Origin of the sequence: Hymenobacter qilianensis (assembly GCF_014638675.1) — a bacterium.
Taxonomy (GTDB): domain Bacteria; phylum Bacteroidota; class Bacteroidia; order Cytophagales; family Hymenobacteraceae; genus Hymenobacter; species Hymenobacter qilianensis.
Genome location: NZ_BMFN01000001.1, coordinates 346028 through 461370 on the forward strand (window position 1 = coordinate 346028; position 115343 = coordinate 461370).

The following is a 115343-nucleotide window of genomic DNA, read 5'->3' on the forward strand; positions in this document are numbered from 1 at the left end:
TTCCGCCACCAAACCAAAGATTTGCAGGTAATGGTGGGTGCATCGGGTCAGAAGGCCGACTTGCGCAGCGACCAGGAGTTCCCGCTGACGACCAGCCTCAACCGCTCGTTTTATAATTTCCTGCCCAACGCCATGTTGCGCTACAACTTCTCGCGAGAGAAAAATCTGCGCTTCTTTTATCGCTCTAGTACGCCGCCGCCCTCCATCGGGCAGCTGCAGGAAGTAGTTAACAACGCCAATCCCTTACAGCTTACCACCGGCAACCCGGCCCTAGAGCAGCAAACCCAGCACTCAGCCAATATCCGCTACTCGGCTGCTCAGCCCGGCAAATCGACTACTTTCTTCGCGCTGCTGCTCGGCAATTTTACGGATAACTATATCACCAACAGCACTTTCATTGCTACCGAAGACACGGAGCTGGAGCTGAACGGCGGCGTGGTGCGCCTGCCCGCTGGGGGGCAATTAACGCGGCCCATCAACCTGGGACAGCAGTACAATTTCCGCGGCGTGCTTAGCTACGGGATGCCGGTGGGCTTTATTAAGTCGAACCTCAACCTGAACGCTACGGCCGGCTACAGCCGCACGCCCGGCTTGATCAACGATGTGATCAACTACTCCCAAACGCCCACGCTGGGCTTGGGCGCGGTAGTGAGCAGCAACATCAGCGAGCGGCTGGACTTCACGGTTTCGTCGAACTCCAACTTCAGCCGGGCCCGCAACACGGCCCGTACGCAGCTGAATACCAATTATTTCACCCAGAACAGCCAACTGCGCTTCAATTGGATTGTGGGCAATGGCTTCACCCTCCAAACCGACCTCACGCACCGCTACAACGGCGGCTTGGCCGCAGGCTTCAATCAGCAGTATGCCCTCTGGAATGCCAGCATCGGCAAGAAGATATTCGAGAAGCAGCGCGGCGAAATCCGCCTCTACGCCTTCGATATGCTGGGCCAGAACCGTAGCATTCAGCGCAACGTGACGGAAGCCTACATCGAGGATACGCGCACCGATATTTTGCAGCGCTATTTTATGGTGATGTTCACGTACAATCTGCGCAGCGGCACTGGCAGCCCAAGTGGCGCTGGTGAGCGTCCGGATCGTGGCGGCCCAGGTGGCGCCGGTTCGCCGCGTTAGCCTTACTCTTATAAAAAAGCCCCCCAGCAGCCAGCAGCTGTTGGGGGGCTTTTTGCGCCTTGTGGCCGGCTTGTTTCGCCTAAGTATGCGACGCTTAAAACATATTTTCGCAACAGATTTGCCTTCTTTGTAAGATAATCCCGGTAGCCAAGCGTTACTGATCGTGTACTCAACTTATCTGATGAACAAAAGAATAATTCTGCTGCTCTTGTGGGTGCTGCCCCTGCTGGCGGGTGCTCAAAGCGTAACGGTACCGTCCGAGCTAGCTTTTGGAGGCATGCGCCTTCGCCTGACAAATGGTGGCCAGCAGGCAGTGCAGCAAAAAGTGGACGCCCTGCGCCGCCATCAGCCCTCCTTTCAGGCCCGCGTCGATTTGGCCGACGCCTACTTTCCGCTGATTGACCGTACGTTTCAGGCCGAGGGAATCCCACTGGATTTTCGCTACCTGGCGTTGCAGGAAAGCGGTTTGCAGGGCGAAGCCCAATCTATTCACGATGCGGTGGGCTACTGGCAGTTCAAGCGCGAGTCGGCGACGGAGCTGGGCGTGCAGGTAGATGGCACTGTGGATGAGCGCAAGCACATTGTAGCTTCCTCGCGCGGCGCGGCGGCTTATTTTAAGCGCAACAATGCCACGTTTCGCAACTGGCTAAATACGCTGCTCAGCTACAACCTCGGCCTGACCGGCACCAAGCCCTACACGCTGCCCACCGATGTAGGCGCGACGGAGATGGAGATTTCCGAAAAAACGCACCCCTACATTCTCACCTTTCTGGCGCACAAAGTAGCCTACGAGCCCGCCGTAGGCCAAAATCCGCAGCCGCCCATGCTGCTACAGGAGTTTCCGGTGCAGCCGGGCCAGCGTCTTGAGGCGTTAGCGCAAACCCTGCAAGCCGACCCTGCCGACCTGGCCCGCCACAATTATTGGCTTTCCCGCGGCAGCGCCGTGCCGGCCGGCAAAGCCTACACCATGCTGGTGCCCATCACGGATGAGTTGCAGCGCACTGCTTTGCTCGCCAATCAGCGCACGGCCACCGCTGGCCAGCTTCTCTCCCAGCCCGAAATAGACCCCGAAAATGCTGATTTTGTGCGTATCAATGGGTTGCGCGCCATTGTGGCCCTGCCCGGTGATACCAAGGAAAGCCTGGCGCGCCGGGCCAATCTGAAGATGAAGCGCTTCATGCAGTACAACGATTTGTATGCGTTTGACAACATTGTAGTGGGCCAGCCTTATTTCGTGCAGAAGAAGCGGGATAAGTCGTCGGTGCAATACCACGTGGCTCAGCCAGGCGAAACCGTGACTACTGTTGGCCAGAAATACGGCATGCGTACCCGGGCTATTCTGGCCAAAAACCGGATGCGCCGCACGGAGGAGCTACGGCCCGGCCGCATGCTCTGGCTCCAGTTTACGCGTCCGCGCGAAGTAGCGGTGGAGTACGTGGACAGTCAGGATTCGAGGGCTTTGGCGGCTTTTGAGCGCCCGGTAAGTGGGTCAGCCACAGCCTCCGCAACTACGCCGCAACCGGCGCCGGCTACTCCCCGCCGCATTCTTACGCCCAAAGCGAAAACCCCTGCTGAGACTGCCCCGACAGAACCCGTTGAGCAGGCCACCATTCTAGAAGAGCCACAGGCAGATAGCGTAGTAATTGCGGATGCCACGCCAACCCCGGCAGCCGCGCCGGTAACCAAGGAAGCCGCAGATTTGCCCCCCACAGCAGCCACGCCCGATACAAGCCGAGTAAAGTCTCAGCCAGTCGTTCCTGCACAAGCTACTACCGCCGACACGGTTCAGGCTGCCAGCCAAAATTTGCCCCCCAGCCAGGTTCAGGACACGACGCGCACGCCCGCAGCCGATACCACCGAGCCAGTAGTAAAAAACCCTGGTCAGGTAGTATTGCGCGATTTGCCCACGTCCGCTAAACCAGCGCCTGCGAAACCAGCGCCTACCAAATCAACCCCAGCCGCAACTGCGCCTGCACCCCGGCCAGCCCCGGCCAGCCCCGTGATTACCGAAACCACTGAGGTTTTGGATGTGCCTGCCAGTGGTCAGCATATTGTGCAAAAAAGCGAGTCGCTGTACAGCATAGCCCGGCGCTACGGTTTGCGCCCCGCCGACCTGGCTACCTGGAATAATTTGCCCCCCAACGCTGCTTTGAGCCTGGGGCAAACACTGCGCGTAGTGCCCACGGCGGCAGCACCCGCACTAAAACCCGCTGCACCAGCCACGCCCAGCCCAGCAGCCCCCCGACCAACAACGACCCCAGCAAAGCCAGCCCAGGCAGCAACGACCGCACCAGCTGCTACCACCGGCCCCATACGCCACACCGTAGCCGCCGGCGAGTCGATGTACGCCATTTCGCGCAAGTACGGCGTCACGATCAAGCAGATTATGGAGTGGAATAATAAGCCCGATTTCAACGTACGGCCCGGCGAAGTCCTGACTATTCGCGCCACAAAGTAGGTCTTTGCAGAAACCAGTTTAACAAAAAAGGACGGCGCAGCGCCGTCCTTTTTTGTTGTTTTAAATAAGTGCTTAGTCATCTCCGCTATGTAGCGCGAAACGAAGCGGCGGTTACTTGGCGTAAGCCAGCTCGGGCTCAACGAAGCGCACCGTCCGGGATTTTAGCATTTCAACAACTTGTTCGTCGCTCTTGTATCGGTCGCCGACGTTTACGAAGTGTTTGGCCATCAGGTCGTAGCGCTTGGTCATGAGCCAGGCAAAGAGGTGCAGCCAATGAATTCCTTCAAACACGATAGCATCATTCTGCACGTATTTGGGCAGCGTTTTCAGGAAATGGTTGGGGTGCTCCGTCCAGTGCAGGGCGGGGCGCACGTGGTGGCTGGTGTGGTAGCCGTCGTTCCAGCACTTATGGTTGTACTTGGTATTCAGGCACGTTACGCTGTTGTGGTAGGCGTTGGCCGGATCAATGGGGTTCACGAAGGCATGCTGCGTCCAGTTGCCGAGCATCATTACCACCCGTGAAATGATGAAGGGCAGGATAAACACCGCGAACGTAGCCGGGAAGTTCACGAAGCTCAGCCCAATGCACCAAGCGAAAAACGCCACCTCGCCCCGAACCGACTTGAAGTAGAACTTCTTTTTCTTTTTGCGGTCGAAGTAAGACAGCAAACGGAAGATTCCAACGGTGACAAAGTCGCCCAGATACTGCAAAAAGCCCCCCAGCGAGTCGCGCTGGTAGCTCATAGTGGAGCTGGTGTCCTCGGGCATGTTGTTCTCGGCGTGGTGCATACCCATGTGGTGGGTATAATACGTTTCCGGCGTTTGCCCAAATAACGGCCCGATAACCCACGGAATGCACATATTTAGCCAGTCGTGCTCTTTTTTGAACAGCGGCCGATGGCAAACGCAGTGCAGCATCAACCCGAAAGGGCCTTTGAAGGTGACGTTGTTCAGAAAATGGTACAGCACTGCCGCCGACCACCAGATCCAGTTAGGCAGACCTGGGATGTAGAGCAGAATTGCCAGCGGAATAAGGGTGAGCGTAATATTGAAAAGCAGCCGCGCAAACGGCAAGTCACGCTCATCCTGGCAAACCTTCAACAGCTGCATTTCCAGCCACGAGTAGGCAGCAGGCTTTTGATAAACCGGGTCGGTGAGGACGGCGGGGAGTGATTTCATAGTTGTTAATAGGTGTCAGGCATCCGGTTCAAATACGAAATTTCATTCCGCGGGAGCAAGTTAGCTATGCCAACACGCATAACGGCGGGTTAGTTAGAATCTATACGCGCAGCGGCAGCCACTGGGCGAGTTGGGGGGCATTTTTATGTCACTGATTATCAACCAGACGGCTCTTTTAACTTCCAACTCCGGCCGGGCTTGGGTATCTTTACTAATTACTCCTCTGCTTAAAATACTTGCCATGCCTACGTTTTCCCACCTTCATTGCCACACCCAATACTCCCTGCTCGACGGGCAGGCCAGCATTGCGAAGCTCATGAAAAAGGCCCAGGAAGATGGCATGCCCGCCGTAGCCCTCACCGACCACGGCAACATGTTCGGCGCCTTCAACTTCGTAGCCGAGGCCAATAAGTACAACGTGAAGCCCATCGTGGGCTGCGAGTTTTACCTGGTCGAAGACCGCCACAAGAAAACCTTCAGCAAGGAGAAGGGTGAAAAGGACAAGCGTTATCATCAGTTGCTGCTGGCCAAGGACCAGGCCGGCTACCATAACCTGAGCAAGCTGTGCTCGATGAGCTTCATTGAGGGTGTGTACTCCAAGTTTCCGCGCATCGACCGCGAGCTGCTGGAGCAGTACCACGAAGGCCTGATTGCGACCAGCTGCTGCATCGGGGCCGAGATTCCTCAAACTATCCTGTTTAAATCGGAAGAGGAAGCCGAGGAGAAGCTGAAGTGGTGGCTGGATCTGTTCGGCGATGATTATTACATCGAAATTCAGCGGCACGGGCTCATGAACTTCGACGGCACGGGCAAAAGTCAGGAAGACGTGAATCAGGTGCTGCTCGGCTTCGCCCAGAAGCACGGCGTTAAGGTTATCTGCACCAACGACTCGCACTACGTGGACCAAACCGACTATGCGGCCCACGACCTGCTGCTGTGCGTGAACACCGGCGAGGAGCATAGCAACCCAGTAGGTGATGTTCAAACGCAGTATTACACGCTAATGACCGGCAAGGGCGAGGTGAAGTACGACCTGCTCGACAACCTGCGCCGCGACTACAGCCGCGACGAGCGTGCCCAGAAGCAGCTGCGCCGCATTGATGAGGAGTTGCAGAAACCCAAGCCCCACACCCGCTTCGGCTTCGCCAACGACCAGTTCTTCTTCAAGACCCAGGCGCAGATGAACGAGCTATTCAAGGACGTGCCGGAGAGCGTGGACAACACCAACGAGATTGTTGACAAAATAACGCCCCCCAAGCTCCAGCGCGACATTCTGCTGCCCAATTTTCCTATTCCCGCGCCCTTCGCCAACGCCGACGAATTTCTGCGCGAGCTAACGTACGTGGGGGCCTTTGGGCCGGGTGCCGGCAATGGCACCGTGACCATGACCAAGCCGCCGCGCTACGCCGAGCGCACGCCCGAAATCGAGGAGCGGCTTGATTATGAGTTGCGCATCATCCAGACCATGGGCTTTGCGGGCTACTTTCTGATTACGCAGGACTTTATCAACCATGGCCGCAGCATGGGCGTGGCGGTGGGGCCGGGCCGGGGCTCGGCGGCGGGCTCGGCGGTGGCCTATTGCGTGGGTATCACCAACATTGACCCCATCAAGTACTCCCTGCTGTTCGAGCGTTTCCTGAACCCGGAGCGCGTGTCCATGCCCGATATCGACATTGACTTCGATGACGTGAATCGGCAGAAAGTTATTGACTATGTGGTAAATAAGTACGGCAAGACGCAGGTGGCCCAGATTATCACCTTCGGTACCATGGCTGCCAAGTCTAGTATCAAAGACGTGGCGCGGGCCATGGAGCTGGCCTTGCCCCAGACCAACGACCTCACCAAAATGGTCCCCGACCAGGTAGGCACCACCCTGACCAAGGCCTTCGCCGAAAACCAGGAGCTGGACATGATTCGGCGCGACGAGAGCCCCGATAACCTGCGCGGTCAGATTCTGCGCCTGGCTACCCAGCTCGAAGGCTCGGTGCGCAACACGGGCATTCACGCCGCCGGCATCATCATCGCGCCCGACGACATTACGAAGTACATTCCGGTCGCGACTTCCAAGGAATCGGAGCTGCTCATCACCCAGTTCGACGGCAAGGTGATTGAGTCGGCGGGTATGCTGAAGATGGACTTTTTGGGCCTTAAAACCCTGACCATCATTGTGGATGCCCTGCGGCTGATTGAGAAAAACCACGGCATCAAAATCGACATCGACGACATTCCGCTCGACGACGAGAAAACCTACGCCCTCTACCAGCGCGGCGACACCATCGGCACCTTCCAGTTTGAATCGGAAGGTATGCGTCAGTACCTCAAGGACTTGAAACCGACGAACATTGAGGACCTGATTGCCATGAACGCCTTGTACCGGCCCGGCCCGATGCAGTTCATCCCGAACTTCATCAACCGCAAGCACGGTCGCGAGGAAGTAGTATATCCACACGAGCTGCTGCGCCCCATCCTGGAGTACAGCCAGGGCATCATGGTGTACCAAGAGCAGATCATGCAGACGGCCCAGATTCTGGCCGGCTACTCCCTCGGCGGCGCCGACCTTTTGCGCCGCGCCATGGGTAAGAAGGACATGAAAAAGATGGCCCTGGAGCGCGACAAGTTCATCGAAGGTGCTAAAAACCTTCACGGCATTGTGGCGAAGAAGGCCAATGAGGTGTTCGACGTGATGGAGAAGTTTGCCGAGTACGGTTTCAACCGCTCCCACTCCGCCGCCTACTCCGTGGTGGCATATCAGACTGGTTATCTGAAGGCTAACTACCCGGCTGAGTACATGGCCGCCGTGCTCACCAACAACATGGGCGATATCAAGAAGGTGACTTTCTTTATTGAGGAAGCCCGCAAGCAGGGCGTGGCCGTGCTCGGCCCCGACGTGAACGAAAGTCTGCTGAAATTCAACGTAAACCAGGAAGGAGCCATTCGCTTCGGCATGGGCGCAGTGAAAGGTGCCGGTGAACTGGCCGTGGAAAGCATCGTGCAGGAGCGGGAAAAAGGCGGGATCTACTCCGATGTGTTCGACTTCGCCAAGCGCGTAAACCTGCGCACCGTGAACAAGAAAACTTTCGAAAGTCTGGCCCAGGCCGGCGCATTCGACGACTTTGGCAAGCACCGCCGTTTGTACCTCGACGCCCCGTCCGGCGACCAGCCCCTTATCGAGAAGGCTATGAAGCTGGGGCAGCAGCACGCCGCCGCCAAGGAAAGCAGCCAGCACAGCCTGTTCGGCGCGTCAGCGTTTGGGGCGGTAGCCGCGCCGCTGCCCAAGATTCACGAAATGGAGCCTTGGAGCAAAACTGAGCAGCTACGCCGCGAAAAGGATGTGGTGGGTTTCTACCTTTCCGGCCACCCGCTGGACAGCTATAAGCTGGAGCTGGAAGCCTACTGCACCTGCGGCCTCGACGTGATTGACAACCACAAAAACAAAGAAATTGCCGTGGCTGGTCTCATCAACAACGTCTTGTTTAAGACCACGAAAATGGGCCAGCCTTTCTGCACGTTCACTCTGGAAGATTACGAGACGAGCATCAGCCCCGCGCTTTTCCGCGACGATTACACCAAATTTGCCCCCCTCATCAATCCCCGCAACTACCCCAACGAGCAGGTGCCGCCCATGTACGTTCGCCTCAAGCAGGAACTGCGCCGCCACACCCAGGATCAGTGGGATCTACGCATTATCTCGATGCACCCCCTGGCCGACATTGCCGAGAAGATGAGCAAAGGCGTGCGCGTCCGCCTGGATCTGCGCACCGTAACGGGTCCCATGATTGACCGGATAGAAGAAGCCATTGCCGCCGCGCCCGGCAAAAAGCGACTCGAAATTCAGTTTGCCGAGCCGCACGAGCATCTGGCAGTCGATATGTTCTCGCGCCGCTTCCAGATTGAGCCCAAAGCGTTTATCGACAAGATGCGCGAAATGGAAATGGACGCCTGCCAGTTGATATAACAGGCTAGGCTGAAGAGCAGCTTGGTACTAAAGGTGAGGAGGAACCGTGAAAAGTGCATCTTATTTTCACAGTTCCTCCTCTTTCATTTTAGATAGCTTATGAAACATATGATTTACCAGAAATTTATTTCTATTTCCTTATCAACTGCACTATCTCTGAGTCTGGCTTGCTGCCAGCCCAGCCGTCGGATAACGGTTCCTACTGAATATCATTCCGTGTCGACAGTATCAAGTCCAAGTGTGATTATGCCATCCCATGCCAATAGTCTGCGCCCTGTTGCGGCCCGGCCAAGCGTATCAGATCAGCCTGCTACATTTTCCTCTCGACCTATTTCCATACCACCCAAGCTACAGCCAGCGGTAAAGCGTTTTATTGCCAAGCCTTTTAAACCTGCTATCACTCGTGCCAGTCTGGCGACAAAACCAGTTCCTGTTAGGGTCATTAGTCAAGCACCCCATACGCTGGGGAGAGGATTAAGCATCACTGCTACGATTCTCGTTACCATAGTTCTGCTACTGGGAGCTGCTGCTTTTATCTATCTAGGCATACTTGTTCTTCATCTGGGTGCCATATTTAGTATTGTCGCTTTTCTATTTGCTTTAGCCGCCTTGCTCGGCGCGGGACGAGCGATTCGTAGACTAATAGTGCTTAATTGAAATGAATGCCTTTCGCATGAAAGGTTCTTGCTTCACTTTTCAACCGTTGGATTTTAGCAACAAATGACGACGGCGCGGTAGTAAGCAGGAGTCATTTGCTTGACTGATGCGCTATTGCTTACTGCATTCTCTACTATATCTACCAATCTGAACTTTCCGGCGTGCGGCTTGTTGAACTGCAATCTGCTACCTTGCGGCCCGTTTGCTCGTAAGCACTCAGATAACTACACCATTCAACCCCTACTATCATGGGACACAAAGCAATTGAGATCACCGATTCCAATTTTGAAGAAATAATCAACTCCGATAAGCCCGTGCTCGTGGATTTCTGGGCCGAGTGGTGCGGTCCGTGCCGCATGGTGGGTCCCGTAGTGGAGGAGTTGGCCGGCGAATACGAAGGCCGCGTCATTATCGGCAAAGTAGACGTTGACTCTAATCCGCAAACTTCCGCCAAGTTTGGCATCCGCAGCATCCCGACGCTGCTCGTGTTCAAAAACGGCCAGATTGTAGACAAGCAAGTAGGTGCCGTGCCGAAGCACGTATTGGCCCAGAAGCTGGATGCGCAGGTAACTGTGGCTTAAAGCTCTACCTTTAATAAAATAGAAAAAGCCCCCCAGACTGAGTCTGGGGGGCTTTTTTGCGTTTGGTATCAGCAGAGGGCTCAAAAGCCAGCGTCAGGATTGGTGGCGCGTGCTTCGATGGGTGGGCCTTGGGGCGGCAGCGTGTTGCCAAAAAGCGAGAAGCCGGGCGTGAAGTTGATGGCCAACGTGAACGTCATGGCCGTGGGCAGGTTGTACTCGCGGCCAGGCCGAAAAGCAGGCAGACCAGTTACGACGCGTCGGGCTTCGTTGTCGAGTTCGGGTGAGAGGCCGCGCACCACGCGCACATCACCCACCCGGCCATCTTCGCCTACGGTGTAACTCACGAATACCTGCCCTGTCAGATTGCGGCGTCGGGCTTCTTTGGGGTACTCCGTGGCCTGAGCGATGTGGCGGAGCAGCGCCGCTTCGCCGCCCGGAAACTCCGGCGGCTGCCGCTTTTGCGAAGCACCAGCCAAGGCATTTCCATCCGGCAAATAATACGTCAGGCTGAGCGTGCGGCCCGTGTACAGACGCTCAATGGCACTGAGTTGGCCGTTGTCGTGATAATAGCGCCATTCACCGTGGGGCTCGCCTTTCTGGTAGCTGCCTTCCGAGCGCTTTTGCCCGTTGCGATGTACGCTCAGCCACGGCCCTACCCGCTGCCCCAGCTCGTACTCGCCCCGGCTGCGCACACGCCCGTCTTCGTACCAGGCTACAAATAACCCCTGCGCCTTATTATCGCGAAAATGAACCTCGCTGGATTTGGCGCCCGTGGGGTAAAGCCACGTAAATACGCCATTGCGAACGGGCGGCTCGATGGCTGTGAGCGTGCCGCGCAGCAATAGCGTACCAACCAGTGAATATTCCCGTACGCCAAATTCTGTGTCGCTAAGCAAGTCTACCACTCGGTAATGCGTGGCGCTGTCGGGCACCGTTTCCTCATCGCGGGCATTCAGGTAGACCGCGGGTAGTGTTTGGGCCCGCGCATGTACGGGCAGACTTACCCAAGCGGCCAGAAACATAGCAACTGAAAGAGTTTTCATACCCACGAATCGCGGCGAAGTGATAAACGAATCTTTTGCCCAAACCATCGTTGCCTTCTTGCGCAAGGATCAATCCAATTCAAACTCAAGCGTAGAGCCTGCAAGCGGCCCGCACAGCGGGATGATTACAGCAGCTGAATGGAACGGTTCAAATTCTCTTCCAGGGAGATAAGGGTTTCGGTGCGCTCAATGCCCTCGATGAGCTGAACCTGGTCGTGAAGCACATCGCGCAGGTGCTGCGTATCGCGGCACACGATGCGAGCGAAGAAACCGTAGTTGCCGGTAGTGTAGTGAATACTGATGACCTCGGGGATCTTGCTGAGCAGCTTGGCTACGCTATCCGACACGGAGCTTTTGGTCAGATAAATCCCTAAGAAGGCGCTCACGCCATAGCCTAGTTTCTGATAATCAACGCGAAGCGTAGAGCCCAGCACAATACCTAGCTCCTCCATGCGGGCCATGCGCACGTGCACTGTGCCGCCAGACACATGCACTTTGCGGGCTATTTCGGTGTAGGGCATTTTCGCGTCAGCGATGAGTAGAGCGAGAATCTTGCGGTCTACATCGTCAAGTTCGTAATCACGAGCCATTTTTGCGGTCTTTCATTTATTAGATTGCAACAAAACTACTCATTTATTAAAAATACTGTAAATTTTATTGATAAAGCTTACCATATTTTTACTTTTCGGAAGCTTCTACTACATTTGTCATAATCAAACACGAAAGGTGGTTGAGCATCTTGTAGGATGATGGAATTGGTAGACATGCCCTCCTCTCTCGGGGGTAGAGATTCGGGAAAAACTGGTCCGGCGGCCGGCTAACTACTCTGTGAAGGTTCGAGCCCTTCTTCTACAGCTGATTGGGGATTTTATAGTGGGAAGGGAAGTACCGGGACGTATCTGGGTGGGTACGTTCTTAATTGAGAGGCTGCATCTGGGTGGGTGCAGCCTTTTTTATTTCCCTTTCAGCCAACTTCCTTCGGCTTAAGCTTCAGCAAAAAAGCCCCCCAGAATGCGTCTGGAGGGCTTTTTTGCTGAAGCTATTTGCTTTTTTAGCGGGCGGCCATGGGTTGGGTTTGACGCCGGTATTGGGCGAGGCCCGCGTCCAGAAACTTCAGGAAATCGGCTACATCAGGCTCATAGGCGACCGGTGCTACTAAGGGCTGGTTGCCGGCCTCCGCATTGAGCAACACATAATACGGCTGGGCATTGACGCCATACTCTACTATCTGAAAGTCGGCGTTCTGCTTACCCAGCGTATTTTTCTTTTTGCTGTCGCGTCGGGAGATATACCACTCATTTTTAGGGAGTTCCTTTTTATCATCCACGTACAGCGCCACTACCACAAAGTCTTCGCGGAGGCGCTTGAGCACCTGCGGATCGCTCCAGACAGTGGCTTCCATTTTGCGGCAATTGACGCAGGCGTGACCCGTGAAGTCAATGAAGATGGGCTTCTTCTGGGCAATAGCGCAGCGCTTGGCCTGCTCCAGATCGAAGAATCCGGTCAGACCGTGAGGCAATTCCAGAAAGTCGGCGTAGAGGGGCGTTTCACAAAGCTTGTTGGCGGCGGTAGTAGCCAGTGGAGCGCCAGAATTGCCCCCCGAGGCGGCCAGCGTGAAGTCGCGGTTGGACTGCGGCGGCAAGTAGCCGGCCAGCAGCGGCAAGGGAGCGCCAAATAAGCCGGGCACCAGATAGGTCATAAAGCTGAACGCCAGAATAGCCAGCAGCAGGCGCGGTACGCTCAGGTGCGTGATTTCGCTGTCGTGGGAGAGTTTGAACTTGCCCAGCAGATACAAGCCCAGCAAAGCGGAAAGCACAATCCAGAGCACGAGGTACACGTCGCGGTTGAGCAGGCCCCAGTGATACGCCAAGTCGGCCATGCTCAAGAACTTGAGCGCCAGCATAAGCTCCACAAAGCCTAGCACGACTTTCACCGTATTAAGCCAGCCTCCGGAACGCGGCAGACTCTTCAGCCAGGAAGGAAATATGGCAAACAAGGTAAACGGCAGCGCAAAGGCCAGCGAGAATCCAAACATGCCGACTACCGGCATAATGGTTTCGCCGCGTGCCGCCAAACCAAGCACCGTGGCCACAATGGGCCCCGTGCACGAAAACGACACCAGCACCAGTGTGAATGCCATAAAAAATACGCCCAGCCAGCCGCCTTTATCAGCCTGAGCATCGGCTTTATTCACGAGTGCGTTGGGCAGCGTAATCTCGAACAGCCCTAAAAAGGACAAGCCAAAAATCACGAAGACTGCAAAGAATATAAGGTTCGGCAGCCAATGGGTCGCCATGAAGTTGGGGCCATCTTCACCCAGCAAACGCGCCACGATAACACCGATAATGGTGTAAATCAGGATGATAGACAAGCCGTAGACTAACGCTTTCAGGATGCCCCGCGCCCGGCTGTCGGTGCCGCCGGTGAAGAACGAAACCGTCATGGGCACCATCGGAAATACGCAGGGCGTGATAAGCGCGGCCAAGCCCGAGAAGAAGGCCAAAACGCCAAATCCCCACATACTGCCGGTGCCCGAAGCATCGGTGGCCGGGGCAGCGGCACCTACCGACGCAGTAGTGACGGAAGCCGCTGGTGCTACTACGGCGGCCTGGGCGGCCGTAGCTGGCGGCGTAGGCGACAAGTCGGCGGCCGGCTCTTCTGCCTCAGCAGGTGCGGCGGCTGGAATTGAGGGGTTTTTGCCCCCCGCATTCAGTCCGGCGGAGGCAGATGAGGTGCTGGCCGGAGGAGCCACGGCGCCCGTACCGGCGGGAGCACCAGCTACTTCAATGGGGCCAAAAGTGAGCGTTTCATCGCCCGGAATGCAGCGGCCATCTACGTCGGTGCAGGTTTGGTATTCTACGTCGGCTTTGATGGTCAATGGGCCGGGCTGCAACAGCTTGATGCGCTGGCGGATCTGGCCGGTCTTTTCAAAGTAGGTGATGTCGCCGCCGAATACGTCGTCATATTTCTTCTTGGAGTTTACCGACTTTGGTTTGCCAACTACCGTGTAAGCCGCGCTTTTGGGGAAGGTGAACGCAAAAACCGTGGGGCCGAGGTCGGGGTCGAAATCGGTGGCGTAGAGGTGCCAGGTGTCGCTCATCTTGGCATTCACGATCAGCTCTATCTCGTCGCCTACTTTCGCGGTCGGCTGGCTGACGGCCGTAGAAAGCTTGGTAGGTGTGAGCACCTGGGCTATCGAACTCGCGCCAGCGAGCAGAAGGAGGAGCAGGGAAAGCAGAATTCGGTGAGGCAGCATAAGATGATAATCAGTTCGAAGGCAAACAAAGTTCGGTAGGAAGTGTCACACTTTCGCCGACGGGGGTTGCGCCCCCATTTACGCCATCTGATTTTGCCCCCCAGCCACTAATATGATCGGAGCCCAAACTGCTTGGACAGAATCTCGTACTTTTGTAGTTATATAGGAGACTTGGCCGCGTGAGCCGAAGTTTCCGACACTATGGCCTTAAATATTCTTCTTACCATTTTGCTGGTGTTAGCGAATGGTTTTTTCGTAGCAGCCGAATTCGCTATTGTCAAAGTACGCGCCTCGCAAATAGATATCCGGGCGCAAGAGGGCAACCGCTTTGCGAAGGTAACGCAGGGCATTCTGGCTCATCTGGATGCTTACTTATCCGCTACTCAGCTCGGCATTACCCTAGCTTCGCTGGGCTTAGGCTGGATTGGTGAAGGCGTTGTTTCGCAGATCATTATCGCCTTTATGGAGCTCGTTGGCTTCCAGGCTGACCCTGAATTAGCGCACCGCATTGCGCTGCCAACATCGTTTGCGGTTATTACCGTGCTGCACATCGTTTTTGGTGAGCTGGCTCCCAAGTCGCTCGCTATTCAGCGGCCCGAGACGGTGAGCTTGTTTGTGGCGCTGCCCATGCAGTTTTTCTATTTCGTATTCCGGCCTTTTATCTGGGTACTGAATGGACTGTCGAATTTCTTCCTGAAGCTCATTGGCGTTACGCCCATTCACGGCTCAGAGGTGCATACGGCCGAAGAGCTTCGCATGCTGCTCGACCAGAGCAAGCAGAGCGGTGAAATTCAGGATTCGGAGCACGAGCTGATCGAAAATGTCTTTCAGTTCAATGATCGGATGGTGAAGCAGATTATGGTGCCTCGCACCAAGATTGCCGCCATCGACATAAATGCCCCCCAGGACGAGGTACTTGAAACGGTGTACAGCGAGGGCTATTCGCGCATTCCGGTGTACGAAGGCTCCATCGACAACATCGTGGGGATTCTCTACGTGAAGGATCTGCTTCAGCTGATTCGGCGAAACGAATCGGTGGAGCTGGCCAAGATTATGCGGCCGGCTTACTTCGTACCGGAAACCAAGAAAATCAACCGCCTGCTGCGTCAATTCCAGCGCAAGCACATGCATATTGCCATCGTTTCTGATGAGTTTGGCGGCGTGTCGGGTATCGTTACCATCGAGGATATTATCGAGGAACTGGTCGGCGAAATTCAGGACGAGTACGATAACGAAGTGCCTGTGGTAGAGAAAGTATCGGCCGATGAGTACCGGGTGAATACGTCTACGGCCATTTCGGATGCCAACGAATACCTCCCCTACCCGCTGCCCGAAGGCGACGACTACGAAACCGTTGGCGGCTTGCTGAACATGATTTATGGCAACATCCCGGAAGTAAACGACGTGGCCGTGGTCGATAACTACGAGTTCCGGGTACTCAAGCGCTCCCGCCGCGCCGTGGAGCTGGTGCAGCTCCGCGTTATCACCACCGCCGAGCGTGAGGCCGAAGCCGATGAAGCACTTAACCTCTAAAGCTAATAACCAAATAAAAAAGGCCTTTCCATGGCGGAAAGGCCTTTTTTATTTAATTGAAATAAGCTTAGCTATCAAATTTCTGAGCATATTCACCATCTTTTGGCTTCAAGCTTCCAGTCAGTATACGAACAAAATCAATTATTGCCCAGATGCCAAATCCGCCGAACGTTAAAAGCTTTAGAATTCCTAGACCGGTATATCCCAAATAGAATCGGTCAACACCTAATCCACCCAAGAAAAATGAAAGAAGTGCAGCTGTTGTCTGACTTTTTCCCTCTGCAGCAACGGCTTTCTTAATCTCGGTTGATGTGCCTTTGACAGCTTGTTGCTCAACTTTGTTTTGCGCCTCAACTTTTACTGTATTATGTGCAACCTCCGTCTTAGTAGTGGCTGAAGTAGTTGCCGCAACTAGAGCTTTGGCAGCAGTTTTAGTAGAGTTAGATACTTGCCCTGGTGTAACTGCATCTGAAGAAGCCGTAATATCTGCCTCAACTACGCTATTCACCTCAGAAGTAGCTGCTTTCTCAGCAAGTTGAGTGCTGCTATGATAAGGCGAAGCACTTGGTTTAAAAGCGTAATTTGATTGACTGCATGATGACAAAGAGGCACTCGTCACTAAAGCTAATGTGATGTAGTAATAAACTTTCTTCATGTGTGAAATAAAATGAGAATGAGAAAAATGAGAGGCTAAAAGTAATTATTTAGCCATATAAACCGAAAAATTATTATATATATTTAGTTAAATATTATAATAATTTGAGTAATAGGTAGTTAAAACCAACTGGCATATAGCACGTAGTTATCCGCCGTACGGGCAAGCATGGCGCGCTGCTCCTCAGTTACGAGCTTGATTTTTCGAGCCGGAATTCCAGCGTACAGATAGCCGGGCTCGCACTGCGTATTCTCCAGCACCACCGCGCCAGCCGCCACAATGCAGCCCGCGCCCACCACCGCATTATCCATCACAATGGCCCCCATGCCAATCAGCACATCGTCTGCCACGGTGCAGCCGTGCACAATGGCTCGATGCCCGATGCTCACCCGCGCCCCAATAGTAGTTGCCGCCTTCTGGTAGGTGCAATGAACGACGGCCCCATCCTGAATATTCGTTTTGTCACCAATACGGATGCTGTTCACGTCGCCGCGCAGCACGGCATTAAACCACACCGTGCAATCCTTTCCCAGCACCACGTCGCCCACGATGGTGGCATTATCGGCTACAAAACAGTTGGGGCCCAGCTGGGGGGCAATTTCGTTAACGGGCAGAATGAGAGCAGGCATATGCAGGATGAGATGCTGAAAGGATTGACAAAGAAAGCCTAATATTAAGACCCGATTCGGCTGCTGTTCCGCTATTCATGATGCCATCTGCCAACGCTCCGGCTCTGCCATCACTTTTCACCGAACGCCAGGACTTTTGGCGGCCCTGGTGGTGGCTTACGCTGGCCATTCCGCTCGCCATAAGCCTGCTATTCTTTTTTATGGTTGATCGGATGCCGGCCCCAACGGGCTTGAAATGGCTGGTACTGATAGTGCCTTCTATCCTCACCATGGGTGTATTCGCGCTTTTGCGGCTCGAAACTCACATTGACAAAGAAGGTATTTCCTATCGTTTCTATCCGCTGAACTGGCGTCGCTTGGCCTGGGCGGAAGTAAAAAGTGCTCAGGTACGCAAATATTCGCCCTTGCGCGAATACGGCGGCTGGGGCATCCGAGGACTCTCTACTTCCAACTACGCCTACAACGTGGCAGGCTCCTACGGCTTGCAGCTGAAGCTGCACAATGGCGACCGGGTATTGTTGGGCACCCAACAGCCCGAAGCCTTGCGCCAGCTTATCGCGCAGCTACGACCTGAGCAGGTGCATTAGCGCGCCAGCATGCGCTTCCAGGTGCCTTTTGCCAGGTTGTATCGGAGCGTGCTGGGCAGGGCTTGCCAGAAATACTTACTGGTCTCAACCGCGAAGCTGGGCTGCATATAGCAGTTAATAGTGCAGCCTTCACACGCGGGCAAGCGGCCTTCCAGCGCGGCCAGCTGCTGCACCTCTCCCGATTGATACAGTTCGTACAGCTGACCGTTAATCGGAAATTTCTTCTCCCCCAGGTGGTAGCAAGGCAGCACCAGCTCATTGCTGGGCGAAATAACCAGCGTAGTGCTGGCCGCCCGACACACGGGCTTAGCTACGTGGTTGCCGCCGTCTTTGCGCAGCTGAATGAACGCTTCGTTGAGGTAAACGCCTTTGCGCCGCCCAAAAGCCGACAAATAATCCAGCTCATCGGTGGTCAGTTGTTCGCCCGTGGCCACACTGTTGTACTCAAAGGCCGGATTGATAATAAGCACCAAGCCGTTGGGCTGAGTAATGTCGCGGTACACGGCCTCCAGCTGAGCCAGGTTTTCGCGAAATACGGTAAAGAGAATATCCGGGCGTTCCCCTAGTTCTTTGGCAACTCGGATGCTTTCCAGCACAAAATCATAGCAGGCGACGCCACGTCCCTTATCATGCACTTCCTTCTCCGACGAATCAAGGGAGAAATGCAGCATATCCACTTTGCCCCGCAACCGCTCCGCGTATTTCGGATAAAGCAGGCAATTGGTAGTGAGGGTGGTGATAAAGCCCATGTCGTGAGCGAGGCCCACAAACTCATGAATCTGACGGTGCAGCAGCGGCTCCCCACCCGTGAAGTCCACCACATTTACGCCTAAGCGCTGCAAATCGCGCAGGTTTTGGGCCACATCATCTAGCTGAATATAGGGCGATGGTTTTTCCCAAATGTCGCAGAACGAGCAGCGCGCATTGCACCGGTAAGTGACATAGTAATTACACAGTACCGGATGACGAACAAGGCGCATAACGGCAAAGGTAGCTCATTTAGCCCGCTACAATTTACTCCTGTTGATGTCTATTCATCAATGCGGCAGTTTGCCCCAAGCTTCTTCCCAGTGCTTGGGCGTGGCGGCCATCGCCTCTGGTGTGGCGGGGCCGTAATGCTCCTGGTAGTAGTTACAAAAGCCCTTCAGGGGGCATTTTGGACAATCTGGTTTCAGGAACAGACAGATCTTTTGGCCATGCCAGTAATTGTGCTTGTGAAAGTTGAGCAACACTAGCGCATCGGCTGGCAATTGGGCCAATAATAGTTGGTGCGCTTTGTCGGCGGAGGCTTTGGGCGGAATCATGCCTACGCGCTGGGCAATGCGGTGCACGTGCGTATCGACGGGCAGCACGGGCTTATGAAAGTTGAAAAGCAGCACCAAAGAAGCGGTTTTCAGGCCAATACCGGGCATATCCATCAGCCAGGCCAAGCCCTTCTCCGTGGGCCAATCTGCCAGAAAGTCCAGCGTAATCTCGCCGTGCTCGGCTTTAATGCGGCGCAATATTTCCTGAATACGCGGGGCCTGGGTATCGGGCCAGCGCGTAGTCCGAACGGCGTGGGCCAACTCAGCCGTTGGCGCGGCCATCACGCCTTCCCAATCTTTGAACGCCTCCAGCATCCGGTCGTAGGCCAGCTCTTCGTCGTGGTGGGTAGTCCGATGCGATAACAGCGTGGATATGAGCTCGCGCATGGGCGAGCGGCGCGGGGCTTCCAACGTCAGCGGCGGAAAAAAATCATTCAGAATCGCATGATTCTCACGCGTTTTCTCAGCGGCTGGCGAGTCGTAGGTAGTTGGCATAGCCGGTTGTACCGGCTGGGCTTACCCGAGGTTGCGCACCCGATTCACTAACGATTCAAAAGCGCACAAAAAAGCCCCCCAGAAATATTCTGGGGGGCTTTTTTTAAGATATAAACCAAGCTTAGATAGTGCCGCGCTCAGCAGCCTTTTTCAGCTTTTCGTTGGCATAAATGGCTACCTCTACGCGGCGGTTAGCCGTGCGGCCAGCCTCAGTCGAGTTGTCAGCGATGGGCTGACGCGAACCGTAACCCTGGGTCTGGAAGCGCGAAGCGTCTACACCTTGGCTCTGGGCATAGTTAGCAACTGCCTGGGCCCGGCGCTGCGACAAAGGATCGTTGATGGCGTCGTTGCCGCTGGTGTCGGTGTGGCCTTCGATCAGTACGTTGGTGTCGCCGTACTTTTTCAGCGTAGCAGCCAACTCAGCGATGTTGCTCTGAGCAGTAGAAGTCAGGTTAGACGAGTTCTTAGCGAACAGGATACCGGAATCAAAGGTAATTTTGATGCCTTCGCCTACGCGCTCAACTTTGGCACCAGCCATTTCGCGCTTCAGCTCAGCAGCTTGCTTGTCCATGCGGCGGCCAATGAGGGCACCACCAGCACCACCTACAGCAGCACCGATAATAGCACCACCAGCGGTGCTGTTTTTGCCACCAAGCACGCGGCCTAATACGCCACCAGCTACGGCACCAGCACCAGCACCAATAAGACCGCCCTTAGCGGTCTTGCTCATTGGCTTCTTGGTGGTCGTGTCCTGGGCTTGGGCGAAATTACCACCTAGCAGCAACAGGGCTAGTATAAAGGCGATGTACGAACGGGAAGTTTTCATGATGTAATGTGAGGGGGTTTGTTTTGGTATTCGTTGGTGAAAGGCTGGTTTAAGGGTTTGGAATAAATTGCCTTCCATGACTGCACGAAAGGCAACCACCTTGCCAAACTCCTGCTCCTATCCTATTCACCCACAAAAAAATACCCTTACGCACTCGTAAAGGGCTTTTTATGAAGCAAATATAGTTGAGTTAATTTTCCGGAAGTTAAAAAGGCTGCCCTTGCGAAGGGCAGCCTTTTGCTGCGAGAACTTTCTAAGTGTTTGGGCTATTTTTTTTCTTGGTGTACTCGCGGTGCCGGGCCGGGTCTTTTTTCTTGTCCCGCCTTTTGCCAATCAGGGCGCCACTTACGGCGCCAGCGCCGGCACCAATAACGGCGCCTTTACCACGGTCGCCTTTACCAGCAATAATGGCACCTGCCGCCGCGCCAGTACCAGCCCCAATTGCAGCGCCCTTGCCTTTACGGCTCCAGCCTTTCTTTTCAGTCTTGGTATCGCTCTGAGCCAGGGCAGTGTTACTTCCCAAAAACAACATGGCCGCAGCCACAGCGAAATACAAACGAATGTTTTTCATGATTTTTCTCGTTAGGTGGCACGATTAAACCGGTGGTAACCAGATCTGTAAACGATAAGTATAGTCCTTAAGTTTACTCTGGGTAATCTTAGATGGAGCTACACGTAATTTATTATTTACGACACAAAAAAGGCCGTCCATGTGGACGGCCTTTTTTGTGTCGTTTAGTCGAAGCGCACTGATTACAGGCGGCCTTCCTCAGCGGCCTTCTTCATTTTCTCGTTGGCGTAGATAGCAATTTCTACCCGACGGTTAGCTTGCTTGCCGGCCTCAGTGGTATTGTCAGCAATAGGCTGCGAAGAACCGTATCCCTTGGTCTGAACGCGTGAAGCATCTACACCTTTAGAAGTAGTATAGTTGGCAACAGCCTGAGCGCGACGCTCCGAAAGGGGCTGATTGATAGCATCTGAACCACTGGCATCGGTGTGGCCTTCCACCAGAATATTGGTGTCGGGGTACTTCTGCAGCGTTTCAGCCATTTTGTCGATTTCAGTCATCGAAGCCGGACGCAGCGTAGCAGCATTGGTATCGAAGAGAATACCAGAGTCGAAAGTAATCTTAATGCCTTCGCCTACGCGCTCCACTTTGGCGTTCTGCATATCACGCTGCAATTCCTCAGCTTGCTTGTCCATACGACGGCCGATAAGTGCACCGCCCGTACCGCCTACTGCCGCGCCAATGATGGCGCCTGCTGCCGTACCCGACTTACCACCAATCACACGACCAAGTACAGCACCCGTTACGGCACCAGCGCCAGCACCAATAGCACCACCCTTCACCGTACGGCTAGTGCCGGTTTTGCGTGGGCCTGTGCCATTACCCGACGTATCAGGGCCAGTAGCCGTGCCCTGCTGCGACGTAGCGCAGGAGCCTAGAAACAGGGTAAAGGCCAGGAAGAGAGAAAGAATTGAGTTGGAGGATTTCATGAGAGAATGTACTTAGTGAAACAGAAATTAAACGTGGAATGAACGATTTCAGTGCTGCTTACTGCATTTCGACCGAAAAAGTTCGTTGAAGATATTGTTAGACCTATCAAAAACCTTGCTGAAACCAAGAGCGCACTTCTAGCAGCTAAAAAAGCCCCCCAGACTGCGCTAGTACGTATCTGGGGGGCTTTTTCATGGCTAGTCCGTTGAGCTTCAGGCAGTGCCAGCCGTGCGTAGGCTACGCTGCAAGGGCAGTGCCTCCACTAATACTTCGGGCGCGGGGCGCAGCATCGTCAGCAGGTCGGTAAGCTGGGCCTTGAGATTCTTACGGTCCACGATGAAGTCGAGGAAGCCGTGCTCCAGCACAAACTCAGCACTTTGGAAGTCCTTAGGCAAGTCTTTACCGATAGTTTCCTTGATAACCCGGGGGCCGGCAAAGCCAATCAGTGCGCCGGGCTCCGAAATGTTGAAGTCGCCGAGCATGGCGTAGGAGGCCGTAACGCCACCCGTGGTAGGATCGGTGAGCAGGGAAATGTACGGTATGCCTGCCTCGGAAAGCATGGCAAGCTTGGCGGAGGTTTTGGCCATCTGCATCAGGGAATAGCCCGCTTCCATCATGCGCGCACCGCCCGATTTTGAAATCATCAGGAAAGGCACACGGTGCTGGCGGGCGTAATCGATGGAGCGGGCAATCTTCTCGCCTACCACCGAGCCCATCGAGCCGCCGATAAACTTAAAATCCATGCAGGCTACCACCAGATCAAGACCATTAATCTGGCCGTGCGCCGTGCGTACGGCATCGCGCAGCCCGGTTTGCTGCTGAGTGGCTACAATGCGCTGCGGATAGCCTTTGGTATCTACGAAGTGCAGCGGGTCGGCGGAGGACAGTTCGGCATCCAGCTCCGTAAACTGATTGCCGTCGAACAATACCTCAAAATACTCGGCCGAATCGATGCGGGCGTGGTGGTTACACTTGGGGCAGGTGTATTGCAGGCGCTTGTGCTCCACCATCGGCGACACGGTTTTGCACTCCTGGCACTTGTACCACAAGCCGTCCGGTGTCTCCTTCTTATGCTCCGTCGGGGTGACGATGCCTTTCTCTACGCGCTTAAACCAAGACATATTTTTTGAATCAATTAGTAATTAATAATTAGTAATGAGCAATTTACGCCCTTTAAAAAGCGGTAAGAAATTACGAGCAGCTAAGAATAATTGCTCCTTATTAATTACTCATCACTAATTAAAATCAAGCAATTGTCACCTTGCTGTCCAGATACACATTCTGGATGGCGTTGAGCAATTGTACGCCTTCGGCGAACGGCCTTTGGAATGCCTTACGGCCCGAGATAAGTCCTTGGCCACCAGCGCGCTTATTTACAATAGCCGTTTTAACAGCCTGCTCCAGGTCGCCGGCGCCGAGGCTTTCCCCGCCGGAGTTGATCAGACCAATACGTCCCATGTAGCAGTTGGCCACCTGGTAGCGAGTCAGATCAATCGGGTTATCCGACGACAGGCTCTCGTACATGGCCTTGTGGGTTTTGCCAAACTTCAGGTCGCGGAAGCCGCCGTTGTTTTCGGGCAGCTTCTGCTTGATGATATCAGCTTGAATGGTGACGCCCAAATGGTTGGCCTGCGCAGTCAGGTCAGTAGCCACGTGGTAATCTTGGTCAGCGGTTTTGAAGGCATTGTTGCGAGTATAGCACCAGAGCACCGTAGCCATACCCAACTCATGCGCCCGCTCAAACGCTTGGCTCACTTCAATAATCTGCCGGTTCGACTCTTCTGAGCCGAAATAAATCGTAGCTCCCACGGCCGTAGCTCCCAGGTTCCAGGCTTCCTCCACCGACCCGAACATAATCTGATCGAACTTATTGGGGTACGTTAGGAGCTCGTTGTGGTTGATTTTAACCAGAAAAGGAATTTTGTGAGCATACTTGCGAGCTACCGTTCCAAAGGTACCAAAAGTAGTAGCCACCGCATTGCACCCTCCTTCCACAGCCAGTTTGATGATGTTTTCGGGGTCGAAATACATGGGGTTCGGGCCAAAAGAGGCGCCGGCCGTGTGCTCAATTCCCTGATCGACGGGCAAAATAGACATGTAGCCCGTTCCGCTCAACCGCCCATGATTATAGAGTTGACCCAGCGAGCGAAGCACCTGCGGCGTCCGATTGGATGGCACAAAGCAACGGTCCAGAAAATCGGGGCCGGGCTGGTGCAGCAAGGCTTTATCAATCGTCTTGCACTCGTGCTGAAGCAGCGCCTGCGTGTCGGCGCTGTGGTCAGAATAAGAGTCCATGCGTGGTTTCTTAGGGGAGACGGGAGCGGAAAACTACGGGGGGCAAATATAGGTCGAAAATCTCATCGCAAAGACGAATGGTTGGAAGTTGGGGTCAGGCATGGTTACCTTGCCGCGAGGGGTGCACACCGTTGAATTTGCCCCCCAGCCCTTTGCTAATCACCGTTCTATTGTGAAAAAAACTTCTACGCTCTTTCTCGGGACGCTCTGCCTGACGGCCGCCACGCTGCTGCCCGGCTGCGTTGCCTCCAAAAAATACGATGACCTGCGTGCCCGCCAAACGGCCACCGAGCAAGCCAAGGCCGACCTGGAGCGCCAGCAGCGCCAGGCCGTGGCCGAATTGAAAAAAGCCAGCGACGAGCTTGCCCAGCTTCGCCTCGACAATAAGCGCCTGGTAGCCGACTCGACCCAGACCGGCAACGTGCTGCGCAAAACCCAAAGCCTGTACGGCGAGCTGAACAGCAGCTTCGAGAAGCTGCTCAAAAACACCGACCGCGCTCTGGCCGACAAATCGGCGGACTACAGCAAAGTAGCCCAGGACCTGGCCCGCCGCGAGGCTGAGCTGGGGAAAAGTCAGACGGAAATCGATAAGCTGACCGCCGACCTGAAAACCCGCGAAGCCCGCCTGGCCGAGTTGCAGCAAGCTCTGGCTGAGAAAGACAAGGCCGTAAACGACCTGCGCGCCAAGGTGAGCAAAGCCTTGCTGAGCTTCAACGACAGCGACCTGCAAGTGCAGCTCAAGGACGGCAAAGTGTACGTGTCGCTTTCTGAGCAGCTCCTGTTCAAGTCGGGCTCTACAAAAGTGGACCCCAAAGGCCAAGATGCTCTGAAGAAATTGGCAACCGTGCTCCAGGAGCAGCGCGACGTGAACGTGGTGGTGGAAGGCCACACCGACGATGTGCCCATCAGCCGGGGCACCGCCGGTATGCAGGACAACTGGGACCTGAGCGTGCTGCGCGCCACCGAAATTGCCCGCCTGCTAACCACCAATGGCGTAACGCCGGAGCGCGTGACAGCCTCGGGCCGCTCAAAGTACGTGCCCATTGATGTAGCCAAAACTCCCGTGGCCCGCCAAAAGAACCGCCGCACCGAGATTATTCTCACGCCTAAGCTGGACGAGCTTTTCCAGATTCTGGATTCCAATACCAGCGCGCCACAGCCAGCGAAGTAGCACAAATGCATAAAAAAGCCCCCCAGAACGTATCTGGGGGGCTTTTTTTATTCTCTCAACCTAAAGATCGTGTTTAGTTAGTGGGTAGCGTTACGTTGAGACGCACGAAGTAATAGCCACCGTTGAAGCCAAACTGGTTAGCATTATACACGAAGCGGTTGCGGTTGGTATTGTCGAGACTGGAGTTAAAGCTTGTGGCAGGATCCACTGAGAAGTTATTGGGATTGTTGCGCGGGTGAAGGCGAAATTTGTCGGGATACACGTCGAACAGGTTGTTGGCGCCCACCATAATGCTTAGCTGGGGCAGCACCTGGGCACTTAGCGTCAGGTCGGTGATCCACTTAGCATCAAACGTTTGATCGACGAGCTCCGCGCGGGCTGGGTCGGCATCCCGGAAGTCCACCTCCCCAAAGCGTACCAGGCGCGCCTCAATACCAAAAATGCCGTAGCCGTAGTTGGCGGCCAGATTTATCTTGCTCCGAGGCTGGGCCGACTCAATGCGGGTGCGCTGCTGCCGGTCGAAAAGCGTGTTTTGCAGGTTCGTGGTACCGGTAGTTGGGTCATTGTTGATAGTGCTGGACGAGCTGTTGAAGGCCCGGACCTCCGTTTCGGTGAAGTTAGCCGCAATCGTAAAGCCAAGGCGGCTGTTTTCGCCCAGTGTCAGGCGCTCGTTGGCTACAATGTCGATACCGCGAGTCCGCGTGTCAATGGCATTCGCGAAAAACTGCACTCGGCTTACGGGTTGCGTCCCCAAAATGGCATTTACTGTAGGATTGGCGCGCACAAACTGCGAGGACAGCACAATCCGGTCGTCGATATCAATTTGGTAACCATCTACGGTCAGCGTCAGCGTTCTGCCCACGCGAGCCGTTACCCCTAAGCTATAGTTCACCGATTTCTCCTGCTTCAGGGCCTCTACCCCAAATCCTTTTTGAATGGGATCGTCGAAGCTATTGCGCACAATGGGGTTATCGTTGTTTACGGTGAGCACCTGGTTGGGCACGCCGCTCACAAACTGCGTACTGGTATTGGTGAAATAGCGCTGCTGCAAGGAAGGCGCCCGGAAGCCATTACCGAACGAGCCGCGCAACGCCAATCCTTCCAGAAAGCTGTAGCGGGCAGCAATTTGGCCACTGACATTGGAGCCAAAGTCGCTGTAGTTTTCGGCGCGGCCAGCCAGCCGCACCAACAAGTCTTCCGTGATGTCGCTTTCCAGGTCAATGTAGCCCGCTACGTTATTGCGGTCCTTATCTACTTCATCTGAGGGCTGGTAGCCGGGAAATACCTGCGCTCCTGAGGCTGTAGGCGTAGTACCGATTAAGCGGCCTCCGTTGGTGTAAGAATTCAGCTCACCGGCCGAAATCTCAAAATTATCAACGCGAAACTCACCACCGAAGGCCACGTTCAGCGTAGCCAGGGAACCGAGGTTTGTGAACTTGCGCGAGAAGCCCAGGTTGGTGGTATTCTGACTGAAGTTCAGCGTACCCGCGTAGAATTCGGTCTGATTGCGAATACCCGGACCCTGGGGCAGCGAGGCATTGACGGTGTTCATGATATCAAAGCGCAGTTCGTTGCGGCCATAGGTATTGCTCAGATCGGCGGTGAAGCCAGCAATGTTCGCGCGCAGCCCCGTGATGGCCGACTGGTCGTTGATAGTCGTGTTAATGAAAGGCAGGAAACCGTCGGGGAAGATAGTCAGGTCGCTCTGGGTGGGCTGGTTGGGCAAGCGGTAGAAGCCAGCCGCCTTACCCGTACGGTGCGTGACGCCACCCGATACATACGCCTCCAAATTGCCCCCCAGCCTATACGCCGCATTCACGAAGCCTCCATAATTGCGCGCCTCTGAGTTGCCCACACGCATATTTTTACGGTTGAAGCCCCGTTCGGCCACGATGGCGTCATCCTGCTCCTTGAGGGCGCGGCGCTCTGCCTCCGTATCAGCGGCCGCACCGCCGGGATAATTGCCACTATTACCCCCCAGATACATCAGCGGAGCCGTATCCTCAAACGTACGGTTGGTGTAGCCTCTGTTCAGAAACTGCCCGCTGACATCCAGAAAGCCACGTCCTCCCAGCCCGATGCCCACGTTAGCGTCGGCCTGAAACACCGCACCATCGCCCTCATAGTGCTGGCCGCCGGTTGCGCTGGCTGTCACGCCGGTCGAATCGTCTTTCAGCTGAATATTGATAACACCGGCAATGGCGTCGGAGCCGTACTGGGCCGCCGCTCCCTCGCGTAGCACCTCAATGCGCTTGATGGAAGCCAGCGGAATCACGTTCAGGTCGGTACCCACCGAGCCGCGACCTACCGTGCCGTTAATATTTACCAGGGCCGACGTATGGCGGCGCTTACCGTTCACGAGCACCAATACCTGGTCGGGGCCGAGGCCGCGCAAGCTGGCCGGATCTACGTGGTCGGTTCCATCCGAAATAGCTTGCCGGGAAGATTGAAACGACGGTGCCGCATAGGTAAGCACCTGAGAAATCTCCGTCTGAGCAAACGCCTTGATTTCACGGGCCGAAATGACATCAACAGGGGCCGTAGTCAGGATATTGGAGCGCCCCTCTGAAGCCCGAGAACCCGTAATTACGACTTCATTGAGGTCAGTGGTGGCGTCCTGCATCCGCACATCAATGCTGGTGCGACCGTTTACGTTGATTTGCTGGGTAGCCGAGCCAATAGCTGAGAAAACGAGCACCGCGTCGGAAGGCACCTGAATGCGGTAGCTGCCGTCGTTGTCGGTGCTGGTACCATTGGTGGTGCCTTTTTGCAGCACGGTCACGCCCGGCTGGGCTGAACCGTTGCCACCCAGCACGCGGCCGGTCACAGCGATATTCTGGGCCCAAGCCGGCACTAATATTAGCACTAACACCAGAAAAAGTAGTAGTTGTTTCATACAAAAAAGAAGGGTTTGGAAAGAATGGAGCTGAATCGGCTAACAATCACGACAGTGGCGTATCCCACAGTCGGACAAGCGGCAAAAGTGCGCCTGCACTGCGTACTTGGTATCCAGAAAGAATTAAGTGTCAGCTTAGAGTAAAATCAGCAACAACAACACGTGTCGGCCACCACGGCGAGCAAAGCGTAAGTTATTGGTGAGAAAGAAGGCATTATTTCGAAAGCGAAACTGCGTAAGCGACTGAGAGAATAGAATTCTTTCCCTAGTATACAGGATTTGTTTTATATATATCGAATGTTCAATAGCATCACACAGAAAAAAGCCCCCCAGAATATTCTGGGGGGCTTTTTTCTGTGTGATGCCGCTTTTTTTATTGGTTCTTCAAGACTCTCAGTACGATAGGTTAAGACATTCCAGAAACAACTACCTACCAGACTACTTTCAGCGCATCTTCCATTTTGGTAAACGCGCCGAATTTTACCTTCGCCTTTTCATAGCGCAAGTCGCAACAGGGAACGACCCGCGCGGCTTCCTCCACGATACGAAAGGCGCTTTTAGCCGGCATCATCTCCGCGCCGATAAATTCGGCCGGATACGCAACACCACTTCCGTAAGCCGGAATAACATAAGTCCCTATCAGCTTCCAATCAGTGCCTGTCTTCGCTGCCCTAATTTTCATTTCTCCGGCCCGGGAGGTAGCAGGCAATACTACCTTGGTCGTCAGGAGGCCTTTGTTCCGGTCTAGCGTATCCAGTATGAAACCTCTTTGCAACAGATGCTGGCTTAACTGGCTCAAAACAGAGTCTGTCGGCATCGAAGAGGAAGCCCAAATAATGTTGCTGCCCTTAAAAGGCGCCGTGGGCAACTGCTGGGCCTGAGCCGAATGCAGCAGTCCAACAACCATACTTGCTCCTGATAATAAACCAGTTAGCTTCCGCTTGATCATCTGCTACCCAATGGCCTGACGCAAATCTTCGATCAGATCCTCGATATCCTCAATACCTACGCTGAGGCGAATGAGGGAATCAGAAAGCCCGGCTTTGCGGCGCTCCTCAGCCGGAATGCTGGCGTGGGTCATGGTGGCGGGGTGGCCGCAGAGGCTCTCTACGCCGCCCAGGCTCTCGGCCAGAGCAAACAGCTCCAGCTTCTCGAGCACGGCTATAGCGTCTTCCTTGCGGTCGCCCTGAAGCACGAAGCTGATCATGCCACCAAAGTCGTTCATTTGCTTGGCCGCAATATCGTGGTTCGGATGATCGGTGAAGCCAGGCCAGTACACCTTCTCCACTTTCGGGTGCGCCTTCAGGAACTCCGCGACGGCGCGGCCGTTTTCGCAGTGGCGCTGCATGCGGATATGCAATGTTTTGATGCCGCGCAACAACAGGAAGCAATCCTGAGGGCCGGGCGTGCCGCCGCAGGCATTTTGCAGGAAGCGCAGACGCTCATGCAGCTCGTCGTCTTTCACGATGATGGCACCCATTACCACGTCGGAGTGGCCGCCCATATACTTGGTGAGCGAGTGCATTACCATATCGGCGCCCAAATCGAGCGGCGTTTGCAGATAAGGCGTAGCGAACGTGTTATCCACTACCAGCAGGGCGCCGGCTTCTTTGGCTACGGCGGCGGCGGCGGCAATATCAATCACGTTCAGCAGCGGATTGGTAGGCGTTTCCACCCAAATCAGCTTTGTGCGCTCGGTTACTTTCTCACGCACGGCAGCCATATCATGCATGGGCACGAAATGGAATTTGATGCCCAGGGGGGCAAATACTTTGGTGAAAATACGGTAGCTGCCGCCATACAGGTCATTGGTCGAAATTACCTCGTCGCCGGGCTGAAGCAGCTTCACAATGGCGTCGGTTGCAGCCATGCCGGAGGCGAATGCCAAGCCGTGCTGCCCGTTTTCGAGGGCTGCCAGCGAATCCTGGAGCTGAGTGCGGGTAGGATTATGGGTGCGTGAATACTCATAGCCGCGGTGGTCGCCGGGCGAGCGCTGCACGTATGTAGAAGTCTGATAGATAGGCGTCATGATGGCCCCGGTCTCTGGATCGGGATGTACGCCGGCGTGGATAGTCTTGGTGCCGAATTTCATAGAAGAAGCGAATCGAAAAGGTAGAGGTTAGGAGGTGGGGCAAGAGAGGCCAAAGGTAGAATGTCGCGCGCGATTATTTTTTGGTAGACACCAGCTCCCGGAATGGCTTCTACTGCCAACGGCTTCCTCGGCGCGTAGCCTTTGCTGAGCAGTTTACGTTCTACCTTCGGGCCGGCTACGCACAGTCGGCCCGATTTTTTGCTGCTTATGTCTGTACTCAAAGAGCTTTTCCAAAAAAACGCGTCTACGCTAGTCTCCATGTTTTTGCTGGTGGCCTTGCCGGTGCTGGGTAGCTCTTCGCTCACTTTCCTGCTTTATCGCAATCAGGAACTGCTGCTGCAGCTCACACCCGCCCAGACTGCTCTTTATTTCGTGGTCATAGCCTTCACAATGGCCTTTGCCTTCACGCCCACCACGTTTGTGGCGCTGGTAACGGGGTTTTATTTTAGCTGGGCTGGGCTGCCGGGTATGGTGGTCGCGTATGCGCTGGCCGCATTGGTAGGCTACCAGATAGCGACCTCTCTCGATCATGGCCGCATGCTCAGCTTCCTGCGCCACTTCCCGAAGGCCGACGCCGTGATGCGGGAGCTGAAAACTGAAAGCTGGCAACTCATCATTCTCACCCGCATCTCGCCGGTACTGCCCTTTGCCCTCATGACCTTCGTGCTGGCCGTGATGCGCATCGACCGGCGCAAGTTTCTGCTGGCCTCAGTGGTTGGAATGCTGCCGCGCAGCCTGTTTTTCTATTGGCTGGGCACCAAAGCGCAGGATGTTATTAGCCTCGTCAGCGACCCCGACACGGGTACGGCGGGCAAGCTGCTGGTAATTGGGCTGATCATCGTATCGGTTTTTGGGCTTTATTACCTCTTCAACCGTGCTTTGAAGCGAGCCCTGAACCGTGGCACCGAAAAAACCGTTGAAAAATAAAATCTGACTCTCAGCTATTTGCGCGTTTTCTGGCAAAATTTTAAGCTAAAAATGCCCCCCGGCTTGGACGTCTGAAATTTTAGCGACTATCTTTGCGCTCCCCAAGCGGGATAATGGTTGTGTAGCTCAACTGGATAGAGCACCTGACTACGAATCAGGAGGTTTAAGGTTCGACTCCTTACACGACCACGAAAAAGCCCCCCAGCACATGCTGGGGGGCTTTTTTTATGTTAATTTGACTCGGTAGTTAGACACAGTAAAGCCATGTGGCCCGATAGGTAACTACCAGAGTCCCGTACATTTTGCCGCCGAATACCAAAAACGCGGCGGGCTGAACTTATCTTTGCACCCGCAATGCCTACGCTTGGCAACCGCTCATCATTCGTGGGGCGGGCCCAACGATTTGGGGGCTTTGTTTGTTATTCAGGCGGCTTAGGGCCGTTTGTTTGTTTTTCGCTGATTCTTGATTGCATGCTGAATACTATTTCGACCGATATCTGTATTATCGGAGCTGGCCCGGTGGGGCTGTTTGCGGTGTTTGAGGCTGGGTTGTTGAAGTTGCGCTGCCACGTGGTGGATGCGCTGCCCGCCGTAGGAGGTCAATTGACCGAGATTTATCCCAAAAAGCCTATCTACGACATTCCCGGCTTTCCTGAGGTGCTGGCCGGCGACTTGGTGCGCAACCTGATGCGCCAGATTGAGCCTTTCCACCCCACTTTTACGCTGGGCGAGCGGGTAGAGCGCTTCGCGAAGCTCGACGACGGCTCGTTTCAGCTGTTCACTACTGATGGAACGGAGGTGCTGTGCAAGGCCGTAGCTATTGCCGGCGGCTTGGGCTCGTTTGAGCCCCGTAAACCGGCTATCGATGAGCTGGAGCGCTTTGAGCAGGGCCGCGGCGTGTACTACATGGTGCGCGACCCCGAAACCTTCCGCGATAAGCGCATCGTGATTGCCGGCGGCGGCGACTCAGCGCTCGACTGGACTATTTTCCTGGCTGATATTGCCAAAGAAGTAACGCTCGTGCACCGCGGCACCACCTTCCGCGGGGCGGCCGACTCAGCGGAGAAGGTGAAAAACCTGCACGAAGCCGGCCGCGCGCGCCTTGTGCTGTCGTCTAACGTGACGCATGTGCATGGCATCGATAATCTGGAGGCCGTTACCATCACCGCCAACGACGGTACTACCGAGAGCCTGCCCGTGGATGCATTTATTCCGCTGTTTGGCCTTACGCCAAAGCTTGGCCCTATTGGTGAATGGAACCTGGGCCTAGACAACGATGCGGTGCAGGTAGATACGCTGGACTACTCGACCTCCGTGCCGGGCGTGTACGCCATCGGTGATATCAACACGTATCCAGGCAAGCTGAAGCTGATTCTGTGCGGTTTTCATGAGGCCGCGCTAATGGCACAGGGCGCTTACAAGTACATGTTCCCGGACAAGAAATACGTGCTTAAGTATACGACCGTAAACGGGGTGCCTACTATGTAAACGGGGCTTGATTGCTATCCTTATCTGACGTACCGAAGGAAAGACCTACTCGCGTGAAAGCTAGCCGTTTGTGCGCTTGTTGTTCTGGTGTGAGCAGGTCTTTTCTTTGTAAGGATGACAACGATTTTTTGATAGGGCACCGATTTTAATTGATAAGTTTGGTACTCCGACTACTGATTACCACCAACCAAGGACTCCCAACTAAATGACTGACGCTACCGAAGTTCGAGTGTACGTGGAGGAGGCGCCCGGCCAGCGGCGCGAGATAGAGGCGCCTACCGATATGAGCCTCAGCCTGATGGAAGTACTCAAGGCCAGCGGCTACGATATTCAAGCAACCTGCGGCGGCATGGCCCTGTGTGCTACCTGCCACGTAGAAGTACTCGCCGGCCCCGCTCTTGATGAGCCTGGCGACGAAGAAATGTACATGCTCGAAACACTGCCCGTACTTAGCCCCGGTAGTCGCCTTTCCTGCCAGATCCGCATTACGCCCCGCCTCGATGGCTTGGTAGTGCGTTTGATGCCCATTATCTAAGCACTGCTTTGCTACATTCACAGAGCAATCATAAAAAAGCCCCCCAGAACTATTCTGGGGGGCTTTTTTATGGTCAGCTTACAGCAATGGCTAGCGACGGCGACGGGTTGACTTCCTAGTAGCTGGCTCCGGCTTGCGGTCGGCAGTGGAGAAGATAACGTGCGGCTCGGCGGCGGTGGGCTGGGGGGCTTTTTTGGTTTCCTCAGCGGCGTTGGCTTCGGCCGCTGCTACACCTTGAGCGGTAATGTCGGCGGACGCTTGTTTGGCTTCCTGCAAGGTCAGGGCAGCTTGTTTGCGACGCACGGGCATCAGCAGATCCCGCTCGACGCGCTCCCGGGCGGAAAGCTTTTCCTCACCGGGCAAAGCCGGCGTAACGGGTACTGTAAAGTGACCAGAAGACTTCGGAAGTTGGGTTGTTTTCTTGCCTTGGGCAAGCACCGGCGCACCGCACAAAAGCAGGCCGGCAAGCACATATATTTTACGCATCAGCATAGCTTTAAAAAGGGCTAAGAGGACGCAAAAGTACAGCCTAAATGGTGCCCAGACAAGACTGCATATGCTTTAACTCACTGGAAACAGCCTTTCAGTACTGTCGAGCCCGTTTTTGAGGCTAAAAAAACTTGGCTAACTAAGGAGCTTAGTTGCTCCCAATCTGAAGCCTTTGACCCGCCGAATGGCTCGTAAATTCGGAGGCGTAGAGGCACTGAATCTGGCTTAGGCCACCCGAAAAATCACCGCTTTGGGCCGCTCGCAAGCGGTACTCAAACACGTGGGTTCCCTTGGGTAATTCACCCATAAAAAAGTTGGTAGCCGCATCGCGCGGACTCTCGTAGTAGCCCAGCCCGCCCTGGTAGCGGTAGCCCGACACCTGGCTGATCAGCTCCAAGCCAGCGGCCCGTTGGTCCTTCAAATGCACGTACTCCAGGGTGCGGTCGGTGCGCAGCGTCAGGCGGACTACCAGTACCTCCCCTACCCGCAGCGGCTTGGCCGGCGTGAGCGGTTCCAACACGGGGCCGGCCGCCGTGCGCCGCTCCCGAAACAGCTGACGCTGAAGCTGCAAAGGCGTGGCGGCGGGCGTTATTTTATCCAGCTGCTCAAAGTATTGCCAATAAATTGCCCCCCAGGCTACGCCAGCGTCGGTCTTTTTGACGGTCACCTTCCCTTGAGCGGGCTTGATGCTGGCGGCGGGGAAAGTGATTTTGAAATAGCCGGTGCCGGCTTGCTGGGTGGTGGGCTGCACTGGCGCGCCGCCTACCGTCACTTGAATGGGCTGGGCGGGCTGTAGCCAGTCGGAGCCGCGCAGGAGCAGGGCGTAGCAGGCGTCGGCGGTGGCGCGGGTGCTTTCCCAGCTCTGGGTTTGCTTTTGCTTGAGCAGCCAGAGCTTCATCTCATCCACTGCTTTCTGGTCGTTCTGTACTTCGTCGTAGGCCTCGATGAGCGTGGCCTGGGTTTCGGTGGGCGCCTCTCGCCAGTAATAGCCGCCGCGCACGTCTTTCCAGTACATGCCTAGCTCCGGGGAGTGCAGGGCATTTTCGGTAAGGGCTTGCAGAATGCTGCGCACGGCGGTGGGGGCCGTTTTGCCGCGGTGCAGGGCCAGCGCCGTTTGGGCTTGCAGGTAGCGGGTTTGGGCAGGCCAATACGTGGCCGCTTGCTGCTGATAATACACATAGGCAGATTGCGCCGACTTCGCTACGGCCTGAGTGGGCCAGAAGCTGCGGGCGTACAGGGCCTGAATGTGCAGGTCGGCGAGGTGGTTTTGCTTCAGGTCAACTTTGGGCTGCTTGCGCAGGGCATCGTAGTCGCGCTGTAGTTGCTCATCGAGGTAGCGCAGGGCATTGCGCAGAATTTGCCCCCCATCCTCGTTTTTGCTGGCATCGAAAGCGCCCAGCTTGGCTAATTTGCCAAATCCGGCCACGATGAGCTGGGTGATGTAGCGGTCGTCGGGCATCTTCTCAAACCACGGGAAGGCGCCGTTGGGCTTTTGCATCTGGGCTAGCTTGGCGAGGGCGCGGGTGGTTTCCGCTTGCAGACGGGGCTCGTCGAACAGCTCCGTGAGGCGGCGCATACGCTCCGTTTCCGACTTGGCATCGCGCACCCAGGGCGTTTCCTGGAGCAGCAGGTTCTTCAGCTCTTGGTTTTGCTCCAGCTTGCTGGTCAGTGCCGTTTTGTCGCCGGCCTGGGCGGCGCGCTTCCATTCGTTCAGGGTCGTTTTGAGGCGCGGATTGCTTTGCAGGATTTTGGCCGCCAGCAGGTTAGCATACAGCCGACTAAAGATTTGCTCCGAGCACTCGTACGGGTACTCCATCAGATACGGCAAGGCCTGCACGGCGTACCAGGCCGGATTCTGGGTCATTTCCAGCGTCAGCGAGTAGTTGCGGCGCGTGGGTGAGGTGGTGCTGGTCAGCTTTTTCAGCTCAAACTCCCGCGTAGCCGGCCCCACAATTGGCAGCGGCAGGCTTTCCGTCACGAGCAGTCGGTTGGGTAGCACGGGCAGCGTATTTTCCTCCCCATCGGAGTACACAGCGGCCTGGGGCGCTTTTTTGGCTTTGCGCTTAGCCTGTTTCGGGGCAGTGGTTTGGGCCACCACGCGGTAGGTGATGGCCTCCAAGGGCACTTGACCTTCAGCGGTTTCCGGGATGGCGAGGTTCCAGGCGAGGGCGCTGCTTTGGTTGGCTTTCAAGTCAAACGGGAGGTTTGCGGCGCTTTTGAGAATGGTGCCTTCCAAAGGCTGCTGGGTGCGGGCATCAAGCAAAAACAGCTGGGCCGTGCCCTGCATGGGCTGATCGGTGAGGTTGCTGAGCTTGGCGGTGAGGCGCAGCTGGTCGCCTTCGCGGAAGAAGCGCGGGGCGTTGGGCGTTACTTGAAGCTGCTTTTGCGTCACCAGTTCCCGGCGCAGCAGGTCGCTGTGCAGCTGCTGGTCGTGGGCCAGAGCCAGGAGTTGCCAGCGCGTTACGGCCTCGGGCATCTGGAATTCCAGCACGGTTTCGCCTTGGGCATTGGTGCGGAGTTCGGGCATCCAGAAGGCCGTTTCGCGGAAGTCTTTGCGGGCTTGAACTCCAGATAGATTGGCTGGTTTATCCCTTAGCTCATCCATATCTGGAAGGTCGTCTGACATTCCAGGCGCAGGTGGAGCACTTGGTGGAGGTGGCGGTGGCGGTACGCGCATCTTTGCCATGTTAGAACTGCTGCGCTGGGCGACCACAACTTCATCAGCAGCCATACCGGCTAAATCGGTGTTTCCCTTTACACTTTCAACCATCATATAAACTTTGTCCCCATCTTCTCCATCGAAGCCCCACATATTGATATGTGGATAAGCAATGTCACGCACATTTGGACCAGCCACGGTCTGATTCATCAACTCATTTGACTCCTGCGTGTCAAACCGGCCCTGCCAAGCCAATGCGGCCGGATGATAGGGCTTCGGAAACTCCAGCTCCCGAAACGAATGTGGGCGAAACGCGTCCAGCGACTGGTCGTACAGCGTGGCGAGCAGCTCCGCGTCGGCTGGCTTTCCGTCGGTTTGCCGAATGGTGACGCGCCAGGTTTCGCGCTGGCCGGGTTGGAGCTTGTCGCGGAAGGTGGCGATGCTGAGCACCAGTGGCGCGGGTGGCGTGGCTACCTGCACCGGCGCCGTGTGGGTATAGAGGCGGTTGTCGCGCACTTGGGTGGTGTGCACGTACAGCTGGGTTTCGCCGAGGCTGGCGGGCACCGGAATCTCAATGAGGCGCTGTTCGCCGGCCGCCAGCGTGAGCCATTCGCGGCGCAGGCTCTCACCCTTGGCTTCCGCTTCCAGCAGCACGCGCGCACCCGCCTCTGAGCTACCTACCAAAAAACGAGCTGGTTGGCCGGGCGCCACACTATCCTGAAGCGCGACAAACCAATCGGGCGCCGGCACGGGCAGCGTTTTGGCTGAGGGCGCATACAGGGTAAACCGCCGCTCCGTTTTGGCTGGCTGAGCGGTAGCATCCGTCGAAGCGGTAGCTTCCAGCAGGTAGCGGCCGGGCGCCTGCTGGGCTAAAGGAGTAGCTAGCAGCGGCAAGAGCGTCGATTTTTCGGTGTCAAAATCCTGGGTGAGCACCAGCGTGCGGGCCCACGTGCTGTCGTTGTCTTCCCGGGCGTAAGCATCGAGCGGGAACAGGCGCTTGAATTCTTCCGGGCTTAAAGCTTCGCGCTCGGGTCGCTCCCACGTGCGGGGGCGCAAGGCGCGAGCGGGCGGCGTGAGGCGGTAGAGGCGCAGCGTGCCGCGGGCAGGCTGGGCTTCGCCCGTGGCGTTGGTGCTGAATAGCCGCACGGGCGGCATTTTTTCGCGGTTCAGCAGCTCGGGCAGTTCCAGGCGCAAGGTGAGGGCTTCCTTCCCGATGCTCACTTGCTGCTGGCCGGTGCGGGTTTCGCCGGCCGCATCGGTCACGTCGGCGGTTACCTCGAACACGTAGCCGGGCTCCCAGGGGCCGCGCTTCTGCTGGCTGGCGTCCTCCCCTTTCGCGATGAACTTCACCAAAAAGCCCCCCACGGAGTCGGTTTGGGCGGTGCCGCTCAGGATTTCCATTTCGGGCCGACTGCCGCCAATGCCCCGCCCAAACATAGGCCATAGAGTGCGGCGCGTAACGCGGTAGCTCACGGCGGCGCCGTCTATGGGCTGGCCGGCATAGGCTGTGGCTTTGCCGCGCATGGTTACTTCCTGCCCCAGCACCGACGTGCCCTTCACCGGCTCAAACGTGACCTGAAACGTGGGCCGCTTGTAATCTTCCACGGCAAAGCTGACGCTGCCATAGTCGGTTCGCAGACTCATCTCGCCATTTAGCAAGCCCGTAGGCAGCACGATGGAGCCGTGAAACGAGCCGAACGCGGACGTGGTGAAGGGGAGCGTTTGTACGGTTTGCCCATTCACATCCTGGAGCCGCACCGACACCGCCTGCTTGGTTAGCAAACGGGCTTTGCCAGCCAGGCTTTCGGTCAGAATACCTTTGAAATACAGCGTTTGGCCGGGCCGATAGATGGCGCGGTCGGTGTACAGAAACGTCTGCCGCTGAGGCTGCTCCGGCTCGGCGTTGCGACTGCGTCGGGGGAAGTAGTAGCCACTTTCCGCTACCAGCAGTGAGTCGCGGCCTTTGGTAAGTAAAATGCCCCCCAGCTGGCTGTTTTCGCCCGTTTTGCTTCCAAGCTCTATTCGCGTCAGACCTTCGGCCGAGGTAGTAAGCGCAGCTCCCCGGCGACGCTTGTACTCGCGGCTCGGTTGGTCGTAGTATTGAAAGAACGGCACTACCTGCACGCCAGCCAATGCTTGCCCATTTTGGCGGTGCATTACCAGCACATCTGGTCCTTCCTGCGTGCTAGCGTTCCGCCGAAGTTGGCTTAACTCACTCACACTCAGCTCCGCGAATACTGTCGTGACTCCGGCGCGCTTTTGGGTAGGATTGTCGGCCGCCGTGCTTAGTACGATAAGATAGCGCCCCAGCGGCAGCGCTGGCCCGGCATATTGTATAGAGTGACTTTCGTAGTCAGTGGGACCAGACGGGGTGAGCGTCCAGGCCGCTACCGGCGCGGCGCTTAAGGCATGAGCATAGATTTTCTGCCATTCCTGATTCTGATCCATTTCCGGCCGCTCCTGCCGACGGCTAGCGAAAGCAATGCTCACCCGATACGCTTTTGCATAAAGCGTAAGCGCGTTGCGCGCGTTCAGCTTCAGCAGCCACGGCTGATTCGGCAGAATCACCTCTTCCGCGGTGAAGGCTACTTCTACAGCCTCAATCTTTCGCCGGAGCGCTAAGGCTTTTTGCCCCCCAAGAGACTTTGGAAACCGCTTCTCAGCTTCCAGAGCTATTTCCCGGGCTTTCGCTGGCTGATCTTCTTCCAAGCTCTCGGCCTGCACGGCCAAAAACCTGGTGGATATAGGCAGGGCCTTGAACAGCTCCGCGCCGCGGGCCAAGGCGGCTTGGTATAGCTCGTCTTTATCGGCTAGTTCCGCGTGCTCATGCACGAAGCGCAGCCGTTCCAGCTCCACATCGGCCAGGGCGGCTGGGTTATTGGCTTGCAGACGAAAAGCGGTGAGCTGCTGCAGGAGCTGGAGGGCATGAAACTGCCCGTTCAGTGTATCGGCGGCCGGGGCAGTTAGCTTTAGGCGAGCAAACTCGGCGGCGGGGCCAAACAGCGCTTTATCCTGCAGCTCGAACTGCTGGGCCGGCGTTGTAACATAGAACTCATCGTTTTCCAGATCCGAAACGGCTCGGTGAGTCAGCAAATCGTAGAGCGTGGGGCGCAGCGCCTGGCCTTCGGCATCGCCCACGCGCACGGCGTAGCCCAGTTCTTTCAGCGTGAGCTGTTGCAGGCGCTGCGGCTCTTCGGCTACGGAAGCGCGGTAGTGGCGCACCACGGCGCTGCCCAGGCGAGCGGCATCCCAGGTACGAATATCGGCTGAGTCGGGGGTGGCCTGGGTGGTGCGGTCGTAGAGTTGGTAGCGGTGCTCGTCGTAGTACCGGGCGTACAGCTGAGCCAGCAGACTATGCAGAATGGGCCGGGCCGGAAATTTGGCCGTTTTCAGGTCGGCTTCCACCAGCGCAATGGCCTTTTCCTGAGCGTCTTCCTCCTTTTCTTCCAGCAGGCGCAGCTTATACAGCACGGCCCGCAGATACTCCGGCGTATCCTGGCGCTGGCGGGCCTGGCGGTAAATCTCATCCACGAGCTTAGCCGCCGAGGCCGTCTGGTCTTTGGCTAACAACGCGTCAATCTGCCGCCACTTTTTCGGGTCGGGCGCCGAGGGAGAAGTAGGGCTAATCATGACCAATAACAGCAGGCAAAACAGACCAAGGAAACGCATATAGAGCGAAGTAAAAGAAAGCGGCGAGGCAAGTTGACAAAAACCAGATGCACAAGCCGCCTCAATTCCATAAAGCAAGCCCAGAATTTTATTAAAAATGCGTCTGTGAGCTGCTTCATCACGAAAATAGCTCGGCCCGGTTGTGCGATGTAGAGACGCAACATTTTGCGTCTCGTCGTTGCTGATGTTGTTTAGGCAGCACGACTTTGCCTGTTCAACGACAAGACGCAAAATATTGCGTCTCTACATCGTTCGACCCGCTAAAAAAGCCCCCCTTAATAATCAGCAACAAGTAGGTCTACGCGGAAGCTATAGCTATAATTTTCTTTCCTCGACGGGCAGTACTTATCTGTTATTTTCCTTGCCTTCTCGCTGCTCTTCGCCTACCTTTCTTGGGCCGTTCGCTACCCGGCTTGCGCTCTTGAAAAATCCGCCTATTTACGTTGAATCCCTGATTCGCTGCCCCATGGAGGCGCTCTGGGATCACACTCAGCAACCCGATTTGCACCAGCAATGGGATTTGCGCTTTACCGAGATTCGCTACCTGCCCCGGCCGGTTGCTTCCGAGCCCCAACAATTCCTGTATGCGACGCGCATTGGCTTCGGACTAGGCGTTGCAGGTCGGGGCGAAAGCGTGGGCACCAAGGAGAAAAATGGGGAGCGTACGTCGGTGCTTAAGTTTTGGTCTGATGAGTGGCTTTCGCTGATTCACACCGGGGCGGGCTACTGGAAATACATTCCGACGACTGACGGATTGCGCTTTCTCACTGGCTACGATTACCAAACCCGCTTTGGTGCTCCCGGCCGCCTGCTCGACCGCTTCGTGTTTCGGCCGCTCATGGGCTGGGCTACGGCCTGGAGCTTTGATTGCCTGCGGCTTTGGCTGGAAAAAGGAATCAAGCCGAGCGCTTCTATCCGGCTGGCGCTCACGCAGCTACTGGTGCGGCTGGTGCTGGGCTTCTGCTGGATTTACCAGGGAGTGGTGCCCAAGCTGCTTTACCCCGACACCGGCGAGTTGAGCATTCTGCAAGGCGCGGGCTTCACGCCCGAGGCCGCCCGCTACACGGCAAGTGCGGTAGGTGTAGGCGAAATTCTGTTTGGCTTATTGTTTTGGCTGCTGCCTACTCACTTGCTGCGGCCTGTGTATTGGCTGAATATGGTAGGACTGCTGGTGCTAGGCATGGGGGCCATTTTTAGCCAGCCGGCCATTTTCGTGGCGCCTTTTAACCCCGTTACGCTCAACGCTTCAATGCTGGTGCTGGCTGCTATCGGGCTGCTTAGCCTCGATGACTTGCCGAGCGCCCGCAATTGCCTGCGCCAGCCACCACTGCCTTCTTAAGCTATAGATCTGAACGCTAATCGCTCCTCCTGTTACTCCTTATTCCTCGCCGTATGGCTTCTATTTATCAGCAACAATTAGGTAGCGAGTTTACCAAGCTACATCCGCGTATGCAGGAACGGCTGGCGTTTGCCAGCACCGACCACCGCGCGTTTATTGGGGAGGGCACGATGGAGCGCGTTTGGCACGGCCCGGTGTACACCCAGCCTTTTCTGCGCATTGGGCTGTTGCGGCATATCATGTTTCCGGATGCGGGCGTGAATGTGCCTTTTCGTATTGAAAACTACGCCTACCGCGACTCATTCGGCCGCGAAACCGTGTCCTGGATTAGGCGCTTTGCTTTTCCAAAGCACACCCGCTGCTTCGACGCAACTATGGTTCGCAGCACGGGGCGCAACTGCATTGTCGACTATCTGGGCACCCACCAGCACTTGGCCGTGGACATTGACTTATCGGTATCGGAGCGGGGCGGGCTGCGGCTGCGCTCCGGCGAGCAGCGCTTTTATGAAGGCCCGTTCAGGTTTCGCTTTCCCATGTTATTCTCCGGGCTGGCCGATGTAGAGGAATGGTATGATGATGCCGCCGCGTGCTACCGCATTAAGGTGGAGGTGCGCAACCCCACATTTGGAAAGCTATTTGGCTACCACGGCTCTTTTCAGCCCCGCTGGCAAGAATTGCCCCCCGAACAGATTCCGGCATACGCCTTGCCCCGGCGGGAGGAAAAACGGGAATGAAGTGACCGTTTCAGCAACATATCCAGTGGAGTCTGCTGCTTACTATCACTTCTAATTTAACTATCAATTAACATGAGCAAAATAGCCGCTCACCTCCAACTCACCGACTCGCAGCGCCGCATTGAGCTGGCCCGGCCCTGGGTACTCGTCGGGTTGTATGTAGTTGCCGCTTTGGCTGGCTGGTGGTGGGTGGCGGTGCCGCTGGCCGTAGCAGTGTGCCTGGCGGCTTTCGTGCAGATGCATGATGCCATGCACAATGCCTTGGGGTTGTCCAAAGCGGCGAATGAGCGGATCTTGGTGCTTAGTGCCTTGCTTATTCTGAAAAGCGGCCACGCGATGCAGGTGACGCACTTACGACACCACGGACGCTGCCTGAGCGAGGATGACCCTGAAGGCGCGCCCGCCAACTGGCGATTTTCGCGGGTGCTGTGGCAGGGCCCCTACCATATTCTGACATTGCGCCGCGAGTCGTGGAAAATTGCCCCCCACACCCGCCGCAAGCAGCTACTCGAGACGGGCTATACGGTGGCTTTATTGGTAGCATTTGTAGGGCTCTATGGTTTTACAGGCTCATTCGTTGGGCTGGTGTACTGGGGCGTGGCCTTCTTTATGAGCGCCACTATGCCGATCTGGGCCTCGTATATTCCGCATCATTTGGCTGCTCAGAACCCGGCGGCGCGGGCCGCAGCCGCTTTAGCGCAGATATGGACGCCGGTGGTCGCTTCGTTCGCGTTTCACCATGTGCACCACCATTATCCGCGCGTACCGACGGCGCTGTTGCCCCGGGCGGCTGCGGAGTTACCCGCGCCACCGGAGCACGACCATCATCACTAATTGCTACTCGGCGGGCTTGGCTTATGCTTCGTCCTGTGGACGCTTGGTGGCTTGCAATACGCGCTCTACTTGCGCCATGTGTCGCTCTATGTGCGCCACCAGAAAAGCAAACTCATCGGTGAGGCGCAATTGGAGCAGCGGAATCAGCGGGTTGGGAATGCGCACACGGTTGGCGTTTATAGTGCGCGCCTGATCAATAAGATTTAATAGCTCGTCGAGCTGGCGGCCAAATACTTCCACTACCGTACGGGGCAGGCGGCTGCCGCTGGGTGCGTAGCGCTGGGGCGTTTTGAGGGCTTTTTGGCTAACTGGCGTACGCATGGCTTGCACAAGCCGCCGGCCCACAAAACCTGACTTTACGGTGTCGGCTGGCTTAGTTCCACGCTCGCTCGCAGCCTTAACCTTGCGAACTACTGCCGGCAGATGATGGCCGCCCACGATGGTAAGATGCTCCAGACACTGCCCTACGCTCCAGGTATCCGGCGAAGGGCGCCGATTGAGCTGATCTTCGCTCAGATGCCGTAGCCGCTGCGTCACCACCTCCCGGGCCGAGCGTACGGCGGCGGCGAGCTGATCAAAAAACTCAGGAGTACGAACGACGGCGGAAGGCATAGGTGGAGGTGTGAGCAGCAGAACGAAAAACGAATATGTAATGATACGGGCTACAGCGGTTTTCGCCAATTTTTAGACCGTGCTGCACAGTCTCATTTACTATACAATTCAACTGTTTTAGCTTAGCTGATCGGAAATTAATTGGGCTACAGCTGCTTTGAGGCTTGATTTATGCAAATGCAAAAAGTAATTACGTGCGTAGCTAGCATCAATTTTTAGTTATATTCTACCTTCTTCGTGCTTAAGCATCAGCGTCCCCGCAAAGCCCCGCATCTAGCCCTGCGCGACGCGGTACGGCGGTATTTTGGATTCTCGCGCCGCGAGACGTCCGGGTTTGTAGTGCTATTGCTACTGCTCGTGTTTTGGCTGGTATTACCGCCGCTGCTTCAGCCGGCCCTTCCCCATTACGACCCCACCACCGATCAGCAGCAGCTTGATGCGCTAGCCGCAGACCTGGCCGCTGCCCGTCAGCCGCGCACCTACGCCAGCCGCTACCCGCGCCGAAAAGCCCCCCAGCCGCCCGTAGCGCAGGTAGCCCTCTCCCCATTCGACCCCAACGCCTTATCGGCAACGGATTGGGAGGCGCGCGGAGTGCCGCGCTACGTAGCCCAGCGCATGGTGAAGTATCGCGATGTTATTCAGGGCTTCAAAGCTAAAGCGCAGATCCGGCGTACGTATGGCCTCCCCGATTCGGTGTACGCTCGCTTTGCGCCTTTCATGCAGCTGCCAGATGAGCTGCCCGCCCGCGCCACTTATGCCGGTACTAAAAGCCGCTACCCAGAGCGCACTTCCGCGTTTCCAGCCAGCAAATTTCCGCGCAAGCCCACCCACCTCGCGCCCTTCGATCTGAACGCGGCCGATACCACCCAGCTCATGCAGATTCGGGGTATCGGGCGGGGACTGTCGAGCCGGGTGGTGGCTTATCGGGCGCGGCTGGGGGGCTTTTCGCGGGAAGAACAGTTGGGTGAAATCTATAATTTGCCCCCCGACCTCGTGGACAGCCTGCGCAAGTACACGTTCGTCGCGGCCAGCTTTGCTCCTATGCCCATTGATGTAAACAATGCCACGCTGGCCGAGCTAAAAGACCATCCGTACGTGGGTTTGCGCCTGGGCCGGGTGCTGGTAGCCTACCGGCAGCAGCACGGCCCCTATCAGCAAGCCACCGATCTGCGCAAAATCCGCATCCTCGACGACGCGACGTTTGAAAAGCTTCAGCCTTACCTGCGGTTCTAGCTTTTACAGGTCGTGCTTCGCCGCGCCGGGCCATCAGAAAGTGGCTGGGGGGCTTTGTACATTAACTATTTCTGTAAGAGTTGAAGGTCCCTGCCGCTCGGAGCGTATAGGCTAGGTCAAGTTTGCGACCTTTTGCGCCCTGGTTCGCCCATTCGGGTTTGCCTTTCGTATGGATGGCCAACGCCGGATAGTAATAGTTCGGCCGCACCACGCTCAGCACTTTGCTAACTCCCTATCTCATGGCCTTATTGCTACGCGACAAGCTTTTCCCCCTTCTTATTTTTTTTCACACGGTGCTTTGCGGCTGCGCCAACGACAAAGGGCGCGGCGACTTCGACCGGGTGAGCCAGACGTACCAGGTGAAGCAGGTGGGCCGCTTGCAAAAAGACAAAGTAGTGGAAAGCTCCGGCCTGGAAATCGCCAACGACGAAGGCGACCTCTGGACCCACGGCGACGGCGGCAACACCGCCAAACTCTACAAAGTGACCATGCAGGGCGACCGGTTGCAGGAGGTGGATCTGACGCCGCTCACCAACATCGATTGGGAGGATTTGACGCGGGATGAAGAAGGCAACCTCTACATCGGCGACTTTGGCAACAACCAGAATAAGCGCCGCAACCTGGCCATTTATCGTCTGGGCGGCCCTGAGCTGCGGGAGGTTGATACGATTCGGTTTGAGTATCCCGACCAGCGCCAGTTTCCACCCAAAAAAGTTGCCCGCAACTTCGACTGTGAAGCTGTTTTCTTTTATCAGGACAGCCTGCACTTATTCACCAAAAACCGCGGTGAGGGCAACTGGGTCAAGTATTATGTCCTGCCGGCGCGCCCCGGCACCTACACCGCCCGCCTGGCAGACAGCATGCAAACCAATACCTGGATTACCGCCGCCGACATCAGCCCCGACGGTCGCACCGTGGCCTTGCTGGGTTACGGCTACGCTTACCTGATTGAGCGGAAAGCAGGCGCCAGGCTTTTTGACGGGGACAAAAGCTGCTTGCCGCTTCCGCAAACCGGGCAGGCCGAAGCCATTGTTTTTATCAATGACCACGACTTTCTAATCAGCAATGAGAAGGGAAAACTCTTCCGGGCTGCCTTTCAGAAGAAATAATAACCGCTGAGCGCCGGAATCAGTACGCTTAAGTTATTCATGTATTCCTATCTGCTCTTTCATCTTCACTCCTCAACACCTACCAAATGTCGCATACAATTCTGGTTACTGGCGCAACGGGCACCGTGGGCTCGGAGCTGGTTTTGGCCCTGGCCAATCGTGGCGTGACGGTGCGCGCCGGTGTGCACTCTATTATTAAGGGCGACCGATTTAGCCATATTACCTCCGGCGTGCAGCTGGTCGAGATGGATTTTCATAAGCCTGAATCGCTGCACGTTGCGCTAACTGGCGTGGGTCGGGTATTTATGATTACGCCCGTCACCGAGGATCAGGTGGCTATCAGCAAGCAATTCATTGATATTGCCAAGCAGGCAGGCGTACGCCAGATTGTGCGGTTGTCGGTAATTGGGGCCGAGGCCGAGCCGGGCACCCAATTTGGGCGCTGGCATCGCGAAGTAGAAAAGTACCTGGAGCAAAGTGGTCTGGCCTACTGCATCTTACGCCCGGGTGGCTTTATGCAGAACTTCGTGGAGCAATACGGCCCTTCCATTCGGCGCGAGGGCAAGTTCTATTTGCCGCTGGGAGAAGCAAAAGTCGCTTATATCGATGTGCGCGACATTGCCGCCGTAGCTGCCACCATCCTGACGGCTGACATCAAGCAGCATCAGGGCAAAGCTTATACCCTGACCGGACCGGCGGCTGTCAGCGGGCAGGAAATAGCGCAGGCTATCAGTAAGGCTTGTGGCCGGGCAGTGGAGTATGTGGATGTGCCCGAAGCCGCCGCCCGACAGGCAATGGCTCAGCAGCTACCCGCCTGGTTGACAGATGCGTTGCTGGAGCTGCACGCCATCAGCCGGGCCGGCTATGCCGCCGATACCACGTCCACCATGCAAGAGCTCACGGGCCACGCACCCCACACAATAGAGCAGTTTGCCCACGACAACCAACACTGTTTTCATCCGGCGTCTTAAACGCCATTTACTGTCAACCCTTAAACAGTCGCAAAAAAGCCCCCCAGAATTGTCTGGGGGGCTTTTTTGTTGACAGAACTATTAAGCAATGCCAGAGGGCTTTACTGTCGGTCTGTGTCGTTGTCGCGGCCGGCATTGCGACGGGGCGTAGTTCCGTAGTCGCTGGTTTCATTGGCGCGCGGCGGCACTGGAGCTTCGTTATCCTCGGCACGAATAGTTTCTTCTGCCGATGCGCCGCCGGTGTTCTTGTTAGCGTTGACGTCATTATAAGATCCCCCACGCGACCCAATACCTTCCGCCGCATCTCCGCTCTCACTACGCTCCCCATCCGACTCTACGTACCCTGTGCGGGAAGCAGAGCCCCCGCTGGTCGTGGACGAATCAGGCTCACCTGTCGGGCCGGGCTCATCGCGGCCACCTAGTTCGGTAGTGCGCGGCTCGGTAGCTACTGGCTGGTAAGCTAAGCCATCACTATCGTGGCCTTCCTGCGAAGGCAGGTAATCTTCGGTTTGATTTCGTTGGTTGGGGGGCAAATTGGCACCGGCTGTTGACTTACCTCCTAATGAGGTGCGCCCATAATCCTCGCTATACCCAGTTCCACTTCGGGGCGAGTCATTATCGTTCTCGTAATGACTATCCACCGTCGTGCCACTCAGGGGCGTGCCAGGTTCAGTGCCAAAAGTGCTGCCCTCCGGACGATCCGGCTGGGGGGCGCTTGAATACTGCCCGGCCGTTGGGGCCGTATTATTTTCTGGCTTTCCACCTTCGTAGCCTCCTCTGGTGGCTTGCTGAACACCTAATTTTCCTCCGTACACTTCGTCGGCGCGGTACTGGTCGCCGTAGCCGCCTTGCGTTGAGCCAGCATCCTGGGGGCCAAATTCGCCACGGCCCGGACCGCTCAATTGATTCTCCAGTCTATCCTCATCGTGAAAAATGGGCTGGGTGCTATTGCCAAAATTACCGCCATACGGTACCTCAATGGTCGGGTCGTTGGCGAGGTCAATGTATGGGTTGGGTAATGCTATGGCAGGCTGATCATTTATATCCTCCGGGTTAGCTGCCGCAGCAGGGGCCGTTTTGGGGAGCGGTGCCCCGGCCGACGAATGCCCCGTCATACCCGGCGTTTCGGGCTGCGTGCGGCTATTCGCCAGCGGATTACCTGCTTCAGGATCAAGTTTAGCGTTTTGTTCGGGCTGTTCGTTTTCCATAATTCTCTGGTAGCAAGAGGCGTTGAGTTGTTGAGGTCAGCGCCCCGCTTTCTTGGCAGTTTAGTTGGACCGGTTTCCCGAAAGCCGTTCTCTATCGGGGTTTTGCCCCATTACTAAGGGGTTGGCTTCTTTGTTTTCTTCCTTCCCTTCTTCGCCCGTTACGGCGCCTTTCCCTACACTCATTTCCGAGGCAGCCAACGATTCGCTCGATGCAGCGGCGTGCGAATCAGTATAAAGGCCTTCAGGAGTCGTATTCTCGTTCTGATTTCTAGGTTCGTTTTTCATGGGGCAGACTATTTAAGATGAAAAAACAAGGGCGATGCTACTAATAACTATACGCGCCCGCTAGCACAGAGTTGATTCGAGCGAACAGGCAGTAAAACCCGCTACCGCTACCATATGGCGTGATAAAAGCAGTCATCGCTCCCCTGTATTAGTAGCCCTATACTCCCCAAACAGGCTTTTAAAGCTCCGCTTTCCCGGCTATTTCTCAACTCAACTAGTGACAGTGATCAGAAAATAGCTTTAATTTTGGTAACTATTTAACCTACAACCCTAGTTAGTATCAGTCAATGAAAACGGGCAAAGTAAAATTTTTTAATGAGTCGAAAGGCTTCGGCTTTATTGTTCAGGACGAGGACAATCAGGAAATATTCGTGCACCAGACGGGCCTGATTCACGAAATTCGCGAAAATGATCGGGTATCATTTGATATAATTGAAGGTAAGAAAGGCTTGAACGCGGTGAAGGTTGAGCGCATCTAGTGTCACCTCAGTTGCTTTCAACCACATAGTTCTTTCTTATTGAGGCCGAAGCAATTATTTTTTTCTCGCTTTTCATCGTTTAAAAACGCCCTGCAAATAGGTTAGCTCCTGTTTTGAAACGCTTTTTAAGCTCCCTAATGATGATATGAGGGAGCTTAACTTCTACAAACCGGAATTAACGCTATCTTTACCCCATTCTTCACCACATTTTTTTATTATGAGCACCGGTATCGTAAAATTTTTCAATGAAACCAAAGGATTTGGCTTCATCACCCCCGACGGCGGCGGCGAAGATATCTTCGTTCACGCTACCGGCCTTATGCAGCCCGTCCGCGATACTGACCGCGTAGAGTTTGAGGTTCAGCAAGGCAAAAAAGGCCTGAATGCCGTAAACGTGCGCATCGTACAATAGTCCTTTCGGACAGCTAACGCTGCACTCTGAATCCCGTCTTAGCTCTTGCTGAGACGGGATTTTTTTGTGGCTTGCTTCTACTAGTTGAATCCTTGCTAATCATAACTATTGTGTCATAGCTTTCTGAATTGCTAATAAAAAAGCCCCCCAGAATATTCTGGGGGGCTTTTTTATTAGCAATTGTAGGCTTACTTATTTTCCGCCTTGGCTACACGCACTCCTACAGCCATGATGCCGGGCAGCTGGTCTTGGCGCATGTACTGCTCGAGCACGATTTTATACGTGCCGGGTTGCCGAAACTGCTGGTTGCGCAGCGCCACAAACTGATGATCATAAATATCACCGGTTCCTTTGCCGCGAGGTTCGCCCGTTTGGGGGTCCATAAGAATCATCTGGTGTAGCAGCGCTGATATCGGTTTGCCATCGGGCCCGAATAGCTGGTGCTTCACATACAGATTATAATAGCCGTACATGGAAGCGTTGCGGACATTAAAGCTAATGTTGTAACGCTGGGTAGTGTCTTGAATTTCAAACTCGAACGCAGGCTTTTCCTGTACAGTCCAGGTATAGCTGTCGAAGTCGGCATTCTTCTCAAATACTTGATTCTGGTCGCAGGCAGCCAGCAGTAATAAAGAGAGCACCGGCCACAGTCGGAGTAACAAACACATACTTAAGAAGCTGAGGGCGTAGCAGATGTACCGGTATTGCCTTCGCCACCGCCTGGGCGTGGCGGACGCGGGCCGCGTCGTGGGGGGCGATTTTCGCGGCCGGTACGGTTGGTACTAGCCTCCCGATTAGCCTGAGCGTCGCGATTGGGAGCATCACCGGCAGGGCGTCCGTTTCCTTCGCGTGGGGGGCGATTTTCGCCACGCGGGGGGCGCGGCGCGGCAACGCTGCCTTCGGGCCGGGGAGTAGCCTCTGGGCGCTTGTTGTCGGCGCGTGGTTCGCTTGAGCGGCCGCCTTCGGAACGAGAGCGATTATTGCGCCGATTGAGAGGCCGGGCGGCGGCTCCTCTAGGCCGACGAGCCTCGTCGGAGGGAGCAGCTGCGGGCACTTCAATGCCGCTGGAAGCGTCAGGATCCGATTTGGAAACGGCGGTGCGGGCGGGCGCAGCAACAGGGGCACTTGCTTCCGCACCTTCTTTCTTTTTCCGACGCTTGGGGCGCTTACCGCCTTTTATCTTGTCGTCGAGGCGGTCGAGGTTACCTTCCACGTGGGCCGAAACCTCAGGCGCGCGCTCCTCCTCCCGAACGGGTGGCAGTAAGTTTTCGGGCTTTTCGCCGCGCTTATTCATATCCTGAATTTCGCGCACGCGCTCTGCGTCTAGCATCACCCAGTTATTGTCCCCGCGCAGAGCAAACCACATTCTTTTTTTGAATATGTCCGTCTTTTGCAAAAACGCCTCCCCTTTTTCCGTCAGCAAGGGGCGCTGCACCTGCGGAATATCTTTGAGAGCGTCGAGGTAGGTATCGAGTTCGTAGTTCAGGCAGCACTTGAGGCGTCCGCATTGGCCCGAAAGCTTGGCGGGGTTTAAGCTCAGGTTCTGGTAGCGGGCCGCCGTCGTACTCACACTCTTAAAATCGGTGAGCCAGGTAGAGCAGCACAGCTCGCGGCCGCAGGAGCCAATGCCCCCCAGACGGCCAGCCTCGTGGCGCAGCGAAATCTGGCGCATATCAACGCGCACACGAAACTCGTCAGCTAGGCGACGAATCAGGTCGCGGAAATCGACGCGGTCTTCGGCGGAGTAGAAGAAAGTCGCGCGGGTGCGGTCGGCCTGGTACTCCACATCCGACAGCTTCATTTTGAGGCGCAGCTCTTCCACTACCGAGCGCGCTCGGAACATGGTGCCCGTTTCGAGGTCGCGCACGGCTTGCCAGCGCTCCTCGTCCTGCTCGGTAGCTACCCGCAGAATGTTGCGCATGTCTTTGGCTTCTGCCTCAGCCTTTTTCTTGCGCATTTGCAGGCGCACCAACTCGCCTTTCAGCGACACATGGCCCAGATGCCAGCCGTTGCCGGCAGCTTCTACTACAACGGCGTCGCCGGTTACCAAAGGCAAGCGGGTTTTATTGCGGTAGAATTCTTTGCGGCCGCCTTTAAAGCGGATTTCCACAATGTCGAACTCTTTAAAGTCGCTGGGCAGGGCTACGTCCTGAAGCCAGTCGAATACGTTGAGGCGGGTACAGCCAGAGCTACAGCTGCCTTTTGAGCCGCAGCCCTTAGCAGTTGTAGAACAGCCCCCACCGGAGGAACATGAAGTGCAAGCCACGGCTTGAAGTATATATAGTGAGGCGGCAATAAAATCCGCACGAAAACCATTATGAACAAAGATAGTCATTTAGAAGGCGTGCTTCCGGACCTATGAGCAGGCTCAATCCAGAAGAAAATAACCTATCTGCTATCAATGCCCCTAACAACTAGAGTTCCATATCATTCCTATCAATCAGAAGAAATGTCCACTTTGCTCCAGACGGCAGCCAATAAATGATAGGCTAAGACAGGTAAAAGTCGTCGGACTACTGCTCAGCTTATACCTCTAAAAATCAAAGTTTACTATTTACTCTGCTAAACCCTGATTGAAGACAAGGGCTTTTATACTTTTAACACTTTTTTTATAAAATAATCTTACAGATTATCAGACACATATGATATTACAGTGATTATTTTCAAATTTTCTTTATTAAAAGCATCACCTTATTTATATATATTCGTACAAACACCCAGAATTAGATTATTCTGATTCTCCCCGCCCCCTCTACCCCACACCTTTCCGGCAACAGTACCATCGCACGAAACTCCTCGTCCGATACACGGTGTACTATGGGCCCACTTTTACTTATCACTCCTGCTCAACGCTTTGCCTCAGTTCGGCCGAGCCGCCCGCACATTGTATGTTCATCTTGCTTGCCACTTAGGCTACAAGTGAACCTCGCCCTTTGGCGCGAAGGCCAACTTCGCCCCCCAGTGCCTCCCATTCCCGCTTTTCCTGCTTGTATGACGCTAATAGCAGTTGCTTAAGCACTGTTTGGTCATACTGCTTTCCTGGCTATAGCCTTCACTAGGCTACCTGGCTATCTATTTTCTGGCTTTAAAACGTGTTTTTTCGCTTGCGGAAAGCAGCCGGGAGTTTCTGTGCAAAGTCACAATCTGTCTTTTTTGAATTTTTAGAACATTTCCCGCATACCGCCTCCGTTCATTTTCCCACCCATTTTCACCCAAAATCAAATCAGTTCTGTATGAAAATCCAAAATTACCTCTCTTCGCTTACCCTGCTTGCCTGCTCGGTACTCGCCCTTTCTTCTTGCCAAAAAGAAGATGGTAACCAAGTAGTTGCTAAAGATGAAATTTCAGCAGAAGTTAAATCCAAAATCCAGGATCTGGGCCTCAGCACCCAGAATGCCAAGCGCGTAGAAGACGGCTACCTGGTAGAGGGCGATATTCTGCTCTCAGAAGCTGATCTGAACAGCAAGCCCGATTACAAAATGCTGCGTGTGGGCGAAGAAGAGCAGTATCGCACCAGCAACCTGGTGAGCGTTGGCTCGGGCCGCACGATTGGCATCGCCGTTTCTACCAGCTTGCCTTCCACGTATGTAGCAGCCGTCGATGAAGCCATTCGTCGTTATAATGCAGAGGGCTTGCTGATTCGCTTCCAGCGCGTATCGTCTAACTATGGCATCCTGATGACTGCTGCGCCTAGCGGCTCTACTTACCTGGCTTCCGCTGGCTTCCCATCGGGTGGCAACGCTTACAACCGCGTACAGGTAAACGTGGGCGCTATTGGCTCTAGCCCTAATACAAACTACCTGGCTACTATTCTGGCCCACGAAGTTGGTCACTGCATCGGTTTCCGCCACACCGACTACATGGATCGGAGCTATAGCTGCGGTGGTCAGTACACCAACGAAGGAGCCAGCACGGTAGGCGCTATTCTTATTCCCGGCACTCCAAGCGGCGCTGACCCAAACTCGTGGATGCTGGCTTGCATTGGCACCGGTGCTAACCGCTACTTCAACACCAACGACCGTACGGCGCTTCGCTACCTGTACTAGCCGGTCCCACCCCCTGGCTTAGCATCGATGCCCGTACGCATCAATCAGTAAACGTATCTTGAACGGATGCCAACAAAAAGCCCCGACTCCAGTGGAGTCGGGGCTTTTTGCCTTCATGGTCATTGCCGTTACCGGGCTTTTAGAGCACCAGGATGCGCTGCGTAATCTGAGGACCGCTTTCGGGTGTTACCCGCACGAGGTAGGTACCGCTGCGCAGACCGCTGGTATCAAGTGGGTTGATGGTGCCGGTAGCGGTGGCTTCGCGCACCAAGCGCCCCAGCAGGTCATAGAGCTGAATTTGAATTGAGCCAGTAGTACCCGTAATGAGTTGGAGCGGTTCGCCCGCCTGCACCGGATTGGGGTAAGCCAGCAGTTGCCCGGTACGTGCATACTGTACAGCTTCGATTGAGCTATAGAAAATTTGCCCCCCAGCCGTGTTCAGCCGGATGCGGTAGTGGTTTAGGCCGGAATATGGCGTCGGATCGGTAAGGGCAAACTGTAAGTCCTGCACAGGCGCGAGGGTCTGTATAGTTTCGTAGCTGCCATCGGGGGCTTGGCGCTCCAGCTCCAGGCTCGTTAAGCCATAAGCGGTACCAATTTCAAGGTCCAGCAACACGGTATCCGTAACGGCCTGGCGCGGAATGAAAGAGCGCACATAGCAGCCCGTACCCTGCTGGCTGTATTCTATACTAGGGCTCCGCTCCCCCATTTTGCCCCCCAGCACTGGCGCCACGGCGAAATACCGCAACGGCAGCTCGGCTGCCGACAGAACCGCTACCGTATCCCGGATCCGGCGCAGGGGCTCCAGTCTGGTGGCACTTAGTCCGTAAAGCTGGTATTCGGTAGCGCCGGGCACAGCCGGCCAATGCAGCAGCGCTTCATCCGGACACGCATACCCTACCTGCAAGCTCAAAGGCGAATGAATGGCAAACGTTTCGGAAAGGTAAGTTCTGGTTGGTGTTACCATTCGCAGCTGAGCGGCCGTGGCGATGTTGGGTACAGTCCAGGTACTAAATCCGCTTTTCAGTTCGAAGCCCGGATGAATCACCTGCCAACTGGAACTGCCTTCTGGCTGGTATTCGAGGCGGGCTGTGGTGGCGGCGCCCGCCCAATGCCAGCGCAATTCCTGAGCGGCGCTTGGAGTAAATATTGAGCCTACAAGCGGATTAAGCCAAGCGAAACCGGTTTCACCAAACTCATACGCAATGCTGAAGGCCTGCGGTCCCTGGGGGACCGAATAGCCCCGTACGTGCAGTTCATACACGCCCACAGCTGGTGCCGCTACCGTAATTTGTTCTACGTTGTTGAGGCGGTCAGCGCGGCGGCGGGCGGGCAGAGCCAATGAATCCTGACGAGGATAATGGCTCAATACCCACGGTTTCCACCGCTGCTTGGTAGCGGGCCGAAGCAGCTCTAAATCGAGGTCATTGATGAGAGCCTGCGTTGCGTTGGGGGCAGCGGCGGGATCGTGCCAGGCCAGCGTAATTTTCAGTTCAGGGCTGCCAGCCGGCACCATGACCGTGAATACGCGCTCCGTGTTCTGCGTGGCTGAGCTTGTGTAAAAGCGCCGTTCGCGGATTGTTTGTACTGCTCCCAGCGCGTCGGCCTGCCCATACCCGCTTTCAAAATCTATGGCCGGACGACCCGTGTCGTTGGCGCTATTAAGCAGCACCGCCTTTACGAGCGACGCGGGGGGCAAAATGCCCCCCAGCTGCTCTTTGCCGGCTTGCTGCACCAGCAAACTTATGCCCGAAACTAAAGCGGCCGCATCGGAAGAGCCATCGGCGCCGTAGGCTACCAACTCTGGCTTCACGCGCCCATCGTATGCCGGGCCACGCGAGCTAAGCGGCACCACGTTTCCGCGACCATCAGTGGCCCCCACGCTCAGGGTGTTCTTCGACATCTTGAACTGCCCGGTTAGGTTGGCTACTCCCGCTAAGCCGGCATAGCGCCCGCTGGGGCTGGTTTTGTCGCCATCATTGCCGGAGGAAAAGATGTGTACCAACTGCGAAAACTGCGTGGCATGCGCATCGTAAGCACGCGTTTCCAGACCATAGTAGTTCTCGATAGCGACGCCGTACGAATGGTTTTGAACCGATACCCCCGTTTGGGTTAATCGTGCCCCATCATCCGGCATCAGCTCACTAAAGTCGGCGGTGATTAGCCGGGCCTGCCAAGCGGCCCCTTTCCCGGATGGAGCTGAGTTGCCACCGCCCGCAATAAGCGTAGCCATAGCTGTAGCGTGCGCCGATGTTGCCTGCGCGCTTGCTTCTGCTGCCACAACTCTACCCCGAAAATCAATGTCAGCCGGATCAAAGGGCCTTTCCTTCACCGATACCAACATGCCCAGCCCGGTCAGGCCAGGAAAGCGAGCATGCAGCGGGGCGATGGTATTGGTGGTTAAGTCGGAGTTGTCCAGGGGGCGTTCTTCGCGGGCTTGGCGGCTGGGCACATCCACGAAAGTCACCCAGGGGCAAGCAAGTAACCTGGTTAAGTAGGTGGCATTTACGCCACTCAGCGTATAAGCGCCGCCAGACGCAGCATGCAGACTCACACGTACAGACGGCATTTCCTGGTGCATCCAGGCGCGAAACTCAGCGGCCGACTGCACGCTTACGCGGTAAGATTTAGTAGCCGACCGCGCCGCAGCATCCCTGAGCGGCGGTGCTAACTTTGACTGCTGAGCAGACCTAGTCTCTAAGCGGTCCTGCGCCCAGCTTATGCCAGGCAGATACAATAGCCACAACAGCCACAGCCCACTTTTTCTTGCCAATCTGTTCGTGCTAGATTCGTAGTTTTTACCCATGCACTGAACGTATAGATTGGCTGCGGGCCCAGCCCGATTTAAGGTTAATGTCCTTGACCAAATATAAGTAGAATCCTGCCGACACTGTAGCGTTCTACTTGCCTGCTAAACCCGATTTTTGCAGGATCCTACCTTCATAAAAGAAGCGCCCATCACAAGTGATGGGCGCTTCTTTTATGAGAGAAAACAGTGTACTCAGTTATGGTTTGAGCACCACCTTCACACAATTGTCTTTCTTGTTGCGGAAGATGTCGTAGCCGTGTGCTGCTTGGCTTAGCGGCAGCGTATGGGTGATGATATCATCGAGTTGCACTTTGCCGTCGACCACGTATTTGAGTAGCTTATCGATGTGCTTGTGGGCCGGGGCTTGGCCTCCACGAAGGGTAATGCCCTTATCGAAGAACTGATGCAGGGGAAAGTTATCGTAGGGCGAGCCATAGACGCCCAGCACGGTCACGATGCCACCCCGGCGTACGCCGCTCATGCACGCTTCCAGCACTTTCATTGATCCTTTTTCAAAGTTGATAACAGCCTTCGCGCGGTCGGCAAGGTTACGTACGGGCTCAAAGCCTACGGCCTCCACACACACGTCGGCCCCACGGCCCTGCGTCAGCTCGCGAATAACTTCTACCACCTGCTTGTGATCGTGCCATACGAGGGCTTCGCAGTGGGCAGTTTGCTGAGCTTTATCCAAGCGGTATTCCAGCGGATCGACAATCAGCACGCGGGCCGCGCCACGCAGCCACGCCGACTTGGCGGCCATAATACCTACCGGACCAGCTCCAAAAATCACCACGAACTCGCCGCCTTTCACTTCGCCCCAGTCAATACCGGAATAGCCAGTGGGGAAAATGTCCGTCAGAAATAGCGCCTGCTCATCAGTCAGGCTATCGGGAATGACCCGGGGGCCAAAATCGGCGTAGGGCACGCGCACGTACTCGGCTTGTCCACCATTGTAGCCACCGTACAGATCGGTGTAGCCAAATAAAGCGCCGCCTTTTTCGGTAGCTACGCCGCCTTCGGGGCCATAATGATCGGGGTTAGAATTCTCGCAGTGGCCGGGCAGCTCGTGATTACAGAAGAAGCAGGTACCGCACGCTATCGGGAAGGGCACTACTACCCGGTCGCCGCGCTTGAGGTTGCCGACGCCTTTGCCCACTTCCTCTACAATACCCATAAACTCGTGGCCGAGAACCATGGGTCGGGGCTGGGGAATGCCGCCATTATAAATATGAAGGTCAGAGCCACAAATGGCGGTACTGGTCACGCGGATAATAGCGTCGCGGGCGTCTTCGATTTCGGGATCCTCCACGTTGTCAACGCGAACATCTTTCATTCCGTGATACACGAGTGCTTTCATAGTGATAGGGTTTGGTTGGAAAAATAAGTAGAGCAGAAAGCGCCAGCAAGCGCCTGAGTATTAGAAGGCTTAACGGGCAGGCTGCCGTTGAGGTTGCTCCAACAGGAATATGTGAACGTCGGGAAACGACACAAAAAAACCTTTCAGCACAAGGGCTGAAAGGTCATTGAGACGCGTATTGGCTTTGCCCTCGGTTCGCGTCTTAATCGTCGCGGTCATTGTTTGGGCAGAAGCGCGCGGTGCCGGTCGTTCAACCATCAGACGCAAAATATTGCGTCTCTACGACCTGTGAATTTGCCCCCTAAAACTTTGATTTAAAGCTTATACACCAACACAGCGGTTGGTGTCAGAAGGTACGCAAACCCTTCTCCTACTAACACTTGGCTCGTACCACCTTCTACTTTTGGTAGCGTCTGCCTACGTTCGGCCAGCGTATAGAGTTGAAAGAAGTGCAGTACCCCATCCGCCAGATAATACAGCTCATCACCACGAAAGCCTAACGCGCTTAAGCCGCTGAAGGGCAGCTTCTTGCGGTAGTTACCCAGGTTATCGAACACGAAGATGCCGCTGGTGCGGTCTACCAAATAGAGGTTGTTCTGATACTGCCGCAGGAAGCGGAAGTCGGGCTTGCTGCGGCCGATAATCAGATCTAGGGGCGTGGTCTGGCCGAAACGCTGGATCGTGGGGTCGAACTGACGTAGCGTCAGGTCGCTTTCGTCGAGCAACCAGAGCTTATCATCGGGAGCTAGCGTTGCCACCCGAACGAGGCCATCGAAATAGTCGCCGAGGCGAATTTGGGTGATAGGGGCCAAAAATCGATCGAGCAGGCGTATTTCCTGACGGTCGTCGTAAAAAGCCATGATTTTGGACACGTTCCAGGCTTCTAGCTGAGCGGTGTGACCCGGCAGAGGCGGCGAGTACACGTTCAGCGGCTGACCGTCGGGACCGTACTGATGAATATTATTCTGACCATCAGCTACATACAGGTTGCCGCGCCGATCCAAAGAAGCCGCGCCGGGCTGGCGCAGATTAATCGTGCGAACCAGCGTCCAGCCGTTGGCAGCAGAAGCGGCTGTGCTCTGGGGGGCAATGTTGCCTTTGTTCACCGAGTCGGGGGCGGTGCGGGAAGGCGGCACAATGGAGCCCGCGCGAGGCGCTGTGGTCTGGGCCTGCAAAGAGGTGGTCAGCAGTAATACGGCGAGCAAAGCCAGAAATTTGCCCCCCAGCAAGCGCTTACTGCTCAAAATGTTGCAAGGCCAGATTGTGTCCGTCATACACGGCATAAGAGCAATAATTGACCCACTCGCCTAGGTTAAGATAGCGGCTGCCGGGCGCTACGGGCACATCGAGCGGCAGGTGGCGGTGGCCAAAAACATAGTAGTCGTGGTGGTGGCGCTGCTCTATTTCGCGGCAGTACACCAGCAGCCACTCGTCTTCGCCAAAATACTTTTCATCGGCGGCTGCGTTCTGGATTCGGCTGCGGCGGCTCCATTTATTGGCCAACCCGATTCCGAAATTCGGATGCAGACGCGCAAACAACCACTGTGATACGGGACTAGCGAATACGCGCTTGAGCACTTTATACGTGTGATCCTTGGGCCCAAGCCCGTCGCCGTGTCCGATATGAAACAGCTGATTGCCAATGCGCTGGCTTACCGGGTGGCGCAGAATGGGGATGTTCAGCTCCTTGGTAAAATAATCGAACATCCACATATCGTGGTTGCCGGTGAAGAAGGTGACGGGCAGACCCGCGTCGGTGAGCTCGGCCAGCTTGCCCTGCAAACGGATAAAACCACGCGGCACGGCATGGCGATACTCAAACCAGAAGTCAAAGATGTCGCCCAGCAGATAAATGGCCCCCGCGTCCTGAGCCACCGTGTCGAGCCAGCGCACGATACGGCGCTCGCGCGCGGCGGAGCTGGCGGCGTCGGGGGCGCCGAGATGAAAGTCGGAGGCGAAGTACACCTTGCGGCCGGCCGGCAGCGCGAGGTCAGGTAGTTGCAAGGGGGGCGTCATCCAACAAAAACAACACGAGGCTGCGCGGACCATGCGCCCCGAGCACCAACGTTTTTTCAATATCAGCCGTGCGGCTGGGGCCTGTAGTCAGCGAAATCATGGAAGGCAGCCGGTCGCCGTAGCGCTTGGTCACCACCCCCAGCGCGTCGCCGATGTCGGGCACAATCTGAGACGTGCGAGCCAGCACCAGGTGCTGATCAGGGTAAATGCTCAGGCGGCGGCCGGCGGCCGAAGCGGCACTTACCAGGATGCTGCCCGTGCGGGCCACCAGTGCTTCGCAGGTGGTAAGGCCCGCGTCTGCTTTTTTGATAAAGTCGGCTTCGTCGCCGCTAAACGCCACGCCACCTTCGTGCAGCATCTTTTTCAACTCCGGCTCCCAAACGAAGAGGTTGTTCAGCTGCTTGTCTTTTTTGTAGACGAAAAGCTGATCGAAAAAGTGTTCTTCGGACTCACAGTAATAAAAAGCCCCCCCGACCCTGGCAAAGCTCTGAGCAAAGTGAATAGCCAGATCATCGGTCAGGGGAGGGTGCAGCGGAGCGGAAAAATCGGGGGCAGCCGGCTGGGGCGCCGGTTGCAGCAGCGCCTCACGGATGCGGCGCAGCATACGGTCGCGGGAGGTTTCAGACATGACAGGCAAAGGTAGCAGAGTCAAACCAAGCAACGCCGCATTCTATATTGGACAAATGACGATTATTTTATATATTGATTACCAGTTATATAGCCTCTACACTCAATTTCCTACCCCGAATTATCGAAAGCAAAAACGCTCCTTATTCAGGCAAACGCCATGGCTCTCCTTATCAAGCGTGCACCACGAAGCCCTTTTGTAGCCGGCAGCACCTGGCGGCGGTATATTATTTTCTTTTGGGCGCTGCTCCTCTTCTCATTTGCCCCCCCGCCCGCCAAGAAAGGCCTGCGCACCAAAAACGTCATCATCGTCGTCATCGACGGCCCCCGGTATTCCGAAACCTGGGGCGCCACGCCCGGCATAATTCCTCAGATGGCGACGCGACTGAAGCCGCGCGGCGTATTCTTTTCCAACTTCTACAACAACGGCTTCACTTACACCAACTCCGGCCACACGGCTCTCACTACGGGCATCAATCAGCCCATCGACAACTTTGAGGCGGAGTTGCCGCAGCAGCCCTCCATATTTCAGGTTTGGCGCAAAGCTACCGGCAAACCGGCCACCGCGGCCTGGCTCATTACCAGCAAAGACAAGCTGCACATATTAGCTAATACCCTGAACCCAGAATGGAAAGACCAGTTTCAGCCCTCCGTCGACTGCGGCATAAGTGGCCCCGGTAGCGGCTACCGCGCCGATTCGCTGACATTGGTAGCCGCAAAGCGAATTCTGACCCAGCACAAGCCTAACTTGGTGCTTATCAACTTTATGGAGCCCGATGGCTTCGCGCACGCTGCTAACTGGGAGAATTACCTCCGAGGTATTACACGCGATGATAAATACGTAGGCGAGTTGTACGATTTTTTGCAAAAAAACAGAGCATACCGAAACACCACGACTCTACTCATCACCAACGACCACGGCCGCCATCTCGATGGTATCGACGGAGGATTCGTGGACCACGGAGATGACTGCGAAGGGTGCCGACATATTAGTTTGCTTGCCCTAGGGCCAGACTTTAAGCGAGGCCGCACGCTAACCGAGACATACACTCTAACGGATGTGCCGTCTACGGTGGCTTATCTACTAGGATTTCCTCTGGAACAAAGCCAGGGAAAAGTAATTCAAGGCTTGTTTAAACGCTGATAATCAGCTATATTCAGAGTATTCCGACACAAAAAAGCAATTGCTGCACAGCTAGTTGCGACTTCATTCGGCACACCATTCAGCTTCTTCTTCTTCGCTATAAGATGGCATTTCGCTGTGATAGCCTGGATTTTATCGGTTATAGCAAGCCTTAGCCTGCTGCATTACCAGCCACAAACTGCACCGGCCGGTAATCAGGAAAAGGTATCTGCTGCTGCCAGCGAAAACCCCTTCTTTGCCCGAGACGATATAGTAGAACTCACGCTCGCGCTGCCCTTACAGAATATTTTGAAGGACCGCGGACCTACTCCTGGCTTTCATCCGGCTTTGCTTACGTATCGGGACACGGCGGCTGCCCTGAAAACGACGGCAGTACAGGTGAAGGTGCGTGGAAACCGGCGCAAAGACCCTACGGTGTGTGGCTTTCCGCCATTGCTGGTGAGCTTTCCGCCAGACATATTGGGTTCGCCTTTCGGTCAGGTAAAAGAGCTGAAACTCATCACGCATTGCCTGAGCGACACCTATACGCTGCGGGAGTATTTGGTGTACAAGGTCTACAATCTACTGACCGACAAGAGCTTTCGGGTAAGACTTTGCCGTATCACCTATAAGGATAACGCACGTAAAGGCAGAGCCGACGTGCATTACGCTTTCTTCCTGGAAGAGGCGAAAGCCATGGCCGCGCGCAACGATGCGACTCTGGTTCCAAAGCAGTTTTTCATCGGCATGGAACACATGAATCAGAAAGACATGGCCACGCTCGCGCTCTTTCAATATATGATAGGCAATACGGACTGGTCGGTGCCTTACCGGCACAACATCCGCATGCTGAGCATAAATCAGCAGGTAAAGCCCGTCGCGGTGGCTTATGATTTTGATTACAGTGGTATCGTGATGGCGCCATACGCCGTGCCTCCTGAGCAGCTTGGCATCACGTCGGTGCGGCAGCGCCTTTTTCGGGGCTACGACTTTCCGCCGGAGACGTATGCAGAGGCTATTAAGCTGTTTAACAGCCGAAGACCGGCTATTTATAATGTTTATCTGTCGTGTCCTTATCTAGACCAGGAGGAGAAGCTGTTCGCTACCAGGTATCTGGATGATTTTTATAAGACGCTGAATAACGCCAAAGACTTTGAGCGTAGCATTGTGCGTGCTGGAATCAGGAATGGCCAACGGTACACGAATGTCAAAGGATTAGAGTAATCCCTTTCGAAATTAGACGCAAAAAGCCCCCCAGATACACATCTGGGGGGCTTTTTTGTATTTGCTCATTCTTATAATGTGGTTCCTACAGGCGTATCCTGACGGCCTTCGTTGCTCCCATCCGGGCCATAATCCAGGCCGGGCAGGTTGCTTTCGGGCAGGTCGTCGCTGAGCGGAATAGGGTGCTCATTTTTACGCTCGCTCAGGGTTTCGCTACGGTCGGTGCCAGCCATATGTGCCTGGTAGCTGGTCTGGGTGTCGTAAGGACGTTTGCCTACCAGACGCTCTAAGTCGTCTTGCAGCAGTACTTCCTTTTCCAGCAACTCTTTAGCTACAATTTCCAACTCATGGCGACGGTCGGTGAGCAGCGCTTTCGTGCGCTCATAAGCATCGGAGATGATGGTGCGTACTTCCTCGTCAATCATCTGGGAAGTAGCCTCAGAATACGGCTTGCTGAAACCATACTCATTCTGCCCCTTCGAATCATAGAAGGAAATGTTGCCCAGCTTCTCGTTCATACCATACATGGTCACGATGCTGTAGGCCATCTTGGTAATACGCTCCAAGTCACTGAGGGCACCAGTCGATATTTTGCCGAACACTAAATCCTCAGCGGCACGACCACCAAGGGCCATGCACATCTCGTCGGTGAGCTGCTCCGTGTTATATAAGAACTGCTCGCGCGGAAGGTATTGAGCGTAACCCAATGCAGCCACGCCACGCGGTACAATACTCACTTTCACTAACGGATCGGCGTGCTCCAGGAACCAGCCAGCAATGGCGTGGCCAGCTTCGTGGTAAGCAACAATGCGCTTTTCGTTGGGCGAAATGATCTTGTTCTTCTTCTCCAAACCGCCAATCACGCGGTCAACGGCATCAGTGAAGTCCTGCATCGTTACCATCTTCTTGTCGCGGCGAGCGGCAATAAGGGCGGCTTCGTTGCAGACGTTAGCTATTTCAGCGCCGGCAAAACCAGGCGTTTGCGCAGCAAGCTTACGAGCATCCACATCCGGACCCAAGGTCAAGGGCTTCAAATGCACCTGGAAAATCTGGGTGCGGCCATTAATATCGGGCTTGTCAATGCTGATCTGACGGTCGAAACGACCGGGACGCAGCAAAGCGGAGTCAAGCGTGTCGGGGCGGTTAGTGGCTGCGAGGATGATAACGCCGGAATCAGTTCCGAAGCCATCCATTTCTACCAGCAGCGAGTTCAGTGTGTTCTCACGCTCATCGTTGCCACCGGGCATCTTTCCGCTGCTGCGGCTACGACCAATGGCGTCAATCTCGTCGATGAAGATGATACAAGGAGCTTTAGCTTTGGCTTGCTTAAACAAGTCACGTACGCGAGCAGCACCTACACCCACGAACATCTCTACGAAGTCGGAACCCGACAGCGAGAAGAAAGGCACGTCGGCTTCACCGGCTACGGCTTTTGCCATGAGAGTTTTACCCGTACCGGGAGGGCCTACAAGCAATGCGCCTTTCGGAATTTTGCCCCCCAGAACAGTGAATTTCGACGGGTTCCTCAAGAACTCTACGATTTCCTCTACTTCCTCTTTGGCTTCTTCCAAACCGGCCACGTCCTTAAAGGTGATCTTCACCTTGTCGCCACCCTCAAAGAGAGCTGCACGTGACTTGCCGATGTTGAAAATTTGCCCCCCAGGTCCGCCTGCCCCGCTCATGCGACGCATCAGGAACCAGAAACCAACCATCAGAAGGATAATTAAACCCCAGCTCGACAGTAAGCCGTAGCCATCCTGGCGCTGGTCGATATTCAGACCTACTTGCTGCTCGCGCGGCAGATTAGCCTGAATCTTATCAAGGTCTTCTTTAAAGGTTTTACCATCCACAACCCGGAAGGCAAACTGTGGGCCTTGCTCGAGGGTGAGCGGTCCGCGGCGGGACAACTCATCGTTGTATTTAGCGCTTTTGGCGGCTTCCGGCTTCAGCGTCACCTCTACGGCCCGGTCGTTCACGAGTGTTACGTCGCGCACGTCACCGGCAAGCAGCATTTGTTCAAACTTCTGCTGGTTGATGTCAACGGTAGAGTTGCTGCGGTTGAAATAGAACATCGCGAAGATGAACAATACCAACCCGCCCAGCACCAAAAGCTGCATGCTCGGCCGCGGCGTGGGCGTCGGTAGCATGGGCTTTTTCTTTTTGGGTGTTGTATTAGGCATGAATGAGATATGTCAGGGAAAGACAAAGGCGGAACACGCCGCCTGCGCTATTTGTTCGGTCCCACTGTGTTAGGAACAGAGACGTTTTCCTCCTCTAAATACTTTATATCCGCATCGCCCCACAGCTCTTCCAGAGCGTAGAACTGACGACGGTCGCGCAGAAAAACGTGCACTACTACATCTACGTAGTCCAGCAGAACCCACTCACGGTTGGTCCGTCCTTCGGTTTGCCAAGGATTCTGACCAGTTATCTTTTCTACTTCTTCTTCTACTGAGCGGGCAATGGCATCAAGCTGGGTGTCGGAGGAAGCGGAGCAGATAACGAAGTAATCGGCAACGGCGTTCTTAAGTTCCTTAAGGTTTAGCACTACAATGTCAACTGCCTTTTTCTCCTGCATGCCGCGCACGACTACATCTGCCAAACTGTCCGAATCTTGCCGAACCAGGGTACTTTTCATAGGGTATTGTTAGGTTTGAAATCACAAAGTAAGAAAATCAGGCGGTGGTTATTTCCCCCCAAACCCTCTTCACGGGCCAACAGCTAATCTGGTTGCCCGAATGTGCCTCTACAAACACGGAGGCACAGCGCTTAATTGGCCAAAACCGCGCCACCGACGGCTGCGTGGTCATTACCGACAAACAGACCGCCGGCCGCGGCCAACGTGGCAACCGCTGGGAAGCCCAGCCCGGCGAAAACCTGACGATGTCGGTCGTCTGGCGCCCCACGTTCTTAGCCGTCCCCGATCAGTTTCAGCTTAGTCAGGCCGTAGCCCTAGCCGTGTACGACTGGGCTAGTGGTCTGCTCGGCCCCGACCCCGCGCTTCGGGTGAAGTGGCCAAACGATATTTTCTTCGGCGAGCAAAAGCTGGGGGGCATTTTAATTGAAAACACCCTAAGCGGCCCTAAAATTCAATCTAGTATAGCAGGTATTGGCTTAAATATAAACCAGCGCGAATTTGCAGTGCCTACAGCTACGTCTTTGGCTGGTCTTACGGGCAGGCAATATGCACTGCCCGCGCTGGCTAATCGGCTGCTGGAGTGCCTGGAGAAACGCTATTTGCAGCTACGGGCCGGGCAGGTTGCAGCTTTGCACAGAGCTTATCTGCAGGTGCTGTACCGCTACCAGGAGCCTCGCCTTTATGAAGTTGACGGACAACCACTAACAGGCCGAATTCAAGGTGTAGATGAAGCCGGACAGCTGCTTGTGGAAATAGCTGGACAACAGCGGGCCTTCGGTTTACAACAGATAAAATACTTGCCTAATCTTCAATCGAAATAAATTCAAAGTCGATAAAAGCACGGTTTTCGTCTAGATAAACTGGCTGTTAATCTATAATACATAGTGACATCTTATTTTTTAAGTACATTCAAATAAATTAATGGGACAATAAACCTTCTTGCAACCTTTGCATCTAAGGAAGTATCTATTTGCTGAGCTAATAGGCGCCTTTTAAGCAGGCACGGTGCTTGTTTTACTAGGCGGCATAAAGCCCAGAAGCTTCTTAAATACACTACGACATCTACTTGGTTGCCTCCCGGCACCAAGTTTACTTGAGCCAACCACCATGATCATCTCTACTCGTTTATTATTAGTGCTGACGCTGTTTCTGGCGCAGCTTTCGGCGGTTGCCACTACGGTGCATCCGCCCCAATACCCGCCACCGATAAGTGATGACGCCCCGCAACAATATCAGATGGGGCTGGGCAGCCGCTCAAGCCGCCTGACCACTCCGCTGCGCACAGAATTTTCTACTAATACTTTTCGGAATACGCCTTTCAGCAACGTACCTGCGCCAACCATTTTTGCGTTCCGCAGCCCATTCTCGAGTCTTAAAGGTCAGGCGGCCGCAAATTCCGGCAATGCGCCAGCGCCTGTGCAGGAAGCACGAGTTAACGTTCCAACGCTAAGCGTATATCCTAATCCAGCACGTGGGATGGTAGTGGTCAGCCTTTCGCAGGCCCCAGGCCCCGACTACAAGTTCCGCCTCAGCAATATCATCGGCCGCGAAGTGCGTACGCTGACGCTCCGCCCCGACTTGGCAAGCACCGGTATTGCCATGAACCTCTCTGACCTGCCAGCCGGCATGTACTTCTACAGTCTGCTCGTAAACGACAAAGTGGTAAGCACGAAGCGTTTGGTATTGCAGAATTAAGCTAGGCAATCTTACAATTGGTCGTCATGCCGTACGCTGTATGACGTTCTTTTATATCACTTCACACATCCTAAAAAGCAGCCGAACCCATCGGCTGCTTTTTTTATGCGTCAAAAACGGATCAGAAACGAACTGGGGGGCAAATCTGCGGTACCGCCGGATTTATTATCTACTTTTGGCCCTTCTCTGACCAAGCAAGTATGCACCGTTATAAAAGTCTGAATAACCTCGTTGGCTGGCTCGTATTTGCCATTGCCACACTTACTTACCTGATTACCCTGGAGCCCACCGCCAGCTACTGGGACTGCGGCGAGTTCATTGCCTGCTCCTACAAGCTGCTCGTACCGCACCCGCCGGGCGCCCCTACCTTCCTTTTGCTGGGCCGCATTTTCTCCCTGTTTTCTTTTGGCGATGTCACCAAGGTGGCGGTTCTGGTCAATGCGCTATCGGCGCTGAGCAGCTCGTTTACGGTGCTCTTCCTGTTCTGGACCATTACCATGCTGGCCAAAAAGCTGGTAATGCACCGCGCCGTACCAAACCTGGAGCCTAATCTGGAGCCAACGTTCGGCCAAACCCTGCTGATTCTGGGGGCCGGTGCTGTGGGCGCGCTGGCTTTTGCCTTCTCCGATTCGTTCTGGTTTAACGCCGTGGAAGGTGAGGTTTACGCTATGTCGTCGCTGTGTACGGCGGTGGTTGTCTGGATTATGCTGAAGTGGGAAAACCGCGCCCACGAGGCTGATTCCGATAAGTGGCTGATTCTGATTGCCTATATCATTGGCTTATCCATTGGCGTCCACTTGCTCAACCTGTTGGCGCTGCCGGCACTGGGTTTCATTTATTACTACCGTCGCACGGCCAATCCTACCCTGCTGGGGGGCATTTTGACGCTGGTCGTGAGTATGGTTATCGTGGGGTCCATTCTGGCGGGTATCATTCCTGGCTTGCCAACTATTGCTGGTGCGTTCGAGGTGTTCTTCGTGAACAGCGTGGGTCTTCCTTTCAACTGGGGCGTTATCATTTTCGTCCTGCTGCTGCTGGCTATCATTTATTTTGGCTTCCGGTACTCCTTCCGCAAGGGCAGCCAGCTCGTGAACACCGGTATGCTGGTGTTCGTGTTTATTCTGATCGGCTACTCCTCATATCTGATTGTACCGATTCGCTCGGGCTTCAACCCCACCATCGACGAGAACAAGCCCGACGATGTGCTCTCCTTTGTGAGCTACCTCAAGCGCGAGCAGTACGGCGACCGGCCTTTGCTTTATGGTCCGCAGTTCAGTGCTCAGCCCGTTGATCAGATTGAAGGTGCGCCGCGCTACGTGCGCGAGGGCGACAAATATGTAATTGCGGAACGTCGCCTTGAAACGATCTATCGGCCTGAAGACAAGATGCTGCTGCCGCGCCTCTACAGCCCGCAGCCCGACCATATCCGCTACTATCAGAAGTGGGTTGATGTGCAGCCGGAAGTGAAGCCCACGATGGGCCAGAACCTGAGCTTCCTGTTCCGCTACCAGATGGGCCATATGTACTGGCGCTATTTCCTCTGGAATTTCGTGGGCCGCGAAAGCGACGTGCAGCAGGCGGGCGTAGTGTGGCCTACCAGCGCTAGCGCAAGTGAGTTGCCCGTGCGTATTGGTGGCAGCAAAGCGCACAACAACTTCCTGGCTATTCCCCTGATTCTGGGTCTAGTAGGCTTGTTCTTCCACGCTCAGCGTGACGGCCGCAATGCCTTCATTGTGGGCCTTTTGTTCTTGTTTACGGGCTTAGCCATTGTGCTTTACCTGAACCAGCCGCCTATTGAGCCGCGCGAGCGTGACTACACTTTCACAGGCTCAACTTATGCCTTTGCTATCTGGATTGGGCTGGGTGTGATTGGCTTGGCGGAGCTACTGCGCAGTGTGCTCAAAGCCGATACAGTGCGGGCTGGCGTAGCGTTGGCACTTGGCCTTTTGGCCCCCGGCATCATGGCCGCCCAAGGTTGGGACGACCACGACCGCTCCGACCGTTACAGCTCCGTCGATTCGGCCAAGAACCTGCTCAACTCACTGGCCCCGAATGCTATCCTGTTCACAAACGGCGACAATGACACCTTCCCGCTATGGTACGCGCAAGAGGTGGAAGGCGTCCGGACGGATGTGCGCGTGGCGGTACTCAGCTATCTGAACACCGATTGGTACATCGAGCAGATGCGTCGGCGCGCCTATAAGTCGCAGCCGCTGCCTATTTCGATGAAGCCGCAGAACTACGTGCAGGGCACCAACGATTATCTGCCTTTTGTAGAAAATCCGGCTGTGCAGCAGGTCAATCTGAAGGAGTTTATTCAGCTGGTTGATGAAAATAGCCCCCTACTGCAAGTTCAAACCCAGAGCGGCCGTTCGCTGCTGTCATTTCCTACCAAGAAGTTTTTCCTGCCCGTCGATACGGCCGCGGTGATGCGCTCCGGCATTATTCCGGCGGAGCGCCGCAAGCAGCTTGTGCCCCGCATGGAGTGGGACATGGGCGGCGGCGCCATCGAGAAGAAAAACCTAGTGATTCTGGATATGCTGGCCACCAGCAACTGGCAGCGGCCCATCTACTTCTCCAGCACCGTCGTGCCCTCCGACATGATGAACTTGCAACCTTACTTCCAGCTGGAAGGCATGGCTTATCGCATTTTGCCGGCCCGCGACCCTAATTATGACCCGCGCGGCAACGAGGGCTATGTGGCCAAAGACCTCATGTTTGAGAACATGATGAAGAAGTTTGCCTTCCGCAACCTCAACGACCCCAACGTTTACTACGACGAGAACAGCCTGCGCTTCCCGGCTAACTATCGGGAGAAGTTTGCCCGCCTGACTGAGGCTTACTTAGAGGCCGGCGACAAAGTGAAAGCCAAGCAGATACTGAACAAGGCCTTCACGGTAATGCCTGATGCGTCGATTCCGTATGATTACTACACGCCCCAATTTGTAGGGCCGCTCGTAGCCGTAGGTGAGCGGAAAAAAGCCACCGATATTCTGGACACGATGACCAATCGCGCGCAGCAGGCGCTGGCCTATTACTCAACCACGAATGGCAGCCTGTTTGAGATGGAAATTCAGAGTAATCTGCTTACCCTGCAAAGCGTGTATCAGGCCGCCGAGCAGATCAAGGATCAGGCACGCGCAGCCAAGGCAGTGGAACTGCTGAATCAGTATTATCCTCGTCAATAAAGCAAAGGGTAATTCGCTTTCGGGATTCGACTAGTCGCGTTTCCGTAAAAAAGCCCCCCAGCAGTATACTGGGGGGCTTTTTTAGTAGCGATTAATTATAATTACTGGCTAGCCGTAAAATTCGTTTAAGGCTGCATACGCCATACTCTATGACCAAACGCCCCTTCTTGCTACTCCTCTGCTTTTGGGTTTGCCTGATAGCCAGCAGGCCCGCCGCCAGCCGCCGCGACTTTGCTGGCCAGTATAGCCTGGCGCGTCGGGTAGTAGTCGATACCCGGCGTGAGGCCGATAGCTTGCGTTTGTATGTGCGTTTTCCTAACGGGAGCGTAGTCGGGTCGGGGCAGCCGCTGCGAATGGCGGTGTGGCCGAGCTACGATGCTCAACAGCCCGTGTGGCAAGACTCAGTAAGTCAGCTTACTAAGCATACTAAACGCGTGGGCACGGCGGCTCTGGTTGAGTTTTGTGTTCCGATGGCTCGACTGCGGGCCGGGCAAGTGCTAAGTCTGCAACCGGGCCCCAACGCCGCCGACACGGGCGACGAGGCCTGGCTCCTACTCACCGTCGAGCGATTAGCACGGCCCTTCATTCTCGTCGATTCGATGGGTGCTCCTCTCATGCGCCGCTATGTTCACGCCAGCGAGCCATTTGAAGTTAGCACCTTCGGCCTCGATCAACCCTTGCTGCTGCGGCGCTATGCCAGCAATTTCACCGCAGCTTTGCCCCCTATGACCAATCCGGCAGCCCAGCCACCGGCTCCGCGCACTCTGGGGGTTCAGGATTCTATCATCTTTCAGGCTGGGCAGCTGGTGGCATTGCAGCGGGCCGGTTTGTATTTGCTCAATAGTGGCTCAAGCGGTCCGGCCAGCAGCTTATTAGTCGAGGAGAATAACTTCCCAGAGCTGACTACTGCTGCTGATTTGATTCAGCCGCTTATTTACCTGACATCGTCCGTTGAACGCAAAAAACTGTATGATGCTCCTTCACCCAAAAAAGCGGTAGACCAATTTTGGCTTAATGCAGCCAACAGGCAGCAGGCCGGAGCCCGTCAGCTCATTCGCACGTATTATGGTCGGGTGGCAGCCGCTAACCAGCTTTTCTCCGCTTATAAAGCCGGTTGGATGACGGATCGGGGCATGCTTTACGTGGTGATGGGGCCGCCCGACGCGGTGTACCGCACAGCTAGTGAAGAGCGCTGGATCTACCGCCAGCCTGACGTGGGCAACAGCACTTATGTGTTCCGCGCCAAACCCAGTACCTTTGCACCCGAACACTATGAATTGGTGCGCCGACCCGAGCACGAAATGCTTTGGTATGCCGCCGTGGAGCAATGGAGAAAAGCCCTGACGAACGCCCGTCCCGCCCGCTGAACGAGCAGCGCCGCACCTTTTACGATGAAAACGGTACGCGCCACGAGCCCCGCCGCGACCGTGACCGGCCAGAGGCTGCCCGCTCCGGAAACTCAGGATCCAAGCCTGACTATAAGCCACGCTATCCGCACCGCCCCGCCGCCGACCGCAGCATCGATATGTTGTTTGGCTTGCGTCCTATCCAGGAAGCCCTGAGTGCCGGGCGCACGCTGGAGAAGATTTATCTGCTGCGTGGCACCAAAAACAGCATTACCCAGGAAATAACGGAGTTGGCCAAAGCCGCTACGATTCCGGTGTCGCTGGTGCCGCTGGAGAAGCTCAACGACCTGACGCGCAAAAATCACCAGGGCGCGGTTGCCTTCGTTTCCCCTATCGATTACGCCCCCCTAGACAGTATTCTGGCGGGCTTATTTGAGGCAGGCAAAACGCCCTTGCTCCTATTACTTGATCGGGTAACCGATGTGCGAAACTTTGGAGCTATTGCCCGTAATGCTGAGTGTTTGGGCGTACACGCCATCGTAGTGCCCAGCCGGGGCGCTGCCCAAATCAATGGCGATGCGCTGAAAACTTCTGCTGGCGCCTTAAACCTAATTCCGGTGTGCCGGGAGCCTAATTTGAAGGAAACCATCAGCTTTCTGCAACATTCGGGCGTGCAGGTGGTGGCCTGTACGGAAAAGGCCGATACCAGCCTCGAAACCGCCAGTGTAGACTTTACTGGCCCCGTGGCAGTGCTCATGGGTAGCGAGGAGGACGGTATTTCGCCCGAATATTTGCGACTGGCTGACTATAAAGTGCGCATTCCAATGGCTGGCCAAATTGGCTCCCTGAATGTGTCGGTAGCCAGCGGCATTATGCTGTTTGAAGTGCTGCGTCAACGGCTTATGTCAGTTGATAAATAACAATTATCATTTATTAAACCACGTAGTAATCAACCAAAAAGCCCCCCAGATAAATCCTGGGGGGCTTTTTGGTTATCGACAAGTCAAACGCTAACCTGTTAATTGTTAAATGACTTAGTTGTAGCCGCTGCCTTTTTTGGCCCGGACATCGGCCACGAATTCTTTCACTCGCTGCTCTTCCGTGCGCTTGCAAATGAGCAACACGTTATCGTATTCAGCGACGATATAGCCTTCCAAACCCTGCACTACAACCAGGCGTTCAGACGGCGTTTTGATGACGCACTCGCGGGTATCATACAGAATGACATCGCCATCTATCACGTTGCCATTCTCATCGCCCCGGCCGATGCGGTGCAGTGAATCCCAGGTACCTAGGTCGCTCCAGCCGAAGTCGGCGGGCAGCACGTACACGTTGTCGGCCTTTTCCATGATGCCGTAGTCGATGCTGATGTTGCGGCAGCGGGAATATGCATTAGTAATAAAATCTGCTTCCTTACTGGTTCCCAGCTGATCGAGCCCTTCATCAAACACCTCCGCAATGTCGCCGAGGTATTGATGGAAAGCCTGCAAAATCACTTCGGCCCGCCAGATAAATAAGCCGGAGTTCCACAGGAAGTCACCGCTATTCACAAACATCTTCGCCAGCTCCAGATTTGGCTTTTCGGTGAAGGTTTTCACCTTCCGCAGGCTGCCATACAGCTCGCTCTGGTCGCCATCAATAAACTGAATGTAGCCGTAGCCAGTATCGGGGCGGGAAGGCTGAATGCCGAGCGTGATGAGAATATCCTGGGCGCGGGCGCTTGCCACAGCCTGGCTGATGATGCCCCGAAACTCCTCCTCACGCTGCACGGCATGGTCCGCGGGCGTTACGATGATGACTGCTTTTGGGTCGCGCTGCGCGATGCGGTAGCTGGCGTAGGCAATGCAGGGCGCCGTGTTTCGGCCAATTGGCTCGCCCAAAATCTGGTCGGGGGGCAAATCAGGCAAGTGCTGCTGCACCAACTCGCTATAATCGCGGTTGGTTACTACAAAAACATTCTCTAGGGGGCAAATTCCGGTAAACCGATCTACAGTAAGCTGCAGCATCGACCGACCGACTCCCATTACATCGTGAAACTGTTTGGGATGATTCGTGCGGCTAAAGGGCCAAAAGCGGCTACCGATGCCGCCCGCCATCACGACGAGATACGTATTTTGAGTCATAGAGCAGGCCTCACCGAAGCCGGGTTAAAGTAAGATCAGAAGCGAAGGTCCGAAATATTTCAGGGTTGCGCCCCTTCTGCATGAATCTGGCCAAAACCTGCGGGCTAAAACGCAGTTGCAAACGTGGCTTTCTTCTTTCTATACCAAGCCTTCGCGCAGTAAATCGTGGAGGTGGATAAAGCCGCTAAACCGTCCAGCATCTGTCACAATGAGCTGCGTGATATTGCGCTTCTGCATGCGAGCCAGCGCTTCGGCAGCAAAGTCTTCAATATCAATAGTAATAGGCGACGGCGTGAGGATGTTGTGCGCTCGAACATCTTCCAGATTAGTGAAGTTGGTGAGCATCCGCCGCAGGTCGCCATCGGTAATGATACCCAACAGGCGCTGGTCACCCTCGCTGAGCACAGCCGTTGCACCCAGTCGCTTGCCCGATATTTCCAGGATGATTTCGCGCAGGGGGGCATTTTCCAGCACTTGTGGCGCCTGATTCTGCCTGCTTAAGTCGCCTACCTTCAGGTAGAGCTTCTTTCCGAGAGTGCCACCCGGATGCAGCCTGGCAAAGTCGGCCGAGGTGAACTCCCGTGACTCCAGCAGACATACTGCCAAGGCATCGCCCAGAGCCAGCGCGGCGGTTGTACTAGTTGTGGGGGCCAAATTGTGGGGGCAGGCCTCGCGGGTAACAGGCGCGTGCAGCACATAGTTGGCCTGCACAGCTAAGTAAGAATCGGCATTGGCAACTAAGGCGGCCAGGGGTACACCTTTGCGCTTCAGTAAGGGCACCAATACTTTTATTTCCGGCGTGTCGCCGCTTTTACTGATGGCAATGACAAAATCTTCTGCTTGAATCATGCCCAGGTCGCCATGAATAGCGTCGGCGGCGTGCATAAACAGGGCCGGAGTACCCGTAGAGTTCAGCGTAGCGACAATTTTGGCCGCGATGTGGGCGCTTTTCCCGATGCCAGTTACCACTACTCTACCACGCAAAGATAGAATTGATTCTATGCATAGTGCAAAATCAGGCGTCCTATCCAAGGCATCTGCTACGCCCTGAATAGCGCTTGCCTCTTCATGGAGTACTTTTTTTGCAATTGAGTTGAGTTCGTTCTGTGGTTTCAATCTAAATTTGATAGTCGGTACCGGGTAATCGGTACCGAGTAGTTGGTTGTTCATCCCGTTGTTGGTTTCAAGCCCTAGGTTGGTCGTGTTGCTTATTTCATGGCGTATATCGTTGCTTCAGCGCTGTATTTAATTGGATAGCAACCAACTACTGTTTAGATAAATACCAAAAAACCATTAGATTGAGAGTTCAACAAGCGGTGTTGTACTCCTGTTCGCAATCCACAACCGAGTAAGTGAGAGAGACCATGCCAGCCCTAAAACAAGTAACAGCGCCCACGGCTGATCTGAAAGGCAAGTTAAAGGAAGTTTTCGGGTACGGCCAGTTCCGCGGCACCCAGGAAGCCGTCATCCAGAACGTCATCGACGGACATAACACCTTCGTTATCATGCCAACTGGGGCGGGGAAGTCGCTCTGTTACCAGTTGCCGGCGCTGGTGTTGCCGGGCACCGCCATCGTGATTTCGCCCTTGATTGCCTTGATGAAAAATCAGGTCGATCAGCTGAATGCTTTTGGCGTGAATGCGCAGTTTCTGAACTCAACGCTATCAAAATCAGAAATTAATCGGGTCAAAAAAGATGTAATCAGTGGTGAGGTGCGCCTGCTGTACGTTGCTCCTGAGTCGCTTACCAAGGACGAAACCATTGACTTCCTGCAAAAGGCTACCATTTCATTCGTAGCCATCGACGAAGCGCACTGCATTTCGGAGTGGGGCCACGATTTCCGGCCCGAGTACCGCAAGATTCGCGGCATCATCGACAACCTGGGGGCAAATGTGCCCATCATTGCGCTCACGGCCACGGCCACGCCCAAAGTGCAGTTGGATATCCAGAAAAACCTGCAAATGGACGACGCTTCGGTGTTCAAAACCTCGTTCAATCGTACCAATCTCTACTACGAAGTCCGGCCGAAGCACAACACCAAGAAGCAGCTGATTCAGTACGTGAAGCAGCACAAAGGCAAAGCAGGCATTGTGTATTGCCTCTCGCGTAAGAAGGTGGAGGAAATTGCGGAGCTGCTCCGAGTGAACGACGTGAAGGCCCTGCCCTACCACGCTGGCCTCGATCCGCAGGTACGGATGGCCAATCAGGATGCGTTTCTGAATGAGGAAGCCGATGTGATTGTGGCCACTATCGCTTTCGGCATGGGCATCGATAAGCCCGATGTGCGTTTTGTCATTCACTACGACACGCCCAAAAGCATAGAAGGCTACTACCAGGAAACGGGCCGGGGCGGCCGCGACGGCCTAGAAGGCAATTGCCTGATGTTCTACAGCTACGACGATATCGTGAAGCTGGAGAAATTCAACAAGGACAAGCCCGTTACGGAGCGCGACAACTCCAAGCTGCTCCTTCAGGAAATGGCCAACTACGCTGATTCGGCGGTATGTCGGCGCAAGCAACTGCTGCACTACTTCGGCGAGTCGTTTGAGAAAGACTGCGGCTTCTGCGACAACTGCAAGCACCCAAAGGAGCGTTTTGAGGCCAAAGATGAAGTGTTGATGGCCCTCAAGGCGGTGGTGCTTACGGAGGAGCGTTTCGGCCTTGAGCACATCGGTACGGTGCTGATGGGCATGAACAATGCACACGTAGAAAGCTACGGCCACAACAAATTGGACGTATATGGACAAGGCAAAGAACATGATGCTGCCTTCTGGCACTCGGTGCTCCGTCAGGTGCTGCTCAATGGCTTTTTAGAAAAGGATATTGAAAATTTTGGGGTCGTAAAAATGAGTCCTAAAGGTCAAGAATTCATCGAAAACCCTCATCCAATCAAGCTCACCAAGGACCACAACTACGACGAGGAGGTTCAGCAGGAGCAGCAACAGGAGGAGGTGCAACAGGCCGCCGGCCACGACGAAGCATTGTTTGAAATGCTGAAGTCTCTGCGCAAGAAAATTGCGAAGGATAAAAACCTGCCTCCTTACGTCTTGTTCCAAGATCCATCGCTGAAGGAAATGGCCACCACCTTTCCCGTCAAGATGGACGACCTCGCCCACGTGGGCGGCGTTGGTCAGGGCAAGGCCATGAAGTTTGGGGGGCCTTTTTTGCAGCTGATTCAGAAGTACGTCGAGGATAACGACATCATGACGGCGGCTGATGTAGTGGTAAAATCGGCCGTCAACAAGTCGAAAATCAAGATTTACATCATTCAGCAAATCGACAAGAAGATGGATTTGGAGGAAATTGCTTCTTCTAAAGGCATCGATATGCGTGAGCTGATGGAGGAAATTGAGCACATCTGCTACGCCGGCACCAAGCTTAACCTCAACTACTACATCGACGGCATCCTGGACCACGACCGTCAGGCCGAAATCACGGATTATTTCCTGCAGTCGAATACCGATAATATTGCCGTAGCCCTGAAAGAGCTTGGGCCTGACGAGTACACGGAAGAAGACCTGCGCCTCATGCGCATCAAATTCCTGAGCGAGTACGCCAACTAACTATCATCTTGAGCCACAAAAAAGCCCCCCAGACTTATCTGGGGGGCTTTTTTGTGCTCTTCTAACGGTATGGTCCGAATCAAAGACCTAGCAATATTCTTCGAACGCGCCTTGCAGGTTATTTACGATGCGCATCGTGTCGCTGCCTTCAATGTGGTAGCGCTCGATCATATGCACCAGCTCGCCGTCTTTAAACAAGGCAATGCAAGGGGAAGAAGGCGGATAAGGCAGCATGTGCTGACGAGCTTTCTCCACCGCTTCGGTTTCCATGCCGGCAAATACCGTCACCAGCTTCGCAGGCTTCTTGTCGGTGCTGGCTAAGGCCATTTTCAGGGCGGGGCGAGCTTTGGCAGCGGCGCAGCCACACACCGAGTTGACGGCTACCAGCACGGTGCCGCTCTGCTCGTTGAGCACTGAATCAACTTCTTCGGGGGTCATAAGCTGCTCGAAGCCGGCCGACGTAAGGTCTTGGCGGATAGGAGCTACCATGTATTCGGGATATGATGCCATGAGATATAGGCTGAAATGGAAAATCAATTGATTGGCCCGAAGGCCGCGCAAAAATACGCAAACTTCGGCGCCGCCTGCACAACCATTATTGGATGACAGTGGTTGCGCCCCATCAAATTTAAATAAAGCGGTGGCTTACCATGTGGCACCTTATCAGTGCTCTTTACAAAGCGTTTTTGTTTAAGCGCGAATCAAATTATTGTTGATTTAATACAATTAAATAAAGTTAATAACCATATACAGGGCTTATTGAACAAATAAAATTATATTTAACACCTGAAAATCATCTATACTGAATAACATGCTACGCATCTATATACTGTTTATTCTGGCTGGTATTGCTGGCACTACCCATGCTCAGGTCGACACTGTGCGTGCCAGCACGCTACCGCCGGCCCAACTTGCCGAGAAGCTTTACAACAGTGGCGTTACGAAATACAACAGCAAGAGCTACCAGGCTGCTATCCAGGATTTTGATAAAGCGCTGGCTGCCCGCCCCGACTTCGCTAAGGCGTATTATAATCGTGCTACTACTCGCTACGAACTAAAAGAATACTCGCAGGCTGTGCAGGATTATGACGCGGCCATCCGATTGGAGCCGACGGGCCATACCTCCTACTTTGGGCGAGGCCAGGCCCGCGAAGCAATGGGCCAGCGTGCTGAAGCCGAGCAAGACTATACAAAAGCCACCGACACCAAAGCCAATTTTGCGCCGGCCTGGTATTATCGGGGAGCATTGCGATTTGAAAAAGGCGAATACCAAGCAGCCAAGACCGACTTTGATCAGGCGTTGAAAGCTGATCCAAACTACGCTTACGCCTACCACGATCGGGCTAGCGCACAGCGGCAGCTCAGCAACTTCACGGCCGCCATTCAGGACTACACAAAGGCCCTGACCCTCCAGCCCGACCTGCTTCCAGCACTGCTGAATAGGGCAGCAACGCGCCGACGGGCCGGCGACTTAAAAGGCGCCTTAGCTGATTACAATGACTACCTGACTAAAAAGACAGATAACGCCATTGCGTACAGCAACCGCGGCAGCGCCCGCTACGAGGCGGCCGACTACCGCGGAGCTGCCGAAGATTTCAGCAAAGCCATCAGCCTCGACGCTTCCTATGCTTTTGCCTGGAATAATCGCGCCGCCGCCTACCTCAAGCTGGAAGACTACAAAAAAGCGGCGGCAGATGCAGGAAAAGCTATTAGTCTCAACCCGCAATATGCGGAAGCCTACCTCAACCGCGGCCACGCACGCGAAATGATCCGCGACGCGGCCGGCGCTTGCCAAGACTGGCGTAAAGCCGCCGAGCTTGGCTTAGAAGCCGCCAGCAGCTATGCAGCAAACTCCGGCTGCGGCAGCGAATAAAGCAGGACAGGTAGCGCAAGCTACACGCCGATAAAAGCCCCCCAGCGCTGACCAGCGCAGAGGAAACCCCATCAGAATAATACAGTACCATAATGTATAAGCTATTTTTATTCACCCTTCTGCTTTTCGGACAAGCAGCGCACGCGCAGAGCGTTGAGTTTAGCAAAGACCGTTTCGGTGACGATAAAGAAGGGCTGAAAGCGGCATTGCGCGAGCTAAAAGAAGGCGACAGCAGCTACGAGATGGACCCGCCCCGCTACGAGCAAGCCCTGCCTCACTACTTGGCTGCTCAGAAGTTTAACCCGGATAATGCGGAGCTGAACCTTAAAATCGGCGATTGCTACCTGCACTCCGGTTTCAAGCCGCGGGCGCTTAGCTTTCTGCAAAAGTCGTATAAGCTGAGCCCTGATGCTGATCCGCGCATTCATTATTTGCTGGGTCGGGGCCTGCACTTGAATGGAAAGTGGCAGGAAGCCATTGCGGAATACAAAGCCGCTCAGCCGGCTACGGGGGGCAAAAACACCGCCCCCATCCTGGCAGATATTCGCAAGAAGATATCTGAGTGTGAGAACGGGCAAAAAATGAGCAAAAAGCCCGTCCGCGCTTTTATTGATAACGCAGGCCCATCCATAAACTCGCCCTACGCTGACTACAGTCCGGTAATCTCGGCCGATGAATCGGTGCTGATGTTTACCTCGCGCCGCGACAACTCGACCGGAGAGCAGACCGATCCTGAAACCGGCGGCTTCTTCGAAGATATTTACCAAAGCACCCGCACAGGCCAGAAGTGGACGGTGGCCCGCAATCTAAAAGAGCCAATAAACACCGATGGCCACGATGCCACCGTCGGGCTTGCGCCCGACGGGCAGCGTATGCTGGTGTACGTGGAAGACAACGGGGGCGACCTGCACGAAGCAAACCTGCGCGGCGCGGAGTGGCGTAAGCCCCAGCGCTTGGGCGCCCGCATCAACAGCAAAGGCCACGAGTCATCGGCGGCTTATACGCCCGATGGACGCAGCCTGTACTTCGTGAGCGACAAGGAAGGCGGACTAGGCAGCCGCGACATCTACAAAGTGGAGCTGGAAGGCCGCGGCCCGGCCCTGAACCTGGGCTCCGTTATCAATACTCCCTACGGCGAAGAAGGCGTATTCCTGCACCCCGACGGCAAAACAATGTACTTCAGCTCGGAGGGTCATAACTCGATGGGCGGCTACGATATCTTTAAATCGGTGTTTGAAAACGGCAAATGGAGCGCGCCCGAAAACCTCGGCTGGCCCATCAACACCCCCGACGACGATGTGTTTTTTGTAATCTCTGCTTCCGGTCGCCACGGCTACTATTCCAGCTTTCGTGAAGAAGGCCTGGGGGGCAAAGACATTTACCAAATCACTTTTCTGGGCCCTGAAAAGCCCCCCATGCTATCTCAGGAAGACCAATTGCTGGCTAGTCGGGTACAGCCAGTAAAGGAGACGCTGCTGGCGCCGCCGGTGCCCATCGCCACGGCTCAGGTAACTATTTTGAAAGGTGTGGTGACAGATGATGTCACAAAGCAACCGCTGGAAGCCACAATCGAGGTAATCGATAACCAGCGCAACGAAGTTATTGCTTCCTTTCTGGCCAATGCGCAGTCGGGCCGTTATCTGGTTTCGCTTCCTTCGGGCGTTAACTACGGCATTGTGGTGCGTCAGGAGGGCTACCTGTTTCACTCCGAAAACTTTGATCTGCCAGCCGGCGCGGCTTACGCCGAAGTGGTAAAAGATATTGGCCTCAAAAAGCTGGATGTAGGCGTTAAAGTTGTGCTCAACAATATTTTCTTCGACTTCGATAAGGCCACCTTACGGCGCGAAAGCACCAGTGAATTGGAGCGTTTGCAGAAACTACTGACCGAAGCACCAGCCCTGCGCCTGGAAATCAGCGGCCACACCGACAACGTAGGCCAAGGCGCTTACAACAAGGACTTGTCGCAGCGGCGGGCGAAGGCGGTCGTTGATTATTTGGTGGGCAAAGGCATCGATAAAGCGCGTCTGACTTTCGCCGGCTATGGCGATGCGCAGCCAGTGGCACCAAACGCCACAAAAGCGGGCCGCCAGCTCAACCGGCGCACGGAGTTTAAAGTGACAGGTAAGTAGCCTGACAGGAATCTCTTAAAAAAAGCCCCCCAGTGCACTGCTGGGGGGCTTTTTTATGACCTAACGCGGGTTTAGCGCTCATGTTCTGCCTCTTCGGCAGCCTGCGCCTCGGCATTAACTCGTAAGATATTGAGAGTCAAGGCCCAGAGGTCTTCGTATGGAATGATTTCGCTTTCCGCGTACGCATCACCAGGCTGCGGAGCTTCCCGCAAACGGTTGAGCAGACTTTGGCCTTTCTTTTCGCAGGCCTGGGGGGCAAAATCTTCCCGCACAGTCAGCAGCAGCAGCCGAAAGAAGAGCTGACTACGCAAGGTGGCCGGGTCGCGCAAGTGATTCTGCTCATACTTACGCAGCCCTTCCAGACGGGTAAGCAGCGCATCCAGATTACGCTGCCGCAGATAATACAGAAACTGCAGCACCAGAATGGCCACGTTATAGCCTTGCTTATCCCGGCTATAGTCAGGTACGGTTTGAATAAACTGGCTGAACTGTAGCCGCAGAGCAGTTCCCTCGGGCTGAATGAAGTGCAGATACACTTCAAACAGGTCCCACCGCTGAATAGCCGCCGCGCGCTGCTTCCCGTAGTAGGGGTTTTTGCGCGCTAAACGCAGTATTTCGTATGCTTTACTGTACTCCTTGGCATGCAATGCCAGCAGCATATAATGCTCCAAGAAGTAGAACCAGTTGGCTGAGGAAGGATGAAAGTCTTTGATATATTCCTCCGCGAGCCGTAGTCCGTGCTCTACCTGACGACCCCGCAAATGCGCCCACACACTGATAAACTTATTAAATCGGGTGTCAAACCGCTTTTTGTTGACTTTACCTTCTTCAAATAAAGCTTCCGTGGTGCCAGTGATCTTAATGATTTCTTCAAAGTTTCCTGACAGTTCCTCGCGCATCAACTGCAAACGATACACATACTCGAAGGTATTGTAGGTGTTTATTTTGCGGTGCAATGCCTCCATTTTGGTGATGTGTTCAGAGAGCTCATTTAGCAATACGCGCCGCGAACGCACCGTTTGCGCCTGCTCCATCCGAACGCCCAGGTACACATTTTTGGCCTGCTCTTCTACCACTGCTACATTCTGATAGTGAACCAGTTGAGCCGAAATCGTACGATATTGCGTAGGCCTTCTTAACTGTGCATACAAATCGCGCAGGAAGCCTAAACTCATTACTGTATACTGCGTAAACTCGCCATCCAGCGCCAGCCGCAGACACTTTCGCGCCAACCGTTCAGCCAGCTCAAACTCACTTTCTCTGAACAATATATTTGCCTGATGAAACAGCTCTAAGCATTGGAGCTCGTACCGCCTTGAGATCAGATGACGGGGATCTGTATGATCAAGGAAGTATAAGTGGTTGAGCAGCTTCTTCTGTACTCTCGACTTCAGCTTACGGAAAGCAGCCTGATTGGTGGAATTAACCTTGGTATAAAGCGCCTTAACAACCTGAAGCTGGGTAGCCTGTTGCTCACCACCCAGCATCTGCACCAAATCAATTTCTTTATTGGAGGACGATTTTGCGCTAAAATCAATTAGAGGAGGCATGCCAACTCTTCTATCTATAATTATTTTAGCCAGATTACTGATGTCTTCCATAGATAGAGTACAATTTTAGAAAGTCAGATGGGCTTGGTGAGTAATGAGGCAAAGATCCGTGATTTATGCTCCCAAATTAAGCAACCTACCCATAGCAATTGGCCTCCGAGCACAGTTAGTTCATAATTAAACTATATCTTAATTTTATGCTAAAATTGCCATAAACCCCCTGTCCATAGTGCCAATTGCATAAAAAAATTAATATAAATAAGCGTAGATTTGTTTTTTATTATTAATTACACCCAAATTAATATTTATAATATCCTAGTCATATTTTAGCCCTAATCTTCCTTTCTTATCTGTCCCGAACGCCTCACATTTGTGTAGTTCAATGCTTGAACTCTTCACAACTAACTGACACCATGCTAGAATTACTTGCTCTCGCCCTTCTTCAATTTGCTACGCTAGTTTCCTCTCCTACTACTACAACTGCAACTACAAAAGGTGGCAGCAGCGGCTGGAGCGATGGTAATATCTCCGCATCAACTCAGGGCGGCAGCAGCGGCTGGAGCGACGGCAACCTGACGGCTGACGGTGGCAGCAGCGGCTGGAGCGACGGCAACGCTCGCTAGTTTATACATACTAGAAACGCTCGGTAGGCACCTACTGTACCTACCATTTCATACACGCTTCGGGCAAGTTAGCTAAGATACATCTCCACCAGTTGGGGAATCTTAGCTAACTTGCCCGGCGCCGTTTCTACGCGGTTGTTAGCTTATGCGGCGACTAATCTGGGGGCTGGGTCTCTATATTCTTATTGGTTTGTTGCCCGCTTGCAATCCGCAAGCCTCATCTTCTGATGCGGTTCGGGTGCGGTGGGTGCGCGACCCTGAGTCCCTGAATCCACTTATAATTCCTAATGATCTTGCTAATCAAGCCATTGGGTTATTATACCAAAACCTACTGACCGTAGACAACCAAAAGCAGGTGTGGGTACCGTGGCTGGCCGAAAAGCTGCCGGCAGTGCAGCACCAAGACTCGCTCACCCTGCTTACGTATCGGCTCCGTAGTGCTGCCAGATGGGATAATGGACAGCCCATAGTGGCTCAGGATGTGGCCTTTACCCTTAAAGTAATGAACTCTCCGGGTTTGCCGAATGAAGCAGCCCGGACCCGTTTCAGCTTTATTCAGGACGTGCGGCTGGACTCAACCGACGCACGCCAATTTACGCTTGTATGTCGTGGGCGTGCACCTGAGTATGTACATGACTCCGGTGATTATCCTATTCTCCCGGAGTATGCATTAGATCCAAAACGGGAGCTACGTACCATTCCTTTAGCCGTTCTGACCCAGCCCGCTCCGGTTTCTTTAAGTCAATACCCCGTGCTAGCAGATTTTGTGCGGCGCTACAACGCTGCTAATCTGGATAAGAACCCGATGAATCTTCCTGGCTCAGGACCTTATCAATTGACAGCCTGGCGCAGTGGGCAAGCGCTAACCTTTCGCCGTAAAACAAACTGGTGGGCCGACCAGCTGTCCGTACGGCAGCCTCCATTATTAGCAGTCCCAAAACAGATTGACTTTCAAATAATTCCTGATAATGCTACAGCGTTGCTGGCGTTGCGGCGGGGTGACATAGACCTGTATCCAATGGTGCCCGCAAACGAGTTTGACCGGCTTCGTACATCAGAGAACGGCAAGCAAGCGTTGCGCTTCTACACAGCCGATTCCTACGAAATGGTTCTGGCAGGATTTAACACCAGTCGGGCGCCGCTCAACGACCGACTGACCCGCCAGGCCCTAAACTATTTATTTGACATACAAGCACTCATAAAAGCCACCCAAAATGGCATGGCATATCCGAGTGTTGGGCTCATTAATCCACAGGAAAAGGCGTTGTATAATGATAGCCTCCCTCTGCTCACTTTTGCCCCCCAACAGGCAGAAGTACTATTGAGGCAAGCAAACTGGGCACGGCAGGGTGCAGGCAACTGGACACGACCTACGGCTGGGGGGCAAATTCAAGCTCTGGAATTGACTATTACCTATCGGGCAGGTGATGCGACCTTCGAAACCATCGCATTACAGCTCCGCAACGCCGCAGCCCAGATTGGCATTCCCATTCAGTTGAGGCCAACTGAATCAACTCTGCTGCTAAGTAAGCTACGGGCCGGCGACTTTGACATCTACCTGCGTACACTGTCGGGCAATCCCTTTGCCTACGATTTCAGCCCTATCTTACACTCTTCGAGTATTGATATCAGCAACTTTACTCGCTTTGGTACGCCAGCCAGTGACAAGCTTATTAAAGCTATTGTGCGCGAGGAAGACCCCGCCCGGAAAGCACAGCTGCTGCGTAAGTTTCAGGTGATGATGCGAACAGAGAGTCCTATTGTCGTTCTGTTTGTTTATCGCTACCGCCTGGCTGCAGACCGACGTCTTACCAATCTGCGCGTATCGGGCCTACGACCGGGCTACGACATTACAACGATCGAACCGCTGCCGGAAAGCTAAATCAGCATGGGGCGTTTTCTTGTGTACCGACTTCTTCGCACTATTCCAGCCACTTGGGCCATTGTTTCGCTTGTTTTTCTGCTTAGCCGGACGCTCCCTACCGATGTTTTATTAGGCCAAGCCTTAACCGATAAAGGTTTGGGAAGTCGGAGCATCACCGCAGCCGAGCGGGAAGCTACGCTTCTGCGGGTACAGCAACGATTTGGGCTTGCGGGCCCTGTTTTCTACTTTTCCCGCACCCATTCGAATACCGGTACCGTGTGGCAATGGAATGGCACTGACAATCAATACCATCGTTGGCTTAGCAACGCTGTACAAGGCGATTTGGGCCAATCATATCGTAGCGGCCAACCGGTTACAGCCGTCTTAGCTGAGGCACTGCGGTTTACGTTGCCGCTGACCACCAGCGCTGCGTTGCTAGCCACCCTGCTATCGGTTGCTCTGGCCTTGTGGCTCGTGTGCGGTGGACCGGCCTTGCTGCTCAGTATTTTGTATGGAATTGATGCCTTGCCGCTGTTTGTAGTGGCCTTAGGGTTATTGTTATTGCTTGCCAATCCTGATTTTATATCGCTTTTCCCGGCGTATGGCATGGGCCAGCAAGCCACCAAAAATGCCCCCTGGAACGTTCAAATCGGCTCTTATCTGTACTATAGCGCGCTCCCGCTAGCTAGTCTGGTTTTAGTGAAGCTGCCCTCCTTGGTTGTGCAGCTCTACGACGCTCTCCGTCATGAATTGGGGGCTAATTATGCAACGACTGCTCGCGCCAAAGGACTTTCGGGGTATCAGGTAGCTACGCGGCATGCCTTGCGCAATGCGATGCTGCCAATCATTGCCTTACTCACCGATTTGCTGCCCGCACTTGTGGCAGGCGCCGTGGTAGTAGAGGTGATTTTTGCGTTGCCTGGTATGGGCCGGCTGCTGGCTGACGCGGCCGCCGCGCATGACTTTCCGGTGCTTGTGGGGGGCGTTTTACTGGTAGCGGTTATGCGCTTGCTTGGGCTTGTTGTAGCTGATATGCTGTACTTTCTGACGGATCCGAGGATTCGCTTGCAGGCATGAGACTGCACAGAAAGGGCTCTGCTGTGCAGATAATTGCAATTGGCTGGCTGCTGCTGATAGCCAGTGTTGGCCTACTGGCGCCGTGGCTCCCCCTGGCTTTTTCTCCCGATTCTGTTGACTTAAACAATATAAGCCAGCCTCCATTTTGGCCCCCCAATGGCGTTAATCCTTCTCGTCATTGGCTGGGTACTGATGGATTCGGTCGCGATGTGTTAACAGCTTTGGTGTACGGAGCTCGCACCGCGTTATTGGTGAGCTTGCCGGCAGCCTTTGCTGCAACTGTTTTAGGCACTTTTCTGGGCAGCGCAGCCGGTTTCTGGGGTAATTCCGGGCTTCGTATTCCCATTATATACTGGCTGATAACGGGTTTGCTGCTTCTGGGATCAGTAGGATTAGCCTCTGGTTTCACTCAGCTTTGGTGGCCCTTTCTTTTGGTCTTAACGGCAGCAACCGTCATGAGCAAGCCGCTGATGCGCATACCTATGCTACAGCGCTCTTGGCCTTTACCGACTGATCGTCTGGTACTAGGGGCAGCATCGTTGCTGGCTTCCGTGCCTCGTTTGGTGCTTATTCTGGCGTTAGCTGCCGTGCTGGATTCTTCCTTGACAGGCCTGTTTTTGCTCTTGACCTTTACCTATTGGCCCGAACCAGCTCACTTGGTTCGGGCAGAGCTTTTGAGGGTGCGTGCTCTGCCCTACATCGAATCAGCTAGGGCTATTGGCTTGTCTGGGGGGCAAATTTTGTGGCGCCATGCATTGCCAAACGCTTGGCGAACGGTGCGCACAGCCTTTCCTCTCAGCCTTAGCGCCCTCATTGGTTTAGAAACCACACTTTCCTTTCTCGGGGTGGGTCTGCCATCCGAAATGCCTAGTTGGGGCCGCACCTTAGCCGCCGCACGTCTTGACCCGACCGCTTGGTGGCTGGTTATTTTTCCTGCCTTTGTACTAGCCGGAACCACATTAGCGCTTCGCCAACTCACTACTAACAGAATTTCTGCATAATATATATTTTTTCATATGTCACAAAAAGCGACTAATTATTCCTTTCTGGAAGATATATAGCAAAAAGGGGCTTGGTAGCATCATTCTCCAATTGTAAAGTCTCAAATTCATTAAAACCTCATAAAAGGCCAGATATCGCTACAACCAAGCAATTATCAGCGATAGCATAAAGAAGAATAAGTAAAAAATATTCAAATAGTTCAAGTCACAAAAGCAGGTTTGTGTTCCTTTCATCGAGGCCTGTTGCGGTCGTACTATTGTAACGAAGATCGGATAGCGCCTGGAAGCGCTACCGGTTTTTACTCCGCTTGCCTGATCTAAGATTTTATGCCCTCTTTACTTTTGAAACGTCGTCAGGGGTACGCTTTGCGTTACTTATTGATAGAAATGGCGCGGCAATCGGCCCCGCAGATGTCTGATTTTGAAACTATTGATGGAGACTTGGTTCCCTATGCTGTGGCACAATCTGCTTTACGCAGTGGACGGGCAGTTATAGTTGGCAATTTGCTTGTAGGCATGGTCGCCTCAGCAACGGATGGCAATTGGTAAATTAAAATAAATGGTTTCGGCACGCGGCATTTGCTCGCGGCGCTGCCGAAACAATAAAGGTTGTTGCAATAGGTGTGTTAAAAAACCCGCAGGTTCTGCCCGCGGGTTTTTTGCGTTTATGCCTCTCCCGTTTGGCGGGCCAGCAAGGCTATTCCTTCCTGAAAGGTGTGTGGCTTGTAGCCTAGGTCGCGTTGGGCTTTGGTAATGATGAAGCCCGTGCGCGGAGGACGCTTGGCCGGCTGCGTAAACGTACGGCCATCGGCTTTTACAATCAGCGACTTATCGAGTGCAAAATAATCGGCCACCTGCAAGGCCATCTGGTAGGGCGTCAGCAGTTCGCTGCTACTGATATTGTAGATGCCCGTCGCATTATGCTGTGCCACCAGCCAACAACCCTGCGCCAAGTCTTCGGCTAAAGTAGGCGTGCGGAACTGGTCGTCGACAACTTTAATCTCTTTCCCGGCGCGTAGCGAATCGCGCACCCAGAGCACGATGTTGGTGCGGCCATAGTCATGCACGATGCCATAGACAAGCACCGTACGCACAATGGCCCAAGAGCCATGACTGGCTTGCACCGCCCGTTCGGCGGCCAGCTTGCTTTCTCCATAAAAATTGATGGGGCCGGGTGCTTCTTCCTCTGTCAGGGGACCTTTTTCGCCGCTGAATATAAAGTCAGTGCTCACATGGGTAAGGTGAACCTGATGCTGCTCACAGGCCTCCACGAGGTGCTCTACGGCCGTCACATTCTGAAGCCAGCACGACTCCCGGTTCAACTCACACTCGTCCACATTGGTCATCGCAGCCGTGTGAATAACGTGCGTAGGTTTTTCGGTGCTTAGCACCTGCTGTACCTGAGCACGGTTGGTTACATCCAGTGGCACGAAGCGGAGGTCGGGATAATGATCTGCCAGCTTGTTGGCACCACGCGAAGTGGCAATGATTTCGACGCCCTGTTGCTGCCGAAGCAATTCAACCAGTTTCTGGCCTAATAACCCATTAGAACCGGTGAGTAGAATACGCATACACGAATGGATTTTATAGCGGGGGAAATCTTAGTATTGGTACCCGTAGAGCTGCGTGATTTTCTTCTTTTTCAGCTTATCCACCTTCACTGTCATCTTCACATCGGTGGTGGGCCGGTCGCGGGGGCCGGTCGGCTGGGCGGCAATTTTGTCGATTATATCCAACCCACTAATTACCTGCCCGAATACTGTATAAGCACCATCCAAATGCTTGGTACCCTGATGATTCTGAACAATATAAAACTGCGAGGCGCTGCTGGCGCGGGTAGGGTTTATGTAGTCGCCCTGACGAGCGGCAGCTACCGCCCCGAACTTATGCGGTAGCTCAGGCCGAATTTCGGCCGGAATAGGAGCAGCATCAGGCTGACCAGCACCGTCATTGTTAGGATCGGTGTCTTTGGTATTGGGGTCGCCCCCCTGAATCATAAAGTCCCGGATAACACGGTGAAAGGTTGTGCCGTCATAGAAGCCGCTTTCAGCCAACTTTAAAAAGTTGGCTTTATGCTGAGGAGTCTGATCGAAGAGAATCAGCTTTATTTCACCCAGATTGGTATTGATCGTGACTACCTGGTCTTTTTTGCTTTTGCGGGGGACTTTTTCAGCCTGAATAACAGGGGAAAGAAGAAATAAAAAAGCCGAAATCAACGTCCAAACGCGGAAATTACTATTCATGACACTAAAAACTGTAGTCGTAATTGGTTGAAATTAGAATGGTTTATCAAATGCCGAATTCGCATTTCAGGCTGAATCAGCTTAAAACGTACTTGACTCCGACTCCCGATGACTGCGAATCTCAGCCAGAATTTGCTTGCCACCACGGCTAAGCACCGTTTCGGCCAAGCTGACGCCCATAGTCTCCGCTTGATCTACGTCGGTGATGGCGCTGATTTCCTCTACGTACTGCTGCCCATCGAGGCTAATGAGGCCACCGTGGAGCTGAAGCAGGCCTTCATCGGTGTAGGTAGCCAGGGCAAAGGATGGAATGCTGCAGCCGCCCTCCATGGTGCGCAGAAACGCTCGCTCGGCGCGTAGGCAAGCGTGCGTGTCCGCGTGGTCCAGAATACCTTGGATAGCCACTTTACGTCCTAAATCCAGGTTCTTGGCGCACTCAATTGCAACGCTTCCCTGGCCGGCCGCCGGCACAAACTGGGTTTCGGGCAGCACGTGCGTAATCAGGTGGTCGTACTCCATGCGGTGCACGCCGGCAAACGCCAGCACCAGCGCATCATATTGGCCTTCTTCCAGCTTGCGCAAACGGGTTTGCAGGTTACCGCGCGCCTCCGCGGTGATGATGTCAGGGTAATAGCGCTTAAGCATGGATCGGCGCCGTGTGCTGCTGGTACCCAGTACAATGTTTGGCTGCTGTAGAGAGAAGCCGGGGTCAAAGCTGACGATTACGTCGTTCACCTTTTCCCGCTCCATGAAGGCCAGCAGTTCCAGATCATCCGGAATGGTGCTTTGCACGTCCTTGGCGCTATGTACCGCGATATCAATAGTGCCATTGCGCAGACTTTCCTCCAGCTCTTCCGTGAACACGCCTTTCGCCCCGATTTTATCGAGGGAGCGATCGAGCACCACGTCGCCTTTGGTGGTGATAATGACGATTTCGGTTTGAAATAACTCCCGCTCCAGGCAGGCCGCTACGTGGTTAGCCTGCCACAGCGCCAATCGGCTACCACGGGTACCAATGCGGATGGGACGATCGAAGAGCGTAGTTTTCAACTAACTATTTATATTAAATACAACTCATTAAAGCTTTCTGGGGGGCATTTTTGAATCCGTCAGACATTGGTAAGATCAGCATAGCTATCCTCGGATTGCTTTTACCAACCCCCATCCGTGAGGATATGCAAAGCTACAAATGCCTTCACCAACGCCATGACTATAGCTGGTTTAGCAGCAGCTATAGCTAATTAGCAAACTGTATTTTGCGCGTTTACAGGGCTTAAACAGGCATTTTTAGCAATTCAGCTATCCGCAAAGAGGTGTCCACGAACACCATGCGCGGATTGGCGTTGCGCTCCACGTGGTAGTGAGCATCGTTCAGCTCAGTGGTAATGGACTCAGCATTGCCGGGATGCACAAAGCGGCTGAAGCGCGTTACGAACTGCTGCTCAGCGGCGGGCAGATGCGGGATTAGCTGTGCGTCGAGGCCGTAAAGCAACACTTTGCGCAGTAATCCGAGGGCGTAATGTAAAAACTCCTTCTGATTTTCGCGGCCCATTTTTTGAAACTCGTCGCTTTTTTCCAGCACTTTGGCAAAGTTGTCCTGGAAACACAGGCGCATCCACTCGGTGAAAAAGGCGAAGTAGTCGTTGTCGGGGGCGGTGCGAGCGGCAAGGGCGGCCCCGAGGTTGCCATCGGCTATCTGGGCGAGCTGGCGGGCTTTGGCCTCAAGTATGTGCTGTTCATCGTGCAGATAAGCCGTCAGCTCATCTTCGGTGAATGGGCGCACCACTACGGGCTGCACGCGGCTGATAATGGTGGGCAGGAGCTGTTCGGGCGCGTGGCTTACCAGCAGAAAAATAGTGGCGGCCGGCGGCTCTTCCAGCAGTTTCAGCACGGCGTTGGAGGCAGCCGGATGCATCAGCTCAGGCAGCCAGATTATCACGATTTTGAAGCGCCCCTCAAACGATTTCAGTGATACCAGCTTTAGTAGCTGCAGGCTTTCCTCCTTGGAAATACTGCCCTGCTTGTTCTCAGCCCCAATGTGCTGCATCCAGTCATTGAGTCCCTGGTAAGGATTATCCAGCACGAAGGTGCGCCAGTCGGCGGCAAACTTACTGCTGACCGCATCCTTCGGCACTTGCTTGGTGCTCGTGACGGGCACTATGAAATTCAAATCGGGATGAATCAGCTTATCCATCTTCTGACAAGCCGGGCACTTCCCGCAAGAATCCGCATCGGCGGGGGTACGGCCCTCACAGTTCAGAAATGTAGCATAGGCCAGCGCCAGTCCCAAAGCGGCTGAGCCCTCAGCGCCCCGAAAAAGCTGCGCGTGCGCCACATGCTGCCGCTGCACCGACTGCACCAGCACCTGCTTGACTTTGGTTTGATCCGGAATTTCAGCGAAGCGCATGAACGTAGTCGCTTGGTTTAGTTATTCTATAACTGATGGCTGTATTCCACCAGCCTTCTCCCACACTCTATCCTTGGCCGTTGCCTCAAATACATGCTGCATTATTGCCTGCTCCGTGGTGTCATATTCCAGTTGGCGCCGAGCCATCACGCGCTCGGCCACTTCGGCTACTTTGGGCAGCTTAAACGTTTCGAAGCCGGCTGAGCCACCCCAACTGAAGCTCGGGATAAACGTGCGCGGAAACCCTGCCCCGAAAATATTGGCCCCCACGCCTACCACCGTACCGGTATTAAACATCGTGTTGATGCCGCACTTGCTGTGGTCGCCCATCATGAGGCCGCAGAACTGCTGGCCCGTATTCACGAAACGGCCCGCTGCGTGGCTCCAGATTTTAACCGGCGCGTAGTTGTTCTTGAGGTTGGAAGTATTGGTGTCGGCGCCAAGGTTGCACCACTCTCCTATCACGGAGTTGCCCAGGTAGCCGTCGTGGCCTTTGTTGGCGTAGCCGAAAAAGATAGAATTGCCCACTTCGCCGCCCACTTTGCAGTATGGCCCCACGGTGTTGTCGCCGCGCATTTTGGCGCCTGGGTTGATGTGGGAGCCTTCGCACAAAGCCAGGGGGCCTTTTATGATAGCACCTTCGTGGACTTGGGAGTTTTTGCCCAGATAAATCGGACCATCTTCCGCGTTCAGAATGGCCGCCCGAATCTTCACTCCGGGCTCAATAAAGATGTTTTCGGCCCCGTACACGATGGTATGCGCATCACCAATGGGCTCTGACTTTCGGCCACGAGTAAGCAAGTCGAAATCCTGCCGAATCTCGGCGCCATTGCGCAGAAACAGGTGCCACAACTCACTAATTAACGTGACGGGCTCGGCTACTTCGGTGGTGCTGGCTAAGCCATCCTGAATCAGCTCAGCTACTTTGCTGGCGTCGGGCAGATGAGCAGCCACCAGCAAATCGCCATCGACGAGAGCTTGTCCGGGGGGCAAATTTTGCACCTGTCGCGCCAATAAGTCATCGGGCAGCACGGCACCATTAATTACCAAGGCTGGGCCGCTTACCGCCCCAACCGGAAACTTGGCTTGCAGGTAGGCTTCGGTCAGGTAAAAAACCTCCTGGCTTAGCCGATGCTGCCACTTTTCGGCGATAGTCAGGATGCCGCAACGCAGGGCAGCTACGGGCCGGGTGAATGTGAAGGGCAACAGGCGCGGCCGAATAGCAGGATCGTCGAAGAGTAGGACGTGCATAGCTTTTTGATGACAGGTGTCACTGATCGGTTGTCAGGACTGGGGGCAATTTGGATCCCAGATGTATTCGTCGGCAAGTTGGCACAAATAAAAACTCCCACCAGACATGCCAGTGGGAGTTTTACTACTTGGTTCTTGAAGTCGCCACCATTGGCAACGCAGAACTGATAACCGAATGACTACTTCTTCTGGTAGCGGGTGCGGAACTTCTCCACGCGGCCAGCAGTGTCAATAAATACGTTTTTGCCAGTGTAGAAAGGGTGCGAAGCGCTGCTAACTTCCACTTTTACAACTGGATAAGTCTTACCATCCTCCATTGTGATGGTCTCGGTAGAGTTCATCGTGGAGCGAGTGATAAATTTGAAGTCGCTGGAAGTGTCCTGAAACACGACTTCGCGGTACTCGGGATGGATGTCTTTTTTCATGGTCGGAAATACCGTTAAAACCTTCTATGCCTGCCGATTTTGCGGAAGGGATTGCAAAAGTACGCGTTCCGTTTGAAATTAAAAACTTGTGGGGGGCTTTTCCTACGCCTTACGCCTTACCGTGAGCATACTAGCGGTTTTTGATTAGTTTTGAGCACTATCCTTATTGCGTTTTCAGTATACATTTATGGTGTATTCATCTGGTTTGCTCTTGGTTACGCTTGCTTTGCAGCTGCGCTTTTCCACTTTGCCACCAGCTAGTCCGGTTTATTCTAATGCTCAATATGCAGCGGCTATGACTCAGCCCTTGCCCTTTGCCCCAGGGGCACTGGCGTATCAGTTTCCCGCCGAAAAAGCAGCACCTAATCATGGGCGCAAGCTCTATTTGCCCAGCGCAACCGACTCCAGCGCTTTGCGTGCGGAAGCCAACAAGTTATCCGGTGATCAGAATCAAAAAAACACTCAGACCGGCTTGCTTCAGTTCTGGAATTCTGTTTCTGAAGAGCTGGAGCAGGCCTGGCGCAGTATCAGGATGATGTTTCGATAATCATTCTTGTTTCCACTACCGGCTCTGTTCAGGTTCTTGACACACACTTTCATTCAATTATATGCGTATCTGTTTTGCCACCAATAACGAGCACAAGCTTACCGAAGTCAGGGCCTTACTGCCTTCGACGATTGAGCTGGTGAGTTTGCAGGATATTGGCTGCCACGAAGAGCTGCCCGAAACCCAGGATACGCTCTCGGGCAATGCCCGGCAAAAAGCTGAGTACGTGTGGCAGCACTACCAAACCTCTTGCTTCGCCGACGACACCGGCCTGGAGGTAAATGCGTTGGGTGGCGCGCCCGGTGTATACTCAGCCCGCTATGCTGGCCCCCAGCGCAACGCTGCCGACAACATGGCCAAACTGCTTCAAGATTTGCCCCCCACGGCAGACCGTAGTGCCCAGTTCCGCACCGTCATTGCGCTGGTGCTGCCCAATGGAGAGTGGCAGGAGTTCAACGGCGTAGTGGAGGGCCGCATTGTGGAAGAAGCACGCGGACAAGCTGGCTTCGGCTACGACCCCATCTTTGAGCCTACTGGTCACCACCAGACGTTTGCTGAAATGACACCCGAGCAGAAGAATAGTCTGAGCCATCGGGGTCGGGCAGTGGGGCAGTTGATAACGTTTCTGGCCGAAAGAGAGAGCTAAATCAGGCTTGCTATTTTCAGCGAAAAATGCCCCCAGCGTGAGTTTCTCTGCTCGCTAGCTGATACTTACGGGGCCTTTCAACAATTTTATTACAGAGACACCGCTAGCCCGACTCAACCACGTTTTTTCAAAAAGACGTAACGCTGGCGTCATTTTGCTTAATTTTGCACGGTTGGCCCTGCTGGTACGGGCCGCTTTCCCACCCCATGCAACATCCTTTCATCGTCGGTATTACGGGTGGCAGCGCCTCTGGCAAAACCACGTTTCTGCGCCGTTTGCTCGCTTCTTTTCCTGAAGATGATATCTGCCTGATATCTCAGGACAACTATTACCACCCGCGTGAAAGCCAGCTGGTTGACCCCAACGGCGTCACTAACTTCGACTTGCCTTCCTCCATTGACTCGGCGGCTTACGCAGCCGATGTATTGCGTATCAGTCAGGGACTGGAGGTTCGGCGCCCGGAGTACACGTTCAACAACCCGAATGTTCAGCCCAAAGAGCTGGTGTTTCGCCCTTCCCCGATTGTCGTGGTGGAGGGCATTTTTGTTTTTTACTTCGAGGAAGTCGCTCGCCTGCTCGACCTGAAGGTGTACATCGATGCCCGTGAGCACGTGAAATTGCAGCGCCGCATTGTGCGCGACCGGGATGAGCGAGGTTACGATCTAGAAGATGTGCTGTACCGCTACACCAACCACGTAGCGCCTACGTACGAGAAATATATCAAGCCCTTCAAGCAGGACGCCGACATCGTGATTCCCAACAATCGGCATTTCGACAAAGGCCTTGAAGTACTCGTGTCGTTTTTGCGCACCAAAGTAGCGGCAGCCCATCAGGAGTAGTCTTTTTCATAGGTCAATACACAGAAAGAGCGCGGCTAGCTAGCTGCGCTCTTTCTGTTTGTAGCGGCCATAAAGCAGTGTTTATGAAGGCGTGCTTTGACTCACTTAGAGGTAGCAGCAGTTGCATTTAGCGATTAAAATAGTCCTTCTGAATGTAGTGACTTTGGGCAGCGCAGCCCAAATGGCTATATTTGTAGCGTTTAGTTTGCTAATGGTCTCTGCTCGTCTCACTTTTTTAGCTCATTTCCGTTTCGTGCTGCTCGCGGCTACGCTGCTGTTTGTGTTGGGGCTAAACCATCGGACGGTGACTACGCTGCAGGTACCTGGGGGGCAAATGGCGCGTATTGGTGCGGCCCCGAAGGCAGCCGTAGTAAAGCAGAAAGTAACTCTGGAAGCGACGAGCAGCGTGGCCGTTTGGCTGGCTCCCGCCGCCGACGCCTGGTTTCCGGCGTCCGTGCCGCTTACCTGGCCTCGCCTGCTGGCGAAGACCTTGAAATTTGCCCCCCAGCCCGGTGCTTTGCCGGATTTTTTCCGCGCCCGCCTGCTTCTGGCCGCGCTCTCGCCACAGGCGCCCTAGCTGTGTCGCTGCTTTCTACTGAATAAAAAGCTGATGCGCCGCTAGTGCCGGGTGCTTATCGCTTTCGCCAATCCGCTTCAGTAGAGAAACAGCAGTTAGAGTACTCAGCACAATAGCACAGTAACAAATCAACTTATTAGTATGCGTAATAAAGGACTTATTATCGCCCTCACCCTTATTGTATCGGTGTTGTGCATTTACTTCCTGTCGTTCACCATGGTGTCTCGCCGGGTGCAGCAGCAGGCCGAAACCTATGCCACTCGCAACGGGCAGGTAAACCAGCTGAAGCGTCAGCGCTACCTCGACTCGGTATGGCGCGCGCCAGTCATTAATGTACTGGGTGTAGACTACACTTATAAGGATGTGCGCCAGAGCGAGTTGGGCCTTGGCCTTGACTTGAAAGGCGGCATGCACGTAACGCTGGAAGTATCGCCGGTTGAGATTGTACGGGCCATGTCCGGCAACTCTAAAGATCCAGCCTTCACCAAAGCGTTGGCTCAGGCTCAGGAGTTGCAAAAGACTAACTCGGGCACGCCATTCACGTCGTTGTTTGCTCAGGCATATCGTTCGATTGCGCCTGATGGCAAACTGGCTCGCATTTTCGCAAACACCACCAACAAGAGCCGTGGCATTGACATCAACTCCACGAATCCCCAGATTATTGGTGCTATCGACCGGGAAGTAGAAGAAGCTATCGACCGCTCTTTCAACATCCTGCGCACCCGCGTTGACAAGTTTGGTGTAAATCAGCCCAACATTCAGCGGGTGAAAGGCACGGGCCGCATTCAGATTGAATTGCCCGGCGTTGATAACCCTGAGCGTGTGCGTAAACTGCTGCAAGGCCAGGCCAAGCTGGAGTTCTGGGAAGTGTGGCGCAACGATGAATTTGCCCCCTACCTCAATCAGCTGAATGAAGTGCTGGTAGCGAAAGATGCTACTAACAAGCCTGCTGCCACTGCTGCCGCCACTACCGACACTGCTGCTACCGCCGCCACTGGCGACTCTACCTCGCTGGCCAGCCAGCTTGCCAAGAAAAAAGCCGCTGCCACTACCGACACCACCAACCTACAGCAAAGCAGCCTGTTGGCCCGCTTGTTCACGATGCCAGGCGCACTAGGCTCCAATGTACGTGACACAGCCCGTGTAAATGACCTGTTGGCCAGCGCGGAAGCCAAAGCAGTTTTGCCCCCCAACCTGAAGTTTTTGTGGGATGTGAAGCCCACCGTAGTAGACAAGCAGGAATATTTGCAGCTCTACGCTATTCGCAAAACGACTGATGCCGTAGCGCCCCTGGGTGGCGAAGTAGTAAGCGACGCCCGCCAGGATTACGACCAGGGTGGTCGCCCTGAGGTATCGATGCAAATGAACCCCACTGGCGCCCGCCGGTGGCAGAAACTAACGGCCGCCAATGTAGGCCGTCAGGTGGCCATCGTGCTCGATGACAATGTGTATTCGGCTCCGGTGGTTCAGGCTGAAATCTCGGGGGGCAATTCTAGCATCTCCGGCAATTTCACGATTGAAGAAGCCCAAGACTTATCCAATGTACTGAAGGCTGGTAAACTGCCTGCTCCTACGCGCATTGTAGAAGAGGCCGTTGTTGGTCCATCGCTAGGTAAAGAAGCTATTGCTCAAGGCTTGTACTCGTCATTGGCTGGCTTGGTCATCATCATCGTCTTCATGGGCCTTTATTATGGTAGAGCTGGTATGGTAGCTAACTTGGCCCTCATCTTCAACATCTTCCTGGTATTGGGTGTACTGGCTCAGTTTGGCACTGCACTTACCCTGCCTGGTATTGCCGGTTTGGTACTGACGTTTGGTATGGCCGTTGACGCCAACGTACTGATATTCGAGCGGATACGAGAGGAGTTACAGGCAGGCCTGAGTATTCAGGATGCGGTTAATAAAGGTTATAGCCTTGCTTTCTCAGCTATCTTCGACTCCAACATTACCACGCTGCTTATTGCCCTTATTCTGGGTTTCTTCGGCACGGGTCCGGTACAAAGCTTCGCTATTACGCTCGGTATTGGTGTACTTACCTCATTCCTGACAGCTGTTTTCCTTTCTCATCTCATCATCGATTGGATGATCAAAGGGAAGGAAACATCCAACTTATCTTTTAGGGGACCTCTTTCGCTCAACCTGAATAAGGCCTTCAACTTTGACATTGTGGGCAAGCGTAAGATTGCCTACGTGGCCTCCACGGCTGTTATCGTATTTGGCTTTGTGCTGATGGCTATTCAGGGTGGACCAAACTTAGGAGTTGATTTCCGTGGCGGCCGCAGCTACACCGTCGATTTCAACAAAGACATGGTTGCCTCCGATGTACGGGCTGGGCTTGCTGATGAGCTAGAGGGCGCAGGCACCGAAGTGAAAACCTTTGGTGCTCCCAATCGCCTGCGCATCACTACCAGCTATTTGGCCAACGACGAGAGCACGGAAGCTGACCAGAAAGTAGAACAAGCTGTAAAAACAGGTCTGCGCCAGTACGCATCAGCTAACCCAGTTATCAAGAGCAGTTCGAAAGTAGGCGCTACGGTAGCCGACGACATTAAGCAGTCATCGGTCGTTAGCCTGTTGCTATCTGTTATTGGCATATTCGTGTACGTGCTGTTCCGCTTCGAGAAGTGGCAGTACTCTATGGCGGCCGTTGTTGCTCTGTTGCACGACGTACTGATCGTAATCGTGGCTTTCCCGATTGCTCGTTTGTTCGGTGTCACCTACGAAATGGACCAAGTGTTCGTGGCCTCGGTGCTTACTATTCTAGGTTTCTCAATCAACGATACTGTAGTTATTTACGACCGTATTCGAGAATACTTGGCGGAGAACCCCAAGCTGACGTTTGCTCAGGTAGCGAATCCGGCTTTGAACAGCACCTTCTCCCGCACCATTATCACTGCCGCTACCGTATTGATGGTAGTAATCGTGTTGTTCATTTTTGGTGGTGAAACCCTGCGCTCCTTCTCTTACTCCATGATTGTAGGTGTAATTGTGGGTGCCTATTCGACGCTGTTTATTGCTACTCCACTTGTGTTGGATACCTATGGCAGCAAGGAGCGCCGTCATCATGATCCGCTGGCTACCGATACCCCTGACACTGACGCGTCGAAGCTCTCAACCTCGACAGCTACGCGCTAGGCTTAGTTTACCAACATAAAAAAGCCCCCCAGAAATATTCTGGGGGGCTTTTTTATGTTGGTAAACTTGAACGGTTTGTTAGATCGTAATGCCTTCGGCTACTACTTCTTTTACCTCGGGTACCATACGCTTCAGCAGGTTTTCGATACCCGACTTGAGCGTCACAGTAGCCGATGGGCAACCGGAGCACGAACCCTGTAGGTTCACGGTCACGATGCCATCTTGGTAGCTTTTGAAGGTGATATTGCCTCCATCCTGCTCCACAGCTGGGCGCACGTAATTTTCGAGCAAGTCAATAATCTTCTGGCTCGTTTGCTGATCCTGCTCGGAGTGGCTGCCGTTGGCGGCCTCTTCCTGCGCGGCCTTCTGCTCGGCCGCCGGATCAACGAGGAAGATAGGACCACCCGCCTCTACATACGACTTCAAGAAGCTGCGAAGCTCCGGAATGAGGTGTGCCCACTGATGATCAGTGGTCTTGGTGATCGTAACAAAGTTGGCCGCAATGAACACACGACCCACGTAGTCGAAGTTGAACAGCTCCTGCGCCAACGGGGAGTTCGCCGCAGCTTCCAGGTTAGGATAATCCACGCTCACCCCTTCGCTGAGGAACTGGGTGTTGAGCACGAATTTCATGGATTCGGGATTGGGGCTGGCTTCGGCGTATATAGAAACCGGAGCGGCCGGGGCAGTTAGTTCAGCCATAAGGTTGAAGGGCTTAAAAGCGAGAATACGAAGAGAAATTACGCAGGTTAACGGTGAATTGCTAGCCTGTTAGAGCTAAAACCACCGACGCCCGCTGGATGTTGCAAAGATACCAAAACGGCAGGGAATGCCGGGGCCACCGCGTTTTACGTCGCGCGTCACTGTTCCTACGCTATACCTTGTTAGCCCGGCTGCGCAGCAGCATATCCGCCAGCACCAAGTTGGTCATGGCATCCACGATGGGCACGGCGCGGGGCAGCACGCACGGGTCGTGGCGGCCTTTACCGGCCAGCGTAATTTCCTCGCCTTGGTCATTGATGGTCGTTTGGGGCTGCAAAATGGTCGCTACGGGCTTGAAGGCCACCCGAAAATAAATATCCTGCCCATTCGAAATCCCCCCCTGAATGCCTCCCGAGTGGTTAGTACGGGTGCGCACGGCGCCAGCTTCATCGGTATAAAAGGCGTCGTTATGCTCTGAGCCGAATAGCAGCGTACCCTCAAATCCGGAGCCGTATTCGAAGCCCTTCACGGCATTGATGCTGAGCATGGCCTTGCCCAACTCAGCGTGTAGCTTATCAAATACGGGCTCACCCAAGCCAGCAGGCACCCCGCGTACCACGCCCGTTACCAGTCCGCCCACGGTATCCTGCCGATCGCGGGTCTGGCGGATGAGGCTCATCATTCGCTCGGCCGTCTCCGGGTCGGGGCAGCGCACGGCGTTGCTTTCTATCAGATTCAGATTGAGCTGCTCATACCCTACAGGCACGGCTACGGCCCCCACCTGCGACACGTAGCTTTGCGCCACAATGCCATAGTGAGCTAAAAGCTGAGCGGCCACGGCACCGGCTGCCACGCGGGCCGCCGTTTCGCGGGCCGAGCTGCGGCCTCCACCCCGATAGTCGCGGCGACCATACTTCATATCGTAGGTATAATCGGCGTGCGAAGGGCGGTAGGCGTGCTCTACGTGGGCGTAGTCGTGGCTGGCCTGGTCCTGGTTGCGGATAAGCAAGCTAATGGGCGTGCCCGTCGTTTTGCCTTCAAACAACCCGGATAGAATTTCGACCTTATCGGCCTCGCTGCGGGGTGTAGTCAGGTCTGATTGGCCAGGCCGCCGCCGGTCCAGCGCCGTCTGAATTGTATCGGCGGTAACGGCCAAACCAGCCGGGCAGCCATCTATTATTACGCCAATACCAACCCCGTGCGACTCCCCGAATGTGGTGATTCGAAATAGCTTACCGAAAGAGTTACTCATGTGAAATACGCTAGGAGTTAGAAGCCTGACCTCAAAAGCTGAACCGAAAGTGGCCTCAAAGCTACTAACAAAGCAGCGCCCGGGCTGGTCAGACGCGAGGCAAGTTTAGTCCAGCTTACCTGCTTAAGCCTGCGCCGCCGATTCACTTTCATAAGGCATTAAGGCTCCACTCGGCGACCGCGCCACCAGCCTATTCCCGCCAGAATAATCAGTGCCCCCAGAATGATATTGGCGTAGCGGCGCACGGCGGCATACGCATCCACCGGCTGCAAGGTATTATCGGCGGAAGTCAGCACCTGCTCATAGAAAGGATCGTCGGGGCGGGCGTGGAAGGCGGCTCCGGCTTGCTTCTGTCCCTGCACCTGGGGGGCAATTTCGGGCCGCAGCGTATCGTAGCGGGCTGTAGTCGGATTGAAAACAATAAGCGAAAACAAGCTATCAAGCGGCACTGGACCCGGCTTGGTTGGCACGAGGCGGTAGCGAAACAGCTTGCTGCCGCCTACCCTCCCACTTTGGCGCTTTAGCTCCTGCTGCACATCGGGCCCGTAAATTTCCAGCCCGGGCCCGGGTTGCGACGCCTGGGGGGCATTTAGTGTGGTTAGGTTGCCCTCCCCTTCCACGATAAAGGAGTAAGTAAATGGCTGCCCCGTGCGGAAAGCAGTGCGGTCGATAGCTTCCCGCAGCTGATAATTGCCCACCGGCACCTGGTCGCGGAGCGGATGAGGCGGCAGCACCCGCACCGGAATAGTGCGGGCCGTGGTGCGGTAGGTTTTGTAGCCTGCCAGCCGGTTGTCGAGGCCCGCTTCGGGCTTTTTGGCTATGCGGTACTTTATCATTTGCAAAGCCACCTCCGGAAACACTAAAGGCTGAGCATTGAGCGGATAAAATTCTGCCTCATACAAGCGGTAGCGCAAGTAGGTTTTGCCCCCCGCTACTACTGTTTCGGGATAAATCTCCTGCTCGTTGAACGACTCTTCCCAAGCTGTAGGCTGCCGCAGCTGGCGCAGAATATCGGGGAGCTGACCGGCAAAGTTGTGAAAGGCCAGCAGCCCCTGGTCGGCGGGCGTCAGGTAGAAGTACAGGCCAACATGCACGCCTTCCCCCGTAAAAATGGTCGTTTTGTCGGGTACCAAAGCCAGAAAAGCGTTGTCCTTGGGCTCCACATATTCCTGGGGCTTAGGCTTGCCAAACAACTGATCCAGCAGGCCGATGCCCGGTGCCTCCTGGGCGGGCGCTGGGACCGGCGTAGCGGATGTGCCGGGGGCCGAGGCGGTGGCTGGCTGGGGTTTTACGGTCAGGGTGGCGCCCACTGAGCGCACCGTCAGGCCATTGACGGTCATGGTAAAAGGCTTCACCACAAACTCGCCCTCATCATAAGCGGCGTAGCGTTGCGTGATGGTCAGCTCCGACGAGCTTTGCCCATTCACAATACGGGTGGTAGTGGTGCTCGATTTGCCACTCTTTTTAAATCCTTCCAGATCGGGGAAGGCTGAATAGCGCTCCAACGGCGCGCCGCTCAGGCTAAAGCTGATGGTGTAGTATTCATTGATTGGGAATTCTGCTTTGCCCAGAATGATGCGCGCCTTCGGGTCAGGAGCTTGCGCCTGAACGCCCTCTCCGACCAGCAAAACCAGAAAAAAAGCCCCCCAAAGAGCAAACCAACGACTGAGCATAGCATCACAAGACAACCTATCAAAGCTACGCAGAAAGTGGGTTTAGTGCCAGCAGCCCCATGTTTTGCAACTGAACCGCTGTTTTGTTTAACATTTATGACAAAAACTTACACAAAATAAAACCACCTAACGCAATCCGATCTGTGAACTGAGCCGTAAGTGGTGTTTAAATAATCTCCTTTTCTAAGATTATTACAAAAAAACGCCTGCACAGGCGTGCTGGAAAGCCATTGCCCAAACTTTTCCTCACTTTTCACCCTAATTTTTTTCTCATGTCCAAAATCACCAAAGCAGGCGGAGACGACACTGGCTTTGATAAGCCGCTATACGTGCCCATCAAGCGTCGCTCATTCTTCATGTATGCCGGTGCTACGGCTGGCGCCACGGCTTTACTTCTATCGGGTTGCGACGACGATGATGTATTCGCCGATCCAACGCCTCCAGCTCCTACTCCCGGTGCTACCACCGTCAATGTAGGTTCAGGTGATGTTGGCGTGTTGAACTATGCCTATGCCTTAGAGCAACTAGAAGCGGCATTCTATACGCAGCTGCGGACGGGCTCTTACTATACTGGCCTGAATGCTAGCAGCGCAGAGCGTCAAATTCTGGACGACCTCTATTATCACGAAGTTATTCACCGCGAGTTCTTTAAGGCCGCTATTACCGGCGCAGCGCCAACGGCTATTATTAAGGACCTCACTCCAAACTTCAGCGCTATCAACTTTAATGATCGGGCTAGTGTATTGGGTGCCGCCAAGGCATTCGAAGACTTAGGCGTATCGGCTTACAATGGTGCCGGCCGATTTATCTCTACTACTGGCAACGGCCCTCTCTATTTGCTGCTAGCTGGCAAAATCGTTTCGGTAGAAGCCCGTCACGCTGCCATCATCCGTGACTTGCTGATGGAAGGCAATTTCGTTGGAACCGATGTGATTAACTCCAGCGGTTTAGAGATATCTAAAACCCCAACAGAGGTTGTAGCGGCAGCCAATACCTTCTTGGCTGAAGGCTCTAAGCTGAATGTTTCCGGCCTTGTTTAAAGCAGGTTGCTTGTAGTCTTCATCCCCACTCAATCATTGACTTGTAGTTATGAACATCTTCCAAATAATTTCTGAAATCGAGAAAGTAGACCCTGAGGTGTACGATCGTCTTGACTCCCGCCGCAGCATTTTCAAGCACATGAGCGGCATGGGCAAAACTCTGGCTGCCGCCGCCGTTCCAATGGCGTTCGGTGCTGTTCTGAACAAGGCATATGCTCAAACCAGCATGGCGCCCGGCGTAAATGATGTTCTCAACTTCGCTTTGAAGCTGGAATATCTGGAGGCCGCCTTTTACAACCAAGGCCTCGGCGCAATGGGCGCTACGGCTACCGCTGCACAAACTGCCCTGCGTGCTGGCTTCAGCGCCACCAACCTGGCGGCCCTGGAGAAAATTCGTAACGACGAAACCGCGCACGTAGCCTTCCTGCGCACGGCCCTCGGCACCAACGCCATTGCTGCCCCAGCCGCCAATACCTTCGACTTTACGGGTGGCAAAGGTGCAGCCGGTGGTCCGTTTGCCACGGTATTTACTGCTCCTGCCACCTTCCTAGCCGTAGCTCAAGCGCTAGAGGATACAGGCGTACGTGCCTATAAAGGTGGTGCTCCTTACTTGGCCAGCAACAAAGACGTGCTAACCGCTGCCCTGAATATTCACTCGGTAGAAGCTCGTCATGCTTCGCGTATCCGCACGATGCGACGTGCCGGTGCTATGAACAACGCCGCTTCGCAAACCGCAGCTGCCGGCACCGACCGTAGCGCTTCGCCAAAGAGCTGGGTTTCCGGCAACGACGGCGGCGGACCAGCCCCAGCACAAACGGCCCCAGTATACGCTATGGGCGCTGCGCCAGCTTATACGCCTGCTGTTATCACCTTCCCCGGTGAAGAAAATGTGACCCAAGGTGGAGTGAATCTACAAACGGCGTTAGCCTCCTTAAACTTCCCAGCGGCTGCTTTCTCCGAAGCCTTCGATGAGGCGCTACCTGTACCAGTTGTATCGGACATCGCTCGTACGTTCGTAATCACTGGCAGCACGTTCATCTAGTCGCTGCTCTCACAGTTATTTCCTGAAAAAGGACGGCCTACGGGTCGTCCTTTTTTGTTTTTTAGCTCCACCATGCAACACTTTATCGCTTTGCCGGCTCCTACCCCTAACCGGAGTTGGCTTATCGGGCTATCTTTGCTTGTGCTGTGCCCGCTTTGGCTTCTGGGGGGCTTTTTTAGATTGATTCTTTCGCTTTTATGGATACGAAATCTACTTCTTTCTCTCGCCTGTTTTCGGCGCGACCGGTGCGCAGACGTACTTTTTTCAGAGTAGCCGGCGCTACGGCTGCATCATCAGCTTTGGTATTGGCGGGCTGCGACAAGGATGACGAAAACCCGGAGGTTTCGCCCGAACAGGCATTTACTCTCGGCACCGGCGACACCGGCCTGCTCAACTATGCTTATCTGCTGGAGCAATTGGAGGCCGCTTTCTACGATAAAGTAGTAGCCACGCCCCCCGCCGATATGCCGGCCGCTGAGTTGGCCTACTTCACCGATATGCGCGACCACGAGGTTATTCACCGCGAGTTCTTCAAGTTTGCGCTGGGCACGAGCGCCATCGGTACGGCTGTATTTAACTTCGGCTCGCTTACGCTCACCACGCGCGCCGGTGTATTTGCCGCCGCCCAAACCCTGGAGGACCTGGGGGTAGCTGCTTATAACGGCGCCGGCAAGCTTTTCACCGATCCGGTATACTTGGGCATCGCGGGCAAAATAGCGTCAGTAGAAGCGCGCCACGCTGCCCTGGTCCGTGATTTGGCTCTGCCTAACTCCTTCGCTGCGGCCGATGTAGTTGCCAATGATGGCAGCGCGCTTGATGGGCTCGATGCGGCTAAGTCGCCTGCTCAGGTAATAGCCGTGGTAAATACTTTTCTCAACATTACTGTCTCGGCGGCCAGCCTGCCCGGCTAAGCGTCTTCGGTTACTCCCGCGTTATGAATATTCTCAAACTCCTCGCCGATCTGGCCGAAGTTGATCCTACCCTATACGACCGCCTGAGCTCGCGGCAGGCCGCTTTTGCCCCCCTGAGCAAGCTAGGCCGGAAGGCGGCGCTGGCGGCGTTGCCGGTGGCCTTAGGCACGGCCATTATGCCAGCCCAGGCCCGCGACATCCGCACTATCCTCGACTCCCTGAACCTCGCGCTTGTGCTGGAATACCTGGAGAGCGAGTTTTACGCCCGCGCCCTGGGGTTGGTGGCTGGGGCGCCCAGCGTACCTGCCAGCTTTTTTCCGGCCGGCACACGCCCCGCTATCGAAACCATCTATCGCCACGAGCAGCAGCATGTGCGGTTCCTGGAGCGCGTTATTCAGGCCTCGGGTGGCACACTGCCCACCAAGCCCCGCTTCGACTTTACAGGCAGCAAGAATGGCGCTCAGCCCGCCCTGTTTGCAGATGTGTTTACCAATTTCGATACGTTTCTGCAAGTAGCCCAGACCCTGGAAGATGCCGGCGTACGAGCCTACAAAGGGCAGGTTGGTTTTCTGCAAACGGATAACTCCTTGCTGGAAGCAGCTCTGCGTATTCACTCCGTGGAGGCTCGGCACGCGGCTCATATTCGTAGTATGCGGCGGGCGCGGGGGGCAAATGTGAAGAGTTGGGTGAGCCCCACCGATACCAGCATCGCGGTAGCCGGCAAAACCGACGCCGTATATGCGGGCGAGGGTTTGGTTAACCAGTTTGTGGCGGGTCTCCGGCAGGTGCCCTTCGATCAGGCCCCTTTAAATACAGTGGTAGCAGTGGCAAAAGTGGCCGAAGCCTTCGACGAGCCCATCCCAGCCAGCACGGCTACCTCACTGGTAAGTATTTTCACGTACTAGCGAGAGAGTTACTGATAAACCCCATTCTTATACTTAATCTACTTCAAAAGAGCGACTTACGTCGCTCTTTTTTTGTCCATGAGCTTGCAACCCGATTAGGGTACATCTTATCTTTGGTACTATACTTTACTGGCGTTGGACTGTTTAAAAATATAGTAACCCTTTTGCCCCCCGGAGTAAGCCTTTTCATATGGCTTTCGTATACCTCTAACCCCTCTTGTCCTACCCTTTACCACCCACCTTTATTACTATTCATTGCGATGTTGGAATATGCGAAAACCATTCTGCTTAAAGTAAGCTTCGACAAAATCCTATTTGAGAAAGAGCTGCGGAAGGCCTTGCGCATGCTTATGCCAGAGGAGTTAATGCAATTAAAAACTTGGTGCTACGAGCAGTTCGCGAGCATCTATCAGCGCATACTCAACCGCGTTTTTGCCCAAGCTGCCTAAAGCAGAGTAAAGAGTACCCAAAAAAGCCCCCCGCGAGCAGCCACTCAGGCATCCTCGCGGGGGGCTTTTTCCGTGTATAGAAAATCGGCTTGGGGCTCCGTGACAAACTGAATCGTGCGCGTCAGGCCGGCGTAGCCCGTGCGCTTCACCGCCGACTGCCGAAACAACTCCGTGAACAGCTCGTGGGTAATCTCCTGCCAGTCCTTGGTATTCATTTCCTTAAGCTGGGGGTGAGCCCGAAACTGCGGCTCCTGATGCGGCTTAGCGAAGCGGTTCCAGGGGCACACGTCCTGGCAGATGTCGCAGCCGAATACCCAGTTGCCCAATTTGCCCCCCACCTCCGTCGGAATCTGGTCCTTTAGCTCGATGGTGAAGTAGCTGATGCATTTGCTGCCATCCACCACGTATGGGTCGGAAATGGCATCGGTGGGACAGGCGTCCATGCACTTACGGCAGGTGCCGCAGTAGTCTTTGATGGGACCGTCTGGCTCCAATTCAAGGTCGATGATCAGCTCGGCGATGAAGTAGAAGCTGCCCACGCCGGGCGTGATGAGGTTGGAGTTTTTGCCTACCCAACCCAGGCCGCTTTTCTTGGCCCACACCTTATCCATCACCGGCGCCGAATCGACAAACACGCGGCCGCCTACTTCGCCTATCTCCTGCTGAATATCGGCCAGCAAGGTTTTGAGCTTGTCCTTGATGACGAAGTGATAATCACGGCCGTAGGCGTACTTGCTGATTTGCAGTGTGTCGGGGGGCAATTGGTCTTCCTCGGCGGGGTAGTAATTCAGCAGCAGCGAAATCACCGACTTGGCACCGTCTACGAGCAGGCGCGGGTCGAGGCGCTTGTCGAAATGGTTGGCCATGTAGCCCATCTGCCCGTGCATCTGGCGGTTGAGCCAGTTTTCGAGGCGGGGCGCTTCTTCCTCCAAGAACTCCGCCTTCGAGATGCCGCAATACATAAAGCCCAGCTCCGCCGCCCGACGCTTAATAAAGGCAGTTCGTTCGGAGCGGATAAGGTCGGAGACAAGCATCAGGCAAAGGTTGGCTGAAAAAACGAAACGCCCCGCCGGTAGCGGAGCGTTCCAATAGTTAGGCAGTAGCGGCTGATTATAGCGAAGGAAATTGTGTACCTATCATTACATACACTTCTAACGTCTCGGGGCTTTGCGATGGTGGGGTAATCGAAACACAAATCTTCAATTTTGTACAACAATTGACTCAAAGAACTACCGTTGAACTTTGCAGTTTCGCCCCACTATTGCAAAACCCTTGTTGGTGGCAGTTATTCCTATTCTATTTCTCTCTCGGTTCACAGTAAATTCTTTCTGTCACTTTAAATATGTTTTTTGTTTCAGAAGGTTTTCCATAATCGTAACGGTAAAGTTTTTCAACGATACAATTACATTTACTACTTATCATAGAAGCCCTGATCATTTTTGATTCTCCACCCCAATCTAGATACATCGTATTATTCAATATAAAACCCATTTGTTTAAGCTTTTCAACAATCTCGATAGGTTCATTCTTATCTTCTATATATGAAACTAAACTGTCGTAAACATCAACAAACACAATCGGTTCGGTTCGACAGAAATCTTTATTGACAAAATCAAAGGTTTTAAAACTTATCTTTTTAAAATCGTCTTCATTAATAATACCGAACTCGTAATTAATTTTTTTGTCTTTACCTTGAAAAGCACTTGTGATTTTAAAAGTTTCTACATCTGCTCCGTATAAAATTTGATTGTTATTAATAATGTATTTTTTTGTCTTTCCCCAATCATCGTCAATAGGAGCAAATTCATTTATATCGTCAATACTTACAATATCTCCTCCATGGATTAAAAAATTATCCGCTTTTGCCCAAGGATATTTAATCAATTTTATTTTGCTTGGATTAACACCCTTAATTACACAATCATTTAAGTTATTATAAAAACCAAAAAAATATGCTGAGTCTTTGTCACGGAAAATATAATTTCCAATAAACTTAAAAGTGTTTGGGTCAATATTTTTTATAAGTTCTCCGTCTATAAACAGATGATTTTTGTCTTTACCAAACTTAAAGCCGCAATCGCAGTCAAAAGTTAATTCTTTAAAAGTCTTTGCGTCTGCTTGTTCAATTATTCGCTTGTTTTGACCACTTCCTTCATTCCAAGATTCATAATAAACTTTGTCGTCTTCAATCTTGTAGCCGCGTCTGCAACTCGTCAAAATAGAGATTGTCATAACTAAAATTATTACTTGTCTTATTATCATTGCAGTATGTCTGTTATAATTGCCACCAACATTTAGATACCCGCTACTGGCAGGCTACGTGAATAGCGGGTAGCATATCAAATAAGCCTGCTTTACGCTACTATCCAAGCTTGCAGGCACCAGCGACAAATATCTTGCAAGCAAAAGAGCCGAAAAGCATCTCAAGATGCTTCTCAGCTCTTTCTTTACTGCTTACAGCGAAAACGCAATTAAACAGGCTCTCCAAACAAGTCGCCGGGCGAGTTGCCGCGCAGATGCTGCGGCATGAGCTTACCCAAGTGCCGGTAAGCAGCTTCTGTAGCTTCGCGGCCTCGGGAGGTGCGCTTGATGTAGCCTTCCTGAATCAGGAAGGGCTCGTACACTTCCTCAATAGTTTCCGACTCCTCGGAGCAGGCCGTAGCGATAGTGCTCAAGCCCACCGGGCCACCTTTAAACTTGTCGATGATGGTGGTCAGGATGCGCACGTCCATTTCGTCGAGGCCGTTCTGGTCTACGTCGAGAGCGTTGAGGGCAAACTGGGCGATGTCCACGGTGATGGTGCCGGTGCCTTTTATCTGGGCAAAGTCGCGGGTACGGCGCAGCAGGTTGTTGGCAATACGCGGCGTACCACGCGAGCGGCGGGCAATTTCGAAAGCTGCATCGTCGTGAATAGGCGTATTCAGAATCTCGGCTGAGCGCTTCACAATGCTGGTTAGCAAAGCCGAATCGTAATACTCCAGGCGGGCATTGATACCAAAACGCGCCCGGAGCGGTGAGGTCAGCAAGCCGGAGCGCGTAGTAGCCCCGATGAGCGTAAATGGCGACAACGAAATCTGCACGGAGCGCGCATTCGGACCTGAATCGAGCATGATGTCGATGCGGTAATCCTCCATGGCCGAGTACAGGTACTCTTCCACTACCGGATTCAGGCGGTGTATCTCATCGATGAAGAGTACGTCGTTGGGCTCCAGGTTGGTCAGCAGGCCGGCCAGGTCGGAAGGCTTGTCAAGCACCGGGCCGCTGGTCATCTTGATACCCGCTTCCAGCTCGGCCGCAATGATGTGCGACAAAGTGGTTTTGCCCAGACCAGGAGGTCCGTGCAGCAGAACGTGGTCGAGGGCCTCGCCGCGCCGACGAGCAGCCGCCACGAATATTTTCAGGTTCTCGACGATTTTATCCTGACCCGTGAAGTCAGAGAAGCTGAGCGGCCGCAGCGCCTTGTCAATCTCCTTCTCGGAGGGGTCCATGTGGTCGTTGCCACCAGTGAGAAAAGCTTCGCGCATGGCGTAATACTAAGTTTGGCGTTGAGTGAAGATAACGCTTTGGGGGGCAAAATGCTTCCCGTTTTAGTAAAAATATTTAGTATACCGTATGTTGACTAAATACTTTAGCAAATAAGATTGACCTCTATATCGAAGAACGTCATGCAGAGGCGGAGCCGAAGCATCTCGCGTGCTGATGTGAGGTTAGTAGTCTCACTAAACATGCGAGATGCTTCGGCTCCGCCTCTGCATGACGTTCTGTTTCGATTGTGACAAAGGCACATGATGGCTGCATAATCGCCTTTTTAGTTATCACCGTTCTAATCGGCACTGCGGGCAAACTCCTGCACGCGCTCCGGCGGGCCGAAGATATAGAGTGTATCATCGGGCTTGATCACCGTATCACCGGTCATCTCATACAGCATTTGCCCCCCACGACGAATGGCGAGCAAGCTAATCCCAAACCGCTGCCGCACTTCAGTTTCCGACAAGGTTTTGCCTACCAGCTCTCCTTCGGAGGAAACGCGGAAAGTCGACATTTCGGCATCAGCCAGGGAAATGTGCATCGACGACCATTCGCCGTCGGTGAGGGAGCGGCGGCGCAGCATGTCGTAGCGCCCGGCGCGCAGCTCGCCAATCAGCTTGTCGATTTCAGGCATAGGCACCAGGTACTTGGCCAGCACCCGCGAGAAAATTTCGATGGACGCTTCCAGCTCCTCCGGTATCACTTCGGTGGCACCGAGGCGATACAGCTCCTCCATCTCGTGGATGTAACGGGTGCGCACAAAAATGCAAGAGTTGGGGTTCATCTTGCGCAGGGCTACCACGATGCGGCGGCTGCTGGCCGGGTCCGATATAGCGACTACCATCACGCGTGCATGCTCTACGTGGGCCTGCTCCAGCACGTGTTCCTGCGAGGCGTCGCCGTACAGAATAGGCTCACCTTTTTCCCGCTCTTGGCGCACCGTGATGGGGTTCGTCTCGATAATTACGTAGGGCACCTTGGCATATTTGGCGGCTTTCACCAGGTTGCGACCGTTGAAGCCGTAGCCCATCACCACCAGATGGTCGCTGAGCTTCTGCTCCTGGTCGGGGGGCAATTGGTCGGTTTGCATGCGCAGTCCTTGGTCGAGCGACTGGAAAATCCGCAGGCGCAGCAGAAACGTGGCAAAAGGCTCGGCGCCTAGCATCACCAGCGGCGTCAGACTCATGGTCAGAATAGAAACGGCCAGGAAATACTGGTACTCGCGCTGCTGCATCAGGCCCGCCTCCAGCCCCACTTTGGACAGGATAAAGGCAAACTCGCCTACCTGGCACAAGGCTAACCCGATCAGCAGCACGGAGCGCATGGGCAGCCGCAGGGCCAGGGCCGCGCCTACCGTGAGCAGGAGCTTGACGGCCATAACGGCCAGGGTAATGAGCACGATGGTAAGCGGATTTTCCAAGAAAAACCGAACGTCGAGCAGCATGCCGATAGACACGAAAAAGAAGCTGGCGAAAATTTCGCGGAAGGGCAGAATATTGCTGACGGCCTCGTAGCTATACTCCGATTCGGAGATGATCAGACCCGCCAAAAAGGCCCCCAGCGCCAGCGAAAGCCCTACCGTAGACGTCAGCCACGCCACGCCCAGGCAGGTGCCGATGGTGGTGAGCAGGAACAGCTCGCGGCTGCGCGTTTGGGCCACCACGAACAGCAGGCGCGGCATAAGGTAGCGTGCCCCAAACCACACTAGCGCCAGCACCCCACTGATTTTGAATGCCAGCAAGCCCAGATCGGCCCAAGGATTGCCGGCACCCTTGCCCGCCAGCATGGGCGTGAGCAGCATCATGGGCACCACAATCAAGTCCTGAAAGATGAGGATGGCCAGTATTACCTGCCCGTGCAGCGACTCCATCTCGAGCCAGTCTTGCAGAAGTTTGAGCACGATGGCGGTGCTGCTCAAAGCCAGCAGAAAGCCTAGAAATACGGCTTCGGGCGTCGAATACCCAAATGCCACTGCCAGCAGGTAAGTAGCGCCAATGGTAAGGCCGACCTGCAAGCTGCCTCCCAGAAATACGGCCCGCTTGAGCCGCGAGAGGCTGGAGAGCGAGAACTCCAGGCCGATGGTGAACATGAGCAGAATCACGCCCAGCTCGGCCAGCATGTCCACGTCGCCCTGGGCCTTCACCAGCCCCAGCGCCGACGGCCCTGCCACGATGCCCGTAACCAGAAAACCCACAATAGAAGGCAGCCGCAGCTTGCTCACCAGCAAAATTACGCCCACCGAGAGCAGCAAAATGATGATTACATCCGAGAAGATGGGAACGTGCATAGATTTGCGGTAAATGACGAAGCTGGGGGCAATTTTACGGTAAAGTTCCCCAAATTTTGCCCTGGCGCCTTGCCTACTGCCCAGCTTCATGTAGAACAAAGGTGCACTTTGTCCTTTCAATTGCTACCAGCGGGCGCGGCCGCGCCGAATCCTGTTGCGTACCACGTGCGAATAAGCCCGCACACAGTGACAAGTAAACAATGTATAGCAAAGCTGAAGTTACGCAATTACGCCAAGCCTTCTGGACCACATTTGGTCAATATATGGCCCCTGTACCCTCGGCCGAAGGCACGCCGACCAACTGGATCAACTACAAATCCGGCTACAAAAACCTGTATTTCCGCCTGCACGCCGACAACCGCCGCGCCAGCATTGGCATAGAGCTTACGCACGCCGACGCGGAAATCCGCCAGCTGTTTTTCGAGCAGTTTGAGCAACTGAAACCGATGCTGGAGGAAACGCTGGGCGAAGCTTGGACCTGGGAGCTTGCAGCGCAGGACACTAACGGCCAGTCCATAAGCCGTATTTATCGGGAGCTGCAGCCCGTCAACCTGTTCAGTCGCGACGACTGGCCCCAGCTGATTTCCTTTTTCAAGCCTCGTTTGATAGCCCTGGATGAGTTTTGGAGCAACGCCCAGTATGCCTTTGAGGAACTGCGCTAACAACGGCTACAAAAAAGCCCCCCAGCACGCGCTGGGGGGCTTTTTTGTTTATAGCTACTTACTTTTTCAAAAGCAGTACTTCCATTTCCAGGTATAGCCAGTCGTCTTCCCAGGCTTTGTGCGTAAGGCGGCCCCCTAACTCAAACCCAGCATCAAGCAGGCGCGCCACGGTTTCGTTGCGCCCTTCCGGCAGGTAGCCCAGCCACATCGGCTCAGGGCCAGCGGTATATACACGCACGGCCCAGTCATCATAGGCGCTGTCGGCTTCACGCGTGACCGTTAGCTCTTGGCCCAGTTGCAGGTTCGGCTCGTAGGCTTTCAGACCCTCGCGATGTGAGGTGCCAGCAATCAGGCATTCGAGGATTACTAAAGGCAAAGCGGAGTCAGCGGCCATGGCGGTACACACGGAAAATAAGGAGTAAAAGATGAGCGAATATAGGTTTACGGAAGAACGTAGTAATAATGGCAAGCCATATTAGCAAAACGCTCCAAGCAAAAAGGCCAGCTTATATACATAAGCTGGCCCTTCTTTTAAACAATTAGATATTATTTAAACGCCTGAATACCTGTGATATCCGCGCCCGTGATGAGCAGGTGAATATCGTGCGTACCCTCATAGGTAATCACCGATTCCAGGTTCATCATGTGGCGCATAATGGGGTATTCGCCGGTGATGCCCATGCCGCCGTGAATCTGGCGGGCTTCGCGGGCAATGTGCAGAGCCATATCCACGGAGTTGCGCTTGGCCATGCTGATTTGGGCGCTGGTGGCTTTGCCTTCATTTTTCAAAACACCTAAGCGCCAAGCCATCAGCTGCGCTTTGGTGATTTCGGTAATCATTTCGGCCAGCTTGCGCTGCTGCAACTGGAAAGCGGCAATCGGCTTACCGAACTGCTCGCGCTCCAGGGAGTATTTCAGGGCCGATTCGTAGCAGTCGATGGCGGCGCCAATTGCCCCCCAGGCAATACCGAAGCGAGCTGAATCGAGGCAGCTCAGGGGGCCTTTTAGGCCTTCCACGTTGGGCAGAATGTTTTCCTTAGGAATGCGCACGTTGTCGAACACCAGCTCGCCGGTGGTGCTGGCACGCAGGCTCCATTTGTTGTGAATTTCGGGGGTGGTGAAGCCTTCCATGCCGCGCTCTACGATAACGCCCTTGATGCGGCCTTCTTCGTTTTTAGCCCACACTACGGCTACCTGGCACTCAGGCGAGTTCGAAATCCAGAGCTTGGCGCCATTCAACACATAGTAGTCGCCTTTGTCCTCCAGCTTCGTGACCATGCCGCCGGGGTTAGAGCCGTGGTCGGGCTCCGTAAGGCCGAAGCAGCCCAGCCATTCGCCCGAGGCCAGCTTGGGCAGAAACTTGCGGCGCTGCTCTTCCGAGCCGTACTGATAAATGGGGAACATGACCAAGGAGCCCTGCACCGAGGCCGTAGAGCGCATGCCGGAGTCGCCGCGCTCAATTTCCTGCATAATCAGGCCATAGCTGATGTAGTCGAGGCCGCCGCCACCGTACTCGGCCGGAATAGTGGGGCCAAAAGCACCTACTTCGCCAAACTTGCGCACGATTTCGGATGGAAAATGCGCCTGCTGTGCCCACTTCTCGATGCTGGGCGAAATCTCACGCTTCACGAAGTCGCGAATGCTCTGACGAATAAGCTTGTGCTCCTCAGTGAGTAGGCCGTCGAGGTCGAAATAATCGGTGAAGCCAGCGGCGTTGGTGCTG

General features: G+C 54.5%; 94 protein-coding genes and 1 tRNA gene (2 of these 95 running past the window's edge). 46 read left to right on the forward strand and 49 right to left on the reverse strand.

Translation table 11 applies throughout. The features are described from left to right. Together IEW06_RS01395 and IEW06_RS01400 are read left to right on the forward strand one after the other, a co-directional pair. Positions 1 to 1134, forward strand: the 3' end of a protein-coding gene (locus IEW06_RS01395; protein ID WP_188547270.1) for an outer membrane beta-barrel protein. It extends 1734 nt beyond the left edge of the window; the window shows 1134 of its 2868 coding nt (coding positions 1735–2868); its start codon lies off the left edge, out of view; its stop codon occupies positions 1132 to 1134. Positions 1135 to 1315: 181 nt separating this feature from the next. Further along, complete coding sequence (locus tag IEW06_RS01400; protein WP_188547272.1) at positions 1316 to 3592, forward strand: lytic transglycosylase domain-containing protein; 2277 nt, start codon at positions 1316 to 1318, stop codon at positions 3590 to 3592. A 111-nt stretch (positions 3593 to 3703) separates the two neighbouring features. On the opposite strand, the gene IEW06_RS01405 is transcribed toward IEW06_RS01400, so the two are convergent. Further along, entirely contained in the window at positions 3704 to 4771 is a 1068-nt protein-coding gene (locus IEW06_RS01405) for a fatty acid desaturase family protein (RefSeq protein WP_187731103.1), read from the reverse strand. 241 nt (positions 4772 to 5012) lie between these two features. Between IEW06_RS01405 and dnaE the strand changes: the two genes are divergently transcribed. The 3 genes from dnaE (at position 5013) to trxA (ending at position 9964) form a co-directional block, all read left to right on the forward strand. Then, positions 5013 to 8726 carry a DNA polymerase III subunit alpha gene (gene dnaE / locus IEW06_RS01410; protein ID WP_187731102.1) on the forward strand — a complete coding sequence of 1238 codons (3714 nt, stop codon included), beginning with the start codon at positions 5013 to 5015 and terminating at the stop codon, positions 8724 to 8726. 108 nt (positions 8727 to 8834) lie between these two features. Continuing rightward, positions 8835 to 9383: a hypothetical protein gene (locus tag IEW06_RS01415; RefSeq protein ID WP_188547274.1), complete on the forward strand. Its 549-nt coding sequence runs from the start codon at positions 8835 to 8837 to the stop codon at positions 9381 to 9383. Between the two features lie 248 nt (positions 9384 to 9631). After that, positions 9632 to 9964, forward strand: coding sequence for a thioredoxin (gene trxA, locus IEW06_RS01420; protein WP_084446370.1), 333 nt, complete (start codon positions 9632 to 9634; stop codon positions 9962 to 9964). A gap of 80 nt (positions 9965 to 10044) precedes the next feature. Here trxA and IEW06_RS01425 read toward each other — a convergent pair whose 3' ends face one another. From IEW06_RS01425 to IEW06_RS01435, 3 genes are all read right to left on the reverse strand, one after another. Beyond that, positions 10045 to 11007 carry an energy transducer TonB gene (locus tag IEW06_RS01425; RefSeq protein WP_187731101.1) on the reverse strand — a complete coding sequence of 321 codons (963 nt, stop codon included), beginning with the start codon at positions 11005 to 11007 and terminating at the stop codon, positions 10045 to 10047. Between the two features lie 125 nt (positions 11008 to 11132). Next, positions 11133 to 11597 carry an Lrp/AsnC ligand binding domain-containing protein gene (locus IEW06_RS01430; protein WP_187731100.1) on the reverse strand — a complete coding sequence of 155 codons (465 nt, stop codon included), beginning with the start codon at positions 11595 to 11597 and terminating at the stop codon, positions 11133 to 11135. A gap of 461 nt (positions 11598 to 12058) precedes the next feature. Beyond that, positions 12059 to 14263: a protein-disulfide reductase DsbD family protein gene (locus tag IEW06_RS01435; RefSeq protein WP_187731099.1), complete on the reverse strand. Its 2205-nt coding sequence runs from the start codon at positions 14261 to 14263 to the stop codon at positions 12059 to 12061. Positions 14264 to 14464: 201 nt separating this feature from the next. Here IEW06_RS01435 and IEW06_RS01440 point away from each other — a divergent pair, with 201 nt between their 5' ends. Continuing rightward, positions 14465 to 15796, forward strand: coding sequence for a hemolysin family protein (locus IEW06_RS01440; RefSeq protein ID WP_187731098.1), 1332 nt, complete (start codon positions 14465 to 14467; stop codon positions 15794 to 15796). Between the two features lie 67 nt (positions 15797 to 15863). Here IEW06_RS01440 and IEW06_RS01445 read toward each other — a convergent pair whose 3' ends face one another. Together IEW06_RS01445 and IEW06_RS01450 are read right to left on the reverse strand one after the other, a co-directional pair. Then, positions 15864 to 16451: a TM2 domain-containing protein gene (locus IEW06_RS01445; RefSeq protein WP_187731097.1), complete on the reverse strand. Its 588-nt coding sequence runs from the start codon at positions 16449 to 16451 to the stop codon at positions 15864 to 15866. Positions 16452 to 16570: 119 nt separating this feature from the next. Further along, positions 16571 to 17080 (reverse strand): gamma carbonic anhydrase family protein, encoded by a 510-nt coding sequence (locus IEW06_RS01450; protein ID WP_187731096.1) that lies wholly within the window; start codon positions 17078 to 17080, stop codon positions 16571 to 16573. A 77-nt stretch (positions 17081 to 17157) separates the two neighbouring features. On the opposite strand from IEW06_RS01450, the gene IEW06_RS01455 reads away from it, so the two are divergent. Then, the gene (locus tag IEW06_RS01455) at positions 17158 to 17667 is read left to right on the forward strand and encodes a hypothetical protein (protein ID WP_187731095.1); all 510 of its coding nucleotides are present in this window, start codon (positions 17158 to 17160) and stop codon (positions 17665 to 17667) included. On the opposite strand, the gene IEW06_RS01460 is transcribed toward IEW06_RS01455, so the two are convergent. The 7 genes from IEW06_RS01460 to IEW06_RS01490 form a co-directional block, all read right to left on the reverse strand. Continuing rightward, positions 17664 to 18647, reverse strand: a complete 984-nt coding sequence (locus tag IEW06_RS01460; protein WP_187731094.1) for a radical SAM protein — start codon at positions 18645 to 18647, stop codon at positions 17664 to 17666. The genes IEW06_RS01455 and IEW06_RS01460 overlap by 4 nt on opposite strands. Positions 18648 to 18704: 57 nt before the next feature. Beyond that, positions 18705 to 19466: an endonuclease III domain-containing protein gene (locus IEW06_RS01465; protein WP_187731093.1), complete on the reverse strand. Its 762-nt coding sequence runs from the start codon at positions 19464 to 19466 to the stop codon at positions 18705 to 18707. A gap of 121 nt (positions 19467 to 19587) precedes the next feature. After that, positions 19588 to 20292, reverse strand: coding sequence for a YiaD family glycine zipper/OmpA-like lipoprotein (locus IEW06_RS01470; RefSeq protein ID WP_187731092.1), 705 nt, complete (start codon positions 20290 to 20292; stop codon positions 19588 to 19590). A 253-nt stretch (positions 20293 to 20545) separates the two neighbouring features. Beyond that, positions 20546 to 20863: a YMGG-like glycine zipper-containing protein gene (locus tag IEW06_RS01475; protein ID WP_223284375.1), complete on the reverse strand. Its 318-nt coding sequence runs from the start codon at positions 20861 to 20863 to the stop codon at positions 20546 to 20548. Positions 20864 to 21045: 182 nt separating this feature from the next. Continuing rightward, on the reverse strand, positions 21046 to 21789 hold the full coding sequence (locus IEW06_RS01480) for a YiaD family glycine zipper/OmpA-like lipoprotein (protein ID WP_187731091.1): 744 nt from the start codon (positions 21787 to 21789) through the stop codon (positions 21046 to 21048). A 213-nt stretch (positions 21790 to 22002) separates the two neighbouring features. After that, positions 22003 to 22911, reverse strand: a complete 909-nt coding sequence (gene accD, locus IEW06_RS01485; RefSeq protein ID WP_187731090.1) for an acetyl-CoA carboxylase, carboxyltransferase subunit beta — start codon at positions 22909 to 22911, stop codon at positions 22003 to 22005. Between the two features lie 124 nt (positions 22912 to 23035). Further along, complete coding sequence (locus IEW06_RS01490) at positions 23036 to 24085, reverse strand: class I fructose-bisphosphate aldolase (protein ID WP_187731089.1); 1050 nt, start codon at positions 24083 to 24085, stop codon at positions 23036 to 23038. Between the two features lie 172 nt (positions 24086 to 24257). Between IEW06_RS01490 and IEW06_RS01495 the strand changes: the two genes are divergently transcribed. Next, positions 24258 to 25256, forward strand: coding sequence for an OmpA/MotB family protein (locus IEW06_RS01495; protein WP_223284374.1), 999 nt, complete (start codon positions 24258 to 24260; stop codon positions 25254 to 25256). A gap of 73 nt (positions 25257 to 25329) precedes the next feature. On the opposite strand, the gene IEW06_RS01500 is transcribed toward IEW06_RS01495, so the two are convergent. The 3 genes from IEW06_RS01500 to IEW06_RS01510 form a co-directional block, all read right to left on the reverse strand. Further along, the gene (locus IEW06_RS01500; protein WP_187731087.1) at positions 25330 to 28152 is read right to left on the reverse strand and encodes a TonB-dependent receptor; all 2823 of its coding nucleotides are present in this window, start codon (positions 28150 to 28152) and stop codon (positions 25330 to 25332) included. A gap of 430 nt (positions 28153 to 28582) precedes the next feature. After that, positions 28583 to 29059: a hypothetical protein gene (locus IEW06_RS01505; protein ID WP_188547276.1), complete on the reverse strand. Its 477-nt coding sequence runs from the start codon at positions 29057 to 29059 to the stop codon at positions 28583 to 28585. Between the two features lie 45 nt (positions 29060 to 29104). Further along, a complete protein-coding gene (locus IEW06_RS01510) occupies positions 29105 to 30244 on the reverse strand; it encodes a cystathionine gamma-synthase (protein ID WP_187731085.1) in 1140 nt (379 codons plus the stop codon). A gap of 207 nt (positions 30245 to 30451) precedes the next feature. On the opposite strand from IEW06_RS01510, the gene IEW06_RS01515 reads away from it, so the two are divergent. The 4 genes from IEW06_RS01515 (at position 30452) to IEW06_RS01530 (ending at position 33194) form a co-directional block, all read left to right on the forward strand. Beyond that, positions 30452 to 31171, forward strand: coding sequence for a TVP38/TMEM64 family protein (locus IEW06_RS01515; RefSeq protein ID WP_223284373.1), 720 nt, complete (start codon positions 30452 to 30454; stop codon positions 31169 to 31171). Positions 31172 to 31286: 115 nt separating this feature from the next. Then, a tRNA-Arg gene (locus IEW06_RS01520) sits at positions 31287 to 31360 on the forward strand. A 282-nt stretch (positions 31361 to 31642) separates the two neighbouring features. After that, complete coding sequence (locus IEW06_RS01525; RefSeq protein ID WP_187731084.1) at positions 31643 to 32659, forward strand: NAD(P)/FAD-dependent oxidoreductase; 1017 nt, start codon at positions 31643 to 31645, stop codon at positions 32657 to 32659. A gap of 205 nt (positions 32660 to 32864) precedes the next feature. Beyond that, on the forward strand, positions 32865 to 33194 hold the full coding sequence (locus IEW06_RS01530; protein WP_084446342.1) for a 2Fe-2S iron-sulfur cluster-binding protein: 330 nt from the start codon (positions 32865 to 32867) through the stop codon (positions 33192 to 33194). A gap of 90 nt (positions 33195 to 33284) precedes the next feature. On the opposite strand, the gene IEW06_RS01535 is transcribed toward IEW06_RS01530, so the two are convergent. Continuing rightward, positions 33285 to 33680: a hypothetical protein gene (locus IEW06_RS01535; protein ID WP_188547277.1), complete on the reverse strand. Its 396-nt coding sequence runs from the start codon at positions 33678 to 33680 to the stop codon at positions 33285 to 33287. A 151-nt stretch (positions 33681 to 33831) separates the two neighbouring features. After that, positions 33832 to 40011 carry an alpha-2-macroglobulin family protein gene (locus tag IEW06_RS01540; RefSeq protein WP_188547279.1) on the reverse strand — a complete coding sequence of 2060 codons (6180 nt, stop codon included), beginning with the start codon at positions 40009 to 40011 and terminating at the stop codon, positions 33832 to 33834. A 421-nt stretch (positions 40012 to 40432) separates the two neighbouring features. Between IEW06_RS01540 and IEW06_RS01545 the strand changes: the two genes are divergently transcribed. The 3 genes from IEW06_RS01545 to IEW06_RS01555 all read left to right on the forward strand — a co-directional run bounded on the left by IEW06_RS01545 (position 40433) and on the right by IEW06_RS01555 (position 42918). After that, the gene (locus tag IEW06_RS01545; RefSeq protein ID WP_187731077.1) at positions 40433 to 41350 is read left to right on the forward strand and encodes a DoxX-like family protein; all 918 of its coding nucleotides are present in this window, start codon (positions 40433 to 40435) and stop codon (positions 41348 to 41350) included. A gap of 53 nt (positions 41351 to 41403) precedes the next feature. Continuing rightward, positions 41404 to 42084 carry a DUF4166 domain-containing protein gene (locus IEW06_RS01550; protein WP_188547281.1) on the forward strand — a complete coding sequence of 227 codons (681 nt, stop codon included), beginning with the start codon at positions 41404 to 41406 and terminating at the stop codon, positions 42082 to 42084. 72 nt (positions 42085 to 42156) lie between these two features. Continuing rightward, a complete protein-coding gene (locus IEW06_RS01555) occupies positions 42157 to 42918 on the forward strand; it encodes a fatty acid desaturase family protein (protein WP_187731076.1) in 762 nt (253 codons plus the stop codon). Between the two features lie 21 nt (positions 42919 to 42939). Here the strand turns inward: IEW06_RS01555 and IEW06_RS01560 are convergent, their stop codons facing one another. Further along, positions 42940 to 43530, reverse strand: a complete 591-nt coding sequence (locus IEW06_RS01560) for a DinB family protein (protein ID WP_187731075.1) — start codon at positions 43528 to 43530, stop codon at positions 42940 to 42942. A gap of 237 nt (positions 43531 to 43767) precedes the next feature. On the opposite strand from IEW06_RS01560, the gene IEW06_RS01565 reads away from it, so the two are divergent. The 3 genes from IEW06_RS01565 to IEW06_RS01575 all read left to right on the forward strand — a co-directional run bounded on the left by IEW06_RS01565 (position 43768) and on the right by IEW06_RS01575 (position 46843). Further along, positions 43768 to 44763, forward strand: coding sequence for a ComEA family DNA-binding protein (locus tag IEW06_RS01565; RefSeq protein WP_187731074.1), 996 nt, complete (start codon positions 43768 to 43770; stop codon positions 44761 to 44763). A 239-nt stretch (positions 44764 to 45002) separates the two neighbouring features. Next, positions 45003 to 45872 carry a hypothetical protein gene (locus IEW06_RS01570; protein ID WP_187731073.1) on the forward strand — a complete coding sequence of 290 codons (870 nt, stop codon included), beginning with the start codon at positions 45003 to 45005 and terminating at the stop codon, positions 45870 to 45872. An 86-nt stretch (positions 45873 to 45958) separates the two neighbouring features. After that, a complete protein-coding gene (locus tag IEW06_RS01575; RefSeq protein WP_187731072.1) occupies positions 45959 to 46843 on the forward strand; it encodes an SDR family oxidoreductase in 885 nt (294 codons plus the stop codon). A gap of 101 nt (positions 46844 to 46944) precedes the next feature. Here IEW06_RS01575 and IEW06_RS01580 read toward each other — a convergent pair whose 3' ends face one another. After that, positions 46945 to 48051, reverse strand: coding sequence for a hypothetical protein (locus IEW06_RS01580; protein ID WP_187731071.1), 1107 nt, complete (start codon positions 48049 to 48051; stop codon positions 46945 to 46947). Between the two features lie 60 nt (positions 48052 to 48111). Next, entirely contained in the window at positions 48112 to 48336 is a 225-nt protein-coding gene (locus tag IEW06_RS01585) for a hypothetical protein (protein WP_187731070.1), read from the reverse strand. A 287-nt stretch (positions 48337 to 48623) separates the two neighbouring features. On the opposite strand from IEW06_RS01585, the gene IEW06_RS01590 reads away from it, so the two are divergent. Further along, entirely contained in the window at positions 48624 to 48815 is a 192-nt protein-coding gene (locus IEW06_RS01590; protein WP_133271788.1) for a cold-shock protein, read from the forward strand. Between the two features lie 217 nt (positions 48816 to 49032). Beyond that, positions 49033 to 49227 carry a cold-shock protein gene (locus tag IEW06_RS01595; protein ID WP_084446316.1) on the forward strand — a complete coding sequence of 65 codons (195 nt, stop codon included), beginning with the start codon at positions 49033 to 49035 and terminating at the stop codon, positions 49225 to 49227. Between the two features lie 188 nt (positions 49228 to 49415). Here IEW06_RS01595 and IEW06_RS01600 read toward each other — a convergent pair whose 3' ends face one another. Together IEW06_RS01600 and IEW06_RS01605 are read right to left on the reverse strand one after the other, a co-directional pair. After that, a complete protein-coding gene (locus IEW06_RS01600) occupies positions 49416 to 49895 on the reverse strand; it encodes a gliding motility lipoprotein GldH (RefSeq protein ID WP_187731069.1) in 480 nt (159 codons plus the stop codon). Between the two features lie 2 nt (positions 49896 to 49897). Next, positions 49898 to 51493, reverse strand: coding sequence for a PSP1 domain-containing protein (locus IEW06_RS01605; RefSeq protein ID WP_223284370.1), 1596 nt, complete (start codon positions 51491 to 51493; stop codon positions 49898 to 49900). Positions 51494 to 52460: 967 nt separating this feature from the next. On the opposite strand from IEW06_RS01605, the gene IEW06_RS01610 reads away from it, so the two are divergent. After that, on the forward strand, positions 52461 to 53273 hold the full coding sequence (locus IEW06_RS01610; protein WP_187731067.1) for a M57 family metalloprotease: 813 nt from the start codon (positions 52461 to 52463) through the stop codon (positions 53271 to 53273). Between the two features lie 139 nt (positions 53274 to 53412). On the opposite strand, the gene IEW06_RS01615 is transcribed toward IEW06_RS01610, so the two are convergent. From IEW06_RS01615 to IEW06_RS01635, 5 genes are all read right to left on the reverse strand, one after another. Continuing rightward, positions 53413 to 55884 (reverse strand): S8 family serine peptidase, encoded by a 2472-nt coding sequence (locus IEW06_RS01615; protein WP_188547283.1) that lies wholly within the window; start codon positions 55882 to 55884, stop codon positions 53413 to 53415. 394 nt (positions 55885 to 56278) lie between these two features. Beyond that, positions 56279 to 57439, reverse strand: a complete 1161-nt coding sequence (locus IEW06_RS01620; protein WP_187731064.1) for a zinc-dependent alcohol dehydrogenase — start codon at positions 57437 to 57439, stop codon at positions 56279 to 56281. A 314-nt stretch (positions 57440 to 57753) separates the two neighbouring features. Next, the gene (locus tag IEW06_RS01625) at positions 57754 to 58713 is read right to left on the reverse strand and encodes an NHL repeat-containing protein (protein ID WP_187731063.1); all 960 of its coding nucleotides are present in this window, start codon (positions 58711 to 58713) and stop codon (positions 57754 to 57756) included. After that, entirely contained in the window at positions 58673 to 59455 is a 783-nt protein-coding gene (locus tag IEW06_RS01630; protein WP_187731062.1) for a UDP-2,3-diacylglucosamine diphosphatase, read from the reverse strand. Before IEW06_RS01630 ends, IEW06_RS01625 begins: the two co-directional genes overlap by 41 nt. Further along, positions 59430 to 60083 (reverse strand): LutC/YkgG family protein, encoded by a 654-nt coding sequence (locus IEW06_RS01635; protein WP_188547285.1) that lies wholly within the window; start codon positions 60081 to 60083, stop codon positions 59430 to 59432. Before IEW06_RS01635 ends, IEW06_RS01630 begins: the two co-directional genes overlap by 26 nt. Positions 60084 to 60242: 159 nt before the next feature. On the opposite strand from IEW06_RS01635, the gene IEW06_RS01640 reads away from it, so the two are divergent. Beyond that, on the forward strand, positions 60243 to 61226 hold the full coding sequence (locus IEW06_RS01640; RefSeq protein WP_188547287.1) for a sulfatase-like hydrolase/transferase: 984 nt from the start codon (positions 60243 to 60245) through the stop codon (positions 61224 to 61226). Positions 61227 to 61343: 117 nt separating this feature from the next. After that, positions 61344 to 62429, forward strand: a complete 1086-nt coding sequence (locus IEW06_RS01645) for a hypothetical protein (RefSeq protein WP_187731061.1) — start codon at positions 61344 to 61346, stop codon at positions 62427 to 62429. A gap of 71 nt (positions 62430 to 62500) precedes the next feature. Here the strand turns inward: IEW06_RS01645 and ftsH are convergent, their stop codons facing one another. Continuing rightward, entirely contained in the window at positions 62501 to 64609 is a 2109-nt protein-coding gene (gene ftsH, locus IEW06_RS01650) for an ATP-dependent zinc metalloprotease FtsH (protein WP_187309984.1), read from the reverse strand. A gap of 47 nt (positions 64610 to 64656) precedes the next feature. Further along, positions 64657 to 65067 carry a ribosome silencing factor gene (rsfS, locus tag IEW06_RS01655; RefSeq protein WP_187309983.1) on the reverse strand — a complete coding sequence of 137 codons (411 nt, stop codon included), beginning with the start codon at positions 65065 to 65067 and terminating at the stop codon, positions 64657 to 64659. A 44-nt stretch (positions 65068 to 65111) separates the two neighbouring features. Between rsfS and IEW06_RS01660 the strand changes: the two genes are divergently transcribed. The 5 genes from IEW06_RS01660 (at position 65112) to rlmB (ending at position 72216) form a co-directional block, all read left to right on the forward strand. Continuing rightward, on the forward strand, positions 65112 to 65888 hold the full coding sequence (locus IEW06_RS01660) for a biotin--[acetyl-CoA-carboxylase] ligase (RefSeq protein ID WP_308421974.1): 777 nt from the start codon (positions 65112 to 65114) through the stop codon (positions 65886 to 65888). A 286-nt stretch (positions 65889 to 66174) separates the two neighbouring features. After that, entirely contained in the window at positions 66175 to 66762 is a 588-nt protein-coding gene (locus tag IEW06_RS01665; protein ID WP_187731060.1) for a T9SS type A sorting domain-containing protein, read from the forward strand. 200 nt (positions 66763 to 66962) lie between these two features. Then, positions 66963 to 69950, forward strand: a complete 2988-nt coding sequence (locus IEW06_RS01670) for a glycosyltransferase family 117 protein (RefSeq protein WP_187731059.1) — start codon at positions 66963 to 66965, stop codon at positions 69948 to 69950. Positions 69951 to 70099: 149 nt separating this feature from the next. After that, positions 70100 to 71317, forward strand: coding sequence for a GWxTD domain-containing protein (locus IEW06_RS01675; RefSeq protein ID WP_187731058.1), 1218 nt, complete (start codon positions 70100 to 70102; stop codon positions 71315 to 71317). Continuing rightward, positions 71278 to 72216, forward strand: coding sequence for a 23S rRNA (guanosine(2251)-2'-O)-methyltransferase RlmB (rlmB, locus tag IEW06_RS01680; protein ID WP_223284366.1), 939 nt, complete (start codon positions 71278 to 71280; stop codon positions 72214 to 72216). The genes IEW06_RS01675 and rlmB overlap by 40 nt, the downstream gene beginning before the upstream one ends. Before the next feature lie 114 nt (positions 72217 to 72330). Here rlmB and IEW06_RS01685 read toward each other — a convergent pair whose 3' ends face one another. Both IEW06_RS01685 and IEW06_RS01690 read right to left on the reverse strand, forming a co-directional pair. Then, positions 72331 to 73419, reverse strand: a complete 1089-nt coding sequence (locus IEW06_RS01685) for a mannose-1-phosphate guanylyltransferase (protein WP_187731057.1) — start codon at positions 73417 to 73419, stop codon at positions 72331 to 72333. A gap of 138 nt (positions 73420 to 73557) precedes the next feature. Next, positions 73558 to 74535: a KpsF/GutQ family sugar-phosphate isomerase gene (locus IEW06_RS01690; RefSeq protein WP_373285319.1), complete on the reverse strand. Its 978-nt coding sequence runs from the start codon at positions 74533 to 74535 to the stop codon at positions 73558 to 73560. A 248-nt stretch (positions 74536 to 74783) separates the two neighbouring features. Here IEW06_RS01690 and recQ point away from each other — a divergent pair, with 248 nt between their 5' ends. Then, positions 74784 to 76982 carry a DNA helicase RecQ gene (recQ, locus tag IEW06_RS01695; protein ID WP_188547289.1) on the forward strand — a complete coding sequence of 733 codons (2199 nt, stop codon included), beginning with the start codon at positions 74784 to 74786 and terminating at the stop codon, positions 76980 to 76982. An 87-nt stretch (positions 76983 to 77069) separates the two neighbouring features. On the opposite strand, the gene IEW06_RS01700 is transcribed toward recQ, so the two are convergent. Continuing rightward, the gene (locus IEW06_RS01700) at positions 77070 to 77492 is read right to left on the reverse strand and encodes a BrxA/BrxB family bacilliredoxin (RefSeq protein ID WP_133271769.1); all 423 of its coding nucleotides are present in this window, start codon (positions 77490 to 77492) and stop codon (positions 77070 to 77072) included. Positions 77493 to 77793: 301 nt separating this feature from the next. Between IEW06_RS01700 and IEW06_RS01705 the strand changes: the two genes are divergently transcribed. Beyond that, a complete protein-coding gene (locus IEW06_RS01705; RefSeq protein ID WP_187731055.1) occupies positions 77794 to 78855 on the forward strand; it encodes a tetratricopeptide repeat protein in 1062 nt (353 codons plus the stop codon). Positions 78856 to 78947: 92 nt separating this feature from the next. Beyond that, entirely contained in the window at positions 78948 to 80984 is a 2037-nt protein-coding gene (locus tag IEW06_RS01710) for an OmpA family protein (RefSeq protein ID WP_188547291.1), read from the forward strand. A gap of 71 nt (positions 80985 to 81055) precedes the next feature. Here IEW06_RS01710 and IEW06_RS01715 read toward each other — a convergent pair whose 3' ends face one another. Beyond that, the gene (locus tag IEW06_RS01715; RefSeq protein WP_187731051.1) at positions 81056 to 82534 is read right to left on the reverse strand and encodes a hypothetical protein; all 1479 of its coding nucleotides are present in this window, start codon (positions 82532 to 82534) and stop codon (positions 81056 to 81058) included. Positions 82535 to 82947: 413 nt separating this feature from the next. On the opposite strand from IEW06_RS01715, the gene IEW06_RS01720 reads away from it, so the two are divergent. From IEW06_RS01720 to IEW06_RS01740, 5 genes are all read left to right on the forward strand, one after another. Further along, entirely contained in the window at positions 82948 to 83157 is a 210-nt protein-coding gene (locus tag IEW06_RS01720) for a hypothetical protein (protein ID WP_187731050.1), read from the forward strand. Positions 83158 to 83302: 145 nt separating this feature from the next. Then, positions 83303 to 85039, forward strand: a complete 1737-nt coding sequence (locus tag IEW06_RS01725) for an ABC transporter substrate-binding protein (RefSeq protein WP_187731049.1) — start codon at positions 83303 to 83305, stop codon at positions 85037 to 85039. 21 nt (positions 85040 to 85060) lie between these two features. After that, positions 85061 to 86098 (forward strand): ABC transporter permease, encoded by a 1038-nt coding sequence (locus IEW06_RS01730; RefSeq protein ID WP_188547293.1) that lies wholly within the window; start codon positions 85061 to 85063, stop codon positions 86096 to 86098. Positions 86099 to 86580: 482 nt separating this feature from the next. Beyond that, the gene (locus tag IEW06_RS01735) at positions 86581 to 87099 is read left to right on the forward strand and encodes an ABC transporter permease (RefSeq protein WP_187731047.1); all 519 of its coding nucleotides are present in this window, start codon (positions 86581 to 86583) and stop codon (positions 87097 to 87099) included. Between the two features lie 327 nt (positions 87100 to 87426). Continuing rightward, positions 87427 to 87648, forward strand: a complete 222-nt coding sequence (locus IEW06_RS01740) for a hypothetical protein (protein ID WP_187309968.1) — start codon at positions 87427 to 87429, stop codon at positions 87646 to 87648. A 116-nt stretch (positions 87649 to 87764) separates the two neighbouring features. On the opposite strand, the gene IEW06_RS01745 is transcribed toward IEW06_RS01740, so the two are convergent. The 6 genes from IEW06_RS01745 to IEW06_RS01770 all read right to left on the reverse strand — a co-directional run bounded on the left by IEW06_RS01745 (position 87765) and on the right by IEW06_RS01770 (position 93425). Continuing rightward, the gene (locus tag IEW06_RS01745) at positions 87765 to 88670 is read right to left on the reverse strand and encodes an SDR family oxidoreductase (RefSeq protein ID WP_187731046.1); all 906 of its coding nucleotides are present in this window, start codon (positions 88668 to 88670) and stop codon (positions 87765 to 87767) included. A 30-nt stretch (positions 88671 to 88700) separates the two neighbouring features. Next, positions 88701 to 89342 (reverse strand): peptidylprolyl isomerase, encoded by a 642-nt coding sequence (locus IEW06_RS01750; protein ID WP_188547295.1) that lies wholly within the window; start codon positions 89340 to 89342, stop codon positions 88701 to 88703. A gap of 81 nt (positions 89343 to 89423) precedes the next feature. After that, positions 89424 to 90392, reverse strand: a complete 969-nt coding sequence (gene hemC / locus IEW06_RS01755; RefSeq protein ID WP_187731045.1) for a hydroxymethylbilane synthase — start codon at positions 90390 to 90392, stop codon at positions 89424 to 89426. A 223-nt stretch (positions 90393 to 90615) separates the two neighbouring features. After that, a complete protein-coding gene (locus IEW06_RS01760; protein ID WP_187731044.1) occupies positions 90616 to 91749 on the reverse strand; it encodes a DNA polymerase III subunit in 1134 nt (377 codons plus the stop codon). Positions 91750 to 91770: 21 nt separating this feature from the next. Beyond that, a complete protein-coding gene (locus IEW06_RS01765) occupies positions 91771 to 93000 on the reverse strand; it encodes a GlmU family protein (protein WP_187731043.1) in 1230 nt (409 codons plus the stop codon). Between the two features lie 179 nt (positions 93001 to 93179). Next, positions 93180 to 93425: a type B 50S ribosomal protein L31 gene (locus IEW06_RS01770; protein ID WP_187731042.1), complete on the reverse strand. Its 246-nt coding sequence runs from the start codon at positions 93423 to 93425 to the stop codon at positions 93180 to 93182. 295 nt (positions 93426 to 93720) lie between these two features. Here IEW06_RS01770 and IEW06_RS01775 point away from each other — a divergent pair, with 295 nt between their 5' ends. The 5 genes from IEW06_RS01775 to secDF all read left to right on the forward strand — a co-directional run bounded on the left by IEW06_RS01775 (position 93721) and on the right by secDF (position 99169). Then, positions 93721 to 93972 (forward strand): hypothetical protein, encoded by a 252-nt coding sequence (locus tag IEW06_RS01775; RefSeq protein WP_187731041.1) that lies wholly within the window; start codon positions 93721 to 93723, stop codon positions 93970 to 93972. Between the two features lie 61 nt (positions 93973 to 94033). After that, positions 94034 to 94618: a non-canonical purine NTP diphosphatase gene (locus tag IEW06_RS01780; protein WP_187731040.1), complete on the forward strand. Its 585-nt coding sequence runs from the start codon at positions 94034 to 94036 to the stop codon at positions 94616 to 94618. A gap of 206 nt (positions 94619 to 94824) precedes the next feature. Further along, positions 94825 to 95457, forward strand: a complete 633-nt coding sequence (locus IEW06_RS01785; protein WP_187731039.1) for a uridine kinase family protein — start codon at positions 94825 to 94827, stop codon at positions 95455 to 95457. A gap of 211 nt (positions 95458 to 95668) precedes the next feature. Then, positions 95669 to 96034, forward strand: coding sequence for a hypothetical protein (locus IEW06_RS01790; protein WP_188547297.1), 366 nt, complete (start codon positions 95669 to 95671; stop codon positions 96032 to 96034). 141 nt (positions 96035 to 96175) lie between these two features. Continuing rightward, complete coding sequence (gene secDF / locus IEW06_RS01795) at positions 96176 to 99169, forward strand: protein translocase subunit SecDF (RefSeq protein WP_187731037.1); 2994 nt, start codon at positions 96176 to 96178, stop codon at positions 99167 to 99169. A gap of 78 nt (positions 99170 to 99247) precedes the next feature. Here the strand turns inward: secDF and IEW06_RS01800 are convergent, their stop codons facing one another. The 3 genes from IEW06_RS01800 to IEW06_RS01810 all read right to left on the reverse strand — a co-directional run bounded on the left by IEW06_RS01800 (position 99248) and on the right by IEW06_RS01810 (position 102796). Then, positions 99248 to 99871, reverse strand: a complete 624-nt coding sequence (locus IEW06_RS01800; protein ID WP_188547299.1) for a NifU family protein — start codon at positions 99869 to 99871, stop codon at positions 99248 to 99250. A gap of 172 nt (positions 99872 to 100043) precedes the next feature. Further along, the gene (gene aroC / locus IEW06_RS01805) at positions 100044 to 101123 is read right to left on the reverse strand and encodes a chorismate synthase (protein ID WP_188547301.1); all 1080 of its coding nucleotides are present in this window, start codon (positions 101121 to 101123) and stop codon (positions 100044 to 100046) included. A 158-nt stretch (positions 101124 to 101281) separates the two neighbouring features. After that, positions 101282 to 102796, reverse strand: a complete 1515-nt coding sequence (locus tag IEW06_RS01810) for a BatD family protein (protein WP_188547303.1) — start codon at positions 102794 to 102796, stop codon at positions 101282 to 101284. Positions 102797 to 103068: 272 nt separating this feature from the next. On the opposite strand from IEW06_RS01810, the gene IEW06_RS01815 reads away from it, so the two are divergent. The 4 genes from IEW06_RS01815 (at position 103069) to IEW06_RS01830 (ending at position 106694) form a co-directional block, all read left to right on the forward strand. Further along, positions 103069 to 103836 (forward strand): ferritin-like domain-containing protein, encoded by a 768-nt coding sequence (locus IEW06_RS01815; RefSeq protein WP_187731035.1) that lies wholly within the window; start codon positions 103069 to 103071, stop codon positions 103834 to 103836. A gap of 49 nt (positions 103837 to 103885) precedes the next feature. After that, positions 103886 to 104878 (forward strand): ferritin-like domain-containing protein, encoded by a 993-nt coding sequence (locus tag IEW06_RS01820; protein ID WP_187731034.1) that lies wholly within the window; start codon positions 103886 to 103888, stop codon positions 104876 to 104878. Between the two features lie 197 nt (positions 104879 to 105075). Further along, complete coding sequence (locus IEW06_RS01825; RefSeq protein ID WP_187731033.1) at positions 105076 to 105789, forward strand: ferritin-like domain-containing protein; 714 nt, start codon at positions 105076 to 105078, stop codon at positions 105787 to 105789. Positions 105790 to 105812: 23 nt separating this feature from the next. Continuing rightward, a complete protein-coding gene (locus tag IEW06_RS01830; RefSeq protein ID WP_187731032.1) occupies positions 105813 to 106694 on the forward strand; it encodes a ferritin-like domain-containing protein in 882 nt (293 codons plus the stop codon). A gap of 493 nt (positions 106695 to 107187) precedes the next feature. Here IEW06_RS01830 and queG read toward each other — a convergent pair whose 3' ends face one another. The 4 genes from queG to IEW06_RS01850 form a co-directional block, all read right to left on the reverse strand. Continuing rightward, the gene (queG, locus tag IEW06_RS01835; protein WP_187731030.1) at positions 107188 to 108177 is read right to left on the reverse strand and encodes a tRNA epoxyqueuosine(34) reductase QueG; all 990 of its coding nucleotides are present in this window, start codon (positions 108175 to 108177) and stop codon (positions 107188 to 107190) included. A gap of 262 nt (positions 108178 to 108439) precedes the next feature. Continuing rightward, complete coding sequence (locus IEW06_RS01840; protein ID WP_187731029.1) at positions 108440 to 109375, reverse strand: DKNYY domain-containing protein; 936 nt, start codon at positions 109373 to 109375, stop codon at positions 108440 to 108442. A 239-nt stretch (positions 109376 to 109614) separates the two neighbouring features. Continuing rightward, entirely contained in the window at positions 109615 to 110667 is a 1053-nt protein-coding gene (gene ruvB / locus IEW06_RS01845; protein WP_133271738.1) for a Holliday junction branch migration DNA helicase RuvB, read from the reverse strand. A gap of 299 nt (positions 110668 to 110966) precedes the next feature. Continuing rightward, positions 110967 to 112958, reverse strand: coding sequence for a monovalent cation:proton antiporter family protein (locus tag IEW06_RS01850; protein WP_187731028.1), 1992 nt, complete (start codon positions 112956 to 112958; stop codon positions 110967 to 110969). A 200-nt stretch (positions 112959 to 113158) separates the two neighbouring features. On the opposite strand from IEW06_RS01850, the gene IEW06_RS01855 reads away from it, so the two are divergent. Next, the gene (locus tag IEW06_RS01855) at positions 113159 to 113620 is read left to right on the forward strand and encodes a DUF4268 domain-containing protein (RefSeq protein ID WP_187731027.1); all 462 of its coding nucleotides are present in this window, start codon (positions 113159 to 113161) and stop codon (positions 113618 to 113620) included. A 58-nt stretch (positions 113621 to 113678) separates the two neighbouring features. Here the strand turns inward: IEW06_RS01855 and IEW06_RS01860 are convergent, their stop codons facing one another. After that, positions 113679 to 114014, reverse strand: coding sequence for an HIRAN domain-containing protein (locus IEW06_RS01860; RefSeq protein WP_187731026.1), 336 nt, complete (start codon positions 114012 to 114014; stop codon positions 113679 to 113681). A 152-nt stretch (positions 114015 to 114166) separates the two neighbouring features. Further along, positions 114167 to 115343 carry the 3' portion of an acyl-CoA dehydrogenase family protein gene (locus IEW06_RS01865; protein ID WP_188547305.1) on the reverse strand. The gene runs 59 nt beyond the window's last position, so the window shows 1177 of its 1236 coding nt (coding positions 60–1236); its start codon lies beyond the right edge, outside the window; its stop codon occupies positions 114167 to 114169.

Excerpts from the sequence above, each read along its gene's own strand:
- IEW06_RS01580 (WP_187731071.1), bottom strand. The coding sequence starts at position 48,051 with ATGGAAAACGAACAGCCCGAACAAAACGCTAAACTTGATCCTGAAGCA.
- IEW06_RS01440 (WP_187731098.1), top strand. The coding sequence starts at position 14,465 with ATGGCCTTAAATATTCTTCTTACCATTTTGCTGGTGTTAGCGAATGGT.
- trxA (WP_084446370.1), top strand. The coding sequence starts at position 9,632 with ATGGGACACAAAGCAATTGAGATCACCGATTCCAATTTTGAAGAAATA.
- IEW06_RS01780 (WP_187731040.1), top strand. The coding sequence starts at position 94,034 with ATGCGTATCTGTTTTGCCACCAATAACGAGCACAAGCTTACCGAAGTC.
- IEW06_RS01465 (WP_187731093.1), bottom strand. The coding sequence starts at position 19,466 with ATGCCAACTACCTACGACTCGCCAGCCGCTGAGAAAACGCGTGAGAAT.
- ruvB (WP_133271738.1), bottom strand. The coding sequence starts at position 110,667 with ATGCGCGAAGCTTTTCTCACTGGTGGCAACGACCACATGGACCCCTCC.
- IEW06_RS01620 (WP_187731064.1), bottom strand. The coding sequence starts at position 57,439 with ATGAAAGCACTCGTGTATCACGGAATGAAAGATGTTCGCGTTGACAAC.
- IEW06_RS01750 (WP_188547295.1), bottom strand. The coding sequence starts at position 89,342 with ATGAATAGTAATTTCCGCGTTTGGACGTTGATTTCGGCTTTTTTATTT.
- IEW06_RS01785 (WP_187731039.1), top strand. The coding sequence starts at position 94,825 with ATGCAACATCCTTTCATCGTCGGTATTACGGGTGGCAGCGCCTCTGGC.
- IEW06_RS01635 (WP_188547285.1), bottom strand. The coding sequence starts at position 60,083 with ATGTCTGAAACCTCCCGCGACCGTATGCTGCGCCGCATCCGTGAGGCG.
- aroC (WP_188547301.1), bottom strand. The coding sequence starts at position 101,123 with ATGAGTAACTCTTTCGGTAAGCTATTTCGAATCACCACATTCGGGGAG.
- IEW06_RS01560 (WP_187731075.1), bottom strand. The coding sequence starts at position 43,530 with ATGCCTTCCGCCGTCGTTCGTACTCCTGAGTTTTTTGATCAGCTCGCC.
- IEW06_RS01505 (WP_188547276.1), bottom strand. The coding sequence starts at position 29,059 with ATGGTTGTTGGACTGCTGCATTCGGCTCAGGCCCAGCAGTTGCCCACG.
- IEW06_RS01555 (WP_187731076.1), top strand. The coding sequence starts at position 42,157 with ATGAGCAAAATAGCCGCTCACCTCCAACTCACCGACTCGCAGCGCCGC.
- IEW06_RS01500 (WP_187731087.1), bottom strand. The coding sequence starts at position 28,152 with ATGAAACAACTACTACTTTTTCTGGTGTTAGTGCTAATATTAGTGCCG.
- IEW06_RS01740 (WP_187309968.1), top strand. The coding sequence starts at position 87,427 with ATGCCCTCTTTACTTTTGAAACGTCGTCAGGGGTACGCTTTGCGTTAC.
- IEW06_RS01435 (WP_187731099.1), bottom strand. The coding sequence starts at position 14,263 with ATGCTGCCTCACCGAATTCTGCTTTCCCTGCTCCTCCTTCTGCTCGCT.
- IEW06_RS01705 (WP_187731055.1), top strand. The coding sequence starts at position 77,794 with ATGCTACGCATCTATATACTGTTTATTCTGGCTGGTATTGCTGGCACT.
- IEW06_RS01715 (WP_187731051.1), bottom strand. The coding sequence starts at position 82,534 with ATGCCTCCTCTAATTGATTTTAGCGCAAAATCGTCCTCCAATAAAGAA.
- IEW06_RS01450 (WP_187731096.1), bottom strand. The coding sequence starts at position 17,080 with ATGCCTGCTCTCATTCTGCCCGTTAACGAAATTGCCCCCCAGCTGGGC.
- IEW06_RS01790 (WP_188547297.1), top strand. The coding sequence starts at position 95,669 with ATGGTCTCTGCTCGTCTCACTTTTTTAGCTCATTTCCGTTTCGTGCTG.
- IEW06_RS01540 (WP_188547279.1), bottom strand. The coding sequence starts at position 40,011 with ATGCGTTTCCTTGGTCTGTTTTGCCTGCTGTTATTGGTCATGATTAGC.
- IEW06_RS01550 (WP_188547281.1), top strand. The coding sequence starts at position 41,404 with ATGGCTTCTATTTATCAGCAACAATTAGGTAGCGAGTTTACCAAGCTA.
- IEW06_RS01595 (WP_084446316.1), top strand. The coding sequence starts at position 49,033 with ATGAGCACCGGTATCGTAAAATTTTTCAATGAAACCAAAGGATTTGGC.
- IEW06_RS01800 (WP_188547299.1), bottom strand. The coding sequence starts at position 99,871 with ATGGCTGAACTAACTGCCCCGGCCGCTCCGGTTTCTATATACGCCGAA.
- IEW06_RS01665 (WP_187731060.1), top strand. The coding sequence starts at position 66,175 with ATGATCATCTCTACTCGTTTATTATTAGTGCTGACGCTGTTTCTGGCG.
- IEW06_RS01525 (WP_187731084.1), top strand. The coding sequence starts at position 31,643 with ATGCTGAATACTATTTCGACCGATATCTGTATTATCGGAGCTGGCCCG.
- IEW06_RS01670 (WP_187731059.1), top strand. The coding sequence starts at position 66,963 with ATGCACCGTTATAAAAGTCTGAATAACCTCGTTGGCTGGCTCGTATTT.
- IEW06_RS01840 (WP_187731029.1), bottom strand. The coding sequence starts at position 109,375 with ATGACAATCTCTATTTTGACGAGTTGCAGACGCGGCTACAAGATTGAA.
- IEW06_RS01405 (WP_187731103.1), bottom strand. The coding sequence starts at position 4,771 with ATGAAATCACTCCCCGCCGTCCTCACCGACCCGGTTTATCAAAAGCCT.
- IEW06_RS01430 (WP_187731100.1), bottom strand. The coding sequence starts at position 11,597 with ATGGCTCGTGATTACGAACTTGACGATGTAGACCGCAAGATTCTCGCT.
- IEW06_RS01765 (WP_187731043.1), bottom strand. The coding sequence starts at position 93,000 with ATGCACGTCCTACTCTTCGACGATCCTGCTATTCGGCCGCGCCTGTTG.
- IEW06_RS01810 (WP_188547303.1), bottom strand. The coding sequence starts at position 102,796 with ATGCTCAGTCGTTGGTTTGCTCTTTGGGGGGCTTTTTTTCTGGTTTTG.
- IEW06_RS01720 (WP_187731050.1), top strand. The coding sequence starts at position 82,948 with ATGCTAGAATTACTTGCTCTCGCCCTTCTTCAATTTGCTACGCTAGTT.
- IEW06_RS01735 (WP_187731047.1), top strand. The coding sequence starts at position 86,581 with ATGCTACAGCGCTCTTGGCCTTTACCGACTGATCGTCTGGTACTAGGG.
- ftsH (WP_187309984.1), bottom strand. The coding sequence starts at position 64,609 with ATGCCTAATACAACACCCAAAAAGAAAAAGCCCATGCTACCGACGCCC.
- IEW06_RS01530 (WP_084446342.1), top strand. The coding sequence starts at position 32,865 with ATGACTGACGCTACCGAAGTTCGAGTGTACGTGGAGGAGGCGCCCGGC.
- accD (WP_187731090.1), bottom strand. The coding sequence starts at position 22,911 with ATGTCTTGGTTTAAGCGCGTAGAGAAAGGCATCGTCACCCCGACGGAG.
- IEW06_RS01825 (WP_187731033.1), top strand. The coding sequence starts at position 105,076 with ATGGATACGAAATCTACTTCTTTCTCTCGCCTGTTTTCGGCGCGACCG.
- IEW06_RS01830 (WP_187731032.1), top strand. The coding sequence starts at position 105,813 with ATGAATATTCTCAAACTCCTCGCCGATCTGGCCGAAGTTGATCCTACC.
- IEW06_RS01625 (WP_187731063.1), bottom strand. The coding sequence starts at position 58,713 with ATGACGGACACAATCTGGCCTTGCAACATTTTGAGCAGTAAGCGCTTG.
- IEW06_RS01535 (WP_188547277.1), bottom strand. The coding sequence starts at position 33,680 with ATGCGTAAAATATATGTGCTTGCCGGCCTGCTTTTGTGCGGTGCGCCG.
- IEW06_RS01770 (WP_187731042.1), bottom strand. The coding sequence starts at position 93,425 with ATGAAAAAAGACATCCATCCCGAGTACCGCGAAGTCGTGTTTCAGGAC.
- IEW06_RS01775 (WP_187731041.1), top strand. The coding sequence starts at position 93,721 with ATGACTCAGCCCTTGCCCTTTGCCCCAGGGGCACTGGCGTATCAGTTT.
- rlmB (WP_223284366.1), top strand. The coding sequence starts at position 71,278 with ATGGAGAAAAGCCCTGACGAACGCCCGTCCCGCCCGCTGAACGAGCAG.
- IEW06_RS01685 (WP_187731057.1), bottom strand. The coding sequence starts at position 73,419 with ATGACTCAAAATACGTATCTCGTCGTGATGGCGGGCGGCATCGGTAGC.
- IEW06_RS01675 (WP_187731058.1), top strand. The coding sequence starts at position 70,100 with ATGACCAAACGCCCCTTCTTGCTACTCCTCTGCTTTTGGGTTTGCCTG.
- IEW06_RS01760 (WP_187731044.1), bottom strand. The coding sequence starts at position 91,749 with ATGCGCTTCGCTGAAATTCCGGATCAAACCAAAGTCAAGCAGGTGCTG.
- IEW06_RS01570 (WP_187731073.1), top strand. The coding sequence starts at position 45,003 with ATGGCCTTATTGCTACGCGACAAGCTTTTCCCCCTTCTTATTTTTTTT.
- recQ (WP_188547289.1), top strand. The coding sequence starts at position 74,784 with ATGCCAGCCCTAAAACAAGTAACAGCGCCCACGGCTGATCTGAAAGGC.
- IEW06_RS01415 (WP_188547274.1), top strand. The coding sequence starts at position 8,835 with ATGATTTACCAGAAATTTATTTCTATTTCCTTATCAACTGCACTATCT.
- IEW06_RS01630 (WP_187731062.1), bottom strand. The coding sequence starts at position 59,455 with ATGACGCCCCCCTTGCAACTACCTGACCTCGCGCTGCCGGCCGGCCGC.
- queG (WP_187731030.1), bottom strand. The coding sequence starts at position 108,177 with ATGCTTGTCTCCGACCTTATCCGCTCCGAACGAACTGCCTTTATTAAG.
- IEW06_RS01400 (WP_188547272.1), top strand. The coding sequence starts at position 1,316 with ATGAACAAAAGAATAATTCTGCTGCTCTTGTGGGTGCTGCCCCTGCTG.
- IEW06_RS01860 (WP_187731026.1), bottom strand. The coding sequence starts at position 114,014 with ATGGCCGCTGACTCCGCTTTGCCTTTAGTAATCCTCGAATGCCTGATT.
- IEW06_RS01460 (WP_187731094.1), bottom strand. The coding sequence starts at position 18,647 with ATGCGCCTTGTTCGTCATCCGGTACTGTGTAATTACTATGTCACTTAC.
- IEW06_RS01490 (WP_187731089.1), bottom strand. The coding sequence starts at position 24,085 with ATGGACTCTTATTCTGACCACAGCGCCGACACGCAGGCGCTGCTTCAG.
- dnaE (WP_187731102.1), top strand. The coding sequence starts at position 5,013 with ATGCCTACGTTTTCCCACCTTCATTGCCACACCCAATACTCCCTGCTC.
- IEW06_RS01455 (WP_187731095.1), top strand. The coding sequence starts at position 17,158 with ATGATGCCATCTGCCAACGCTCCGGCTCTGCCATCACTTTTCACCGAA.
- IEW06_RS01640 (WP_188547287.1), top strand. The coding sequence starts at position 60,243 with ATGGCTCTCCTTATCAAGCGTGCACCACGAAGCCCTTTTGTAGCCGGC.
- rsfS (WP_187309983.1), bottom strand. The coding sequence starts at position 65,067 with ATGAAAAGTACCCTGGTTCGGCAAGATTCGGACAGTTTGGCAGATGTA.
- IEW06_RS01610 (WP_187731067.1), top strand. The coding sequence starts at position 52,461 with ATGAAAATCCAAAATTACCTCTCTTCGCTTACCCTGCTTGCCTGCTCG.
- IEW06_RS01700 (WP_133271769.1), bottom strand. The coding sequence starts at position 77,492 with ATGGCATCATATCCCGAATACATGGTAGCTCCTATCCGCCAAGACCTT.
- IEW06_RS01590 (WP_133271788.1), top strand. The coding sequence starts at position 48,624 with ATGAAAACGGGCAAAGTAAAATTTTTTAATGAGTCGAAAGGCTTCGGC.
- IEW06_RS01510 (WP_187731085.1), bottom strand. The coding sequence starts at position 30,244 with ATGAAATTCGGCACCAAGACTATCCACGCCGGCGTACATCCCGATCCA.
- IEW06_RS01855 (WP_187731027.1), top strand. The coding sequence starts at position 113,159 with ATGTATAGCAAAGCTGAAGTTACGCAATTACGCCAAGCCTTCTGGACC.
- IEW06_RS01480 (WP_187731091.1), bottom strand. The coding sequence starts at position 21,789 with ATGAAATCCTCCAACTCAATTCTTTCTCTCTTCCTGGCCTTTACCCTG.
- IEW06_RS01515 (WP_223284373.1), top strand. The coding sequence starts at position 30,452 with ATGTCTGTACTCAAAGAGCTTTTCCAAAAAAACGCGTCTACGCTAGTC.
- IEW06_RS01470 (WP_187731092.1), bottom strand. The coding sequence starts at position 20,292 with ATGAAAACTTCCCGTTCGTACATCGCCTTTATACTAGCCCTGTTGCTG.
- IEW06_RS01425 (WP_187731101.1), bottom strand. The coding sequence starts at position 11,007 with ATGAAAACTCTTTCAGTTGCTATGTTTCTGGCCGCTTGGGTAAGTCTG.
- IEW06_RS01600 (WP_187731069.1), bottom strand. The coding sequence starts at position 49,895 with ATGTGTTTGTTACTCCGACTGTGGCCGGTGCTCTCTTTATTACTGCTG.
- secDF (WP_187731037.1), top strand. The coding sequence starts at position 96,176 with ATGCGTAATAAAGGACTTATTATCGCCCTCACCCTTATTGTATCGGTG.
- IEW06_RS01820 (WP_187731034.1), top strand. The coding sequence starts at position 103,886 with ATGAACATCTTCCAAATAATTTCTGAAATCGAGAAAGTAGACCCTGAG.
- IEW06_RS01475 (WP_223284375.1), bottom strand. The coding sequence starts at position 20,863 with ATGAAAAACATTCGTTTGTATTTCGCTGTGGCTGCGGCCATGTTGTTT.
- IEW06_RS01710 (WP_188547291.1), top strand. The coding sequence starts at position 78,948 with ATGTATAAGCTATTTTTATTCACCCTTCTGCTTTTCGGACAAGCAGCG.
- IEW06_RS01445 (WP_187731097.1), bottom strand. The coding sequence starts at position 16,451 with ATGAAGAAAGTTTATTACTACATCACATTAGCTTTAGTGACGAGTGCC.
- IEW06_RS01585 (WP_187731070.1), bottom strand. The coding sequence starts at position 48,336 with ATGAAAAACGAACCTAGAAATCAGAACGAGAATACGACTCCTGAAGGC.
- IEW06_RS01850 (WP_187731028.1), bottom strand. The coding sequence starts at position 112,958 with ATGCACGTTCCCATCTTCTCGGATGTAATCATCATTTTGCTGCTCTCG.
- IEW06_RS01725 (WP_187731049.1), top strand. The coding sequence starts at position 83,303 with ATGCGGCGACTAATCTGGGGGCTGGGTCTCTATATTCTTATTGGTTTG.
- IEW06_RS01815 (WP_187731035.1), top strand. The coding sequence starts at position 103,069 with ATGTCCAAAATCACCAAAGCAGGCGGAGACGACACTGGCTTTGATAAG.
- IEW06_RS01745 (WP_187731046.1), bottom strand. The coding sequence starts at position 88,670 with ATGCGTATTCTACTCACCGGTTCTAATGGGTTATTAGGCCAGAAACTG.
- IEW06_RS01575 (WP_187731072.1), top strand. The coding sequence starts at position 45,959 with ATGTCGCATACAATTCTGGTTACTGGCGCAACGGGCACCGTGGGCTCG.